Consider the following 85,728-nt stretch of genomic DNA (forward strand, 5'->3'; position numbering starts at 1 on the left):
GGGGGGCGGGGGCGGGGCGCCCGCTCTTTGTTTTGTGTTGAGCCTCGCGCCGGGGGGGGGGGGGGGGGGGGGGGGGGGGGGGGCCCCCCCCCCCCCCCCCCGCCGGTCTGGTGGTGGTCAGCCGTTGCCGAGGGTGAACTTCTCCCACGGTCCGACGGCGGCCCGGTTGGCGATCAAAGCGGCGGCGCCGCCGTTCTCGGCGACGACGTACATGTTGTTGACGGCGGCCCGCAGGCTGACCGTGCCGTCGCTGTTGCGGACCAGCGCGAACGTCTCCCACGCCCCGACCGCCGCGCGGTTGGCGACCAGCGGTTGCGCGCCGGCGTTCTCCGCGCAGACGTACATGCCGTTGCTGCGCGAGCGCAGCGCGACGTTGCCCGCGCCGAGGTCGACGAGGTCGAACCGCTCGGTGGCGCCGACGGTGGCCTTGTTGGCGATCAGCGCGGCGGTGCCGACGGCGCTGACGTACTGGTTGTTGGCGCCCGCCCGCAGGGTGGCTCCGGTGCCCCCGCCGGTGCCGCCGTCGAGGGTGAAGGCGTCCACGTCGAACAGGTTCCCGGCGCCGCCCTTGAAGACCAGGTACAGCGTGGTCGGCGCGGATGGCTGGTTGGTCAGCGCGGTCGACACGTTGGTGAAGGTGTCCCAGCCGCCGGTGGGCGCCACGGCCACGCTGCCGAGCAGGGTGCCGGTGGCCGAGCCGGCCCGCACCTCGATGGTGCCGCCGGGGCCGCCGGAGGAGACCCGCGCGGTGAACCGGGTGGCGGTGGCCAGATGGTACGGCTGGAACGAGATCCAGTCGCCGTTGTCGATGAAGCCGGCCGTGCGGCTGCCCTCCGCGCTGGCGTGCTCGGCGGTCTGGACGCCGCCGGACTGGGCGCCGAAGTGCTCGGCCTGCCGGTGCCGGGGCTGCAGGATGCGGGTGCTGCGCGAGGTCAGCCCGCCGTTGTCGGTGTAGCTGGCGTCGAAGACGCCGTAGATGTTGGCGGCGGTGTCGTGTTCCCCGTCGACCGGCACGGTGATGGTGCCCGAGCAGCCGTTGCGGACCGTGATCTCGTGGGCGTGGCTGTCGTGGCCGAGGGCGTAGGCCATCCGGACCCGCGAGCAGTCGATCGCGCCGTCCTCGGGGTCGGTGACGGTGACCTGGAACGGGACGGTGTCGCCGAAGGTGAACAGGGAGCCGTCGGTCGGGACGGTCAGCGTCACGGTCGGCGCGGCGTTGCCGACGGTGATCACCAGGCTCGCGGTGGCGGAGAGCCCGGTCGGGTCGGTGACCCGCAACGTCGGGGTGTACGTCCCGTTGGCGGTGTACGTCTTCGTCGGGTTGGCCGCGGTCGAGGTGGTGCCGTCGCCGAAGGTCCAGAGGTAGCTCAGCGCCCCGCCCTCCGGGTCCTGGCTGCCGGCAGAGGAGAAGGTGACGGTCAGCGGGCTGGGACCGGAGGTCCGGTTCGCTGCGGCGACGGCGATCGGGCTGCGGTTGCCACCACCGATGTACTCGATCCGGTAGAGCGCCTGGTTGTTCGACCCGGTGCCGTAGTCGAGCACGTAGAGCGCCCCGTCCGGGCCGAACGCCTGGTCCATAACCTGAGTGCCGCGCCACGGGAAGTCGGAGATCTCCCCGGGTGACCCGTCGGCGTTCACCGCGATCGCCTTGATCCAGCGCCGGCCGTACTCGCCGGCGAAGAACTGCCCGTTGAGCGAGGCCGGGAACTTGATGCTGGAGTTGAGGTTCGGGTCGTAGCGGTAGACCGGCCCGCCCATCGGCGACTCGGACCCGCCACCGAACTGTGGCGGCGACCCGGCGTCGCCGTACCTGATCCAGCTCGGCCGGGCCGCGGGCAGCGTGCTCTGGCCGGTGTTGCGGAACGAGTTGTTGGTCGGCCCGGCGGCGCAGTTGTACTTCGCCGCCGACGGCCCGGAGGGGAAGGTGTACTCGTTGTAGGTTTCGGTGCTGGTGTTGGTACCGGTGCAGTACGGCCAGCCGTAGTTGCCGGCGCTGGTGATCCGGTTGAACTCGACCTGGCCGCCGGGGCCGCGGTTCGGGTCGGTGCCGCCGGCGTCCGGGCCGTAGTCGCCCAGGTAGACCACGCCGGTGGGCTTGTCCACCGCCATCCGGAACGGGTTGCGGAAGCCCATCGCGTAGATCTCAGGCCGAGTGTTGGGCGTGCCGGCCGCAAAGAGGTTGCCCGCCGGGATGGTGTAGCTGCCGTCCGGCTGCGGCTTGATCCGCAGCACCTTGCCGCGCAGGTCGTTCGTGTTGCCCGAGGTCCGCTGCGCGTCGTACGCCGGATAGCGGTTGGTCCGCTCGTCGATCGGCGTGTAGCCGGCGGACTCGAACGGGTTGGTGTCGTCGCCGGTGGAGAGGTAGAGGTTGCCGGCGGCGTCGAAGTCGATGTCCCCGCCCACGTGGCAGCACATGCCCCGGTCGGCGTCGACCTGGAGCATGATCCTTTCGCTGGCCAGGTTCAACGTGTCGTCGGCGTTGAGGGTGAACCGGGACAGCCGCAGGTGCCCCTTCCACGGTGCGAAGTCCGCCGCGGTGCCGGTGGCCGGGGCGTCACCGCCCGGCGTGCTGAGCGTGGGGGAGTAGTAGAGGTAGAGGTGCCGGTTGGTGGCGAAGTTGGGGTCGGCCGCGACGCCCTGCAGGCCCTCCTCGTCGTGGGTGTAGACCGGCAGGGTGCCGGCGACCTTGGTGTTGCCGGCCGCGTCGGTGATCCGGACGGTGCCGTTGCGGGCGGTGTGCACCACCGACCGGTTCGGCAGCACGGCCAGTGACATCGGCTCGCCGAGTTCAGCCGTACCGGTGGCGAGGGTGACCTGCTGGTAGTCGGCGGCGGGGATGACCGCCGCCTGGGCGGCCTGCGGGGGTGCGACGGCGAGGACCACGGCGGCGGTGGCGACCGCCGTGGCCAGGTACGACCGGAGCCGCCGTCTGGGGTGTGCGGACACGGGACCTTCTTTCCGAGGGGGTGTGGGGGCCGACCGGTGCTGCGGTGGGCGGCCCCCGCGGACGAAGAGGTGGGACGGGACGAGCCGGGCCGGTGGACCGGGTTCAGCTGCCGTGGACCTCCAGCTCCCACAGCGAGTAGCCGTACGCGGGCAGGGCCCGCTGGGTGCCGTGCACGCGCAGGTAGCGGCCGGTGGCCGAGATCGCGAGGTCGTCGACGCCGCCGTCGCCGGTTGTCGTGGTGTGGACCGGCGACCAGGTCACGTTGTCCGAGGACACCTGCACCTGGTAAGCCCGCGCGTACGCCGCCTCCCAGGTCAACCGGACCCGGTTCAGGGCGCGGGACGCGCCGAGGTCGATCGAGATCCACTGCGGGTCGGCGTAGGCGCTGCCCCAGCGGGTTCCCGGGTTGCCGTCCACCGCGTTGCCCGGCACGTGCCCGCTGCCGGTCTCCACGCTGGACGCCGTCACCGGCCGACCCCGGGAGAGCAGGGTGCTCCCGGACGCGGTGCCGTAGACGTTGACGTCCCACAGCGAGTAGCCCCACTGGGTGGCCCGTTGGGTGCCGTACACCCGCAGGTAGCGGCCGGTGCCGGCGACCGTGAGGTCGTCGACGCCGCCGTCGCCGGTGGTCGTGCTGAAGACCGGCGACCAGGTGGCGTTGTCCGAGGACACCTGCACCTGGTACGCCCGCGCGTGCGCCGTCTCCCAGGCCAGCCGGACCCGGTTGATCGTGTACGTGGCGCCGAGGTCGATCGAGATCCACTGCGGGTCGGCGTAGGCGCTGCCCCAGCGGGTCCCCGGGTTGCCGTCCACCGCGTTGCCGGCCACGTGGCCGCTGCCGGTCTCCACACTGGACGCGGTGGCCGGCCGGCCCCGGGCCAGGTCGGTGGCGGGCGGCTCGCTCGGGCCGTCGGTCTTGATCCGCACGTTGCGGTAGTTGATGTCGAGCCCGGCGCCGTCGTTCTGCAACCCGATGTATCCGTTGGCGATGGCCCGGCTGCTCACGTAGTCATTGATCTTCACGCCGTTGAGCCAGATCTCGACCCGCTGACCGTGCACGCCGATCTCGTAGGTGTTCCAGGAGCCGGGTGGGTTGAGCGCCGCCGCCCGGGCGGCCTGGTTCGGGGCCTGGAAGCTGTAGACGCTGCCGGTGGTGCGCGCCGGATCGGCGTCGGTGGCGTCGATCTGGATCTCGTGGCCGGCGTCGACCGGGGCCCACGGGTCGCCCTGCGGATCGGGGAACCCGATGAAGACGCCGCCGTTGTCGTCGCCCGGCATCATCCAGTCGACCTTGAGCGAGTAGTTGCCGAAGGTGCGCACCGGGTACCAGAGCAGCCCCATCCCGCCGTACGAGGTGAGCGTGCCGTCGGCCAGGGTGAAGCCGCCCGGCCCGGCCTGCCGCCACTGGGCGAGACTGGCCTGGGTGCCGTCGAAGATCGGCGTGTAGCCGGGCTCCGGCCGGCAGTCGGCCGAGGTGGCGCCGCCGGCCACCTGGATTCCGCCGAGCAGCATCCGGGTGAAGTTCGGGTCGCTGTAGCTCTGCTCGGTGTGACCGAGGCCCGTGTACCAGGCGCGTCCGCCGCCGTAGCTGTGGCACCAGGTGATCGGGTGGTCGCCACCCATCGACCCGCCGCTGTACGACGACTCGTCGAGGCTGGCCAGCACCTTGACCGCCGAGCGGGGATTGGTCCGGTAGTTGTACCACTCGTCGGTGCGCGTCCAGGTCGACGGCAGGTGCGCGGTGGACGGGTTGGCCCGGTCCTCGACCCGGATGGTGGCCTGCTGGGTCGCCGGGTGCGAGGCGAAGTGCCCGCCGACCAGACCGCCGTACCAGGGCCAGTCGTACTCGGTGTCGGCGGCGGCGTGCACTCCGACGAAGCCGCCGCCGGCGGCCAGGTACGCCTCGAAGGCGCTCTGCTGCCCGGCGTTGAGCACGTCGCCGGTGGTGCTGAGGAAGACCACCGCCTGGTACTGGGCGAGGTTGGCGGTGCTGAAGGCGGCCGCGTCCTCGGTGGCGGTGACGGTGAAGCCGTTGGCCGTGCCGAGCTGTTGGATCGCGGCGATGCCGTTGGGGATGGAGGAGTGCCGGAATCCGGCGGTCTTGGAGAAGACCAGCACCTTGGTCAGCGGTGCGGCCTCGGCCGGGGCCGGGGTAACCGTTGCCGCACCGGCGGCGACGGCGAGTCCGGCGACCACGGCTGCGGCCGTCGCGATGATGGCGCGTCTGCGCATGTGGGGGCTCCTTGCTGGGGTCGGGGCCCGGGGGCCGTCCGTCGGCGCGAACGGCCCCGGGGTACTCGTCCGGTGCCGGCACCCCGGGGTGCCGGCGGCTGGGGTCGGTCGGGTCAGGGCAGGGTCCAGTTCTGCGCGGCGGTGCCGTTGCAGTCGTAGATCTGCAACTGCCGGCCGTTGCTCGGGTTGGAGGAGGGGATGTCGAGGCACCGGTTGGCCTGCGGGTTGCGCAGGCTGCCGTTGGGACCGGAGACCCACTGCTGGGCCCCGGTGCCGTTGCAGGTCCACAGGTGGATCGGCGTGCCGTTGGTGGTGCCGCTGGACTGGACGTCCAGGCACTTGCCCAGGCTGCGGATGGTGCCGTCGCCGGGCAGCGTCCACTGCTGGTTGGTCGCCCCGGCGATGCAGTCCCACATCTGGACGCGGGTGCCGTCGGCGGTGCCGCCGGCGTTGACGTCGACGCACTTGCCCATGCCCCGGATCGGGCCGGTGCGGGTGCCGCCGACCGGGGTGCTCACCCCGACGCCGGTGAACGTGTAGCTGTCCAGGTCGAGCAGCGCCCCGCCGGTGCCGCCGGTGAAGACGACGTAGAGGTCGTGGGTGTTGTCGTCGGGCTTGGTGACCGTGGCGCTGACCTCGGTGTAGTTGTCCCAGCCGCCGGTGTTGGGCACGGTGACCCGGGCGACCTCGGGCCCGGTGGGTGAGTCGTACCGGAAGGAGACGACGTTGCCGGCCTTGTCCGACGAGACCCTGGCCCGGACCCCGGTGATCCCCTTCAGGCTCACCGCGTGGTGCCGGACGTACTCGCCGTTCTGGATGTCACCGAGCCGGCGGCCGCCCTCGGCGCCGCCGGCATTGATCACCTGGGGGCCGTGCAGCGAGACGTAGTGCTCGGCCTGCCACTGCTTGGGCCAGAGCGTGACGTCCTTCTCCGCGGTCAGCGGCACCGATCCGGCGGCGCCCCGGTCGGTGTAGCCGGCCCGCAGCAGGAAGAAGAGCACCGAGTCCGGCCCGGCGTGCACCGGCCCGGTGTTGACGGTGAAGCCACAGCCGGTGCCCTGGCCCTCCTCGTGGGCGTGCTCCTGGTGACCCAGGGCCGCCCGGATCACCACGTTCGCGCAGGGGATGGTGCCGTCCTGTGCGTCGGTGGCGCTGCCGGTGGCGGTCAGGTTCTCGTCCCAGGAGAACAGGCCACCGTTGGGCAGCCCGTTCAGGGCGACGGTGGGCCGGTTGTTGCCCACCACGACGGCGATCTGCGTCGTGCCGGACCGGCCGGTGCCGTCGGAGACGGTGAGCCGGGCCCGCTTGTCGCCGTTGCTGGCGTACGTGTAGGTGGGGTTCGCGGCGGTCGAGTCGACGGTGCCGTTGCTGTCGAAGTCCCAGGCGTAGGTCAGCGGGTCGCCGTCCGGGTCGCTGCTGCCGGCGCTGGAGAAGCTGACCGTCAGCGGGCTGAGCCCGTTGTCCGGCGTCGCCGAGGCGACCGCGGTCGGGGACCGGCCGCCGGCGACGTAGTTGATTTTATAGAGGCCGGCGGCGGCGTCGCCGGAGAAGTAGCCGTTGCCGTACTCCAGCAGGTAGAGCGAGCCGTCCGGGCCGAACTCCATGTCGATCGGGTGGACGAACGACAGGCCGGCCAGCACCGGCTCGATGACCGTCGGGTTGCCGGTTCGTGCGTTGCCGTTGTCGAACTGGACCTCCTTGATCCAGTTACGGCAGTACTCCGTGATGATCAGCTTGTTGTCGTAGTACTGCGGCCACTTCACCTCGGAGTTCAGGTTGGGGTCGTAGTGGTACACCTCGGCGTGGTTGGGTGAGCCGCAGCCACCCGGGTTGTCCAGGGCCGGCCACTCCCGGCTGCCGCCGTGCTGCTCCCAGACCAGCGCGCCCCGGGTCGGGGGCAGCTGCTGCAGCCCGGTGTTGCGCGGCGAGTTGTTCACCGGGCCGGTGCTGCCGCCACAGGGGAACCAGCCGCGCGGCGCGTTGGCGGCGAAGTCCCAGTCGTTGTAGGCGACGTTGGGCCCGCCGCAGTACGGCCAGCCGTGGTTGCCCGGCGCGGTGGCCCGGTTCCACTCGTCGTACGCCGCCGGTCCCCGGTTGGGAAGGGTCGCGCCCGCGTCCGGCCCGACCTCACCCCAGTAGAGGGTGTTGCCGTTCTTCTTGTCGACCCACACCCGGTACGGGTTACGCAGGCCCATGACGTAGATCTCCGGGCGGGTGCCGCTGGTGCCGGGTGCGAAGAGGTTGCCCGCCGGGACCGTGTACGTGCCGTTGTCCTCCGGGTGGATGCGGTTGATCTTTCCCCGCAGGTCGTTGGTGTTGCCCGAGGTGCGCTGTGCGTCGTACTGCGCGTCGCGGCTGGTCCGCTCGTCGATCGGCGCCATGCCCGCCGAGTCGCCGCCGGAGTTGGTGTTGTCGCCGACGGCGAAGTACAGGTTCTCGTTGCTGTCCCAGGCCATCGATCCGGCCGAGTGGCAGCAGAGCCGCCGTTCGGTCGGCCACTCGATGAGTCTCGTCTCGCTCGCCGGGTCGAGCACCAGGGTGCTCGGGTTGAAGGTGAACCGCGAGATGCGGTTCACCAGCGGCGTCGCGACCGGCGAGTAGAACAGGTACACCCAGCGGTTCGAGGCGAACCTCGGGTGCAGGGTGATGCCGATCAGGCCGTCCTCGAACCGGGCGTCGAGCTGGAGGGTCAGCGCGACCGTGGTGGTGCGGTTGGTCGGGTTGTAGAGGCGCACCTGTCCACCGCCGGAGCTGGTGCCCCGGTTGATGTAGAGCACCTTGCCGTCGGGCAGGACGGACAGCTCGATCGGCTCCCCCATGGAGAGCCCGCCGTCGAGCTTGACCTTCTCGAACTGGTTGGTCGGGGGCGGCGCCGCCACCGCCGGCGGGGCGGCGGTGGTGACGCCGATGAGAATCGGCAGCAGGCCGGCGAGGGTGGCCAGGACGACGGCCGCGACGAAGCGCGGACGCGGTTTGCGGATCATGGCGTTCTCCGGTGTTCGGGGGACGGGGACGGCCGAACCAGTCGGGCGTGCGGCACCGGCGGGTGTACGCAAACCCGGGAGGGGAGAGGTGGGGTCGAGCCGGGCCGCCGACGCCCGGGTCGACAGGGGGACACGGGGATGCCGGCCGGCCGGCGGGCCCGGTCCGGCCCGCCGGCTCCGGCGTCAGGCGGGAACGAGGTCGAACTTCTCCCAGGGGCCGATCGCGTCCCGGTTCGCGATCAACGCCTCGGCCCCGGCGTTCTCGGCGACCACGTACCTGTTGTTCACCGTCGCCCGCAGGCTTACCGAGCCGTCCGAGTTACGCACCAGGGCGAAGGTCTCCCACGACCCCGCCGCCGCCCGGTTGGCGACCAGCGGGTTGGCGCCGGCGTTCTCGGCACAGACGAACAGGTTGTTCACCCGGGCCCGCAGGCCGACGTTGCCGCCGCCGAGGTCGACCTGGTCGAACTGCTCCGAGCCGCCGATCGCGGTGGCGCTCGCCATCAGGTTGCCCGCGCCACCGTTGGTGGCGGAGACGTACCGGCCGTTGGCCTGGGCCCGCAGCGCGACGGCCCCGCCCGTCGGTGGGCTGCTGCCGGTGAGGACCCGGATCGCGTCCACCATGCCCACCGAGGTGCTCTTGTTGACGATGCGGATGGTGTGCGTGCCGTTGGTCAGCCCGGTCCGGCGGAACACGACCTGTTGGGCCTGGCGGGGACCGGCGACATACAGGTTGACGTTGCCCTGGAGGACGTTGTCCAGGTAGACGTCGACGTTGCCCATGTCGCTGAACCGCTCGGAGAGGTACTCCACCCCGGTGCCGGTGAAGGTGTAGCTGGCGGCGGCGCCGACGGTGGTGCTGTGGTGGGTGTCGTCGTTGTAGTCGCCGTACCCCCGGGCGGTGGTGTGGTGCCAGTTGGCGTCGTAGGTCAACATCGTGTCGTTGACCAGCCCGCCGCTGCCGGCACCGGCGAGGCCGAGGGTCGAGGCGGTGCCCGACAGCGCCTTCTCGCCCTGGTTCGTGGTGCCGGTGAGGGTGGTGAGGGCGTACGTCGACAGCGGCTTCGCAGTGCGCTCCACCACGTACACCGTGTTCGCCGCGGTGGTGAAGGTGATCTCGGCGGCTGAGGTGGTCGTCAGCACGGCGTTGTCCGAGGCGCGGCGGACCCGTACCTCCTGGCCGCCCCACGGGTTCACCACCCGGGCCGGCTTGCCGTGCAGGCTGCGCAGGCCGACGTACTTGACCTCGCCGGCCTCCCGTTCCGAGCTGACCAGGAACCCGTCCTTGGCCAGCAGGGTGAACCTGCCGACGAAGCTGGAATCGGTCGGCACGGCCGGAAAGACCCGGATCTTGTCGTTGTACGACTGCAACAGCGACTCGTTCATCGCCGCCAGGTGGATGCCGAGGTACTCGAAGACGCCGTTGGTGTTGTTGGTCATTCCGTTCGGGTAGTTCTGGTACTTCTGCAGCATCGTCCGCATGCCCTGGAACGCCTGGTTGCCGAGGCCGAGCCGGGCGGCGTGCACGTGGTCGTTGGACCAGACGTTGCCGTACGGGTGCGGGCGTACGTTCCAGGTGTTGATCGCGGTCTGCTGGTCGGGGTAGCCGATGCCGGTCTGGTCGTAGGGCCAGACCAACTCCAGCGCCACGTTCTCGTTGTTGCGGGTCTGGGAGATCGGCGGATCGTGCGGCAGGTACGCCCCGTTCTGGACCTGGTACGGGGCCAGGTTGTTCACGATGTTCTGCCAGTTGGCCCGCAGCCCGGCGTCGAGGCCGAGCTGTTGGCTCACCTGGATGGCGAGCGGGAAGAGCAGTCGCACCGCGGCCAGGTCGGTGATGGCGTTGCGGACGTCCCAGTACGTCTCGTGCGCGTTCGAGTTGGCCATGTACCACCGGCCGGTGGCGCCGTCGCGGTCCAGCATGTCCTCGTAGAACTTCACCGCCTCGCGCATGTACGGGTAGGCGGTGTTGCGCAGGTACGCCTCGTCGTTGGTGTACCGGTACTGCAGGTACATGTTGTAGGCGGCCTCGGTGCCGGTCGAGTAGAGGTCGTTGACGTAGTCGCTGTTGACGGTGCCCCGGGCGTTGCCGTCCCAGCCCATCGTCTCCGGCACCCAGAGCCCGTCGCTGCCGTAGCGGGTGGTGGTGTACGACTTCAGCGCCGCGAGGTTGCGGCTGTAGAGCCGGTTGAAGCCGGCCATGAGGTCCACGTGGTTGCTGGCCAGGAACGAGTTGTAGACGTCGCGCTGGTTCCAGTACCAGTACCCGTTGCTCCACTTGGAGTTGTCCTGGGTGGCCCGGAAGACCCCGTTGATGAAGTGCAGCGGATAGTTGCCGTAGCCGCCCGCGGCGATCATGTAGGTCGCCAGGTAGTAGACGTTCTCCAGGTAGTCGGCGTCGCCGCCGGCATTGGAGTACTGGACGAACGACCTGGCCCAGAAGTCGTGCCACCAGGTGCGGTAGTTGTTCAGCGTGGTGGCGTAGCCGACGCTCTTGACGGTCGCGAGCTGGTTCTTCGCCTGGGTCACCGAGTTGAGCCCGGGCGAGTTGATCCGGCTGGCCGCGGTGAACCAGACGGTGTAGCTCGACGTGGGGGTGATGGTCAGTCGGACCCGGGTGCCGTTGACCACCTGGGAGGTGTAGGACGCTCCCTCGACCGTGGCGGCCAGGGTGTACCCGAAGTTGTTCGCGTCGGTCTGTCCACGGCTCAACCCGACGCCGCTGGCGTCGGCGAAGGTGGAGACGGTCCGCCAGGTGTTGAGGTCCGGGACGTCGGCGATGTTCTGGACGCTGTTCATGTCCCAGAGGCTCAGGTCGAGGCCGACACTGGTCACCCCGGGACGGCTGTCCTCGACGTGGATGCCCATCACCTCGGAGTTGGGCGCACCCATGACGGTGACCGTGCGGTTGTTGTCGTACCTCGTGGTCAGCGTCCCGTCGTGGAGCGAGAGTCGCTGCTGGAACGTGGTGTAGCCGGTGTCGAGTTGCGGATTGCTGTAGAGGTTGACCAGGCCGGCGGCGTAGGTCGACTGCTGGGCCAGGTCCACGCCGGAGACCTGCATGCTCAGGCCGTTGGCGTTCCAGGCCATGGCACCGGTCCGGCCGTTGCCGACGGTGAGGCCGTGCAGCGGGTTGGTGTTCGGTCGGTTGTAGACGATGTCGTGCTTGGCCAGGTAGGCGGCCCGGTTGACGTTCAGGGTCCCGGTGCCGGTATTGAATGCGGCGTCCGTCGGTGCTGCGGCGGCCGGTCCGCCCGACCCGATGGCGACGGCGCCACCGGCGAGCAGGACGGCGAGCGCGATACGCAGCGGCGTTCTCACCTTCATCGACACGATCTCCTCTGGATCGTCCGTGCGGATGATGTCTCGCGCCCCGGGGAGGTGCCCCGGTCTGCCCGCGTCCGCCGAAACGCGGGCGACGTCGAGACGGATCTGGGACGGTGCCCACCACCGTCGGCTGAACCGACGGCCAGGTAAACATCGACCCACATCGTTGATATGCAGTTAACATCGGACGTCTTTGTGGGTCAATCCTTCTGGTTCGACAATCTTGAGCTGCCAGTGCCGTGTTGGCCCAGCAGTCGGTGCGATACATCCGACGAATCGGCCCGGCGGTACACGGTGGACACGGAAGCGGCGGAACACTCCGATCAACAGCGGTGATCTGCGTGATCGGGCGTCGAGCGACCGCACCTCGACCGGCCCTCACCGCCGGACCTGGCCGGCCGGCCTGGCCAGGGCGACTGCACGGCCCTCCGACGACCGCCGAACAGATCTTGGAGAGACCGCGAAGAAGTGGATAGGTTCAAATTTCTGTGGGCTCGGTCACCTACCGGTTCGCCGGGCTCGCCAAAGATCAGGAGGACCCATGACCCACGGCGGCCATCCCGCTACGTCCACTACCGACACGTCCGCTACCGACCCGGCCAGCTCCACCGCCAGCCGACGACGCATGTTGACCATCGCCCTCGGTGGCGCCGCCACCGTGGCCCTTCCCGCGCCGGCGTGGGCGGCGACCGAGCAGCGTCCCGGCGCCCACCGTCCGCCTGCGCTCACCCCCGACGACCGCAAGGTCATCGCTCAGGTCTCAGCCGAGCGGGCGCTGTCCCACCTGCGTGTCCTCAGCGAAGAGATCGGGCCGCGCATCGGCGGCACCGCCTCCGAGCGCCGCGCCGCGGACTACATCGCCAAGGAGCTCGAACACCTCGGCTACGACGTCCGGCTGGAACCGTTCGCGGTGGCGGACAAGTTCCTCGCTCAGCTCGCCTCGCCGGCCGGACTGCCGACCGACCTGAACTGGCAGGCCGGTGCCTCACCGCACGCCGCGCTGGACACCACCGTCGCCGGTGACGTGGTGGACGTGGGCGCAGGCGCGGCGGAAAACTACCCCGCCGACGTGACCGGCCGCATCGTTCTCGTCGACTATGTGGCGGCGCGGCGCGAGCAACTGGTGGCCGTCGCCCTGACCCGTGGGGCAGCCGCCGTCGTGTTCCTCGCGGCCGACGGCGTACCGCCCCGGCGGACCGCGGCGTTCTCGCCGACGCTGCCGGGTTCGGCCAGCTCGCCGGTGCCGATTCCGGTGGTCGGGGTCGCCCAGGCGCAGAAGGAGCGGCTGCGCGGCCTGCTCGCCACCGGTCGGCTCACGCTCACCATCTCCACCGTCGCGCACCGCGGCCTGACCTCGAACAACGTCATCGCCGAGCGGGTCGGGCGCTCCGGTGCCGGCGGGCCGGTGGTGATGGTCAGCGCCCACTACGACACGGTCATCGGCGCACCTGGCGCCAACGACGACGGCTCCGGCACCGTGCTCTGCCTCGAGTTGGCCCGGGTGCTGCGCGCGATCCCGGTCGAGGCCACCCTCCGGTTCGCCCTGTGGGGCTCCGAGGAGCAGGGGCTGCTCGGCGCGCGCCATCACGTACGGCAACTCCCGCAGGCGGAACGGGACCGGATCCTCGCCGTGTACCAGAACGACATGGTCGCCACCAGCTGGGACCCGGCGACCCGCTACTGGCTGCTCTCGTTCACCGGCCAGTCCAACCGGGCCACCGACGAGGTCGCGGCCGCCGCCGTTCGCCTCGGCTACGACCCGCGGATCTCGCCGGTGACGCAGCGCGGCTCCAGTGACCACCAGGCCTTCCAGGAGGTCGGTATCGCCAGTGCCAACTTCTCCTGGCGCGGCGAGGAGACCCCGGCGCTGCTGGAGCCGCCGTACCACACGCCGGAGGACACCATCGCCAAGAACATCAGCCTCGAGCGGCTCCAGGTGTCGCTCGAGCTGATCGGTTGCGCCACGTACGCGACCGCTCGCTGAACCATCCCGCCCGTGGCATCGGAGCTGGCGCCACGGGCGGGGCCATGCGGTAGCGGGCGTCGCATCGGTTTGTCCCCGGTGCGGCGCCCGCGCTCATGCCTTCCCTGGCCCCCTGCCGAGGGCGCTACTTCGCGTCGCCCAGCGTCTGGCGCATCCGGTTGATCTCGGCCCCCTGCTCCACGACGACGCTGCTGGCCAGCTCGTTGATGAGGTTGTCGACACCGAGCGCCAGCACCTCGTCCGCCATGTCGATGGCGCCCTGATGGTGCTCGGTCATCATGCTGACGAACAGCCGGTCGAACTCGACGCCGCGCAGGGCGGTGAGGCGGTTCAGCGCGTCCGCCGACTGCATCCCACCCATGGTGTGCTGGTGCTCGGTGCCGGAGTCGCGGGGCAGGCCCCGGTCCGTCAGCCAGGTCTCCAGCGTCTTGATCTCCGGTTCCTGGGCCGCCAGGATCCGGTCGGCGATGATCCTGAACTGCGGGTTCTCGCACCGGTCGGCCACCAGCCGGGCCATCACGAGCGCCTGCTCGTGGTGCGGGATCATCTTGGTGACGAAGCGGATGTCGGCGTTGTTGTACGACGGGCGCGGTGCGGGTGACGCCTCGTTCGCCGGTCGGCTCCGCGCGGATTCGCCGGGCCGCCCCGGCATCAGCACCGGCGCGGTGGCGTCCGGCAGGCCGGGCAGGTCGAGCGGCTGCGGAGGCTTCGCCTGCGCCGTCGGCCGCGAGTCGCCGTCGGGCAGCGCGACGGTCACCGCCGCCCCGAGGGCCAGGACCGTCAGTACGGCCAGCTCGATCAGCACAATCGCCCTCGACTGCCGGGAAAGCGCCCGGAACGGTCCACTCAGCACAACTCGACTCCCGCCGTACGCCTGGATTGGCGGGATGGTATCCCGGGGTCCGCCTGCATTGGCAAGATCACCGGCAGCGAAAAGGTTCGATTGCCTGACCTGCGGTTGTTTGGACCGGCGTAATTCTCGGCCATTGGCCGAACCGTGATCTAAACCCGCGCCAGCCGGGTGTCACATCAGGGATATCGTCCCGCTACCTCCTGCTCACCCATGACGAAGGGTGTCGCTACATGTCTCAACCCAATCCACGAGCGAGCCGAAGGCGGGCCGTCGGCCTGGCCGCCGGCGGCGCCCTCCTCCTCGCCGCCGTTGTGGCGGTTGCCGCCCCGGCGAGCGGTGCCGTCGACTCGACGCAGAGCACCGACAACTGTGAGTCGTTCCGGGCCGCCGGCGACAACTTCGCCGAGTACTGCATCGCGGAGGAGGCGGCCAACGACGTGTCCGCCGCCAACGCGATCCCGGGCGTCGACGAGATCTCCAGCACCGCCAACATCCGGCAGATCGCCAACATCCCGAAGTTCGGCGGGTTCGCCAGCGAGGGGGCGTACAACTCGGATCTGGCGTTCCAGGGCAACTACGCCTTCGCCGGCAACTACGAGGGCTTCAACGTCTTCGACATCACCGACCCCAGCTCGCCGCAGGTGACCAGCCAGGTGGTCTGCCCGGGCTCCCAGGGCGACCCGACCGTCTTCGGCAACCTGCTGTTCCTCGCCGTCGACGCGCCCCGCAGTGACGACTCGTGCAACAGCGCGAGCGGCTCTTCGGCCCAGGCGAGTTCCTGGGAGGGCGTCCGGATCTTCGACATCAGCGACAAGGCGAACCCGCGGTACATCAAGGCGGTCCGCACCGACTGCGGTTCGCACACCCAGACGCTGGTGCCGAGCAAGGACGGCAAGAGCGTCTACGTCTACGTCCAGTCGTACGGTCCGTCGAACAACGCGTTCTACTGCAAGCCGCCGCACGACAAGATCTCGATCATCAAGGTGCCGCTGGGCAGCCCGACCGACGCCGCCGTGGTGGCCACGCCGGTCCTCTTCCCGCAGACCGCCGGCGCCACCTCCACCAGCGGCTGCCACGACATCACCGCCTACCCGGAGCTGGACCTGGCCGCCGGCGCCTGCATGGGTGACGGCGTCCTGATGGACATCTCCGACCGGGAGAACCCGGTGATCCTGAGCCAGGTCCGGGACACCAACTTCGCGTTCTGGCACTCGGCCACGTTCAACAACGCCGGCACCAAGGTCGTGTTCACCGACGAACTCGGCGGCGGCAGCGGCGCGATCTGCACCAGCGGCTACCGGGCCAACCAGGGCGCGAACGGGATCTACGACATCGTCGGTTCCGGCGCGGATCGTGAGCTGGTCTTCAAGGGCTACTTCAAGATCCCGCGGTTGAACACCACGCTGGAGAACTGCGTGGCGCACAACGGCTCGCTGATCCCGGCGATGGGCCGCGACATCATGGTCCAGGCCTGGTACCAGGGCGGTGTCTCGGTGATCGACTTCACCGACTCGGCGAACCCGGTCGAGATCGCCTACTGGGAGCGGGGTCCGCTGTCGGACACCCGCCGCGTCCTCGGCGGGGCGTGGTCGACGTACTACCACAACGGCTACATCTACTCGAACGACATCCAGAAGGGCTTCGACGTCCTCAAGCTGGACGACCCGCGGACGAACAACGCCCGGGCGGTGGCCTTCGCTGAGCTGAACGTGCAGACGCAGCCCAGCTACCCGGCCTGCACCACCGTCCTGCGTGAGCGGCGCAACGGCAGCCTCAACATCACGTCCGGCGTCACCTGCCTGGACGGGGCGAGCGTCAACGGTGCGATCAAGGTCGCTCCGGGCGCCGGCCTGATCGTCTTCAACTCGACCCTCAACGGTTCGCTGCACGCGAGCGGTGCCTCGGTGGTGTCGATCGTGGAGAGCCGGGTGAACGGCTCGGTGGACGCCATCGGCGCGACCATCCGGGACAGCAAGATCAACGGATCGGTGCGGACGAGCTGATCCGCACACCCGTTGGAAGCACCACGCTCCGGCCCGGCGGTATCCGCCGGGCCGGAGCCCGTCCCGGTCCGGGACGCGCTGCCGCAGCCTGCGGGGTGCGACCGCCGGTACGTCGCCCACGGCCTCGGCTCAGCGCAGCGCGTCGTCGCGGAGCACCGCGTGCGCGCCGACGGTCTGGTTGACGATCTGCGTCACCCGTAGGTCGACCGCGACGCTGGCCAGCGCCACCGCGTCCGGGCGACTCACGCCGTGGAGCCGTTGCATCAGGGTCAGCATCGAGTCCAGGGCCATGAACGTCGCGTCGTCGAGGGTCGCGCCGACGCCGAGGGTCAGCCAGGCGTCCGCGGTCCTGGCCACCGGGCCGGTGACCGGAAAGTCGTCGCGGACGTCGAAGGTGAGGCTCACCTCGTCCATCGGGCACTCGATCGCGGTGCCGCCGATCTCCCCGTCGCCCTGCGCGGCGTGCCCGTCGCCGACCGAGAAGAGCGCTCCGTCGACCGTGATCGGCAGCAGCAGGGTGCTGCCGGCGGTCAGGTCCTTGCAGTCCAGATTGCCGCCGCAGGGCCGGGGCGGGACCGTCGAGTGCCGCCCCGGCTCGGCCGGCGGCAGGCCGAGCACTCCCATGAAGGGGCGCAGCGCCACGGTGTGGCCGTGCTGGTTGCGACCGGTCATCGCCACCGGGTCGAGTTCCCAGGCGTGGACGACCCCTTCCTGCGCGACGCCGTAGCGTTGGTTGAAACCGCTCGGCCAGCCGCCGGCGACGGTGGTTCCCCAACTGGCCGGGACGATCGTGTCGATCCGCACGGAAAGGGTCTGGCCGGGGCGGGCACCGCGGACGGCGACCGGACCGATCAGCGCGTGTCCGTGGTCGGGCTGGTACTGCGGGGCCCGCGGTCGTTCCCGGTGCGGCCCGCCCGGGTACGGGCCGGCCGACCACCAGCAGTCCAGCGTCCGGTAGGTGACGGTGTCGCCGGAATCGACGGTGAGCACCGGCGGGAAGTCGGGGGAGAAGTGGCCGTGAAGGGTGTCGTCGCCCGGTGCGAGAGTGTGTCGCATCCGGGCAGGCTAGTTGCTGTCATCGGGGCGGGATAGGTGCTCGGCGTCGCGCTTCGCCCGTGACCCGTAAGCCGGGCCGAACACCACCAACAGCACCAGGTCCTCGGTGACGTCGACGAAGCGGTGCTCTTCCCCCGCCGGCACGAAGATCACCGCGCCGGGCCCGACCGCGGCGTTGCCGCTCGGCGTGACGATCCGGGCCTGCCCCGCGGTGACCACGTAGATCTCGTCCTCGGTGTGCGGGCTCTGGTCGTCGACCCCGCCCGCCGGGATGCAGTACGTCCCGACCGACAGGTCCGGCACTCGCAGGTGCTCCACCCAGTCATTGGCGGCCAGGTCGGCGGGCGGACCCCACCGACCTGCGCCATCGATGATCTGCATGCCGGCAGCCTAGTGGTCGGCGTCGATGCGGGTGGTACCGCCGGCGGCCCGCGTCAACCGGTGGTCAGGGCGGCGGTCACTTCGACCTCCAGCACCGCGCCCGCCAGGAAGAGCCGACTCACCTCCACCGTGGTGCTGGCCGGCTTGACGTGCGGGAAGTACCGGTCGCGGACCTCCCCGTAGCCGGGCAGCAGGCCGAGGTCGGTCATGAACGTCCTGACGTGCAGGACGTCGGCGAACGTGGCGCCGTGCGCGGCGAGCAGACCACCTATCAGGTCGAAGATCCGTTCGGACTGCGCCCGGACGTCGCCGGGCGCCACCACGGCGCCCTGATCGTCGACGCCGACCTGGCCGGAGAGCACGAGCAGCGCACCGCCGCCCGGCAGGTCGAGGCGGGCGACATGGGAGAACCGATCGCCGAACGGAGCGTCGACGCTCGCGGGATTGTCCAGGGTCAGGGTCATGCTCGCTCCTTGCGGTGAGTGGCGGCGTCCGCGACGCGGCCGCCGGTGAGAGTGGCGATGTCGGCGCGCGGATCAGGTACGGCCGCCAGCGCCGACGCGGCGGCGCGCAGTACGGGCGCAGGCGTGTCGCCGAGCGCGTCGAGGGCGAGCGCGGCGTCCTTGGCGGCCAGGGCGGCGGCGAACGTGGCGTCCCTGGTGGTCGCTCGGGCGAGCGCGCCGCCGAGCGGCCCGGTGGCGAGAGACTCGAGTGTCCTCTGCCGGTCGACACCGACCGCCGCCGCGACCGCCAGCGCTTCCGCGACGGCCGCGACCGCCGTCACCAGGGCGGTGTTGAGGACCAGCTTCAGCGCGGCGCCGCTGCCGGGGCCCCCGCAGCGCCGGACGGTGCCGAGCAGTTCCAGTATCGGGGCGACCCGTTCGACGGCGATCTCATCGCCACCTGCCAGCACGACGAGCCGACCGTGCTCGGCGGCACCGGCGCCGCCAGCGACGGGCGCGTCCACCAGGCGCACGCCGGCCGGCAGGAACTCGGCGAGCTCAGATACGGCCCGTGGGCCGATCGTGGACATCTCGACCAGGTGGGCGTGGGGCCGCAGGACGGCCGCGGCTCCGTCGGCGCCGAAGAGCACCGCCCGCACGGCCGTCGCGTCGGTGAGCATGGTTATCACCACGTCGGCGTCCCGCACCGCCTCGGCCACCGTGGCGGCAGCCCGGGCCCCTGCCGTGACCAGTGAGTCCGTTCGGGCGGGAGTGCGGTTCCAGACCACGAGCCGCTGCCCGGTGGCCAGCAACCGGTGGCCGATCGCCGTACCCATCGTGCCCGTGCCCAGCAGTGCGATGACATCCATGATCCGAAACGCTAGGCCTCGGGCACCCATGCCACCAGCGAATGTTCTGCATCGCTGTCATGCCTCTGCGGCATGGCAGGCTGGTGCCATGGAATCGCACGCCCTGCACGTCTTCCGCACGGTCGCGGAGCTCTCCTCCATCACGGCCGCGGCCCGGACCCTGCGCTACACCCAGTCCGCGGTGTCGCGGCAGATCGCCGCGCTGGAGGCCGAGACCGGTGCACCCCTCTTCGACCGACTTCCGCGCGGCGTCGCCCTGACCGAAGAGGGCCGCTGCCTGCTCGGCCACGCCGAGGCGGTGCTCGACCGGCTCGCCGCCGCCCGGCGGGACCTGACCGCGCTCCGCGACCTGACCGCCGGCCGGCTGCGGGTCGGCGCGTTCCCCACGTCGGTCGCCGCGCTCGTTCCGCGCGCCCTGTCCGCGTTCCGCGCCGCCCACCCGCACGTGGCGCTGTCCCTGGTCGAAGGATTGACACCGGGCCTGTTGGACCGCCTCGTCGCCGGGGACGCCGACGTCGTCGTGGTGAGCGCGGCACCCGACCAGCCCCTCGACGGCGACCGGCTCGACCTGCACCACCTTCTCGACGAGGCCCTGCTGGTGGCGGTTCCCCGGACCCACCGACTGGCCCGCCGACGTACCGTCCGGCTACGCGACCTGGCCGATGACGCCTTCATCGCCGGCTCGGCCGTCGCCGAGGAAACGCTGCTGCGCGCCACCCTGCCGGCGGGCTTCCGACCGCGCATCGACATCGTGGCCGCCGAGTGGACCGGCAAGCTGGGCTGTGTCGCGGCGGGGCTCGGCGTCGCGCTGGTGCCCGCGCTGGCGGTGCGGGCCGCCCCGCCCGACCTGGCCCTGCTCCGCCTGCACCCCGACGACGCCGCGGTCCGGCGGGTCTATGCCGCCACCCCCAGGAACCGCAGCCTGCCGCCAGCCGTACAACGGTTCCTCACCCATCTCGACGAGGCGACGGCCGGTCTGGGGTGATCCTGGGCCCGACGCCGGGCCAGCCGGTGCCGCCCGGGGCGGTGGTGCAAGCTCCGAGCGGCACGAGCTCATCGGGGATCGTACGTCTGGCAGTCGGCGGCGTCCTGGCCGGGAGCCAGCCGGATCGACGGCGCGTGGCACTCCAGTTCGCCGTTGTGCCGGCAGTCTTCCTGCTCGCGAGCGGAACGTCCGGCCGGCCGGCGGACGCGTCCGTGTCGCCGGGAGACGGACCTTCTTGCCGAGGCGGGTCGTCATCTGGTTAGGTAAGCCTAACCGAACTTTGGAGAGTGCCGGATGCAGACAGCCGCCCAGGAGAGCAGCGTCGTCATCAGCGACGAGGTCGATCTGGACGCGCTGGCCGACGTCTATCGCCGGGTGCACGTCGCCGACCTGCACCTGATCGACCACAGCGCGCCCACCGTCGAGGAACGTTTGCGCTGGACGGCCGAGGCGCCCGGTTTCCAGGCCGCGGTCGGCTACGTCGGCGGCGAGCTGGTGGGCACCGTGATGGGTTGCCCGCTGCCGGCCGAGACGCTCTGGTGGCGCGGCCTCTTCTCCGCGGAGGACCCGGACCTGGCCATCGAGTGGCCGGGCCGTACCTTCGGGATCTGCGAGGCGTTCGTGCTGCCCGAGCATCGACGGCACCGCCTGGGTCTGCGGATGACGGCCGAACTGCTGGCCCGACGACCGGAGGAGCGAGTCTCGCTCGCGGTCGCCGAGACCAACACCCGGGTCTGGCGGTCGTTGCAGGGCCTGAGGTTCCGGCACGTCGGCGACCTGGAGCCGTACCCCGGCTGGCGCTCGCACCGGATGCTGGTCCGGTCGCTGCCACTACAGGCCTCCCGGTGAGCGCCTACACCGAGGAGCTTCCCGGCCTCGGACGCTTCGCCCTGGTCCCGCTCGACCCGACCGAACACCTCGACACCGTGTACGTCTGGGTCACCCAGCCCCGCGCCGAGTTCTGGGGCATGACCGGCTACACCCGTGACGAGGTCCGCGAGGTCTACGAGTTCGTCGACGGGCTCACCACCCACCACGCCTACCTGATGCTGCTCGACGAGGTGCCGGCGGGCATCTTCCAGACCTACGAGCCCGCGGCCGATCCGATCGGTGAGTTCTATCCGGTGCGGGACGGCGACTTCGGCATCCACCTGTTCATGGCACCGGCCGCGCGGGAGATCCCCGGCTTCACCGGGGCGATCGCCGGCGCGCTGACCCGGTTCGTCTTCCAGGAGCCGGGCCGGCGTCGAATCGTGGTGGAACCGGACGCCCGCAACGAACGCGCACTGCGCCGGTGGAAGCGGCTCGGGTTCACCTTCGGTGCGGTGGTGCAGACCCCGCAGAAGCCGGCGCAGCTCGCGTTCCTCGAACGCTGAACTGTTGAGCAGTCCGGCACCCGGCATCGCCGGCTGGATCAACTTACCTACCTGGAGGGTGCGTGAAGCGGAACTGGGAGGGCCTGGTGCTCAAGGCCATGGGAGGCCGGGACTTCCGGTTGACCGTGCTGGGCACGGAGTCGGTCGACGGGCACTATCAGCGGCTGCTCGTGGACGGCGGCGGTCTGCTGGAGGCGTGCGGGGTGCACCCGACGATGTGGGTGCGACTGTGGTTCGACAACGACGGCCGGGCCCACCAGCGTGCGTACACACTGGTCGATCCCGACCCGGCCACCGGCCGGTTCAGCCTCGAGTTCGCCCTGCACGACGGCTGCGCCGCCCGCTGGGCCACCGCGGCGCGGGCCGGCGACACCATCGACGCGACGCTGCAGGGCAGCGCGTTCCGCCTTCCCGACCCCGCACCCGAGCACCTCTACCTGATCGGCGACGCCTCCGCCCTGCCCGCGGTGAACAGCCTGCTCGACGCGGGCGCCGACATTCCGGCGACGGTCTGGCTGGAGTACGCCCACGAGGGCGAGCAGGTGCTCGCCCCGCGCGCCCGGGCGCACCACGACGTCACCTGGGTGCCTCGTCGCGATGCCGGCGAGCACCTGGTCGAGACCGTCCGCGCCGCCCTGCCCGCCAGCGACACCGCCCACTACTGGGTGGCCGGCGAGGCGGCCAACACCCGCAGCATCTCCCGGCACATCCGCCGTACTCTGGGCGTCGGCAAGCACCAGCTCACCAGTCTCGGCTACTGGAGAGCCACGTGAACCGACGCCCCGGGCCCCGGACCGCGCTGCCGGCGGCCACGGAGGTCGCTCTTGTCAGGTTGATCCACCGGATCGCGGACGGTCAGTCCCGTCGACGGAGGTGAGATGCGGCTGTACCTCACCGCGCTCAATCCCACCGACGCCGTCCTGGAGGGATTCCTGCCGGCGGCGGCCACACTCGGCCTGTCGGTCACCGTGCTGACCGACCGCCCCGACCAGTGGCCGGCCGGCGTGCCGGTCAGCGGATGCGCGGTCCGCGACCCGGCGGCGGTGCTCGCGGCGACGGCACCGGGCCGACCGGCGGCGTTGTTCTCCAACAGCGACCACCTCCAGGAGGCGACCGCGCTCGCCGCGCGGAGGCTCGGCCTGCCCGCGAAGGATCCCGGCGCGGCCCGGCGCTGCAAGGACAAGGCCGCGGCCCGCCAGGAGGTCGCGGCCGCCGGTCTCGACCGGGTCCGCGCCGTCGTGGTCGACCCCGGTACGACACCGGCGGTGCCGGACGAGATGTTTCCGGCGGTCGTCAAACCCCGCGACGGCGTGGCGAGCGAGGACGTCTACCTGGTCACCGACCAACGCGAGCTGACCGCGCGGATCACCGAGATCCGCCACCGCCGGCCGGACGTCGCGCTGATGGTCGAGGAGTACCTCGCGGGCGAGTTGCGCACCCACGAGACCCTCGGCGACGCGACGACGCGGGCCGTCCTCGGTGGCTGGCGTACCGGTCTCGGCCCGCCACCGACCTTCACCGAGGTCAGCCTCGACTGGTCGCCGCCGCAGGAGCGGGTCAACGCCCAGGTAAGGGCGCAGCTGGACGCGCTCGGCGTCGGCTTCGGCGCGTGCCACACCGAGTACGTCGTGCAGGACGGCCGGGTCCGACTGATCGAGGTGAACTACCGGCTGATCGGCGACCGGATGGACCTGATCCTCGCCGAACTGCTCGGCGTACCGCTGTTCGAGCACGTCATCCGGCTGCACCTCGGCGAACCGCTGACCGCGCTGGAGCTGCCCGCCCCCGCCACGAACAACCGGTACGCCCGGGTCGAGTACGTCTGCGCGGACCGGCCCGGTCGGCTGGTCGCGGCCCCCGACCGGCTGGACGCGGTCCACGACGGCGTCCACCTGTCCTGCCGACCGCTGCGCGAGATCGGGCGCAGTGCCGACCGGACCGGGACCAACCGCGACTACCTGGCCGTGCTGCACGCCATCGGCCCCGATGAGAGCAGCGTCCGCGCGGCGCTGGCCGCCTTCCGGGACGACCTCCGCTGGACCATCGCCGGATGACCGACGACGCCGAGCGGGAACTGTTCGCCAGAGTCCTCGACGCCCTGCTGCGCGAGGACCATCTCGGGCTGCTCAGCCGCGGCCGGCCGGCCGGCGCCGACCGGTGGGAGGTCCCGTACGCCGGCGGGCTGCTGCGGATGCCCGTCCGCAGGGACGGCTTTCAGCAGAGCTTCCGTGTCGCCGAGCCGAGGCTGCACGTCGTCGGCGCGGCAGCGGCCGTGCGTCAGGTCGACACCGTGGAGGGTCTGCTCACGCTGCTCGCGCCGTCCGCCGACCCGGAGGCGGAGGCGGGGTGGCAGACCTTCGCCGCCGAGTGCCGGGCGGATCTGCGGGCCCGCCACCTCGCCGCCCGGGCCCGCCCCCGGGTGTACGCCTCGGTCGCCGCCGAACGGGCCGTCACCCGCACCGGCATGCCGGCGGCGCTGCTCGACGACGTGCTCGCCGCGCACGCCGGGCACCCCGTCTATCCCACCGACCGCTGCCGCCACGGCCTCGGCGACGACGAACTGCTCCGCTACGCGCCCGAACACGCGCCCCGCTTCCCGTTGCGCTGGCACGCCGTTCCCGCCGACACGGTGCGGCTCACCGGTGAACTGCCGTCATGGTGGCCACGGGCGGAACGGACCGATCAGCCGCTGATGCCGGTGCACCCGCTCACCGCCGCGCGCGACGCGCTGCCGGTGGCGGACCAGCCGGTGATCGCCGTGCGGCCCACCCTCTCCATGCGGACGGTGGCGCTCGAGCACGACCCGTACACCCACCTGAAGCTGCCGCTGCCCACGGCGACCCTCGGCGTCCGCAACCGGCGGACGCTGCATCCGGACACGCTCGCCGACGGAGCGGCAGTTGCCGGGCTGCTCGACCGGATCGCCGCAGCGGAACCGGCCTTCGCCGGCCGGATCCGGCACGCCGACGAGGGCACCTACGCGCACGTCGGCGGCGACGAGCGACTGAGTTTCCTGCTGCGCCGATTCCCGCGCGACCTGGCCGGTGCGCAGGTGGTGCCGGTGGCGGCCCTCGCCGCGACCGACCCCGTGGCGGGCACCGTCGCCGAGCGGATCACCGACGGCAGGCCCGGAGCGCTGATCGGGTCCTATCTGGACCTGCTGCTCGACTGGCACGTCTGCCTCTGGTTGCGGTACGGAGTCGCCCTCGAGGCACATCCGCAGAACATCCACCTGCTGGTCCACCCGGACCGGTCGGTGGGTCTGCTCTACAAGGACAACGACGGCGCCCGCCTGGACCCCCGACACCGCGGGCCCGGTGGGCTCGCGCTGAGCGACGAGCGGATGTGGGCGCACGATCCGCAGGAACTCGCCGACGTGTTCGTCACGATCAGCCTGCACCTGGCCGCGGCGGCGCCCCTGCTCGCCCTCGCCGCCCGAGGGGTGCGCGTGCCGTCGCCGGCCGCGGCGTTGGCGCCTCGGCTGGCCGCGGCTCGCGACCGGTGGGGCACCGGGCCGGCGGCGCGCCTGCTCACCGAGCGGGTGCTGGACGCCGCCCGGCTGCCGATCAAGGCGATGCTCACGGCCGGCACCCTCCTGCCCAAACAGCGACTGGGCTGCGCCGACGTGAACAAGTACTACCGGCGCACCGGACCGAACTACCTGCGGGAGACGTCATGACGTGCACCGGGTTGCGCTCCCGGCCGGGCCCCGACACCGACCGGCTCGCGGACCTCGCCGCGGCCCACGCCGTCTTCGGCTGCCTGCTGCGCGAGGTCGCCCTGCCCGACGGCGACGCGACCGTGACGGGCCGGGCGGTGCGCCTGCGGCTGCGGCACCTCGACGTGACACTGCGCTGCGCCCTCGGGCGGAGCTCACCGCTCGGTGCGCACCGCTACACCGGGCCGGTGCAGCGGTTGGCCGCCGGCGACCAGTGGGAGGATCTCGACGCGGCGCAGCTGGCCGAGCAGGTCGCGGCGGAGCTCACCGCCCGCACCGGCCTGGTGAACGACGAGTTCGTCGGGCAGATCCGGGCCAGCCGGGACACGGTGGCGCGGCTACTGGCCGGGCGGCCGGCGCAGGACCCCAGCCCGACCGGCGACGCGGCCGTCGACGCCTACGTGGACTCCGAGCAGTCACTGCTCTTCGGGCATCCGCACCACCCCGCCCCGAAGTGGCGCAGCGGGGATCCGGACGGCTGGCGGGCGTACGCGCCGGAGCTGCGCACCGCTTTCCGGCTGCACTGGCTCGCGATCCCGGACGAGCGGGTGGCCGGCGCCGGGCCGTTCGATTCGCTCATCGAGGCCCTCGACCCGCCGCGGGCACCCTCCGGACACCGGGTGCTGCCGGTGCATCCCTGGCAGCTGTCGCTGGTCCCGCCGGTGCATCCGTGGGCACTGCAGCTGGGCCCGGCCGGCGTCCCGGTGCGGCCGACGGCCAGCGTCCGCACCCTCTACGCCCCGGTGGCCGACCTGTTCGTCAAGACCAGCCTCCATGTGCGGATCACCAACTGCCTGCGCAAGAACGCGCGGTACGAGCTCACCGGAGCGGTGGCCCTCACCGGGCTGCTCAGCGCCGTGCCGCTGCCGGCCGGGGTCGCGCTGCTCACCGAGCCCGCCTACCGCACGGTCGACGTGCCCGGCGCGGACGAGGCGTACGGAACGATCCTGCGGACCGGCCTGCGCCCGCACCTGCGCCCCGGCGAGACCCCGCTGTTGGCGGCCGCGCTGGCCGCCGCGCCGCTCGCGGTGCCGGACCCGGTGGCCTGGTGGCGCGCGTACGTCGGACTGTTGGTGCCGGCGGTGCTGCGCTGCTGGCTCCGCCACGGCGTCGTGTACGAGGCGCACCTGCAGAACGTGGTCGTGCTGCTCGACCGCGCCCGCCGGCCGGTGCGGATGCTGCTGCGCGACCTGGAGGGGGTGAAGCTGGACGCCGACCGGTTGACCACCTGGCCGGACGGTGTTCCACCGCAGGCCCGCTACCGCGCTGCGGACGCCCGACACCGGATCGTCTACTGCCTGTTCGTCAACCACCTGGCCGGTATCTGCGGGGCGCTCGCCGACGCCCGGCCGGGCATCGAGCCGCGCCTGTGGCAGGAACTACGCGAGGTCGTCGCGGCCGTGGCCGCCGACCTGGACGACCCGCCCGAGCTGCGTCAGCTGCTGCGCGGGGAACCGCTGGTGGCCAAGGCGAACCTGCTGGTCCGGTGGCGGCGTGATCCCGACCGTGCCGCGCCGTTCGTGCCGGTGCCCAACCCGATCGGCGGGCTCCGGTGACCGGACCGGTCTACGTCCACGACCTCGACGGGCTCGCCGCGCACGCCCGGTCCATCCGGTCGGCGTTGCCGCGCCGGGTCGAGCTGCTCTACGCCGTCAAGGCGAACCCGGACGCCGACGTGCTGCGGACCCTGGCCCCAGCCGTCGACGGGTTCGAGACCGCCAGCCGCGGGGAGCTGCGCAGACTGGCCGAGGTGCTGCCCGGCCGGGCGTCGGCCGCGTACGCCGGACCGGGCAAGACCGACGAGGACCTCGTCGCGGCGCTGGCCGCCGGCGTGCACCGCATCCACGTCGAGTCGCCGACCGAGCTGCGGCGCCTCGGCGCGCTGGCCCTCGCCGCGGGCACCACGGCCCAGGTGCTGCTCCGGGTGAACCTGCCGGTCGCCGCGCCCGGGGCGAGCCTGGTCATGGGTGGCGGGCCGAGCCCGTTCGGCATGGACCCGGCCGACGCGGTGCGCTGCGCCCGGCGCCCGCCCGCCGGCGTCGAGGTGCGGGGGGTGCACGCACACCTGGCCAGCGGCCTCGACGCCCCACTGGCCGGGGAGGTCGCCGCCGAGGTGGTGCGCTGGTCGGTCGGGCGGCTCGACGCGGCCGAGGTCGACGTCGGCGGCGGCATGGCGGTGGACTACCGGGACCCGGCGGCCCGGTTCGACTGGGCCGGTTACGGCCGGGCGCTGGCCGCCATCCTCGGGGCGTACCCCGGGTTGCGGCTGCGGATCGAGCCGGGCCGGTCGGTCACCGCCTACTGCGGGTCGTACCTGACCGAGGTCATCGACGTGAAGCGGTCGCACGGCGAGTGGTTCGTGGTGGTGGCGGGCGGTACGCATCACCTGCGCACGCCCGCGGCGAAGGGGCATCCGCAGCCGTTCACCGTGCACCGGCGACCGGGAAGCGCCGGTCCGCGCACCGACGGCGGTCCGGTCACCGTCGTGGGGCAACTGTGCACCCCCAAGGACGTGCTGTCCCGCTCGGCCGACGCAGGGCCGGTCGGCGTGGGAGACGTGCTGGTCTTCGCCATGGCCGGCGCGTACGCCTGGAACATCAGCCACCGCGACTTCCTGCTGCACGACCCGCCGCAGTTCCGCCTCGGTGATCCGCACCGGGTGGCCGCCGAGTGGACGGCCCGACCGGTGCCGGATTGACCTTTCCGCGGGGGACGGGCGGGTCAGATCGCCCCACCGTTGGCGAACAGCACCTGGCCGTTGACCCAGCGGCCGGGTCCGGCGAGGAACGCCACCACCTCGGCGATCTCCTCGGGGGTGCCGATGCGCTCCATCGGCGGCTCGGCCGCGATCCGAGCCAGGGTCTGCTCGTCCTTGCCGTCGAGGAAGAGGGCGGTCCCGGTCGGGCCGGGGGCCACCGCGTTCACCGTCACGTCCCGGCCGCGCAGCTCGCGGGCGAGGATCAGGGTGATCGCGGAGACCGCGCCCTTGCTCGCCGCGTACGCCGCGTAGCCGGGGCGGGCGAAGCGCATGAGCGAGCTGGAGAAGTTGATGATCGCCCCGCCCCGGCGCACCCGACGGGCGGCCTGCTGGTCGACGGCGAAGGTGCCCCGCACGTTCACCCGCAGGAGCCGGTCGAGCTGGTCCAGGTCGAGATCGGCGATCGGGCTCAACGCCATCGCCCCGGCCGCGTTGACCACCACGTCGATCCCGCCGAACTCGCGCTCGGCGGCGTCGAAGAGGTCGGCCACCGCGACCTCGTCGGCGACGTCGGCCCGTACCGCGATGGCCTGGCCGCCCGCCGAGCGGACCTCGGCGACCGCCGCGTCCGCCTCGGCCTGGTTGCCCACGTAGTTCACGACGACGGCGTATCCGTCGGCCGCCAGCCGCTGGACCACCTGCCGTCCGATGCCCCGGGATCCGCCGGTGACGATCGCAACCCGGGTTCCGCTGGCCGAGGTGCTGCTCATGGGATGTCTCCTTCGGCTCTGCTCATGTGTACGCTCTGTCCATATAAACAAAATGAAGACACCGTGTCCATATAATTGGAGGGACCGTGCCCCAGCTCACTCCCGGCGCCGACCCGCCGCCTCGCCGTGGGCGAGGCCGGCGCCCGGCCGACCAGGTTCGGGCCGAGATCCTCGCCGCCGCCGGCAATCTCCTGCTGGCCGAGGGCATGGCCGGCTTCACCATCGAGAAGGTCGCGGCTCTGGCGGGCGCCAGCCGCATGACGATCTACAAGTGGTGGCCCTCCAAGGGCGCGCTCGCCCTGGACGGTTACTTCTCCGTCGTCGCCCACACGCTGGCCTTCCCCGACACCGGCGATGTCGTCGCCGACCTGACCAGCCAGCTCGTCGCCTTCGTCCGCCTCATGACCGACACCCCGGCCGGGCGGGTCATCAGCCAGCTCGTCGCCCAGGCGCAGACCGATCCCGAACTCGGCGTCGCCTACCGTGAGCGTTACTCGGCGCCGCGTCGCGCCCTCGGCGTCGAAGCCCTCACCAGGGCGATGGCCCGAGGGCAGTTGCGCGCCGACTTCGACCCCGAGGTCGTCGTCGACCAACTCTGGGGAGCCTGCTACCACCGGCTGCTCATTCCCGACCAACCCCTCACCGAGGACTTCGCCCGGGCCCTGGTCGACAACCTCGTGCGCGGCCTGCGTGCCGAGATCGGGGCCCGAAAACCGTAATTTGATCTCCGCTCGGCCGTCGGCTCTGAGCTGCGGAGATAACGCTCTCACGGATGGTGGGAGAGTCCTTGACGGGCTCGTGATCCAGCCGTAACGATGTATTTACATGTCTTCGCGTTCGCGGTGGCGACGGTGCCTCCGGGCGAGGCGTGGGCATGCCGGCACCACCTCCTGCACACCACCAGGCGTGATCGGCGCACGCCGTCCCCGCACCGCGAAAGGACCCACCGTGCGCAGATCCCTGAGATCGTGGCTCGGCGCCGTGCTGAGCGCGATCCTCGTGATGGGCGGCATAGTCGCCACGCCACCCGCGGCGAGCGCCGCACCGTTCACCGTGCTGGTGTTCAGCAAGACCGCCGGCTTCCGGCACGGATCCATCGCCCCGGGCATCGCCGCCATCCAGCAACTCGGCGCCGCCAACGGGTTCACCGTCGAGACCACCGAGGACTCGGCCCAGTTCACCGACGCCAACCTGGACCGGTTCGCCGCGGTGATCTGGCTGTCCACCACCGGCGACGTCCTCAACGCCGCCCAGCAGGCCGCCTTCGAGCGCTACATCCAGGGCGGCGGCGGATACGTGGGCGTGCACGCCGCCGCCGACACCGAGTACGACTGGCCCTGGTACGGCGGGCTGGTCGGGGCGTACTTCGCCTCGCACCCGGCCGACCAGACCGCCACCATCAAGGTCGCCGACCAGGTGCACCCCTCCACCGAGACCCTGCCGCAGCGGTGGACCCGGCTGGACGAGTGGTACAACTACCGCACCAACCCCCGGGGCAACGCGCACGTGCTGGCCACCCTGGACGAGAGCAGCTACACCGGCGGAAGCATGGGCGCCGACCACCCGATCTCCTGGTGCCAGAACTACTCCGGCGGTCGGTCCTGGTACACCGGCCTCGGGCACACCGATGCCTCGTACACCGAGGCGAACTTCCGTCAGCACCTCCTCGGCGGCATCAGAAGCGCGGCCGGCGCGGTCGACGCGGACTGCGGCCCCACCGTCACCAGCAACTTCCAGCAGGTCGAGCTGGCCAAGGGCGCGGCCGAGACCGGTGAGCCGATGAGCCTCACCGTGCTGCCGGACCGGGGTGTGCTGCACACCTCGCGTAACGGCGTGATCCGGCACACCGACGCGGCCGGCAACACCAAGGTCGCCGCCACCCTGCCGGTCTACACCGGCGACGAGGAGGGCCTGCAGGGCATCAAGGCCGACCCGAACTTCGCCACCAACCGCTGGGTGTACGCGTACTACGCGCCCCCGCTGAGCACCCCCGGTGGCGGCGCGCCGGCCACCGGCACGCCGGCCGACTTCGCCGTCTGGGACGGCGTCAACCGCTTGTCCCGGTTCACCGTGAACGCCGACAACACCCTCAACCTGGCCAGCGAAACGCTGGTCCTGAACGTACCGACCAGTCGGGGCATGTGCTGCCACGTCGGCGGCGACATGGACTTCGACGCGGCGGGCAACCTGTACCTGTCCACCGGCGACGACACCAACCCGTTCGACTCGGCCGGGTTCACCCCGATCGACGAGCGGGCCGGCCGCAACCCGGCCTTCGACGCCCAGCGCACCTCGGCGAACAGCAACGACCTGCGCGGCAAGGTGCTCCGGATCAAGCCGAGCGCGGCCGGCGGCTACACCATTCCGGCCGGCAACATGTTCGCCCCGGGCACCGCGCGGACCCGCCCGGAGATCTACGCGATGGGCTTCCGCAACCCGTTCCGGATGAGCGTCGACAAGGCCACCGGCATCGTCTACCTCGGCGACTACGGTCCCGACGCGGGCACCGCCGACCCGAACCGGGGACCCGCGGGCAACGTGGAGTTCGCCCGCATCGACCGGCCCGGCTTCTACGGCTGGCCGTACTGCACCGCCCGCAACGACGCCTACAACGACTACACCTTCCCGTCCGGCCCGTCCGGGCCGAAGTTCGACTGCGCCAACGGGCCGGTGAACAACTCGCCCAACAACACCGGCATCACCCAGCTGCCGCCGGCCATCCCGGCGTGGCTGCCGTACGGCGGTTCCGGCTCCCCGCCGGAGTTCACCGGCGGCGGCCTGTCCCCGATGGGCGGCCCGGTCTACCGGTACGACCCGAACAACACCTCGGACGTGGCGTTCCCGGAGTACTACGACGGGACCTACTTCGCCGGTGAGTTCGGTCGCCGCTGGATCAAGAACATCAAGCTCGACCCGGCCGGCCAGCCGTTGAAGATCAACCCGTTCCCGTGGACCGGCACCCAGGTCATGGACATGGAGTTCGGGCCGGACGGCGCGCTCTACGTGCTCGACTACGGCACCGGCTGGTTCAACGGCGACGCCAACTCGGCGCTGTACCGGATCGAGTACGCCCGCGAGGGCCGAGCGCCACGCGCGGTAGTCTCGGCCACCCCGACCAGCGGCGTCGCGCCGCTGACCGTGGCGTTCTCCTCGGCCGGCACCCTCGACCCGGACGGTGACCCGTTCACCTACGCCTGGGACTTCGACAACAACGGCACCACCGACTCGACCGCGGCGAACCCGAGCTTCACCTACACCACCAACGGGACCCGCAGCCCGACCCTGACGGTGCGGGACAGCACCGGCAAGACCGCCACCGCCAGCGTGGTCGTCACGGTGGGCAACAGCGCCCCGGTGGTCACCGTGAACACCCCGTTGAACGGGCAGACCTTCAACTTCGGCGACGCGGTGCCGTTCACCGTGACCGTCACCGACGCCCAGGACGGTGCCGTCAACTGTGCCCGGGTGAAGGTGAACTACGTCCTCGGCCACGACTCGCACGGCCACCAGCTGGGCAGCGTGCAGGGCTGCTCCGGGGTCATCCAGACCTCGGCCGACGGCGAGCACGACACCGCGGCGAACATCTTCGGCATCATCGACGCCGAGTACACCGACCTCGGCGGTGGCGGCCAGCCGCCACTGACCACGCACACCCAGGCCGTGCTCCAGCCCCGGGTGCGCCAGGCCGAGCACTTCGGCGACTCGTCCGGCGTGCAGATCGTCGCCGGGGCAGCCGGGCACGGCGGCGCCGCCGTCGGCTACATCGACAACAACGACTGGATCTCGTTCCGTCCGTACAACCTGACCGGCGTCCAGTCGTTCAGCGCCCGGGTCGGCGCTCCGGCCGGCGGCGGCGGCACACTGGAGCTGCGGGTCGATTCGCCCACCGGGCCGCTGGTCGGTTCGGCCACCGTCGTACCCACCGGCGGGTACGCCAACTTCGCCACGGTCACCGGCGGGGTCACCGCCCCGACCGGCACCCGGACCCTCTTCCTGGTCTTCAAGGGCAGCGGCCCGTGGTTCGACATCGACGAGTTCACCCTCGCGACCACCCCCGGCGGCCCGGGTCCGGACCCGGACCCACCGACCGGGAACCTGGCCCAGGGCAAGCCCGCCCGGGCGTCCAGCTTCGAGGGTGCGTTCGTCGCGGCGAACGCCTTCGACGGCGCGCCCGGCACCCGCTGGGGCAGCGCGTTCAGCGATCCCCAGTGGATCGATGTGGACCTGGGCGCCACGTACAACATCAACCGGGTCAAGCTCACCTGGGAGGCGGCGTACGGCAGCGGTTACCAGATCCAGACCTCGCCGGACGGGGTCAACTTCACTCCGATCCGGACGGTGACCGGCGGCGACGGCGGTGTGGACGACCTGACCGGGCTCACCGGCACCGGTAGGTATGTCCGGCTCACCGGCACCACCCGCGGCACCGCCTGGGGCTACTCGCTCTTCGAGTTCGAGGTCTACGGCGGCACCGGCGGCCCGACCGGCCCGGGTACGAACCTGTTGCTGAACAAGCCGACGTTGACCTCCAGCAACGAGGGAGCCGACGTCGCCGGCGCCCAGGCGGTCGACGGCAGCCTCACCACTCGCTGGTCGAGCGCGTTCTCCGACCCGCAGTGGATCCGGGTCGACCTCGGCAGCCCGACCGCGATCGGCCGGGTCAAGCTGAGCTGGGAGGCGGCGTACAGCAGCGCGTACATCATCCAGACGTCGAACGACGGCACCACCTGGAGCAACGTGAAGACGGTGACCGGGGCCGACGGCGGCGTGGACGAGCACGCCGCCCTCGGCGCCAACGGTCGCTACCTACGGATCTACGGCACGGCCCGGGGCACCCCGTGGGGCCACTCGCTCTGGGAGTTGGAGGCGTACGGCAGCTGAACCACCACCGAGAACGTGGCCGGCACGGGCCCACCCGTGCCGGCCACGGCCGTCCTCGGCCGCGACACCGGCGACGCCCCGACCGGACCTCGGAGCGGGCGAGTGTCCTGCACGTGTCGGAAGTGGTGCCGGTCTATCTGCCGACATCTGCACAGTGACCGCGTGACGGGCCGGCTCCTAGATTCATGATCGGGCGTGATCATGCGGACGGTGAGCGCTGCCGGCCTCGATCGGCGCGCCCTCACCAGCCCTCGACCTGAGAGGTGACCCGATGCACCTTCTGCCCACCAGGCGCGCGGCGTGGCGTTCGGTGCTGGCCGCCGCGGTCGCGACCGTCCTGGTCGCGGCCGGCGCCACGCAGCCGGCCACCGCCGCACCGGGCGGCCCACCGGACGGGCCCGCCCCGTTCCAGGTGCTCGACCCGCAGAACTGGCAGAACCCGGACACGATGACCTGGGACGACTACGTCCCCGTCCCCAACAGGAACTGGGCCGACCCCACCGTGCGCGGGTCGGTCCGCAACTTCAAAATCGCGCTGGTCACCCTGGACTACCCGGACCAGCCGTTCGTCATCACCCAGCCGGCCGGCTCCACGGTCTTCGGCAACCCGCAGGCCAGCGCGGCCAACGTGCCGCGGGACGGGGTGGCGCCGTTCTACACGGACTTCCTCAACAAGCCCGGCGGCCTGAACCGGGGACACACCCTGCACGAGTACTGGATGCAGGACTCCAACGGCCGCTACGGCGTGGACCTCAACGGCTTCGGCCCGTACGAGATGCCCGCGAAGTCCTACCAGTACGGCATCGACAACGGCTTCAACCCCGGCGCCTGCCCGTCGGGGGACACGTGCGCGAAGAACATCCGTACCGACGGGCTGGGCGCCTGGCGCGCGGCGGTCGGCGAGGAGGTGGCCAACAGCTTCGAGCTGGTCTTCATCCTCTCCGCCGGTCAGGACGAGTCCTCCACCTGGCAGGAGTTCGGCCAGATGATGTTCCAGACCAAGGAGGACGTGCCGGACGCGTGGGGCCCGCCGGACCCGGCGCTGCCCAACTACGCGAAGACCCGCTACGTCGACTGGACCTCCTGGAAGGCGGCGGCCACCATCTGGCCGAACGCGGGCGGTGGCTCGTCGACCCAGGCGGAGAGCTCCGGCATGGGCGTGTACGCCCACGAGCTGAGCCACCTGCTGAGCATCGGGGACAACTACAACAACCCGTACGGCACCCCGCTGCGGCGCGCGTACACCGGCATCTGGAGCATGATGTCGCGGGGCTCCTTCAACGGGCCGGGCGGCCCGCACACCCGCTGGCAGATCCCCCCGGTCAACGGCGGCTCGATGGGGTCGCTGCACACCCTGCGGGACAAGATGAAGATCGGTCTGGTCGGTGAGGAGCACGTGCTCCGCCTGTCGCGGGAGGCGCTGGCCTCCTCCGGCCTGGTCGTCGCCGACGTCACCGCCCGCGCGGTCGACGCCGGTCAGGGCGGGCTGACCGGCCTCAACATCGCCATGGACCAGGACCGCTCCCCGTCCTGCACCGTCACCACCGACCCGCTCTGCGATGGCGGCCGGTTCAACAACTACACCCTCGAGGTCGTCGACCGGATGGGCGCCGACTCGTTCACCCCGGACAACGGCGTGCTGATCAGCAAGACCAAGAACACCGACAGCGCTCCGTTCCAGTGGGTCGTCGACGCCAACCCGCAGGACATCGACATGGTGGACTTCTACCAGCCGAACGGCACCCCGCAGAAGATCACCATGGGCGACTACCGGCAGCTCTCCGACGCGCTGTTCCACGCCGGCGCCAACTCCGGCAGCGAGTACGAGTACGTGGACGAGGCCAACCGGCTGCACTTCTACGTGCTCAACCTCCGGCGGGACGGCAACGGGGTGCTGTCGTACACGGTGGCGGTCCGCTCGCTGGACGGCGCCGGCCCGAGCGCGCACGGCGTGAAGCTCTCCAAGGGCAAGCTGGTCACCCGGGGCAAGCCGAGCGGCAAGGGCGCGACCTGCGCCTTCGACCTGACCAACACGGGCAGGTACGTCGCGGGCGAGCAGCCGCACCCGGAGGACGCCGCCGCGTACCTGAAGTCCGACGTGTACCGGCTCTCGGCGAGCGTCGCCGGCAGGGGCTGGCGGGTGGAGCTGCCGAACGCGCTGGCCACGGCCGAGTTCGGCGAGAAGGCCCCGGTCAGCGTCTCGGTGGGCGCCGACGCCAGGGCGAGCGCGACCACCCTGGTGACGCTCACCGCCACCTCGGTGAGCGACCCCGGCAAGACCGTGACCAGCCAGTGCCGGGTCGAACGACCGCGCGCACTGCTCGGCTGATCCGCGGCGCGGCCCGGGTGGTGGCTGTTCGGACAGCCACCACCCGGGCCACCCCCGACGACCTGGAGGACAGATGCGGCGCCTGCTCGCAGCGCTGTGGCTATCGTCGTTGCTCACCGGCGCGCTGGCGGCCTGTGGAGACGCCGAGGAGGCCCGCTCGGCGATGACCGTGCGGGTGCTCGTGCGGGACATCAACATCCGGCAGGAGGGCGTGGAGTGCGCCGGCACCGGCCCGTACACCCACTTTCACAATCGGGCGCCGTTCCAGGTGATCGACTCCGGCGGGCGGACGCTCGCCGAGGGCGCGCTGCCGCCGGGCACCTCGGTGGCGACGTTCGAGGAGGACCTGGAGGTGGCGCGCGTGCCGACGTACTGCGAGTTCGCCGTGCCGGTCGATGTGGCCGCGCGGGACGCCTACCGGCTGGTCGTCGACGGGCAGCCACCGATCGCCCTCACCGCCAACGACAGCGAGGGGCCGGCGCTCGTCGCGGTGGTGCCGTCATGACCCGCCGCGCCCGGTGCCTGGCCGCCGCCGTGCTGGCGCTGGTCACGGCGATCGCCTCGACCGCCTGCTCGGCCGGCGACGACCCGTCGGGGCGGCCGCAGCCGGTCGCCGGTGGGGCCGCCGTACTGCCCGGCCCGGTGCCGGCGGGACTGGCGCTGCGTCCGGCCCCGCCCGGGGCGCCCGGCGCGCCCGCCGCCAGCGGCGCGCTCACCGACGGCAGCAGCGTCGCCTTCGCCGACCTGTGGGCCACCCGCCCGGTCGTGCTGGTCTTCTTCAGCTCCTGGTGCACCGTCTGCGCGCAGCGACAGGACACGCTGAGCGAGCTGGCCCGTGCCCACCGGGACAGGGTGGTGTTCGTGGGAGTGGCCACCGAGGACAAGGCGCCGGACGTGCAGCGGTACCTGCGGGAGCACCGGGTGGAGTACCCGGTCGTCCTCGACGACGACGGCGCGATCTGGCGGGCGTACGCGGTCCGCGAGCCCCCGGCCGTGGTGGTGGTCGCCAAGGGCGGCGCACTGCTGCGGGGCTGGCCGGGCGGGGTGGACGCGGCGACCCTCGACGGCAAGCTGCGCGAGCTGGTGTTGGCCTCGTAACCGGCCCCGGGCCCGCCGGGGCGCGGCTGGTTCACTCGTCGACCCACTCGAGCAGGTCGCCGGGCTGGCAGTCGAGCACCCGGCACATGGCTTCCAGGGTGCTGAAGCGGACGGCCTTGGCGCGGCCGTTCTTCAGCACGGCGATGTTCGCCGGCGTGAGCCCGACCCGCTCGGCGAACTCACCCACGCTCATCTTGCGTTTGGCCAACTCGACGTCGATGCGCACCACGATCGGCATCAGATCACCGCTTCCATGTCGGTCCGCAGGGTGGTGGCCTGCCGCAGCAGTGCCCGCATCACCACCATGAGGAGCCCCAGCACGGCGACCCCGACCAATGTCAGGAACAGCAGGAGTGGCAGCCCCGGGTCGTCGGCGTTGACACCGATGTAGAGGAACACGCCCAGGAGCACCACCCACGCGGCGGCGATGGCCCACACGATCGCGTCCACCCACGCCAACGAGGCCTGGGTGAAGATGCGGTCGTTCTTGACCAGGGTGAGCAGCTTCCAGGTGGCGACGATCACCACCTGGACGCACAGCACCCAGAAGACCGACACGGCCGTCGCCGGCCACCTCAGGTACGCGTGCTCCGGATCCTGCTCGGCCATGTACGCGAACTGCCCGGGCAGCGAGAGGGTCTGGAACACGACCAGGATCCCGAAGAGCAGCACCAGGAACACTCTGAGTGGGGCTACCGCCCGATTTTCTGTGACCATGTATCGAGTTTCGCTCGTCACCTATCGAATGTCAATAGATTCGGCTCCGCCCGGAGAACCCGTCAGCGACGCAGGGTGGCCGACGGTGGTTCGCCGAAGCGGGCCCGGTACTCGCCGGCGAAGCGGCCCAGGTGGGCGAAGCCGTGCGCGAGGGCGACGGCCGTAACGGAAGCGCCGGCCTCGGCCGTGCGCAGCGTCCGGTGCACCGCGTCGAGCCGGCACGCGCGCAGGTACGCCGTCGGCGTCGTCGCCAGCTCCCGGCGGAAGCAGTCCTGCAGCGTCCGGACACTGACCTGCAGGGCCTCCGCCACGTCCCCGACCGTCAGGGCCTCGGCGTGGTGGTCCTGGATCAGGGCGCAGGCCCGCCGCACCAGCCGCCCGGGTGCCGGGTGCCGCGCCGGCGCGGCGAGCAGACCGGTCCAAGTGTGCTGGTGGGTCAGCAGCAGCTTGCCGATCAGGGCCTGGACGAGACGGTCGGCGACCAGGGGATGGTCCAGCAGCGACCCGCCCGCCGGCCGCGCCAGCTCGGTGGCGAGGAAGTCCACCGCGCGCGCCCACGCCACGGCGGCGGGAGTGCCCATGGCCATACCGGGGTCGAAGCGGACCGGACCGTCCGCGGGTCGGCCCAGCAGCCGGGCGAGTTCCCGGTCCAGGGCGCGCTGCTCGGCGTAGAAGATCCGGTGCGGCGACCCCTCGGCCCAGTGCATGTCCGAGGCGTCGTAGGGGGAGAGGACGGAGGCCGTCTCGGGAGTGGAGGTCACGGTCTGCCCGGCGTGCCGGACGACCGCGCCGCCCCCGAGCGGGATCTGCACGAGATAGAAGGACTCCAGCGGGCCGGGCTGAATGCGTACGGCCCGCCCGTAGTCGAGGTCGACCACGCCGACGCCGGCCACCCGGTGCGCGGTCATCCGCAGGCGGACCTCGCGTACGCCCGACTGCGGCGTGAGCCGGTGGGGGCAGAAGACGCGGCCCACCTCGCTGCGGGCGTGCTCGATGTCGTTCGTCCGGACCGTCACGGCGTCCACCGGCACCTCCCGACCCCGCTGGGCTGCCCCGACCGTAGGGGAGGGGTACGGGGTGCCCGCTCGCCGAGCCGCTGATCCGACAGTTGGCGCTTCCCGCGTACCCCGGACAGCGCCCGCGCCCAGCGGATAGCGACGCCGCCGCGGTGCTCGATAGCGTGCGGACACCGCCGGTCACCCGTCGTCGCGTCAGCCGCCATCCTCTCGGGAGGTCGCCATGAAGATCGCCGTCGTCGGGGCCGGATTCGGCGGACTGAGCGCAGCGAAGGTGCTGCGGCAGAGCGGGTTCGACGTCACCGTGTTCGAGAAGGCCCCCGACGTCGGGGGCGTGTGGAGTCGTACCCGGCGCTACCCCGGTCTGCAGACCCAGAACGACAAGGGCACCTACCACCTCTCCGACCTGCCGATGCCCGCGCACTACCCACAGTGGCTGACCGGTGAGCAGGTCCAGCGCTACCTGGAGAGCTACGCGGAGCTGTTCGGGCTCGGCCCCGTGCTGCGGCTGTCCACCGAGGTCGTCTCCGCCGAACTCGTCGACGGGGAGACGGGGTGGCGGATCGGCTTCCGGCCGGCGGGCAGCGACGAGCCGGTGTCCTGGGAGCGGTACGACCACCTCACCGTCGCGAACGGCATCTTCTCCGACCCGTACATCCCGTCGTTTCCCGGCCGGGAGGATTTCGTCGCCGCCGGGGGACGCGTCCTGGCCGCCGGTGGGTTCCACGACCTGGAGACGGCCCGGGGCAGGCACGTTGTCGTGGTCGGGCACGGCAAGTCGTCGTGCGACGTGGCGGTACCCCTCAGCGACGTCGCGGCGCAGACCCACCTCGTCGCCCGCGAGCTGCTCTGGAAGATGCCGAGGAAGCTCGGCCCGGTGAACTACAAGTACCTCCTGCTCACCCGGATGGGCGAGGGACTGTTCCGCTACATCACGCTGAAGGGCTTCGAGCGGTTCCTGCACGGCCCCGGCGACGGCGTACGCCAGGCGATGCTGCGCCGCGTCGGCGCCGCCGCCACCCGGCAGCTCAAGCTGCGTGAGCTGGGTCTGGTGCCGCACGGCACGTTCGCGGACATCGCCCGCAGCACCGTCAGCCTCGCCACCGAGGGCTTTCCCGAGCGGGTCGCGGACGGCCGGATCACCGTCCACCGCGACCGCGTGATCAGCGAACTCCTGGTCGACGGCGGACGACCGGCCGCCCGTCTCGCCGACGGCACGGTGCTCCCCGCCGACCTGGTGATCTGCGGCACCGGCTTCCGGCAGCACGTGCCCTTCTTCGACGCCGCGCTGCACGCCCGGCTGGAGGACGGCGCGGGCAACTTCATGCTGCACCGGCAGATCCTGCCGATCGACGTCCCGTGCCTGACCTTCGCCGGCTACAACTCGTCGTTCTTCAGCCCGCTCAGCGCGGAGATGGCGGCGGTGTGGATCGCCGCGTACCTGCGGGGCGGAGTCACGCTGCCGGGCGCCGAGGAGATGCGGGCGCAGGTGCGGGACCGGCTGGCCTGGATGCAGGAGCGGACCGGCGGACACCACGCCCGCGGCACGAACATCATCCCGTTCTCGATGCACAACATCGACGAGGTGCTCGACGAACTCGGTCTCAACATCGGCCCCCTCACCCGCGCCCGGCAGTGGCTGCTGCCGGTCGATCCGGGCGCCTACCGGCGGGTGACGCCGCGCATGATCCGGCGCACCGCCGCGGCGGCGGCCAGGTCGCGCGCGGGACGGACGGCGACCGAGGAGGCGGTACCGACGACCGACGGGCCGGCCCGAGCCGGCGACGCCGCGACGCCGCTCCCGGCCACCCGGCAGCCGGGTCCGGGGCGCTGAACGGCCACCGGCCTGCCATCGACCGGTCCCGGGTCGGTGGCAGGCCGGCGTCGTGAGGTACGGCTAGCGCGTCGTGAGCCCGAGGCTCATCGTCCTGGTCAGGGTGGCGTTGTCGTCGTCGCCGTCCAACGACCAGGCCATCGCGCCGGCCAGGCCGGCCCGCCGGATGTAGAGCATCTTCTGCAGCACGACCGCCGGATCGTCGTACGTCCAGAGGGTCGTGCCGTCGAACAACCAGGCGTGCCCGGAGCGCAGGTCGCGGTGGACGCTGTAGCCGTTGCCGGGCAGGGTCTTGAGCTGCTTGTAGTCCTCGTAGCCGGCCGCGAAGGTGGCCGGCGCGGGCCCGGCGGCGGGCTGGAACAGGCCGTTACCGCCGCCGGTGACCCCGGTCCAGCCCTGGCCGTAGTACGGGATCCCGAGGACCAGCTTGCCGCGCGGCGCCCCGCGGGCGATCCAGCCGTCGATCGCCACCTCGACCGAGAAGTCCGGGTCGTCCGGCGCGCCCGCCGGCACGCGCAGCGCCGACTGCTGGTTGGTCACCGCGTCCCACGAGCCGTGGAAGTCGTACCCCTGCACCGTGGCGAAGTCCAGGTACTTGAAGATCTTGCGGCCCTCGAATCCGGCGTCCATGGCCGCCGGGTTGGCCGGCAGGAACGCGGTCAGCGGGTGGTGCGTGCGGGTCGTCCGGCCGTAGGCGTCGAGTTGCCGGCGGAACTCGGCGAGCAGCTTGGTGAAGTTCTGCCGGTCCTCCGGGCGGACCACGTTGCCCGGCTCGCCCGGCCAGTTCGGCCACTCCCAGTCCAGGTCGATGCCGTCGAAGACGCCGGCGCCGGAACCGGGTCCGCCGCTGCCGCCGTCAAGGTTCGGCAGGTTTCCCTTGAGGTAGAGGTCGATGCACGAGGCGACGAACGCCTTGCGGGAGGCGTCGGTGCGGGCCGCGTTCGAGAAGTACGTGGACCAGCTCCAGCCGCCCAGCGAGATCAGCACCTTCAGGTCGGGGTGCTTCGCCTTGAGCTTGGCCAGTTGGCCGAAGTTGCCGTTGAGCGGTTCGCCCCACGCGTCGGCAACGCCGTCGACGCTCTCCTCCGCCGGGACGGGACGCTGATAGTCGGCCCAGGCGTCGCCCTCGCCGGGCCCGCCGTCGACAAAGCAGCGCCCGTCCTCGCTCACGTTGCCGAAGGCGTAGTTGATGTGGGTGAGGCGGCTCGCCGCCCCCGAGGTGTCGAGCTTCTTGACGGGGAAGGCGCGGCCGTAGATGCCCCACTGGGTGAAGTAGCCGACCCGGTGGTAGCCGTCGCGGCGGTGTGAGCTGTCACCGGCGCTGGCGGCGGCGGGCGGGGCGGCGGTGACCAGCAGGGTCGCCAGGGCGACGAGGGCGGTGAGGCGGCGGGGACGGAATGGTCGCATCGGCACTCTCCACGGTGAATGGAGCGGAATTAGTTAAGAGACCTTTCTGATTGATGAAGTTAAGCCGATCACATTCCGCGGTCAAGAGCTGGGCGACGCGGGGGCCTCACTGGCCGAACGTGTACCGCAGGTTCGCGTTGATCAACTGGTTGACCCGCTTGCGCAGGTGCCCGAGCAGCGCGGGCTCCGGCAGCGGCGCCGCCAGCAACAGCGTCCAGCGCAGATCGGTCCCACCGCCGCCGTCGGTCGCCAGGTCGAAGCGCACAAGGGCGTCCGGCCGCTTGATCCAGATCGAGGACCACACGACGAGGGCGGGCTCGCGAGCGTCGAGCGTCCGTGGCCGTTCTTCGTCGTCCAGGAGCAGCAGCCACGGACGGGCCGGGTCGCGGTCCGGCTCGGTGAGCGCCTCGAAGACCACGTGCGGCGGCGCCGGTTGGGTCCTGCGGCGGCTACCAGCTTCGAGCACGCCGAAGTCTAAGCGACCCGGCAACTCCTGCCGTCCCGGTCGCAACGAGTAGCGTGCCGATCACCAGGCGCAGGGCGCGTAGTCCTTCAGGAAGCAGCCGTACAGGTCTTCGCCCTGCTCCCCGCGGACGATCGGGTCGTACACCCGGGCCGCGCCGTCGACCAGGTCCAGCGGGGCGTGGAAGCCCGCGTCCGCCAGCCGCATCTTCGTCGGGTGTGGCCGTTCGTCGGTGATCCAGCCGGTGTCGACGCTGGTCATCAGGATGCCGTCGGCGAGCATCTCCTGGGCGCTGGTGCGGGTCAGCATGTTCAGCGCGGCCTTGGCCATGTTGGTGTGCGGGTGCCCCGCCCCCTTGTAGCCGCGCGCGAACTGCCCCTCCATGGCCGACACGTTCACCACGTACTTGCGACGTGCGCTCGCCGCTGCCATCGCCGGGCGCAGCCGACTGACCAGCACGAACGGCGCGGTCACGTTGCACAGCTGCACTTCGAGCAACTCGACCGGGTCGACCTCGTGCACCCGCTGCACCCAGCTGTTGACCGGGTCGAGGTCCGGCACCAGGCCGCCGGCGTCGATGGCGGTGGCTGCCGCGATCCGTTCCGGCGAGGCCGAGCCGCTGGTCAGCGCCAGCGCGGTGAGCGCCTGCGGAGTGATCGCGGTCGACTCCGGCGCGGCGGTCAGGCTGCCCGCCGTGTCGCCCCAGCCGCCCGGCTTGGCGAAGGTGATCATCTCGGGCAGCGGACCGTCCGGCAGGGCGGCCGCCTCCGCGGCGGCCAGCTGGGCGTACGCCCCGGGTGTGCGACGCACGGTCTGCGCCGCGTTGTTGATCAGGATGTCGAGTGGTCCCTGGCTGCTGACCGAGTCGGCGAGGGCGATGACCTGGGCGGGGTCGCGCAGGTCGATCCCGACGATCCGCAGGCGGTGCAGCCACTGCTCGCTGTCCGGCATCGCGGCGAATCGGCGCACCGCGTCGTGCGGAAACCGGGTGGTCACGGTGGTGTGCGCACCGTCGCGCAGCAGCCGTAGCGCGATGTACATGCCGATCTTCGCCCGGCCACCGGTGAGCAGCGCCCGCCGGCCGGTCAGGTCGGTACGGGCGTCCCGCCGCTCCCGGTTCAGCGCCGCGCAGGACGGGCAGAGCTGGTGGTAGAAGGCGTCCACCTCGCGATAGCGCTGCTTGCAGACGTAGCAACCGCGCGGGTTGTGCAGGAAACCGGCCGTGGCGCCCTCGGTGGGGGAGGCGAGCGGGATGCCCTGGGTCTCGTCGTCGATCCGGCCGGGGGCGCCGGTGGCGGTGGACGCCGTCACGGCGCGGTCGGCCGCCGCGATGGCGTCCCGCCGTTCCTCACGTCGCCGCTGCTTGATCATCTTGTAGAGCTTCGCGGTGGCCCGCTGCACCCGCACCACGTCGGGGTGGTCCGGCGGCAGCTCCTCCAACGCCTCGAAGACGCTGAGACAGGTTTCGAGCTGGCTGCGGTCAATGCCGTGCTGACCGGTTTCGGTAAGATTTTCCGCCGTCATGCTGTCGCTGTCTCGTCCCGTTCCCTGAGCCGGCGCTAACCGGCCCACCCCAGATCCGACCCGGAACTGTACGCACCGCACGGCCTCCCACGCATCCCGCGGCGGGGCTCGGGGTGGTAGCCGACGCCAAAGTCACACCGGCCGGTGCCACCGTCGACGTCGGGGCAGCCGGCGGGCGAACCGGGCGAAGGTCATCGAGCGGCGGTAACCGCCGGCGGAACGGGCTCGCCGGCTGGCGGGACGGGCTCGCCGGCCGGCGACGGCGTGTCGGCGCCGCGCGGCAGCAGCAGCGGGGTGGCCAGGAGCAGCACGCCGGCGAGGCCGATCGCGATGCGGACGTCGGTGGCCGCGGCCAGCACGCCCCAGAGCGCGGTCAGCACCGCGATCGCACCGGTGCCCGTGACGTTCCAGGCGACCAGCACCCGACCGACCCGGGCGGCCGGTACCCGCCGGAGTCGCTCGGTCGCGAAGAGCGGGTTGAACACCCCCATGCAGGTGATCAGCACCAGCTCGACCGCGATCACCAGGACCACGCCCGCCGTGCCGGGCAGCACGAAGAACAAGCCGACCGGCCACAGCGCGCGCAGCACGCCCGAGACCAGCAGGACCCGGCGGCGCCCGTAGCGGGCTGCCAGGCGCGGGGCGAGTCGGGAGCCGACGAACCCGCCGATGCACGGAAGCCCGAACGCCAGCCCGTACTGCCAGGCCGCCCAGCCCAGATCGCCCAGCAGCAGTACCGCCAGCAGCGGCTCGGTCGCCATGATCAGCGCATTGACGGTCACGGTGTTCAGGAACAGCGGGCGCAGCTCGCGGTCGGCGACGATGAACCGCCACCCCGCAAGCAGATCCGCGCCACGTGCCCGGGTAGCGCTTTGGTACGTCGGGCGTGGCTCGCGCTCCCGGATCATGCCGATTGCGAGCGCCGACAGCAGGAACCCGAAAGCGTTGGCGATCAGGGTGACCACCGGCCCCAGCAGACTGATGGCGCCCCCACCCAGGGTCGGCCCCACCGCGGTCGCGGTCCAGGTGGTCGACTCGAAGCGGCCGTTCGCGACGAGCAGCAGGTCGGGGCCCACGATCGACTTCAGGAAGGCGCCGCTCGCGGCGCTGAACGCGATGTTCGCCGCCGCGCTGAGCACCGAGACGATCAGCAGTTGGGGGTAGCTCAGCAGCCCGAACCCGAACGCGATGGGGATGCTCAGCAGGGCCGCGAACCGGATGACGTCCGTGGCGACCATGATCGGCTTCTTCGGCTGCCGCTCGACCCACGGACCGAGCGGCAGCGCCAGTCCCGCACCCACCGCCAGCCCCGCCGCGGCCAGCGCGGAGACCGCGGCCGGACCGATGTCCAGCACTTGTATCGCGATCAGCGGGAAGGCCCCGAACCCCAACCAGGTGCCCACGGTGCTGGCGGCGTACGCCGACCACAACCACCCGAACGACCGCCCCAACCGCTGCCGCGCCATGCTGACCCTTCCGCCGCCACCGATCGTTGACGGTGAGGATTCGACCAGGCTCGGTGATCCGTGATCCAACAACGGGCCCGCCGGCGAGCCACAACCAGCGGTTGTGCGTCCGTACCATCCGGGCGTGGACATCGAGGCCGTGCGTACCTTCGTCGCCGTCGCCGACGCGGGACAGTTCCAGGAAGCCGCCATCGACCTGCGCATCACCCAGCAGGCCGTCTCGAAGCGCGTGGCCAACCTCGAACGCAGCCTCGGCGTCACCCTCTTCGCCCGCACCGCCCGGGGCGCCCGGCTCACCCTCGACGGGCAAGCCTTCCTCCCGCACTCCCGTGAACTGCTCCGAGCTGCCGAACGGGCGGCCGCCTCGGTCCGGCCGGGCGAACGCGCGCTGCGGGTGGACGTCCTGAACCGGCGCATCGCCCCGGCCGTGACCCTGCAGGGCTTCTACCGGGCCCACCCAGGGACCGAGCTCGACGTCGTCACGCTCTCCAACGTCAACGTCGAGACAGCGATCGAGGCGGTCCGGGCGGGGGAGATCGACGCGACCTTCCGGGCCGTACCCGTGCCCGCCCGCGAACTACCCGACGGCATCCTGGTCGAACGGGTCCTGGACGACCCGCTGCAACTGCTCGTCGGCCCGGCCCACCCGCTCGCCGCCGCCCGCTCGCTGACCCCCGCCGACCTGGTCGGGCACCGCATCTGGATCCCGGGCATCAAGCAGGGCACCGAGTGGGCCGCCTACTACGACGAGCTCACCGAGGCGTTCGACCTGCGGATCGACGCCATCGGCCCGAACTTCGGCACCGAAATCGACGAGATCGCCGGCTCCGCCGAGCTGGCGACCCTGGTGGGCGCCGGCGATCGGTACACGTGGCCGGCCACCCACGACCTGCGCCGCATCCCGCTGCACGGCCCGACGCCGGTCTACCCGCACTCGTTCGTGCACCGTGCGGGCAACCCGCACCCGATGCTCGCCGCACTGCGTCGGCACCTGGTGGCCTCCCGCCCGGCCCCCATGGCCGACAGTTGGACGCCGAGCTGGGCCGCCGCCAGCGACTGAAGCTGGACCGCATGTGCCCGGCACGAGGGTTCTGCCCCTGTTCAGGAGGGGGCCGGCGGGTCGGCGAGCTTGACGGTCTGCGCCCGCAGGACCCGGATGGTGTTCTCGATGTAGTCGACGATCGCCGCCATCTCGCGCTCGTCGTACGCCGCCATGAAAGCGGTCATCTCCCGGCCCAGGTCCGCGAAGATGCCGCTCAGGTCGGGCACCGCGGACTCGTCGGCGACGAGGAGCACCCGACGACGGTCGGTCGGATCCGGTTCGCGCCGGACGTACCCCGCGCGCTCCAGCCGGTCGACGATGCCGGTGACGGCGGTGGGCCCCACCCCGAGTTCGGGGGCGAGCGTGCCGGTCGGCATCGGGCCGGACCGGACGATCAGGCCGAGCGCCTTGTGCTCGGCGGCGTTGAGGCCGAGCCGTCGCGCGATCGCCTCGTGGAACAGCACCACCGCCGTGCTCAACTCCCAGCCGTAGTCCCGCATCAGACTCACCCATTGCTTCATCGATCTGGATAGTTCATTCTCGTGAAGTATGAGGCAGACACTCGCACTGAGCAAAGCCGCGCTCCACTGGGCGGCCGTCTTCTACGCCCGTCACCTGGTGCTCGTCCTCGGGCTGTCGCTGGTGCCCACCGTGCAACGGTTCCTCGTGGTGCGCTACGACGTGGCCACGCCGGTAGCGGTGACGACCGAGGCGCTGGTCGTACTCGTCCGGCTGCTCCTGCTGCTCCTGATCATCCGGCTCCTGTTGACCGAGTTGGCGGCGTCAGGAATCGACCGTCACCGGGCCTGGGCGCGTCTCACGGCCGGTATCGACGCGCGACGCGTCGCGTTCTGGCTCCAGTGGGTGGTCCTGGCGGTCGCGTTCGTCGTCTTCGACGTCATCCCCAACGTGGTCATCGCTGCCGCCGTGCCCGAGGCGGGTCGGGAGACGGTGACCGCGGTCGTGGTGGCGGTCAAGAATCCCACCGTCATCGCCTTCACTTTTCTGTGGATGGTCGGCATCGCCCGCACGCTGATCGTCGAGACCGACGATCAGGCTCCCCGCACGCCGGACGGTCAGCGGCTGAGCGCGTCCTGAACCGCCGGATCCGCGGGCGAACGGACCGCCGGCGGCCTGCGGCGGATCGCGTCCCACGCCGCCTTGCCGCTGGCGAAGTAGTCCCGGACCGACTTCTCGGCGAGCAGGGTGAACCCACAGTCGGCGCAGCGGGCGATCACCCCGTCGACATCGAGGCCGAGGTGTCGGCAGAGCGTCACCGCCCGGGACACGTGGTAGGACTGGGTGACGATCAGGGCGCGGTCGACTCCGTACACGTCGCGCGCTCGCGCGCAGGTGTCGTAGGTGTCCAGGCCGTACGGGTCGGCCACGACGCGACGCGGATCGACACCGAGCCGCTCGGTCAGGTAGGAGGTCATCACGGTCGGCTCGTCACCGGATGATCCGCCCCCGTCTCCCGAGACCAGGACCACCCGGGCGCGGCCGCTGCCCACCAGCTCGGCGGCGGTCTCCAGCCGGCCGGTGAGCCGGTCCCCGGGCTGACGTCGGTCCGTCGCCACGCTGGTACCCAGGACGATCACGACGTCGGCGGCCGGCGCGTCGGCCTCGTCGTACACGTGGCCGCGCGCGGCGATCGTCGTCCAGAGCCAGGGAACGCTGGCGAGCAGCAACCCGGCCAGGCCCAGCGCGGCCGTACGCGCCAGCCGCCGCCGCCACCGGTTCGGCCGACCGTCCGTGTCGGGGCTCTCGCTCACCTGCCGCTGCCGAGAAGCGTCGTGGTGTCCACCGTTCGTCCTCCCCGTGGTGGTGGCGGGACCGGATGCGGCCGGTCGCGCCACCGACGCGCGCGTCGGCCGGTCCACGATGTACCGACCGAGCCTCGCCGCGCTTGAACAATAGACGTGACGCCCGGCCGGGGGAGGCCCGGCCGGGCGAGACCACGCTCGGGTGACCGGTCAGTCGACGGTTGGCGGTGCGGTCCGCGCCGCCTCCTTGAGGGCCGCCGCCGCCGCGGCGTACGGGTTGTGGGCGTAGGTCCGGGCCAGGCCGGCCGGGACGGTGAAGTATTCGGCGGACAGCTTCGCCGGGTCGCTGGCCAGCTCCCCGCGGGCGGGCAGGTCATTGCCGTCGTCCCAGCCCCAGGGCGCGTTGGCCGAGTTGGACGAGCAGCTCCAGGTGTCCGAGCCGCAGTCACCGGAGGCGTCCCCGGCGAAGGTGCCGAGGCTGGCGAAGAGGCTCGAGTTCGCTCGCTGCGCCCAGAGGCCGCCGGCGGCGAAGATGTCGATCAGTTGGTAGCGCACGTCACGGTCGTTGCCGTTGCTCGGCGTCTCGGCGACCGTCGACGGGTAGTAGATCAGGCCGTCACCGTTGATCGAGTACTGGGGATACGCCTTCAGGCCGTGGCCCTGCGCCTCCTGGGCGGTCACCGGGTGCGGGAACGCGTCGTGCGGCGACGTCTGGAACTGCAGGGTGCCGTCGACGCTCTCGCGACCGCTGGTCCAGGTGCTGCCGGTCGGCGTGTACGAGTAGAAGTCACTGTGTGCCACGGTGACGGCCGCGCGCAGGACGCCGTAGGTGGAGCCGTCGCGCTCGATCGCGAAGAGCACGCCCTCGCCGTCGTTCTCGTGCTCGGTCTCGAAGAACGGGTGGTCCGTCCAGTCCCGAGGGTGGAAGAACAGGTACGTGATGTACCAGTGGGTGCTGGTCTCCACGACGGAGTAGTACGCGTGCGCGGCGAGCGAGGTGCCGGCCTGGCCCGTCCGATCCCAGTTGTTGCGGCCGTTCAGGTCGCCGTCGAAGTCGACCTTGGCGAGGTAGTCGGACTGCCCGCCCAGGGCGTGGCTTCCGGTGGCGTCGACGTCCTGGTAGTGGATGGGGGCCCAGCGGAGGGCGAGCTCGGCCCGGCTGACCGCGGCGCTCGCGGGGGCCGCTGCCGTGAGCTGCGCTGCCGCCAGCGTCGCCACGGCGCCGGCGGCCGTCAGCGCCTTCACCACCCGGGATCGCCAGGACTTGCTGCTGCTGTCGCGCATGGTGTGCTCCTGCGTCCGAATTGACAGATAGCAATGGATCATCGCGGCCCCGGACACCGGGAGCGTGTCCGTCGAGCGAAGAAAGGATAGATGGATTTCGACGTAGAAGGTCGCCCGCCGGTGGCCGAACGGGGCGCTGCGGGGCCTGGGGCGACACCCACGCCGCACCCGGGAATCACCCCGAGGTGAGATGTGTTGTTCGGCAACAGATATGCCACACAGAATTCATGTTCGATCAACGATGACAAGCGGGAGTGGAGAAATGCCCGATTACGGCCACGAACTTCTCTTCGGGACGTTCCTCACGCCGAGCGCACACGATCCGGACCGGGTCGTGACGCTGGCGGCGCTGACCGAGGCGGCCGGGCTGGACCTCGCCACCTTCCAGGACCATCCGTACAACGCCGAGTTCCTCGACACCTGGACGCTGCTGAGCTGGGTCGCCGCCCGTACCGAGCGGCTGCGGGTCTCCGCGAACGTCCTGAACCTGCCGCTGCGCCCGCCGGCCGTCCTGGCCCGGGCCGCGGCGAGCCTCGACCGGCTGTCCCACGGCCGGTTCGAACTCGGCCTCGGCGCCGGCGCCTTTCCCGATGGGATCGAGGGCATGGGCGGCCGTCGGCTGACCGCGGGACAGGGGGTGGCGGCGCTGCGGGAAGCGATCGACATCCTGCGCGGCGTCTGGGACGACGCCGCCACGGGGCCGCTGAGGCGCGACGGAAGGTACTACCCGATCCCGGGCATGCAGCGCGGGCCGGCGCCGGATCACGACATCAACATCTGGCTCGGCGCCTATCAGCCCCGGATGCTGGCGTTGACCGGCCAGACGGCCGACGGCTGGCTGCCGACCCTGGAGTACCTCCGGTCGCCGGACCGGGTAACCGCCAACCGGCTCATCGACGAGGCGGCGGTCGCGGCCGGACGCGACCCGCGGCAGATCCGCCGGCTGCTCAACCTCTTCACCGTCGACCTGTCGTCGGGCAACCGTGGCTTCCTGCAGGGCCCCGCCGAGCAGTGGGTCGACCAGCTCCTCCCCCTGGTGATCGACGAGGGGTTCAGCGCCTTCCTGATCGGCCGCGACGACCCACGCCTCATCCAGACCTTCGGGCAGGAGATCGCGCCCGCTCTCCGCGAGGCCGTGGCCAGGGAGCGCCGGGGGAGCGGGGCCAGCACCGGCCCGGTCCGGTCGGCCGTCGCGCTGGCCAAGCGTCAGCCCGACGTCGACTACGACGCGCTGCCCGCGTCACTGGCCACCCGCGCCGTCGAGCCCGGCGACCCGGAGTACGAACGGGTGCGCCACTCGTACAGCTGGCAGGGCTCGCCGGCGCTGGTCATCCGCCCCCGAGACGCCGCCGAGGTGATCGACGCCGTGGCCTACGCGCGAACCCAGAACCTTCCGTTCTCCGTACGCAGCGGCGGGCACGGCATCAGCGGCCGTTCGACGAACGACGGCGGAATCGTTCTCGACCTGTCCACGATGAACAAGGTCGAGGTGCTCGACCGGGCAACCCGCCGGATCCGGCTGGAGCCGGGCGCCCGCTGGGGACACGTCGCCCAGGAGCTCGCCCCGTACGGCCTGGCGATGAGTTCGGGGGACTACGGCGACGTGGGCGTCGGTGGCCTCGCCACCACCGCCGGCATCGGATACCTGGTCCGCAGGTACGGCCTGACCATCGACCACATCGTCGCCGCCGAGATCGTCACCGCCGACGGCAGCCTGCTCCGGGTGGACGAACATCATCACCCCGACCTGTTCTGGGCGATCCGCGGCGCCGGCGGCAACTTCGGCGTCGTCACCGCCCTCGAACTGGAGGCGTACGAGGTCGGCGACGTCGTCTACGCCCAACTCGTCGCCGACGCGACCGACACCGCCGAACTGCTCGGTCGATGGGGCCAGCTCGTCGAGGACGCGCCCCGGGAGCTGACCAGCTTCCTCGCCCTGTTCCCTGGTCGCCGGGGCAACCCGCCGATGGCCCAGGTCACCCTGGTCTACGCCGGCGACGACGTCGAAGCCGCGCAGGCCGCCCTGAGCCCGTTCCTGGAGATCGGACCGATCCTCGACCAGCAGGCCCAGCTCGCGCCCTACCCTGCGATCGTCGCGCCGCCCGGCAACCAGCACCGGGGCCAGGGACTGTCCGACAGCCACAGCGGCCTGCTGCACCACATCACACCGCAGGCGGCGGAGGCCATGGCGACGATGATCCACTCCGGTGACGTGATGATCATGCAGTTCCGGTCCGTCGGCGGTGCGGTCAACGACGTCGCCCGCGACGCGACCGCCTACGCACACCGGGACCAGAACTTCTCGGTGCTCGCCGCCACCGTCGCGGACCGCCGGGCCCGGCTCGACAAGCTCTGGGCCGACCTGTACGAGCACCTCGACGGCATGTACCTCAGCTTCGAGTCCGACACCAGTCCGGAGCGGCTCCTCGACGCCTTCCCCGAGCCCACCCTCAGCCGGCTACGTGCCATCAAGGCCACCTACGACCCGGAGAACATCTTCAACCGCAACTTCCCCATACCGCCGGCAGTCGCGCCGCAGACCGGAGCGGAGACCGACGATGCCGATTGAGATCGAACTGGCCCCGGCCCGGTCGCGTCGGACTCAGCGGCCGGGCTGGTCGGCCGGGGAGAGGACGTCGGTCACCGCCGCGCACGGGTCCGTCCCGGGTGCGGCGGCCTGGATCGCCTCGGCGGCGCGTTCGGCGAAATCGCGGAAGGTCGCGCGCTCCTGCTCGGGCAGCCCGCCCAGCACGTGGTCCTCGGCGTGCGCGACCCGGCGCTCGGCGTCGGCGAGCACCGTCCGCCCGTGGTCGGTCGCCACGATGCGCCGGGCGCGCCGGTCGCGCGGGTCCAACCGCCGCTCGATGAGGCCGGCGTTCTCCAGGTCGTCGATCACGTACGTCAGGACACTGCGGTCGATCACCAGGCGGGACGCCAGCGCCCCCTGCGTCGGCACGTCCTCGTGCACGACCACGGCCAGGATGTGGTAGCCGCGGCTGCCGTGCGGCAGGTCCTTCAGCGCCTCCTCGACGTGGTCGTGCCAGCGGCGCAGGACCATGCCGAGGGACCAACCGAAGTTGGAACCGCGCGCACGGTCGGCGGGCAGCTCGCATTCGTCGGCGTCGGACACATCCCCGACCCTACCAGGCAATATGTTGGTCAGCAGACGTGTTGCCGTGCAACGAATCGTTGGGTCAGAAGAGCGTCGACGGCCCGACCGGCGTCGGCTCCGGCAGCGGCTCGACCTCGGGCAGCCGCGCCCGGACCTCGGCGTGGAAGCTGCGGGCGAGCTCAGGCGCGTCGGCGTTGTCCGGGGTGTGCACGAAGAACGTCGGCGAACGCCCCTCGCGCAGCCAGCCGGTCACCACGTCGAGCCAGGGTCGCCAGCCCTCGACCGTGCGCGCCGGGTCGTCCCGACCGAGGTATCGGACGATCGGACGATCGGTCAGCGCGCGAGTGCGCAGCGGCGTGCGTGGCTTCTTGGTCCACGACTCCCGTTCCGCGTCGCTGGTCGGCGGAGTGCGGAAGAACGCGGTGGTGTCGAAGGGAATCCACTCCGCCCCGACCGTGCCGAGCGTTTCCGCGAGGGTCCGCGCCTCCCGGGGGTCGTCGAAGAAGGCCGGGTGGCGGACCTCCACGGCGTACCGGTGGGCGGTGGGCAGCCCGCGCAGGAACCGGGCCAGCACGGGTACGTCGGCGGGGCCGAACGAGCCCGGCAACTGGATCCAGAGCGCGTGCGCTCGCGGGCCCAGGGGTTCGATCGCGTCCAGGAAGACCCGCAGTTCCTCGTCGGCGCCGGTGAGCCGGCGTTCGTGCGTGACGACCTTCGGCAGCTTGAGCACGAACCGGAAATCGGGGCCGGTCTGCCGTGCCCACGACGTCACCGCCTCCCGCCCCGGAGTCGCGTAGAAGGTGGTGTTCCCCTCGACTGCGGTGCACCAGCCGGCGTAGGCGCGCAGCCGCTCGTGGGCCGGCAGCGGGTGTCCGAGGAACCGACCCTGCCAGGCCTTGTGCGTCCACATCGCACACCCCACGTGCAGGCGCATCCGAGCCTCCCACCCCGCGCGACCAGGCGCGGAGCGACCCGCGCCCGGGTACGGTATCCGGCCGGCCGCCGCACCCCGGGCGCGCCCTCCCGGCCCAGCGCCCTCGGCGACCGGCCCGGTGTGCTCCCCGAGGCCTGGACGGCGGCGGGTCAGCGGTGCGCTCGGATCCGCTCCCAGGTGCTCGGCGGCTCCAGCCGGATGCCCGTGCGCAGCGCCGTGGCGACCGGGGCGGCATCGCCGGCGACCGCACTGACCCGGCCGTGTTCGGCCCCGCCCGCCACGCGAGCGGGTACGGCCGGGATGTCGACGTCGAGGCGTACCGGCAGGCCCGGCCAGCCCAGCACGGTCAGGTCCTGCGCGGCGTCGATGCTCGTGCTGGCGCCGAGTGGCCCGCGCACGGTGGCGACCGGATCACCGGCCCGGACGACCGGGTGCACCGCGATCGCGGCGGTGGCGGTGCGGACCAGCGAGCGGGTCGCCCGGAACACCCGGTCCAACTGCACGGGAGTGTTGGCGCCGGGTTGCCCGAGGACGGCGCCCACGATGGTGATCCTCCGGTCACCCACCTTGACGACGGCGGCGAAGACCAGGCATCCACCGGCCTCGTCGGTGGACCCGGTCTTGATCCCCACCACGCCGTCCCTGCCGACCAACGAGTTGTAGTTCCGCACGGTGCCGGCGACCGGCAGGGTGGCCTTCTTCTGCGCCACGATCTCCGCGAACGCCGGCAGCTCCATCGCCTTGCGGGCGAGGATCATCTGGTCGACGGCGGTGCTCACGGTGCGCGGATCGAGCCCGGCCGGGTCGGTGTACCGGGTGTCGGCCATGCCGAGCGCGGCGGCCGTGTCGTTCATCTTGGCGACGAAGGCGTCGACGCTGCCGGCGTCCCAGGCGGCCAGGATCCGGGCCATGTTGTTCGCCGACGGGAGCAGCACCGCCTGGAGCGCCTGGCGCTCGGTGAAGACCGCGCCGGCGACGACCGGCACGAGGGACTCGCCGCGCGCCCGCTCCCGGGGGTACGCGGCGGCCTGCGCCGCGCTGACCGTGAGCCGCGGCCCCTGCTCGCCGCGCTCCAGCGGGTGTTCGGTCAGGATGACGTACGCGGTCATCACCTTGGCCACGCTCGCGATCGGCACCGGGTCGCTCCCACCGGAGGTGCCGAGCGAGCCCACCCCCTCGACGGAGAGCGCGGCCTGCCCGGTCTTCGGCCACGGCACCGCCGGGGGTGTCCCGGCGATGACGGTCGACGCGGGCAGGGTCCGGGTGACGGTCGGCGCGGGCAACGGGCGACGTAGCGGCTCGACCGCGACAGCCCCGGCGCCGGCCAGCAGCAGGGTCAGCAGTCCGGTGACCAGTACCCGTAGGCCGCGGCGCCGGCTCGGCCGCTGCGGCGGGACCGGCTCGATCACCTGGGTCGTCGCGGCGTCCAGCATCGTTTGTTTCCCCCGACTCTCACGCCGGCTGGCCGGCGCGGCGATTGTAGGTGTCACCGGGCGGGTGGTGACGGGCTCAGGTGAGGGTGGCCACCACATACGCGGCCGCCTCGGCAATGAGAGCCTGATCGTATTCGGCGTTTTCGGCGGCTCTGCTGGACATGATGGCGACGACGAGTGGCGCGGAATTCGGGGGCCACACGACGCCGATGTCGTTGACCGTGCCGTGGTCGCCGGTTCCGGTCTTGTCGGCCACGGTCCATCCCCGCGGCACGCCCGCCCGGATGCGTCGGGCGCCGGTGGTGTTGCGTTCCAGCAGGTCGCGCAGGAAGGCTCGCCGGTCGCTCGGCAGGGCGTTGCCCAGCACGATCTGCTGGATATCGGCACCGAGGGCCCGGGGAGAAGTCGTGTCGCGGGGATCGCCCGGGATGGCCGACACGATGTCCGGCTCGATCCGGTCCATCCGGGTGATGGTGTCGCCGAGACTGCGCGCGTACGCCGTCAGCTGGGCCGGCCCGCCGAGCTCGCGGAGCAGGAGGTTGCCGGCCGTGCCGTCGCTGTACCGGACCGCGGCGTCGCAGAGCTGACGGAGAGTCATTCCCGTGGCCACGTGCTTCCCGGTGATGACGGCACTCTTCATGAGGTCGCGACTGGTGTACCTGACGACCGTGTCCAGCTGCGACAGTGGCTTCCGATCAAGGACGGCGGCCGCCGCGAGGGCCTTGAACGTCGAGCAGAAGGCGAACCGTTCATCCGCCCGGTGGGCGATGGTGGCGCCGGTCCCGGTGGCGAGCGCGTACACCCCCAGGCGTGCGTCGAACTTCCGTTCCAACTCCACCAGGCGGTCATGGTGATCGACGGTCGGGGCGGTGGGGGGCGGGGAAGCGGAGGTCGGGATAGCGGAGGGTGGGGCGGCGGGGGAAGGGGAGGCGGGCGGGTCGCCGGCCGCGCACCCGGCCAGTGGCAGCAGCGCTGCCACCCCGAGGATGGCGCGGCGGGTGGCGCGCGGTTGCGATGCCCGAGGGCCGGCCGAGGCCGGGACCGCCGGCACCGTCCCGCCGGGCGGGTTGAGATCTTCCATCGTGGGTTACACGCGCGGCGGCCCGGCGATGGTTGCAGCCAGCCTCTCGGGCGTGACGGCGCCGGCGCTGCTCAGTCCACCGAGGCCCGTACCACCGGCGGCACCTGGAGCAGGTCCAGGCTGTTTCGCCACAGCGTCTCGAGCTGGGCCGGATCGTTGAGCAGTTTCGCGAGCAGCGCGCGCCCCTCGATCTGGGCGACCATCGACCGCGCGGCCTCGCGGGTGTCGACGGACGGGCCGGCCTGGCCCAGGTCCTTCGCCTCGACGACCACCGCCTCGATGAGGTCGATCTGGGCCTCGAAGATCTCCTGGAGCCGGCTGCGGATCTCCTCGGCCTGGGTGCTGAGTTCCAGCGCGAGGTTGCCGAAGAGCAGCCGACGACCCGGCCGGCCTCCTGCTGCCGGACGCGCTGCACCTCCTCGGTGGCCTCGAAGAGGTCCCGCAGGCGCCGCAGCGGGTCGCGGTCGCTGCTGAGCAGCTCGACCCACTGTCGGCACTGGCTCACCCAGTGCTCGTCGATCACGGCGGCTGGTGCGCCCCCTGTTCCGGCGCGGTCCGCGCTCAGGGGCTCCGGGTCTCCTCCTCCCCCGCCGGCCGAGCGCCGACGGATCGCAGGTGGCTCAGCGCCTGCGACCAGGAATGCCAGAGCGTCGTCTCGTGGTAGGAGATGTCGTGCTGGGCGCAGAAGTCCCGGATCAGCGGTTGGGCGCGGCGGAGATTCGGCCGGGGCATGCTGGGAAACAGGTGGTGTTCGATCTGGTAGTTGAGACCCCCGAGCAGACCGTCCATGAACCACCCGCCGCGTACGTTGCGTGAGGTGAGGACCTGACGCCGTAGGTAGTCGAGTTCGTCGTCGGCGGCGAGGATCGGCATGCCCTTGTGGTTCGGCGCGAAGGAACTGCCCAGGTAGAGACCGAGCAGGCCCTGGTTGACGAGGACGAACGCGACCGCCTGGCCGGGGCTCAGCACCGTCACCACGGCGGTGACGTACCCGCCGAAGTGCAGGGCCAGCAGCGCCGCTTCGACCGGGCGGCGCCTGATCCGGTCCCGTCGTCCGACCATGGCCCTGAGGCTGATGGCGTGCAGATGGACGGCTTCCAGCAGCAGCAGCGGAAAGAACAGGTAGGCCTGGTGCCGGACCAGCCACGCGCCCGGCCCGCGCTGCCGGCGCGCCTGCTCGGGGCTGAAGGAGAGCGGCCGGACGGCGATGTCCGGGTCCCGGCCTTCGGTGTTCGGGTGGGCGTGGTGCCGGTTGTGCTTGCCCACCCACCAGCCGTAGCTGATGCCGGTCATGAGGTTGCCGTGCACGAGACCGACCAGGTCGTTGGCCCGTCGGGTACGGCAGATCTGCCGGTGCCCGGCGTCGTGACCGATGAACGCGGCCTGCGCGAAGATAACGGCGAGGGCCGCGGCGACGGCGATCTGCCACCACGACTCGCCGAGCCACCCGAACAGGGCCCAGGTCGCGACGTAGCCGGCGCCGAGCAGGCCGACCCGTGCCAGGTAGTAGCCGCGTCGTCGGTCGAGCAGGCCCGCTCGGCGGACCAGGCGGGACAGGTCGGCATACTCGCTGCCGCCCTGACGGCTGGTGTCGACGGTGGTATCGCTCATGGTGACGGCTCCGCCCACTTCGGCAATCTCGGCCGGTCGATGCTCGGCGGCAGGGTTGGCGTCATTGAGGTCCGGGTCGGGTGCTCGCCTGCGCTCAGCGGGTCGGCCCGGCCGACGACGCGGTCGCGCTGCTCCGGCTCGGGGCGGAGCCGGCCACCGGTGGCGCATCCACCCCGGCGCCGGCGAACCTGCCCGTCGGGAAGGTCGGCAGGTCGGTGGCCGTCCGGTCACCGTCGGCGGACCGACGAGCCGCCCGCGCGACGGCAGCCGCGGCCGCCGCCGCGGTCAGCACCATCGCCGCCGCCTGCAACAGCCGCCTTCTCCTGTTCCGTCGACGCCTCATGCCGCTCACCCCTTCGTCGCATCCAGGCCATCTCCATCGTCGGGGCTGCGGGCCGCGCGCGCCCCGCGGTTCGGCTCATTTGACCCGGTCGGGTCAGAACACGAGGTTTCCTCCACCTGTCGCCGCGGACCTGGCCGAGCCGGCGGTCGCCGAGATCAACCGGATCCGCGTGTCGCCGCCGGGCCGAGCCGCCGCACCCCAGCTTCTGCGGCGCGGCGCACCGCGGGAAGGATGTGGCCATGACCGATCCTGTTGTCGAATCCGCACTCCCCAGGCGCGTTGTCGTCACCGGGGCGACCGGCAAGCTCGGCCGCGCCGTGGTGCGGCACCTGCGCGACGTCGGCGTCGACGTGCTGGCGGTGGACCGCGCCGGCGGGCGGGACCCCCGCGACGTCGACGGCGAGTTCCTCCTCGTCGACCTCACCGACTACGGGCAGGTGGTGGAGGCGTTCACCGGCGGCGCCGACGAGCACGCCGGTCGGGTCGACGCGATCGTGCACCTGGCGGCGGTCCCGGCCCCCGGGCTGCTGCCGAACGCGACCACCTTCGCCAACAACTCCGCGGCGACGTACAACGTCTTCGCCGCGGCCAGGGCAGCCGGGATCAAGCGGGTGGTGTGGGCGTCGAGCGAGACGGTGCTCGGGCTGCCGTTCGACACCCCGCCGCCGTACGCGCCCGTCGACGAGGAGTACGCGCCTCGCCCGGAGTCGACCTACTCGCTGAACAAGGCGCTCGAGGAGGAGATGGCGCGGCACTTCTGCCGGTGGGACCCGGAGCTGGTCATGGTGGGCCTGCGCTTCTCCAACGTGATGGACGTCGAGGACTACGTACCGTTCCCCTCCTTCGACGCCGACCCCCGACTGCGCCGCTGGAACCTGTGGGGCTACATCGACGCCCGCGACGGCGCTCAGGCGGTCGAGCGGGGCCTCGCCCACGACCAGCCCGGCGCCGACGTGTTCATCATCGCCAACGCCGACACGGTCATGACCAGGTCCAGTGCCAGCCTGATGGCCGAGGTGTACCCGGGTGTCGAGATCCGCAAGGCGCTCGGCGAACACGAGACCCTGCTCAGCATCGACAAGGCCCGACGGGTGCTGGGATACCAGCCCCGGCACTCGTGGCGGGACCACGCGGGCCCGGCAAGCCGCTGACCGGCGCGCGGGTCGGGTGGCCAGGACTGGCCCGGCCCGCGCCCCGCGGCCGTGCGAGGATCGACGGACGGTCATGTCGCCATCTCGCACCGCTTGGAGAGCAGGATGTCCCCCTCCCCGGCTCGGGTCTTCGCCGCGCTGAACGCGGTACGGCCACCCGAAGAGGCAACGCCGCTCATGGACAAGGCCGTCGTCGTCGGCGGCAGCGTCGCCGGCCTGCTGGCCGCCCGGGTGCTGTCCGACCACGCGCAGAGCGTGGTCATCATCGACCGGGACGACCTGCACGTGGCCGGGGCGCGACCCGGCGTGCCACAGGGGACGCAGCTGCACGCGCTGCTGCCCGGCGGGCTTGTCCAGCTCGAGCAGTTGCTGCCGGGATTCCGCGAGCAGGCCGTGGCCCGGGGGGCGATCGAGGCTCCGCCCGCGACCAGGCGTAACTACCTCGACGGCCGGCGGAAGGTGGTCGTACCCGACGACGCCGACAGCCTGGCCGGCAGCCGACCCCTGCTGGAGGGGCTGATCCGCCAGCAGGTGCTTCGACTGCCCAACGTCAAGACCGTGACGGCCCGAGCCACCGGTCTCGTGCTCGACGGTGCGGTGACCACCGGGGTGCGCTGTGACGTCGGTGGCGTCTCCGGCGTCGAGAGCGGCGACTTCGTGGTGGACGCCATGGGGCGTTCGAGCAGGCTCTCCGAGTGGCTGGAGCAGGCCGGCTGGGAGCGACCCGTCATCCGGCGGATGACAGTCGATCTCAACTACGCGACGGCGCTGTTCCGACGCCCGGAGGCGAGCCCGGAGCTCACCATCGCGCTGGCGCTGCACAGTCCACGGATGGGGTTGGACGTGGCCGGCGCGGCGTTCTTCGCCATCGAGGACGGCCGGTGGATGGCCATGATGGCCGGTTACGGCGACAACCGTCCCGGGCGTACCGCCGAGGATTTCGTCCGCCGGCTGCGGGAGCAGTTCCCACCGGAGTTCGGCGAGGTCGCCGGGGGCGAGATGCTCGGCGACGTCCAGACCTACCGGCACGCCGACAGCCGGCGGCGGGACTTTCACGCGCTGGAGCGGTTCCCGGCCGGTCTGGTCAGCGTCGGTGACGCGGTCGCGTCGTTCAACCCGGTGTACGGGCAGGGGATGACGGCGGCGGCCCTGCACGCGGCGGGCCTGTCGATGTACCTGCGGTCGGGGCCGGACCTTGGCGTGCCCGCGCGCGATTTCTTCGCGGTGCAGAAGGTCGTGGTCGACGCCGCCTGGTCCATGTCGACCTCCGCCGACCTGGCGCTGCCGCACGTCGACGGCCCCTACCCGCGCGGGTACCGGATCACCAGTTGGTTGAGCAATCAGATCGTCACGGCGACCGTCACGGACGTGCCGATCGCCCGGCGGTTCAACCAGGTGGTCTCCATGCGCGAGCATCCCAGCTCGCTGGCCACGCCCGGCGTGGTCCTCGGCGCCCTGCGCGCCAACCGGCGCGCTCGCTGACCTGATCCGGCCGGGCGCCACCGGTTCCACGCGCGCCCCGACGGGCTGCCGCCGACCCGAGCCGACGTACACGGTGTCGCCGCTGACGGCGGGGGAGGAGCGCACCGCGTGCCCGGCGCGCCGGGTCCACTTCGCGGTGCCGGTGGCCAGGTCGATGGCGGTGACGCTGCCCAGGTCGTCCCCGGCCCGCCGGAGCCGGCCGGAACGGGCCGTGGTCGCGGCGAGCCGGGCGCGGCCGCCTCAGGACACCTGACCGCCTTGGCGCGGACAGCATGGTGTCACTTCGGATTCCGCGCCACACCGCTCGCCGTTCATCGACGATCACGAAGGTATGGCCCATGACAAGGCTGAGCCGTCGCATTTTCGTCCTCAGTGGACTAGTTGCCGCGGGCGCCGCGGTGACCCCCTGGCAAGGTGCCCGGGCCGCGGTGCCGTACCCCTTCAAACTCGGTGTGGCGTCCGGGGATCCGGCGCCCGACAGCGTCGTGCTCTGGACCCGGCTGGCGCCCTCGCCGCTGAACGCCGACGGGCAGGGTGGCATGGCCAACGCGGACGTGACCGTCGAGTGGCAGGTGTCGACCACCGACCGCTTCTCCTCGCTGGTCGCCTCCGGATCGGTGGTGGCCCGCTACGCCGACGCGCACTCGGTGCACGTGATCGCCGGCGGGCTCGCCGCCGACTCCGACTACTACTACCGGTTCCGGGCCCAGGGTCACATCTCCCCGGTCGGGCGCACGCGTACCGCCCCGGCGCCCAGCTCCTTCGGCCGCGACCTGGTGATGGCCTTCGCCTCCTGCGCCCACTACGAGACCGGCTACTACACCGCCTACCGCCGGATGGCCGAGGAGAACCCCGGGCTGATCCTGCACCTCGGCGACTACATCTACGAGGGCGGCACCAACACCTCCGCGGTCCGGCAGCACGTCGGCAGTGAGATCGTGTCGCTGGCCGACTACCGACGCCGGTACGCGCTCTACAAGTCGGACCCGGACCTGCAGGCGGCGCACGCGGCCGCGCCCTGGCTGGTGGTGCCGGACGACCACGAGGTGGAGAACAACTACGCCAACATGGTCCGCGCGGACAGCAGCCCGGCGCTGACCGCCGCGCAGTGGACCGCCCGGCGTACCGCCGCGTACCGGGCCTACTACGAGAACATGCCGCTGCGGCCGACCGCGGCGCCGAGCGGCAACAGCATCCCACTCTACCGCCGCGTGCGGTGGGGGCAGCTGGCCACCTTCCACATGCTCGACACCCGGCAGTTCCGCGACGACCAGGCGTGCGGCGACGGCTGGAAGGTCTGCACCGACGCGGACCTGGCCTCCCGGTCGCTGACCGGCGCAACGCAGGAGAGCTGGCTGCTCGACGGTCTGGCGCAGCACTACGGCACCTGGGACATCCTCGGCCAGCAGGTCTTCTTCGCCCGCCAGTTCGAGGCGAGCGGGGCAGCGAACATGGACGCCTGGGACGGCTACCGGGCCTCCCGCAGCCGCATCCAGACCGGCTGGCAGCAGCGCGGGGTGCGCAACCCGCTGGTGCTCACCGGCGACGTGCACAAGGCATGGGCGAACGAGCTCAAGGCCGACTACGCCAACCCGTCCTCCGCCACGATCGGCACCGAGCTGGTCTGCACCTCGATCACCTCCGGCGGCAACGGCAGCGGCAGCACCACCATCCCGAACGCGGCGACCAACCCGCACCTGAAGTTCCATTCGGACCGGCGCGGCTACGTGCGTACCACGATCGGCCGCAGCCAGGTCCGGGCGGACTTCCGCGCGGTCAGCACGGTGACCGAGCACGGCGCGGCCGCGTCCACGGTGCGCTCGTTCGTCATTCTCGACGGCCAGCCCGGCCTGCAGGCCGGCTAGGAGGAGACCACCGATGTCAGCATTCACCGCACTGCTCGCCGCGTCCGTGCTGGTCCCGGGCGTGATCGCGGTCGCCGCCCCGGCGCCGATCGCGGTGACCGCCGCGGCGGTCACCTGGACCACCGCCAACAGCGCCTCGGCCGGCGACCAGGACCTGCCCGCCATCGCGATGAACCGCACCGGGAAGGTCGCGGTGGTGTGGGAGGACGACCGCGACAGCACCGGCCCCGAGGACGACACCCACAGCGAGATCTTCCTGCGCCTGTTCGGCGACGGCACCCCGGCCTACGAGCTGAAGCTCTCCGGTGGCGGCACCAGCGGCGCCGCCTGGCGACACATCAGCCCGGACGTGGGGCTCGACGACCGGGGCAACGCGGTGGTGGCATGGGCCGCCGACGGCGACGGCAACGGCGTCTACAACATCCAGTACCGGGTGGTGTCGCCGGCCGGCGCGGTGCTCGGATCGGGGCAGGCCAACGCCGGCGACGCCGGCCAGCAGATCTGGCCGAGGGTGGCGGTCGATCCGGACGGCGCGCCCAACAACGCCGCCGCGGTCGGTTTCACCGTGGTCTGGGAGGACGTGCAGGGGACCGCCCCCGCCACCGTCAAGGCCGCCGGCTTCACCGCCGCCACCACCAAGGCGTACGAGGTGACGGCCTCGCAGACGACGGGTGCGCACCATCGCCCCGACGTGGCGGTGTCCGCTTCCGGTGAGGCGCTGGTGGTCTGGGACGAGGACGCCGACGCGAACGGCGCGTACAACATCGGGTTGACCCGGCTGGCGCGGTCCAACGGGGCGGTGGCGCTGTCCCGGCGGACGGCCAACGCGCAGAGCGGCGGGCAGCAGCAGCGTGCCTCGGTGGCCGCGAACTTCGCCGGTGACTTCACGGTCGCCTGGGAGTCCGACCACACCGGCACCCGCGGCGTCTGGGGGCGCTCGTTCACCGCGGCCGGCGCCCCGCGGCACGCCGAGGTCGAGGTCTCCACCGGCGCCGGGGCCACCGGCGCCGGGGCCGGCATCGACGACCAGGGCAACGTGGTGGTGGGCTGGACGGTGTCCGGCGCCAACCCGGACGTCTGGGCGCGCGGCCTCAACCCGGACGGTACGACCACCGGCCGGCTGGCCGCCCAGGCGCTGAGCCAGACCACGACGGGCCGGCAGGACCAGATGGCCGTCGCCGCCTCCCCCTGGGGCGAGGTGAGCGTCTGCTACACCGACGACAACGACGGGAACTCGTTCGACCAGGTGCTTCTCGGCCTCGGGGCGACGAACTCGACCTGGCTGATGTCGGCCGAGGAGTTGCGCCGGCTGAAGGCGCGGGGCGCGCCGACCGCGGGCTGAGCCGACCGGCCGGGGTCCGGTGCGCAGGCTCGCCGCCTGCGCACCGGGCCGCCGTGGCCGCCCCGACGGCGAACTGCGCCTACGCTGGGTCGATGGCTGACACACCGGACAGCGCCGACGAGGCCGTCGTCGGCGCCGTCGGGCGACTCCGGGCCGAACGCGCCCACACGATCGAGCAGATCGACCACCTCACCAGGGTCGTCGCCGGGATCATCGCCGCCGCGTCGTCGGAGAACACCGATGACGAGCACGACCCGGAGGGCCAGACGATCGCCTTCGAGCGCGCCCAGGCGAGCGCGCTCCTGCGGGAGGCTCGGGAGCGGCTCGCGTCGATCGACCGCGCCGTGGACCGGATCGACGACGACAGCTACGGCCGCTGCGAACGGTGCGGCGGGCCGATCGGGTCGGAGCGGCTCGAGGCGCTCCCGGCCACCCGCACCTGCATCGGCTGCGCCTCGTCCCGCCGCTGACCCCGGACGCCCACCGAGGCGCGCCGGGCGACGGTAGAGCGGCCGCCTCCCGACCCCTTCAAGAAGCTGGGCGGCATGCGGACCTCCGCCCTCTCCGCGGGCGAAAACGGCTTGCCGGCCGGGGGTGGAGTCGGGGAGGGTGCTCGCCATGACGTTCTGACGGGCAGCACCCAGCCAACCCGCGACCCGGCGCCGATCGGCGCCGCGCCGCCGTCCGCCCTCCTTTCTCCGGAAAGAGAACGTCCTTGTCTGAGCAAGACCCCCGGCGGGTTCCGCCGCCGCAGTCCACCTCGGCCTCCGTCACCGTGTTCGCCTCGGCCGCGAGCTGGATCGAATCCGACGCCCTGGCACAGTGTCAGCAGGTGGCCGCCCTCGACGGCATGATCCACGTCGCCGCGATGCCGGACCTGCACCCCGGCAAGGGCGCACCGATCGGCGCCGCCATGTCGTCGACCGTGCTGTATCCGTTCCTGGTCGGCTCCGACATCGGATGCGGCATCGCCGTGTTCCCGATCAGGCTGAAGCGCGTCGTACCCGAGCGGCTCGCCGCCCGGTTCCCCGACCTCGACCGCGCGCTGGACCCCGAGCGCGATGCCGGCGATCCGGCGTGGGCCGTGCTGGCGGGCGACGTTCCCGCCGGTCACCTGGACGGACTCGGAACGGTCGGCCGGGGTAACCACTTCGTCGAGCTGGCGCGGATCGGAACCGTCTTCGACCCCGACCACGCGGACCGGCTCGGGCTCGACGCCGGCGACCTCGTGCTCGTCGTCCACACCGGCTCCCGAGGGTTGGGCGAGCGGATTCTGCGGGCGCACACCGAGCTGCACGGCGCGGGCCCCGCCGCCGATCCCGCCGCCTACCTGGCCATGCATGACGACGCCGTCCGCTGGGGATCGCTCAACCGGCGGCTGCTGGCCGCCCGGGTCGCCCACGCGCTGGGCGCCGAACCCACCGAGCCGATCGTCGACCAGTGCCACAACCTGGTCGAGGCCGGCGACGGGGTCTACCTGCACCGCAAGGGTGCGGCGCCCGGTGACGGCCGCGACGTGCTCGTCGCCGGCACCCGCGGCACCCCCTCCTACCTGGTGGCCGCGCATGCCGGCCCGCAGGCCAACCATTCGGTGGCGCACGGCGCGGGCCGCAAGATGTCCCGCGCCGACGCGCTGCGCCGGGGCCGGGCCAAGCACACCGTCGAGGAGCTGCGCCGCACCCCGGTGGGATCGCTGGTGGTGTGCGGTGATCGCCAGCTGCTCTTCGAAGAGGCCCCGACCGCCTACAAGCGCATCGAGCAGGTGATCGCCGACCTCGTCGACCACGACCTGGCCACGCCCGTGGCCACCACGGTCCCCCTGGTCACGTACAAGACGGCGGACCTCGGGTCGGCACCCGCACGGGACCGTCGGGACCGCCGACGCGGGGGCGGCCGAGCATGAGCGTCCACCTGTTCCTGTCGGCCGGGCGCGGCCCGCAGGAGTGCGCCTGGGCGCTGGCCCAGCTGCTGCGCCGCCTGGAGGCCGACGCCACCCGGCACGATCTGCGGACCCATCGGGTCGAGACCGTCCCCGGCGACCGGCCCGGCACCTACCGATCGGTCCTGGTCCGGATCTCCGGCGACGACGCCGAAAGGTTCGCCACCTCGTGGACCGGCACCCTCTGCTGGCAGGCCGCCAGCCCCTACCGGGCGGCCACCGGCCGCAAGAACTGGTACGTCACCGCCCGGCCGTGCCAGGTCGACACCCCGCGCAGCACGTTCTCCGAGGCGGATGTCGAGGTCGTCGCCTGCCGTACCGGCGGCCCCGGCGGCCAACACCGGAACAAGGCCAGCACGGCGGTGCGGGCGACCCACCGCCCCTCCGGGCTGGTCGTCGTGGTCGACACCGAGCGGCAGTTCAGCCTCAACCGCCGCCTGGCCCTGCAGCGGCTGCGGCGGCGCATCGAGCGGGGCGACGAGGCGACGGCCCGGTCGGTCACCACCGGCCGCTGGCGTATCCACGACGAGCTGGTCCGCGGCAACCCCACCCGCGTCGAACGGCCCGGACCTGGCGTCGACGAAAGACCCGGGTGACGGCGCCCGGCGGGCGTCCCCGACGTCCCGGTTGCCCGCCGACTGCCCGGTTACTGGCTGTGACGGGTCGCACCATCGGCCCAACGCCTGGACGCGATCTAGGTAAGGCCATTCACATCAGGTACCGTCGCCTGTCACACCGTCTTTGCACGAACCTTGGCTGCCTGTCACAGGGGCCGAAACGGAGGGACCTCGCCGTGAACTTCCATAGCGCAGTCCGCAAGGCTGGCTTGATCGTGGCGATCGGCGCTCTCGCGGTGACCGCGGGATGCGCCAAGAAGGACGAGGGCGAGGTCCAGGCGAGCGGGGTCAAGCTGGTCGAGAAGGACAAGCTGACGGTCTGCACCCACCTGCCGTACGCGCCGTTCCAGTCGAAGGACGCCAGCGGCAAGGTGGTCGGGTTCGACGTCGACGTGATCGACCTGGTGGCCAAGGAACTGGGTGCCGAGCAGAAGATCATCGACACGCCGTTCGAGGGCATCAAGTCCGGCCAGGACCTGAACACCGGCAAGTGCGACGTGGCCGCGGCGGGCATGACGATCACCGAGGAACGGCAGAAGGTCATGAACTTCTCCGATCCGTACTTCGACGCCACTCAGGCTCTGCTGGTCAAGACCGGTAAGCCGTACAAGTCGCTCGACGACCTCAAGGGCAAGAAGGTCGGCGTCCAGGCCGCGACCACCGGCCGCGACTACGCCCGCAAGCAGGAGGCCGAGAAGAGCCTGCAGCTCGTCGAGTTCGAGGACCTCGCCGCCCTGCAGCAGGCTCTCGCCAACGGCCAGGTCGAGGCCGCCGTCAACGACCTGCCGGTCTGGACCGAGTACATCAAGGAGCACCAGGGCGGGTTCGAGGTCACGGCCGAATTCGACACCGGCGAGCAGTACGGGTTCTCGGTGAAGAAGGACAGCAACCCGGAGCTGCTCAAGAAGATCAACGAGGTGCTCGCGAAGGCCAAGCAGGACGGCACGTACGACAAGATCTACGAGAAGTGGATCGGCAAGCTGCCGAACGCGTGACCTGAGACTCCTGACCGGAGGGCGTGCGCTGGGCGCGCGCCCTCCGCGTCGGTAACCCGCGCACAGTCAAGGAGCGCCGAACCGTGAAGCTGCGACGCCGCCAACGAGAGCGGCTGTCCCTCTGGCTCCAGTACCTGGCCTTTGTCGTTGTCATCGTGGCGGTGATCTTCGCCGCCGACTGGGGCCGGCTCAGCGATGCGTTCTTCCGCGTCGACATCATCAAGTCGATGTTCCCGACGATCATCACGGTCGCGCTGCGCAACACGATCCTCTACACGCTGGGCGCGTTCGCCTTCGGCCTCGTGTTCGGCACCCTGCTGGCGCTGATGCGGCTCTCCCGGGTGGCTCCGTACCGGTGGGTGGCGACGGCGTACGTCGAGCTGTTCCGGGGCCTGCCCGCGCTGCTGGTGCTCTTCCTCGTCGGATACGGCATCCCCATCGCCTTCCCCGAGCGGGAGATTCCCGGCGGCGTGTTCGGTTCGATCGCGATCGGTCTCGGGTTGACCGCCGCCGCCTACATGGCCGAAACCATCCGGGCCGGCATCCAGGCGGTGCCGAAGGGGCAGATGGAGGCGGCGCGCACGCTCGGCATGTCCCACTTCACCGCGCTGCGCACGATCATCATTCCGCAGGCGTTCCGGATCGTGATCCCGCCGCTGACGAACGAGCTCATCCTGCTCACCAAGGACTCGTCGCTGGCCTACGTGCTCGGCGTGACGGCGCAGACCATCGAGGTCACCAAGTTCGGTCGGGACACGCTCAACGACCGGGTGAACGCCACCCCGTTGCTGGTGGCCGGCTTCACCTACCTGATCATCACCCTGCCCCTGTCCCAGGTGGTACGACGCCTCGAACTCCGCTACGCCAAGGCTCGGTGACCCAGATGACGACCACCCAACCCCGGCCCGCCGTCGAGATCCGCGACCTGCACAAGTCCTTCGGGCCGCTCGAGGTGCTCAAGGGCATCGACTTCGAGGTCGGCCACGGCGAGGTGGTGTGCGTCATCGGGCCGTCCGGTTCCGGCAAGTCGACGCTGCTGCGGTGCGTCAACCTGCTCGAGGAGCCGAGTGCCGGCAAGATCTGGGTGAACGGCACCGAGATGACCGATCCGGACGTCGAGATCGACGCGGTACGCCGCGGTATCGGCATGGTGTTCCAGTCGTTCAACCTCTTTCCGCACCTGACCGTGCTGGACAACCTCACCATCGCCCAGCGCCGGGTGCTCAGGCGCGGGCGCGGCGCGGCCGAGCAGGTCGCCCGGGGCAACCTGGAACGGGTCGGCCTGATCGACAAGGCCGACGCGTTTCCCGCGCAGCTCTCCGGCGGCCAGCAGCAGCGGGTGGCGATCGCCCGGTCGCTGTCGATGGATCCCAAGCTGATGCTCTTCGACGAGCCGACCTCGGCGCTCGACCCGGAACTCGTCGGTGACGTCCTGACGGTCATGCGCAAGCTGGCCGAGGACGGCATGACGATGCTGGTCGTGACCCACGAGATGGCGTTCGCCCGGGACGTCGCCGACCGGGTCGTGTTCATGGACGGCGGTGTGGTGGTCGAGCAGGGGCCGCCGCAGGACGTGCTCGGCGCACCGAAGCACGAACGGACCCGCTCGTTCCTCTCCCGGGTCCTCGACCCGACCCACGTCGCCCAGCTCGGCCAGCCCGACCAGCGCCCCGAGCCGGTGGACGGGCCGAGTCTGCCGGCCGACGACCACCGCGACCGCTGACCCCGCTCTCCCGGCCCCACGACGACGTGCGGGGCGGGGCACGGTGCCGACGGCGTCGCTCAGAACTCCTCGTACGTCGCCGGATCCTGGCCCGCGAGGCGCCCATCGGGGCGACCCAGCGCGGTGATGGCCTCGACCTCCTGGTCGGTGGGCTTGATGCCGAAGATGTCCAGGTTCTCGTCCTGCCGCTGCGGGGAGGCGGCCTTGGGCAGCGGGATCACCTGGCGGGCCACGTGCCACGCGAGGATGGCCTGCGCCGGGCTGATGCCGTGGGCGGCTGCGATCTCCACGACGGTGCGCTGCTGTTGCAGGTCGTTGCCACGGCCGAGCGGGCTCCACGCCTGCACGAGGATCCCGTGCGCCCGGTGGTGGTCGATCACCTCCTGCTGCGGGAAGTACGGGTGCACCTCGATCTGGTTGACGACCGGGGCGACACCGGTCTCGGCCACCAGCCGGTCGATGTGCTCGGGCAGGAAGTTGGAGAGACCGATGTGCTTGACGAGGCCGCGCTCACGCGCCTCGATCAGCGCGCGCCATGCCTGCACGTACAGGTCGACCCTGGGGTTCGGCCAGTGGATCAGGTAGAGGTCGATCTGGTCCAGGCCGGTGCGGAACACGCTCTCCTCGATGGTGGTCAGCGCCTCGTCGTACCGGTGGTGGCGTCCCGGCAGCTTCGAGGTGACCACCAGTTCGTCCCGTGCCTCCGCCGAGCGCGCGGCCCGACCCACCGCTCCCTCGTTCTCGTAGTTCACGGCGGAGTCGATCAAGCGATAGCCCGCCGCGATGGCCTGACCGATCGCGGCGGCACCCTCCGAGCCGGTCAGCCGGTAGGTGCCGAGCCCGATCGCCGGCAACGTCGTGCCGTCGGCGGCCGTCAGGTGGGGGATCGCCATGGTTGATCTGCCTCTCCGTCGACCGTGATCGGCCGGCCCGCGCGGCACCGGGGCCGGTTCGGCCAGGTGGGTGGTCTGCGGCTCGCCACCGGCGAGACGCGTTCTGACCCTACTCGCGCGGGCCGCGCCAGCCGGGTGGCCCGCGCCCCGGTGCCCCGGCCGAGAAGGGCACGGATGGCGGGGTGCGGCTCAGCCCACCCGGTCGAGGAAGGCCCGCGAACGCTGCACCACCAGCGCGGCCGCCGATGCGTCGTACGACGGCAGCGCGCTGTCGGTGAACAGGTGCTGGTCACCCGGGTAGACGAAGAGCTCGGCCAGGTCGGATCCGGCGATCTCGACCAGTTGGCGGGCGGCGTCGAGGTCACCCTCGAGCGCGAAGAACGGGTCCTTGTCCATGCCGTGGATCTGCACCGGGACCCCGTCGGGCCAGGGCCCGACGGCCCATTCGCCGGTGATGGGAAGGCAGGCTTCGTAGAGCAGCGCGCCGCGCGCGTCGGGTCGGGTCTGCGCGAGCCGCTGCGCCGTGCCGGCGCCGTAGGAGAAGCCGCCGTACACCAGGCTCCTGGGCAGGTCGGCCAACGCCCGGTCGGCGCGGTCGTCGAGCACCGCGGCGCCGAGGCGCTCGGTCAGCGCGAAGCCTTCTTCGAGGGTTGCCGGCCGCTCGCCGTCGAACAGGTCGGGTGTGTGCACGCGGTGTCCGTCGGCGCGCAACTGCTCGGCGAACGCACGCACCCCGTCGGTGAGCCCCAGCAGATGGTGGAAGAGGACCACGTCAGCCATCTCATACACTCCTGTGATCAAACGGCGATGATGGAATGATCCATGATTCTAGAACGGTCGAGAAATGTCGGTCAATGAGCGGATCCCGGACTACGACCTCGACGAGCTGCTCGTGGTCACCGCGCCCGAGCAACTGCGCGCCCTCGCGGACCCGCTGCGCGACACCCTGCTCGAACTGCTCCTCGAACGGGCCGCCACGGTCACCGAGATGGCACGGGCCGTCGACCGGCCCAAGAGCAGCGTCGCCTACCACGTGAACCTTCTCGTCGACGCCGGCCTGCTCAAGGTGGTGCGCACCCGGCGGGTGCGGGCGATCGAGGAGCGGTACTACGGGCGCGTCGCCCGCACCCTCTACGTCGGCGCGCTCCACCGCCCCGAGGACAAACAGGTCGTGGCCGCCATGAACGGGCTCGCGCAGGCGGCGGCCGAGGCCGCCGCGGCCCACGCGGCCGACGACCTGCGGTGCACGCTGGTGCACGCGCGTATCCCGAGGGAGGAGGTGCGCAACTTCTGGGCGGAGGTCCAGGCCCTGGCTCGCAAGTTCGCCGAGATCCCGCGCGCCGGCGACCAGGTGTACGGTTTCGCCGCCGGCCTCTACCCGACCGATGCGCCCACCCTGCCGGACGCCGAGGGCGAACCCACCGGACCGGACTCCGGCCCTGCCGCACCCGGCTGACCGTCCGGCGAGCAGACGTTCGTCGGCGGTGCCGCGCGGGTAGCCTGCGCTGGGTGTGCCGCAGATGCTGGTGAAGTCCGCCAGTCCTGGCGGGGATGGGAGACCGAGGCGTTGTCCGTTTCCGGTGAGCGTGCGCCGCTGGTACTCCTGCACGGTCTGACCTTCGACCGGCGGCAGTGGGAGCCGCTGCTGCGTGAGCTCGAGGTGGTCGACCCGGGCCGTCAGGCGCTGGCGCTGGATCTGCCCGGCCACGGCGAGTCTCCGCGCCAGGACTCCTATCGGATGGCGGACGTCGCCGAGTTCGTGCACGCGAAGGTGCGGGAGGCCGGCCTCGCGGATCCGGTGCTGGTGGGCCACTCCGTGGGAGCGGTCGTCGCGACGGTGTACGCCGCCCACTACCCGACCCGCGCCGTGGTGAATCTGGACCAGCCGCTGCTACCCGGCCCGTTCGGGGCTGCCGTGCGTGCGGCGGAGCCGGTGTTGCGCGGCCCGGACTGGCGGCAGATCTGGGACCGGCTGCTGTCTGGGATGGGGATCGAGTCCCTCCCGACCGGTGCGCGCGCGATCGTGGAGACCGCGACCGACCCGCGACCGGATCTGTTGCTCGGCTACTGGGCCGAGATCCTGCACGGTTCCGACGAGGCGATCACCGCCGAACGGCGGCGGGATCTGACGGCCATCGGTGAGCGGGGGATCGGCTACCGGTGGGTGACCTCGTCGGAACCACCGGCGGCATACCGGGCGTGGCTGACCGCGGCGCTGCCGACGATCGACGTGACCGTGCTGCCCGGCGGTCACTTCCCGCATCTGGCTCATCCGGCGGAGCTCGCCAGGATGCTTGCGGACCTGCCGGAATAGCCGGGTCCGCGTCGGTGCCCCGACCCGGGGCGCTCGTCTACCGCTGACAGGCGGGGCGGCGATCGCTGCGCCGCCCGGCCCGCCCGGCTACGGCTTGCGGCCGACGGCCACCAGACCGGAGCTGCGGGACGGGTCGTCGGCGAAGTCCGCCGGATCGTCCGGGGCGGGCCGCCACTGCGGCAGCCACACCACGCCGGGCGCGACCAGGTCGAGGCCGGCGAAGAACCGCTCGAACTGCGGGCGGGTGCGCAGGTGGAACGGGGTCGCGGTGTTCCGCCGGTACAGCCCCTGGGCGGTCTGCACGTCGTCGGGGTCGACGTCCCCGCCGTCGGCGCAGGCGTGCGACGCCACCAGGTAGCTGCCCGGTGCGAGCGCCGCCCGCAACTGCCCCACCACGTCGTACGCCAGGTCGTCGTCGGGTACGAAGTGCAGGACCGCGCCCAGCAGCAGGCCGACCGGCTGCTCGAGATCGAGCAACGCCCGCACCCGCGGGTGGGTCAGGATGGCCTGCGGCTCCCGCAGGTCGCCCCCGATGGCGGTGGCCCGGTCGTTGCCGTGGAGAATCTCCAGGCTCTCCGACACGGCGACGGGGTCGATGTCCGCGTAGACCACCCGGGCGTCGGGCGCGATCTGCTGGGCGATCTCGTGCACGTTGCCCTCGGTCGGGATGCCCGAGCCGATGTCGAGGAACTGCCGCACCCCGGCTCCGGTCAGGTGACCCACGGCCCGCCGCAGGAACGCCCGGTTGGTGCGGGCCAGCACCGGCGCCAACGGGAACATCTGGGCCATCGCCTCGGCGGCGGCCCGGTCGGCCGGGAAGTTGTGCGTCCCGCCGAGGTGGTAGTCGTAGATCCTCGCCGCGGTCGCCGGCTTCGTTCCGCCGTCATCGTCCACACCAGACACCGTTGCGCCTCCCTGGTGAGCGTCGCGACGCGTCCCCGCCCTCGACGGGCCGAGCGGGACCGTTCCCGCGGCACCCTATCGAAATGCCCGCACCCGGGCCGGGGGAGCGCCGCTCACCCGGCCACCTTGTGCAGAAAGGCGCCGAGGCTGCTGGTGGTCCGTTCGATCTTCTGCTCCAGCGTGATCGACTCGTCGATGCGTCGCCCGGCGTCCTTCTTCCCCCGCAGGTAGAGCGAGCAGGCCAGGTCGGTGCAGATGTAGGCGCCGACGGAGTTGCCCTGCCGCCCCTCCTTGCCCGCCTTGCGCGCGGTCATCAGCGAGACGCCGTCCGCGGTGTGCGTGGTCAGGCAGAACGAGCACATGCTGCGCCGCGCCTGCCCGGTCTGGGCGGCCACCCGGAGGGCGACCCCGACGAGCCCGGTGGGGGACTCGGCGATCAGGTAGGCCCGCTCGGGCGCGGACGGGTCACGCCAGCCGAAGAAGTCAAGGTCGTCCCAGGGGCGGGTGGCCAGGTCCTTGGGTACGGCCAGGCGCTGCGTCTCGCCCTTGGTGCAGTTGACGAAGGAGGCGCGGAGGGCGGCTTCGGTCACCGGGTTCATAGGCATTACTCTAGTATGCCTAGGCAAACGCTTTAATTATCTAGGTGGAGCGTGACACATGGCACGTGCGGGCCTGACCCCCGAGCGCCTGACCCTGGCGGCGGCGGAGCTGGCCGACGAGGTCGGCCTGGACAACGTGACGGTTTCGGCGCTCGCACGCCTTTTCGGGGTGAAGGACGCAAGCCTCTACTTCCACCTCAAGAACGTGCAGGACCTGCGGATCCGGGTGGCGGGGCTGGCCCTGGCCGAGCTCGCCGACCGGGTCGCCGACGCGCTCGCCGGCCGGGCGGGCAAGGACGCGCTGGTGGCCTTCGCCAACGCCTACCGGGACTACGCGAAGCGGCACCCGGGCAGGTATGCCGCGATGCAGGTCGACCTCGACCCGGAGACGGCGGCCGCGAGCGCGGCCCGCCGGCACTCGGAGATGACGCGGGCGATCCTGCGCGGTTACCAACTCTCCGAGCCCGACCAGACGGACGCGATCCGGATGCTGCACAGCACCTTCCACGGGTACGTGTCGCTGGAGCGGACCGGTGGCTTCCGCCACCACCCCCGCACCGCGGAGGTGTCGTGGTCCAGAACCCTCGACGCCCTCGACGCCGTCCTCAGGAACTGGCCGCCGGAGTGAACTCCGCCGCGGCCGACCAGGGGATCGGCGCGCACGGTTCGGCTCCGGGGTGGGCCGGGACGACCGGCGCCGGACGGGGAAGCGCGCGCCGGTCCCGACCGCTACCATGACGCGGCTGACGCGTCCGGAGGCGTATCACCCGGCCACCGACGCGTCGCCACCCCCAGCGACAGACCTCCCAGGATCCGGACACCTCAATGGACAGTTTGAACACCGAGCAGCCACCGTCCGAGGCGAACGCCACCTGCTTCCGGCACCCTCGTCGAGAGACGTACGTGCGGTGCACCCGGTGTGACCGTTCCATCTGCCCGGACTGCATGCGCGAGGCGCCCGTCGGTTTCCGCTGCCCCGAGTGCATCCGCTCGGAGAACCGCACGGTGCGGCAGTCCCGCACCGTCTTCGGCGGCCGGGCGCTCGGCCGGCCGGTGGCGACGTACGTGCTGATCGGTCTCAACGTCCTGGTCTACCTGGCCGAGCTGGTGTGGCCGGCGATCATCGGTCGGTTCGACAGCCTGGGCACCGGCTTGGTCGACGAGAGCGGCCGCTACTTCGTCGACGACGGCGGCAGCTACGCCGGCTACCGGCTCGTCGGCATCGCGCACGGCGAGTGGTACCGCCTGATCACCTCGGCCTTCCTGCACACCGAGCCGACCCAGGGCTTCTTCGGGATAACCCACATCCTGTTCAACCTGTACTGGATCTGGGTGCTTGGGCGGATCCTCGAGGAGCGGCTGGGCGTGCTGCGCTTCCTCGCCGTCTACCTGCTCTCGGCGCTCGGCGGCGCGGTGTTGTTCTTCCTGGTCGATCCGCATTCCTCCGCGATCGGCGCGTCCGGCGCGGTCTACGGCCTGGCAGCCTGCTACTACGTGGTCAGCCGCCGCCTGCGCTACGAGCCACTCGACCGCAACCGGATGCTGATCATGTTGGCGGTGTGGTTGGTGATCTCCGCCGGGTTCACCGCCTGGCAGGGCCACCTCGGTGGCCTGCTGGTCGGCGCCGCAGCAGCCGCGGGAATGGCGTACGCGCCGCAGCGCCGTCGTGGCCTCGCGCAGGCGGCCGTGGCGGTGGCGCTCGCGGCCCTGCTCCTGACGCTGGTCGTGCTGAAGGCGCTGAACCTCGACCCGGCAGCCTGACCGGTCCTGACCCTGCCGTTCGGCGGTGGCGCATCAGGGGCCGACCTTTAACGGTTCGACGGGTCGGCGGGAGCGTGACACAGTGGCGCACCATGACGAACGTCGAGCTTGTGACGGCCGCGGACGTGCAGCTCATGCAGGGTCTGGCGCAGCGGGTCACCGCCACCCGTCCGGACCTGATGAACACCGACGCGACGTTCGGCGAGCTGGCCTGGAACTGGGGCAAGGGGCACGCCAGCGACGGCGCGAGCTGGCGGCGTCGGTTGTGGTTCTCGGGCGGGGATCTGGTGGCGTGGGGCTGGGCGCATCTTCCGCACCAGGTCAGGCGGAGCGACGGGTCGGTGCAGGACGTCACCGGCGCCTATCTGGCGTATCAGGTACATCCCGACCGCGCCGGGCTGGTCGACGAGGTGATCGACTGGTACGACCGTACGGCGGCAGACATCGAGCGCAGGGTGATACCGGTCGCTGTCGATGAATTCGCCCTGCGGCGATGGGCGGCGCACGGCTATGAGACCGACCCGGCCTCGCTCGGCGACACCGGGTCCTGGACCCAGCTCAACGAGCGGGACCTCACCGACGTGGAGCAGCCGGTACTGCCGGACGGATTCCGGTTTCGCACCGCCGACGAGGCCGGGCCGAAGGCCGCGGTCCAGGCCCATCTGGACGCCTGGGCTCCGTCGACGTACACGGCCGAGGGCTACCAGGGCGTCCGGCAGGCAGCGGGGTACCGCGGCGACCTGCACATCCTGGTGGAGGCGCCGGACGGGACGATGGCGTCTTCGACGATCATGTGGCTCGACGAAGCGAACAGGACCGTCGAGTTCGAGCCGGTCGGTACGCATCCGGACTACCGGCGTCGGGGGCTGGGACGGGCGATGCTTCTGCACGGGATGCGGCTGGCGCGGGCGGCCGGAGCCACTCATGCGACGGTCGCCTCCCTGGGTGCGCCGGGGCATCCCCAGGCGCGCGGGCTGTACTACAGCGTCGGATTCCGAGAGTTCACCCGGGACGCGCCGCTCCTCCGGACCAGAACCGCGGGTTGAGGACCGGTCGTCAGGTTGGTCGTGGCGCCCTTCCACTGCTCCGCGTCGGATGAGCGTCCACCTTGAACAAATGGTTGATGCGAGCCGTCCTGTCGGTGGGTGTTCGCGGATCCGGCATAAGCCGCAGCGGAAACAGGAAAACGTAAGCGCGGCGGTTTCGGGCAGGTGGGACAGCCGAGTTCGCTACTCATGATCCGGGTCACGGAAAGGGGCGCGCTGAACGAGCGGCGGCAGCTGGTCGGCGAATCACCGCTCCGCTCGGCCATCCTGTCGTTGCGCGGAAGCCGTGGGCTTCGCCGTCGCGTCCAAGGTGATGGAGTCCTCGGTGTGGTCGACCGCGAAGAGTGTGCCGGGCGGAAAGGCCGCCAGCGTCTCCGGCGGCAACTGGATGGTGCCGTCCCCGGCCACCACGGCGAATTCCCGGCCGTCCCGCCCTTCGGCCCCGACCCGACCGTCGCGGATGGTCACGGCCCGGCCGAGCCGGGTACCGACCTCAGCATCGTGGGTCACCACGACCACGGTGGTTCCGCGCTCGGAGTTGATCGTGTCCAGGGCCGCGAGCACCTCGTCCCGGCCGGCGCTGTCGAGTTGACTGGTCGGCTCATCGACCAGGAGCAGACCCGGCCCGGCGGCGAGGCCCTGGGCCAGGGCGGCCCGCTGACGCTGGCCCGGGGTCAGGTCACCGGCCCGCCGTGCTCCGGCGCCGGCGAGGCCGACGAGGTCGAGCACCGCCTCCGGCGGATCCAGCCGGCGACCGGCGAGACGTGCCGCGGATCGCTGCGCCATCCAGACGTTACGCGCCAGCGACACGTACGGCAGCAGGTTGCGCTCGGCGCCCTGCAGCACCGTGCCCACCATCGTCCCGCGTAGGGTGGCCAGCTCGGTCGTGGAGAGCCGCGACAGGTCGTGGTCGCCCACGTACACCCGTCCGGCGCTCGGCCGCATGAGCCCACCGAGAATCGACACCAGGGTGGACTTTCCGGAGCCGGACGGGCCGACCAGCGCGAGCATCTCGCCGGGGGAGATGTGCAGGTCCACACCGGAGAGCGCGACCACGTCGCCGGCTCCCGTCGAGTAGATGTGGATCAGCCGGTGGCAGGTGACGGCAACGCCCTCGTCGGGCACCCGCGCGGTCACCGACGGCTCCGCCGGCGGACCGAGGCGGCGAAGACCTGGCCCAGCACCGCCGCGGTCACCGCGAAGACAGCCACCGCCGGCACCGTGATCAACACCATCCGGCCGGCGTCCGGCCAGACGGGGACCGGCACGGGCGACCAGCCGTCGACGAAGAACCGCTGCCCGGACCGGGCCAGCATCCAGATCAACACGGTGGCGAGCCCGCCCGCCGCCGCGGCGACCGCGACCGGCCACCCGTAGCTGCCGCGAACGGCGCGCGCGGGCACACCCTGCCGGCGGAGCGCCACCAGCATGCTCACCCGGTTGCGCTGCTCCGCCGCCGCCATCGCGACCAGACCCGCCGCCCCGATCAGGACCCCGGCCAGCGCGGCGAACAGGTTGAAGGTCAACGCCAACGAGGGAGCCTGCCGGCCGAAATCCGCCCGGGCGGCGGGGATCGTCCGGTCGTAGCGCACCACCAGGCCCCGCTCGCGCAGTCGGTCGAGCACGTCGGCGGGCGCCGCCGGGCCCAACCACACCTCCTTGACCCCGGACTGCCCGCCGACGGCGGGCCGGTCCACGTAGTCCAGGTCGACCAGCAGACCGGATCCTCCCAGCCGGGGCAGCCGGTCCACCAGGCCGACGACCCAGGCCGTGGTCGGCAGCGAGTCGACCCCCTCGTACGGGTGCTGCCAGCCCACGGGTGTCAGCTTCGAGCGGGTCAGCCAACCGGGTATCAGCTCCGGCGTATCGGCCACCCTCAGGGAGATCGGCCTCGGCCGCCGGCCGTCCGGCGCCTCGATGCCCAGAGCTGGACCACCCTCGGTCACGCCGTACATCGCGACGTCGTCCTGCTTGGACATCCGCCACCGGTTCAGCTCGGCGAACTCCGCGCCGCTCACCTGCACCGGGTCGGCGTCGTCCGAGCGCAGCTCGTTGAATTGCAGGCGGAGCGGTTGGGGGAGGGCGAGCGGTGTGGTGATCTCGAACCCGACCAACCGGCACTCCGACGCGCACTCCGGCGCCGCGACGGAGTATTCCTTCCGACCGGGAACGATGGGGGTGCCCGCACTGACCCGACGGGTGCCGTTCGTGCTGGCAATCAGGGCGTAGAGGCGGGGCTGGGGCTTGCCGAAGACCGCCTCGTCGTAACTGGCCGTCAGGTCGACAGTGAGCAGACGTCCCCGAAGGAGGATCGGCGGGAGCGGATCCGGGCGGAGTGTCCGGGTCATCTTCGCCAGGTCCGCGCCGTACGACGGGTGCGGCGCGACGACGGCCGCCAGCCGGTCGGAGTCCACGGCGAGGACCGGGGTGCCGACCTCGTCGGCGAGACTCGTCACCACCGTGGCCATCGCGAACCGCCGCTCGGGGTCGACGGCCCGGACGGCTTCGAGCAGGTGCCGGCGCGACAGCGCGTCGACGCCGACCACCCGGGGAGCGCCGACCTCGAGGGTCGCCCGATCCGCGTAAGCGGCCGACGCGACCTCCCGCGCCGCCACGGTGAAGGCGAGCATCGCGACAACGACCGTGAGCAAGGCGATCAGGGGTCGGAACCGTGGCTGCCGGGCCACCTGCACGAGCGGAAGGCCGACCCGCGTCCGGCCGCGTGCCAGCAGTGCCGCGCCGGCCGCCGCCCCCACCAGCATGGCCACCCGCGCCAGCAGGAAGCCGACCGCGAGCGCGCCGACGACCGGTGCCAGCAGGGCGAGCCCGCTCGGTGACCCGCCGGCGCGCAACTGCACCACGGCCGCGGTGGCGAGGGAGACCGCGACAAGGTCGGCGGCGCTCGCCCGCCAGCCACGGGCTCGCGCCGGTACCCGGCGAAGCAGATCGACGACGGGTGCGGCCAGGGTGCGGGCCTGGGCCAGCAGCACCGCGACGAGCGCGCCGACGGCGGCGACGGTGGCGTAGCCGACCGCGGTGGTGTTCAGCGTGACGTCGGCGTCACCGGTCAGGGTGTGTGCGGCGAGCAGTTCGGTCGCGGCGAGGCCGACCAGGCATCCCAGGGGGATCGCGGCCAGCGCGGGTGCGGCGTGTTCGCCGATCGCCAGCGCCCACAGCCGGCGGCGCTGCACCCCGCGCAGCAGCAGCAGGCCCTGTTCCGGTCGACGTTCGTCGGCGGCCGAGCTGACCGCCACGAAGAGCACCAGCCAGCAGAGCAGGACGAGCAGCGCGGCACCCAGCGTCACCCCGGCCGCCAGTTGGTCGCGCTGCAGCGCGATGCGATCGAGCAGGTTGGGCAGGGCGGTGCCGACTCCGATCTCGAACTGCCTCGCGTCGCGGCCCGCCGCCGAGACGGCGGTGCGCAGCCCGTCGGTCGGCTGCGCGTGCAACAGGTGTCGGGTGACGAACACGTCGGCCGTCGGCTGGTGCAGCAGGGCGTCGTCGTCGGGGAGCCGTGCCGACTCGGCGGTGAAGATGGCGTCATCGGCGCCGCCCACCGCCGACGTGGCCGGTGTGCCCGGTGCGGGCGCCCGAAGAAGCTCGTGGCCCATCCAGTACGGGTCGGTCGCGTCGACGGGCCGGTACACACCGGACACGCGCAGCGGCACCGCCTTGAACGTGATCTCACCGCCGGCCGCGACCTTCAGGTGCGCCGCGGTGCCCGCACTGACCATCACCTCGGGCCGTTCGCTCGCCGTGGTGGACGCCGGGCAGCGGCCGGTCACCGCGACCCGCTCGCAGATCCCCGTGCGGAAGACCAGGTTCGTCGTCACGGCCGCCGCCGGGCCGTGGGCGACGCCACCGGACTGCGAGCCGAAGACGACGTCGAAGCCGGCCGGTGCGAGCTGCTCGACCTCGTCGGCGAAGCCGGACCGGGCCGGATCACCGGGCATGCCCGGCTGCTCCTGGATCGCGACGAACCGCAGCCGGCGCTCCTCCGGTGTGGCGGCGGAGAGTTCCGCGTCGGCCAGGACCCGCCCCGCGGCAGCCGCGTACATCGGTGCGACCGCGGCCGCGGCGCCGGCGAGCACTGACAGGAGCAGCACCGCCAGGGCGTGTGCCCGGCGGGCGGCGAGTGCTCCTGCGATCACAGCCAGCATCGACGCCCATACTATGAGCGGCCGAGAATCGGGATGGCCCGCGACGAGGATCGATACCCGACGGTTACCGTCCTGCTCAGCCGCGCACGCGCTCCGCTCGCCCGTCGACGAGGTGCAGCTCCGCCTCGCAGCCGGCGGCAACCTCCGGGTCGTGGGTGGCGAACACGACGGCCACGCCCCGCCGCGCCTCGTCGTGCAGCAGGTCGAGCACCCGCTGCCGGTTTCCGGCGTCCAGCTCGCTGGTCACCTCGTCGGCCAGCAGCACGTCGCCGCGCAGCGCCAGGCCGCGGGCGATCGCCGTACGCTGCTGCTGGCCGCCCGACAGCTCCTCCACGAGCTGGTCGGCCTGGCCGGCGAGACCCAGCCGGTCCAGCGTCGCGGCGGTGAGCCGGCGCGCCTCGGGTGCGGTGACGCCGCCGCCGACGAGGGCCACCTGCAGGTTCTCCGTCGCGGTCAGGATCGGGGCCAGGCCGTTGTCCTGCGGAATGAGGACGACCCCGCGCTGCACCGCGTGATCGCGGTCCCGCAACCGCTGGTCGGCGACGCTCACCGTGCCGGCCCGGGGCCGCAGCAACCCTGCCATCGCGTGCAGCAGGGTGGTCTTGCCGGCACCGGACGAGCCGGTCACCGCCAGCATCCGGCCCGGCCGGACCGTCACCGAGACGCCGCTGAGCACGGCTGGTGTGTCGCCGTAACCGACGGACAGGTCGTCAATCGCCAACATGTGCAACCGCTTCCTCCGGCCCTGCTCTCCCGGCAGACTCGCACGGCGGGCGGGCGGGGTACAAGGCATCGGCCGGTCCGCCGCATCGCGCCGGCGGCAGCGAGGGTCCCCGTGCCGTGGTGCCCGAGCCGCCGGCGCGAGCGGTCACGCCATCTGACAGCCGGGGCCTTGCCGGCGTCTGTCATGCTCTGGACGGTGACGACCGGCCACCCCTCCCGCTTCCGCCACCGCCGTCGCGGGCCACGCCGCACCCTTCGCCTGGTCCTCGTGCTCGGCGCGGTCGCCGCCCTCGTCGCGATCGCCGTGGTCGTCGTGCCGCTGCTGCGGCCCGCGGGTCCGCGCCCGCTCTTCCAACTCCCCGTCGCCTGCGGCGAGACCTGGCAGCTCGGTACCTATCCCGGCCACGACGACTACGACGTCGACCTCTTCCCGACCGAGGGCGAGGCGTGGGGGAGACCCGTACTCGCCTCGTACGCCGGCACGGTCACCGTGGCGGGGATCAACGGATCCCTGGGTGGGCGCACCCCGGAGAATCCGGAGGGGCCGCGCGGCCGCGGCGGGGGTTACTGGGTGAAGATCGACCACGGCGGCAAGTGGGAGACGCAGTATCTGCACCTGCTGGAGCCGCCGCTGGTCCGGGTCGGTCAGCGGGTCGCCCAGGGCGACCAGATCGGGCGGCTGGGCAGCACCGGCAACTCGGGCGCTCCGCACCTGCACTACGAGCAGCGCCGGGGCTGGGAGAAGGTCGAGACGTATTTCGACGGATCGGCGTCGGGCATCACCAACGACGACACCGAATACACGGTCCGGCGTAAGAGCAACAACTGCCCTGCCGGGTGACGTCTGCCGCGGTCCGCTCGTCGCGGCCTGCGACGGTCCGGCCGGCACCACGGAGGTGCGACCTGATGATCTCCCCCGACGTCGGTGCGGATCAACGGCGAAACAGCCGGGAAACCGCACTGGCCTCGGCCACGCCGTGATGCGGGATCCGTTGCGGCATCGGGCATTGCGACGTGGTCGCCGCACGGTGGTAGTGGGATCGACCAGACCGTCATCCGGGCGTACCACGCCGGCTGATCGTCACCACGCTGGTGCGGCCCGACCCGGGGTCGGGCCGCACCAGCGCCGCTGCCTGAGCCGGGTCGGGTCAGGCAGCGGCCATCGAGACGCCGAGAGCGGCGTCGCGGACGTCGGCGACGGGATGCCTGCGCAGGAGACGGAGCAGAACCCGCCAGGGTTCGGGCCAGCCGAGCGACCTGCCGTGGCGGGCCAGCGCCACCGCGAACAGGCCGGTCGCGAGGTCGCCGCGCTCGGCGAGGGAGCCGGCCGCGTCGAGCAGCAGCGCCGGGTCGACCGAGGTGGGTCGCCAGCGCGTCGTCCGCCGACCGAGGAGATCGGCCAACCGGCCGGCGAGGACCGGTCGCCCGTCGACCAGCTCGGCGATCCGAACGATCTCGGCGACGAGCTGACCCGAGGTCACCGCGTCCAGTCGTAGCAGCGCGCTGAGCAGCCCGGCCGCCTCGGCCACGTACGCCGGGTGCCGACCCAGCTCAGCGGCGGCCGGGCGGGCCGGTGCCCGGTCGACCTGCGGACCTGCCGCCCAGGCCCAGTGTCCGGCCTCGTCCACGATGGCGCGCTCGTTGTGGCCGTCGCCGGTCGTCGTGCCGATCCGTTAACGCCTCGTGACCGCCCTCGGCGGCAATCAGGGTCCGAATCGGACGGAAGCTGGTCGCCCTAGAACTCGTAATTTACGAAATAATATTGACACCTCGCCATAACGGGATGCAAGATCCTGGAAACAGAGCTCAGGAGTGCGGGCATGACTGATCTGGCAGCCCCTCGCGGGGACGTGCCGCAGAGGTCTCGGGGCGCGGTGCGCCCTGACTCGCGTCCGCAGTCGTACCGCCTCCACGTCGGACCCAGCGGGCGGCGCGCCCAGCCGGCCGACGGGAGCGGGACGAGCGATGTGCTCCCGGCGCCGCCCCCACCTCCCGTTCCGGTGCGCGAGTTCGTCGGCGCCGGCGCGCCCGTCCACCACCCCCGGCAGCAAAGGATTCCGATGTGAAACGGCATCTGCTCACCGCCCTGGCCCTCACGGCCGGTCTGCTGATAGTGCCCGCCACCCCCGCCGGTGCCACCCCGGTGGCCGCCGCTGTCAGCGACGCGGCCTCGGCGCCGGTGCTGAGCCCTACGCCCTACCAGGGCTGGAACACCTACTTCGGCCTGGGCGGCAACTTCTCCGCCGAGTCGGTGAAGGAGGTCGCCGACGCGCTGGTGTCCCGCGGCCTGGCCCGGGCCGGCTACGACATCGTCTGGCTCGACGGTGGCTGGCAGGACCCGGAGCCGCGGACGGCCGCCGGTGACCTGCAGGCCGACCGGACGCGCTTCCCGGACGGGTTGAAGCCGCTGGTGGACTACATCCACGCCAAGGGCCTGCGGGCGGGCATCTACACCGACGCCGGGCCGTACATCCCCGGCAAGTGCGGGCTCGGCAGTGGTGGCGGCTACTACCAGCGCGACGCGGACCAGTTCGCCGCGTGGGAGTTCGACGCGGTGAAGGTCGACTTCCTCTGCGGGATCGCCGCGAACCTGGACCCGAAGACGGTCTACACCGAGTTCGCGCAGGCGCTGCGGAACAACGCCAGCGGCCGTCAGATCATCTTCAACCTGTGCAATCCGGTGACCTCGCCCGACTGGGGCAACTACCCGGAGGAGCAGCAGTCGACCTACTCCTGGAGCTACGCGCCGGCGATCGCCCAGTCGTGGCGGACCTACACGGACGTGGGCTTCGTCGGAGAGATCAAGTTCAAGGACGTGCTGCGCAACTACGACGCGAACGCGCGGCACCCCGAGGTCGCCGGGCCCGGCCACTTCAACGACCCGGACTACGTCGCGCCGGAACTCGGCATGACCGACGAGGAGTTCCGTACCCAGATGTCGCTCTGGTCGGTGGCCGCCGCGCCGCTGGTGATCGGTAGCGACGTACGCAAGCTCAGCCAGACCTCCGTCGACATCCTCGCCGACGCCGACATGCTGGCGATCAACCAGGACCCCGCCGGTGTCCAGGCCGTCCGGGTCGGCCCGGCCGGTACGACGGAGACCTGGGTGAAGCGCCTCGCCAACGGTGACCGGGCCGTGGTGCTGCTCAACCGGGGCGAGACCCCGACGACGCAGACCACGAAGGCCTCCTCGCTCGGCCTCTCCGGATCGCGCTTCACCGTCCGGAACGCCTGGACCGACCGGGTCACCGAGAGCGCCGGCACCATCAGCGCGGCGGTACCCGCCCACGGCGCGGCGCTGCTCCGGGTCGGCCCGGCGCGCGGCCTGCCGGGTGTCCCGCACCTGACCGCCGGGCTGCCCGAGGTCACGCAGGTCGCCGGCACCCCGACGCAGGCCGGCTCGGCGCCGGTGCTCGCCGGTGGCGACGAGGCGCGCGTCGAGGTCGTCGTGCGCAACGACGGTTCGCTGCCGGTCCTCACGCCGAAGGTCGCGCTCGCGACGCCCGCCGGCTGGACGGTTCGGCCGCTCGGCCGGGCACCCCAGCTGCTGACCCCCGGCGGCCGGACCACCTTCGCCTTCACGGTGGCCCTGTCGGCCTCCGCCGCCCCGGGTTCCGCGACGCTGACCGCCACCACCTCGTACCGGGTGCCCGGGCACGGCCAGCTGAGCCAGCGGACGGTGTCCACCCTGGTGATCGCGCCGGCGCCGCCGGACGGCGAGGTCGTCCTGTCGCACCACACCTGGATCAGCGCTACCAGCGGCTGGATGAGCCCGACCGTCGATCTCAGCGTCGGTGGCTGGACGCCGATCAGCATGCTCGGCCAGGTGTACCCGACCGGCCTCGGGGTCGCCTCGCCCTCCACGGTCCGCTACTACGTCGGTGACCGGTGCACTCGACTGACCGCGGTGGTGGGCCTGGACGACGCGGTCCGCAACGTCGGCCCGGAGGGCGCCACGTCGACCTTCCAGGTGATCGGTGACGGCCGGGTCCTCTTCGACAGCGGCGTGCTCACCCGCGAGGACATCCGCCAGGTCGACGTCGACCTGTCCGGCGTGCGGGTGCTCGACCTGGTCGTCGGTGACGCGGGCGACGGTGGCTACAACGACCGCGCCAACTGGGCCGGCCTGAACGCCACCTGCTGACCGGGGACAGTCGCGGGGCGGGGGGGGGGGGGCCCGGGCCGGCAAGCAGAGCGCGGGGGGGGCGGCCGCCGCCCCCGGGCGGGGCCCGCGCCGCCCCCCCCCCCCCG

71 protein-coding genes and 1 pseudogene are annotated in these 85,728 nt (G+C 71.9%); 36 read left to right on the forward strand and 36 right to left on the reverse strand.

Features of this window, described 5'->3' with window-relative positions:
• Positions 1-117: 117 nt before the first annotated feature.
• The 4 genes from AB0C04_RS30160 to AB0C04_RS30175 form a co-directional block, all read right to left on the reverse strand.
• Positions 118-2,883 carry a PQQ-dependent sugar dehydrogenase gene (locus AB0C04_RS30160; RefSeq protein WP_357061436.1) on the reverse strand — a complete coding sequence of 922 codons (2,766 nt, stop codon included), beginning with the start codon at positions 2,881-2,883 and terminating at the stop codon, positions 118-120.
• A 166-nt stretch (positions 2,884-3,049) separates the two neighbouring features.
• On the reverse strand, positions 3,050-5,179 hold the full coding sequence (locus tag AB0C04_RS30165; protein WP_357061266.1) for a ThuA domain-containing protein: 2,130 nt from the start codon (positions 5,177-5,179) through the stop codon (positions 3,050-3,052).
• A 113-nt stretch (positions 5,180-5,292) separates the two neighbouring features.
• Entirely contained in the window at positions 5,293-8,163 is a 2,871-nt protein-coding gene (locus AB0C04_RS30170) for a ricin-type beta-trefoil lectin domain protein (RefSeq protein WP_357061268.1), read from the reverse strand.
• A 183-nt stretch (positions 8,164-8,346) separates the two neighbouring features.
• Entirely contained in the window at positions 8,347-11,490 is a 3,144-nt protein-coding gene (locus AB0C04_RS30175; RefSeq protein ID WP_357061271.1) for a carbohydrate-binding protein, read from the reverse strand.
• Between the two features lie 625 nt (positions 11,491-12,115).
• Between AB0C04_RS30175 and AB0C04_RS30180 the strand changes: the two genes are divergently transcribed.
• Positions 12,116-13,474, forward strand: a complete 1,359-nt coding sequence (locus tag AB0C04_RS30180) for a M28 family peptidase (RefSeq protein ID WP_357061274.1) — start codon at positions 12,116-12,118, stop codon at positions 13,472-13,474.
• 124 nt (positions 13,475-13,598) lie between these two features.
• Here AB0C04_RS30180 and AB0C04_RS30185 read toward each other — a convergent pair whose 3' ends face one another.
• Positions 13,599-14,327, reverse strand: coding sequence for a DUF305 domain-containing protein (locus AB0C04_RS30185; protein WP_357061276.1), 729 nt, complete (start codon positions 14,325-14,327; stop codon positions 13,599-13,601).
• Between the two features lie 230 nt (positions 14,328-14,557).
• On the opposite strand from AB0C04_RS30185, the gene AB0C04_RS30190 reads away from it, so the two are divergent.
• Positions 14,558-16,330 (forward strand): hypothetical protein, encoded by a 1,773-nt coding sequence (locus AB0C04_RS30190; protein WP_357061277.1) that lies wholly within the window; start codon positions 14,558-14,560, stop codon positions 16,328-16,330.
• A 129-nt stretch (positions 16,331-16,459) separates the two neighbouring features.
• Here AB0C04_RS30190 and AB0C04_RS30195 read toward each other — a convergent pair whose 3' ends face one another.
• From AB0C04_RS30195 to AB0C04_RS30210, 4 genes are read right to left on the reverse strand one after another with little or no spacing between them, the layout of a single operon-like run.
• On the reverse strand, positions 16,460-17,386 hold the full coding sequence (locus AB0C04_RS30195; protein ID WP_357061280.1) for an acetamidase/formamidase family protein: 927 nt from the start codon (positions 17,384-17,386) through the stop codon (positions 16,460-16,462).
• A 9-nt stretch (positions 17,387-17,395) separates the two neighbouring features.
• Complete coding sequence (locus AB0C04_RS30200; protein WP_357061282.1) at positions 17,396-17,767, reverse strand: cupin domain-containing protein; 372 nt, start codon at positions 17,765-17,767, stop codon at positions 17,396-17,398.
• 53 nt (positions 17,768-17,820) lie between these two features.
• On the reverse strand, positions 17,821-18,231 hold the full coding sequence (locus AB0C04_RS30205; RefSeq protein ID WP_357061284.1) for a RidA family protein: 411 nt from the start codon (positions 18,229-18,231) through the stop codon (positions 17,821-17,823).
• Positions 18,228-19,079 (reverse strand): NAD(P)-binding domain-containing protein, encoded by an 852-nt coding sequence (locus AB0C04_RS30210; RefSeq protein ID WP_357061287.1) that lies wholly within the window; start codon positions 19,077-19,079, stop codon positions 18,228-18,230. The genes AB0C04_RS30205 and AB0C04_RS30210 overlap by 4 nt, the downstream gene beginning before the upstream one ends.
• An 88-nt stretch (positions 19,080-19,167) precedes the next feature.
• On the opposite strand from AB0C04_RS30210, the gene AB0C04_RS30215 reads away from it, so the two are divergent.
• The 8 genes from AB0C04_RS30215 to AB0C04_RS30250 all read left to right on the forward strand — a co-directional run bounded on the left by AB0C04_RS30215 (position 19,168) and on the right by AB0C04_RS30250 (position 27,856).
• Positions 19,168-20,064: a LysR substrate-binding domain-containing protein gene (locus tag AB0C04_RS30215; protein ID WP_357061289.1), complete on the forward strand. Its 897-nt coding sequence runs from the start codon at positions 19,168-19,170 to the stop codon at positions 20,062-20,064.
• Between the two features lie 294 nt (positions 20,065-20,358).
• Positions 20,359-20,913, forward strand: a complete 555-nt coding sequence (locus AB0C04_RS30220; RefSeq protein ID WP_357061291.1) for a GNAT family N-acetyltransferase — start codon at positions 20,359-20,361, stop codon at positions 20,911-20,913.
• Positions 20,910-21,440 (forward strand): GNAT family N-acetyltransferase, encoded by a 531-nt coding sequence (locus tag AB0C04_RS30225; RefSeq protein WP_357061293.1) that lies wholly within the window; start codon positions 20,910-20,912, stop codon positions 21,438-21,440. Before AB0C04_RS30220 ends, AB0C04_RS30225 begins: the two co-directional genes overlap by 4 nt.
• 62 nt (positions 21,441-21,502) lie before the next feature.
• A complete protein-coding gene (locus tag AB0C04_RS30230) occupies positions 21,503-22,213 on the forward strand; it encodes a siderophore-interacting protein (RefSeq protein WP_357061296.1) in 711 nt (236 codons plus the stop codon).
• 105 nt (positions 22,214-22,318) lie between these two features.
• Positions 22,319-23,494, forward strand: coding sequence for a siderophore biosynthesis protein (locus AB0C04_RS30235; RefSeq protein WP_357061298.1), 1,176 nt, complete (start codon positions 22,319-22,321; stop codon positions 23,492-23,494).
• A complete protein-coding gene (locus tag AB0C04_RS30240) occupies positions 23,491-25,119 on the forward strand; it encodes an IucA/IucC family protein (protein ID WP_357061301.1) in 1,629 nt (542 codons plus the stop codon). Before AB0C04_RS30235 ends, AB0C04_RS30240 begins: the two co-directional genes overlap by 4 nt.
• The gene (locus AB0C04_RS30245) at positions 25,116-26,714 is read left to right on the forward strand and encodes an IucA/IucC family protein (protein WP_357061304.1); all 1,599 of its coding nucleotides are present in this window, start codon (positions 25,116-25,118) and stop codon (positions 26,712-26,714) included. Before AB0C04_RS30240 ends, AB0C04_RS30245 begins: the two co-directional genes overlap by 4 nt.
• Positions 26,711-27,856: an alanine racemase gene (locus tag AB0C04_RS30250; RefSeq protein ID WP_357061307.1), complete on the forward strand. Its 1,146-nt coding sequence runs from the start codon at positions 26,711-26,713 to the stop codon at positions 27,854-27,856. Before AB0C04_RS30245 ends, AB0C04_RS30250 begins: the two co-directional genes overlap by 4 nt.
• A 23-nt stretch (positions 27,857-27,879) precedes the next feature.
• Here AB0C04_RS30250 and AB0C04_RS30255 read toward each other — a convergent pair whose 3' ends face one another.
• The gene (locus tag AB0C04_RS30255) at positions 27,880-28,626 is read right to left on the reverse strand and encodes an SDR family oxidoreductase (protein WP_357061309.1); all 747 of its coding nucleotides are present in this window, start codon (positions 28,624-28,626) and stop codon (positions 27,880-27,882) included.
• An 86-nt stretch (positions 28,627-28,712) separates the two neighbouring features.
• Between AB0C04_RS30255 and AB0C04_RS30260 the strand changes: the two genes are divergently transcribed.
• The 5 genes from AB0C04_RS30260 to AB0C04_RS30280 all read left to right on the forward strand — a co-directional run bounded on the left by AB0C04_RS30260 (position 28,713) and on the right by AB0C04_RS30280 (position 36,934).
• Positions 28,713-29,345 carry a TetR/AcrR family transcriptional regulator C-terminal ligand-binding domain-containing protein gene (locus AB0C04_RS30260; protein WP_357061312.1) on the forward strand — a complete coding sequence of 211 codons (633 nt, stop codon included), beginning with the start codon at positions 28,713-28,715 and terminating at the stop codon, positions 29,343-29,345.
• A gap of 229 nt (positions 29,346-29,574) precedes the next feature.
• Positions 29,575-33,507 (forward strand): ThuA domain-containing protein, encoded by a 3,933-nt coding sequence (locus AB0C04_RS30265; protein ID WP_357061314.1) that lies wholly within the window; start codon positions 29,575-29,577, stop codon positions 33,505-33,507.
• Positions 33,508-33,778: 271 nt separating this feature from the next.
• A complete protein-coding gene (locus AB0C04_RS30270; RefSeq protein WP_357061316.1) occupies positions 33,779-35,836 on the forward strand; it encodes a M6 family metalloprotease domain-containing protein in 2,058 nt (685 codons plus the stop codon).
• A gap of 73 nt (positions 35,837-35,909) precedes the next feature.
• Positions 35,910-36,341, forward strand: coding sequence for a hypothetical protein (locus tag AB0C04_RS30275; protein ID WP_357061318.1), 432 nt, complete (start codon positions 35,910-35,912; stop codon positions 36,339-36,341).
• Complete coding sequence (locus tag AB0C04_RS30280; RefSeq protein ID WP_357061320.1) at positions 36,338-36,934, forward strand: TlpA disulfide reductase family protein; 597 nt, start codon at positions 36,338-36,340, stop codon at positions 36,932-36,934. Before AB0C04_RS30275 ends, AB0C04_RS30280 begins: the two co-directional genes overlap by 4 nt.
• Positions 36,935-36,965: 31 nt before the next feature.
• Here the strand turns inward: AB0C04_RS30280 and AB0C04_RS30285 are convergent, their stop codons facing one another.
• From AB0C04_RS30285 to AB0C04_RS30295, 3 genes are all read right to left on the reverse strand, one after another.
• On the reverse strand, positions 36,966-37,172 hold the full coding sequence (locus AB0C04_RS30285) for a helix-turn-helix transcriptional regulator (RefSeq protein ID WP_120729441.1): 207 nt from the start codon (positions 37,170-37,172) through the stop codon (positions 36,966-36,968).
• The gene (locus AB0C04_RS30290; protein WP_357061322.1) at positions 37,172-37,606 is read right to left on the reverse strand and encodes a DUF2975 domain-containing protein; all 435 of its coding nucleotides are present in this window, start codon (positions 37,604-37,606) and stop codon (positions 37,172-37,174) included. Before AB0C04_RS30290 ends, AB0C04_RS30285 begins: the two co-directional genes overlap by 1 nt.
• 107 nt (positions 37,607-37,713) lie before the next feature.
• A complete protein-coding gene (locus AB0C04_RS30295) occupies positions 37,714-38,676 on the reverse strand; it encodes an AraC family transcriptional regulator (RefSeq protein ID WP_357061324.1) in 963 nt (320 codons plus the stop codon).
• A gap of 214 nt (positions 38,677-38,890) precedes the next feature.
• Here AB0C04_RS30295 and AB0C04_RS30300 point away from each other — a divergent pair, with 214 nt between their 5' ends.
• On the forward strand, positions 38,891-40,501 hold the full coding sequence (locus tag AB0C04_RS30300; RefSeq protein ID WP_357061327.1) for an NAD(P)/FAD-dependent oxidoreductase: 1,611 nt from the start codon (positions 38,891-38,893) through the stop codon (positions 40,499-40,501).
• Between the two features lie 63 nt (positions 40,502-40,564).
• Here AB0C04_RS30300 and AB0C04_RS30305 read toward each other — a convergent pair whose 3' ends face one another.
• The 4 genes from AB0C04_RS30305 to AB0C04_RS30320 form a co-directional block, all read right to left on the reverse strand.
• A complete protein-coding gene (locus AB0C04_RS30305; RefSeq protein ID WP_357061329.1) occupies positions 40,565-41,908 on the reverse strand; it encodes a glycoside hydrolase family 18 protein in 1,344 nt (447 codons plus the stop codon).
• A 106-nt stretch (positions 41,909-42,014) separates the two neighbouring features.
• A complete protein-coding gene (locus tag AB0C04_RS30310) occupies positions 42,015-42,374 on the reverse strand; it encodes a hypothetical protein (RefSeq protein WP_357061332.1) in 360 nt (119 codons plus the stop codon).
• 60 nt (positions 42,375-42,434) lie between these two features.
• Positions 42,435-43,895: an SDR family NAD(P)-dependent oxidoreductase gene (locus tag AB0C04_RS30315; protein WP_357061334.1), complete on the reverse strand. Its 1,461-nt coding sequence runs from the start codon at positions 43,893-43,895 to the stop codon at positions 42,435-42,437.
• Positions 43,896-44,086: 191 nt separating this feature from the next.
• On the reverse strand, positions 44,087-45,361 hold the full coding sequence (locus AB0C04_RS30320; RefSeq protein ID WP_357061337.1) for an MFS transporter: 1,275 nt from the start codon (positions 45,359-45,361) through the stop codon (positions 44,087-44,089).
• Positions 45,362-45,485: 124 nt separating this feature from the next.
• Between AB0C04_RS30320 and AB0C04_RS30325 the strand changes: the two genes are divergently transcribed.
• On the forward strand, positions 45,486-46,421 hold the full coding sequence (locus AB0C04_RS30325) for a LysR family transcriptional regulator (protein ID WP_357061339.1): 936 nt from the start codon (positions 45,486-45,488) through the stop codon (positions 46,419-46,421).
• Positions 46,422-46,462: 41 nt separating this feature from the next.
• Here the strand turns inward: AB0C04_RS30325 and AB0C04_RS30330 are convergent, their stop codons facing one another.
• On the reverse strand, positions 46,463-46,924 hold the full coding sequence (locus tag AB0C04_RS30330; protein ID WP_357061342.1) for a MarR family transcriptional regulator: 462 nt from the start codon (positions 46,922-46,924) through the stop codon (positions 46,463-46,465).
• Between the two features lie 28 nt (positions 46,925-46,952).
• Between AB0C04_RS30330 and AB0C04_RS30335 the strand changes: the two genes are divergently transcribed.
• The gene (locus AB0C04_RS30335; protein WP_357061345.1) at positions 46,953-47,501 is read left to right on the forward strand and encodes a hypothetical protein; all 549 of its coding nucleotides are present in this window, start codon (positions 46,953-46,955) and stop codon (positions 47,499-47,501) included.
• Here the strand turns inward: AB0C04_RS30335 and AB0C04_RS30340 are convergent.
• Complete coding sequence (locus AB0C04_RS30340; RefSeq protein ID WP_357061348.1) at positions 47,480-48,175, reverse strand: ElyC/SanA/YdcF family protein; 696 nt, start codon at positions 48,173-48,175, stop codon at positions 47,480-47,482. The two genes, AB0C04_RS30335 and AB0C04_RS30340, sit on opposite strands and share 22 nt — an antisense overlap.
• 201 nt (positions 48,176-48,376) lie before the next feature.
• Positions 48,377-49,450 carry a hypothetical protein gene (locus AB0C04_RS30345; RefSeq protein ID WP_357061350.1) on the reverse strand — a complete coding sequence of 358 codons (1,074 nt, stop codon included), beginning with the start codon at positions 49,448-49,450 and terminating at the stop codon, positions 48,377-48,379.
• A gap of 262 nt (positions 49,451-49,712) precedes the next feature.
• On the opposite strand from AB0C04_RS30345, the gene AB0C04_RS30350 reads away from it, so the two are divergent.
• Complete coding sequence (locus tag AB0C04_RS30350; protein ID WP_357061352.1) at positions 49,713-52,019, forward strand: LLM class flavin-dependent oxidoreductase; 2,307 nt, start codon at positions 49,713-49,715, stop codon at positions 52,017-52,019.
• A 33-nt stretch (positions 52,020-52,052) separates the two neighbouring features.
• On the opposite strand, the gene AB0C04_RS30355 is transcribed toward AB0C04_RS30350, so the two are convergent.
• The 7 genes from AB0C04_RS30355 to AB0C04_RS30385 all read right to left on the reverse strand — a co-directional run bounded on the left by AB0C04_RS30355 (position 52,053) and on the right by AB0C04_RS30385 (position 57,964).
• Positions 52,053-52,580 carry a MarR family winged helix-turn-helix transcriptional regulator gene (locus AB0C04_RS30355; RefSeq protein WP_357061355.1) on the reverse strand — a complete coding sequence of 176 codons (528 nt, stop codon included), beginning with the start codon at positions 52,578-52,580 and terminating at the stop codon, positions 52,053-52,055.
• Positions 52,581-52,644: 64 nt separating this feature from the next.
• Entirely contained in the window at positions 52,645-53,472 is an 828-nt protein-coding gene (locus tag AB0C04_RS30360) for a DUF72 domain-containing protein (protein WP_357061439.1), read from the reverse strand.
• A gap of 173 nt (positions 53,473-53,645) precedes the next feature.
• Positions 53,646-54,929, reverse strand: coding sequence for a D-alanyl-D-alanine carboxypeptidase (locus AB0C04_RS30365; protein ID WP_357061358.1), 1,284 nt, complete (start codon positions 54,927-54,929; stop codon positions 53,646-53,648).
• 76 nt (positions 54,930-55,005) lie between these two features.
• Positions 55,006-55,767, reverse strand: coding sequence for a class A beta-lactamase (gene bla, locus AB0C04_RS30370; protein WP_357061361.1), 762 nt, complete (start codon positions 55,765-55,767; stop codon positions 55,006-55,008).
• A gap of 314 nt (positions 55,768-56,081) precedes the next feature.
• A complete protein-coding gene (locus AB0C04_RS30375) occupies positions 56,082-56,507 on the reverse strand; it encodes a TetR family transcriptional regulator C-terminal domain-containing protein (RefSeq protein WP_357061363.1) in 426 nt (141 codons plus the stop codon).
• A 64-nt stretch (positions 56,508-56,571) separates the two neighbouring features.
• On the reverse strand, positions 56,572-57,621 hold the full coding sequence (locus AB0C04_RS30380; RefSeq protein WP_357061366.1) for an acyl-CoA desaturase: 1,050 nt from the start codon (positions 57,619-57,621) through the stop codon (positions 56,572-56,574).
• A gap of 94 nt (positions 57,622-57,715) precedes the next feature.
• The gene (locus AB0C04_RS30385; RefSeq protein WP_357061368.1) at positions 57,716-57,964 is read right to left on the reverse strand and encodes a hypothetical protein; all 249 of its coding nucleotides are present in this window, start codon (positions 57,962-57,964) and stop codon (positions 57,716-57,718) included.
• 239 nt (positions 57,965-58,203) lie between these two features.
• Here AB0C04_RS30385 and AB0C04_RS30390 point away from each other — a divergent pair, with 239 nt between their 5' ends.
• Complete coding sequence (locus tag AB0C04_RS30390; protein ID WP_357061371.1) at positions 58,204-59,115, forward strand: NAD(P)-dependent oxidoreductase; 912 nt, start codon at positions 58,204-58,206, stop codon at positions 59,113-59,115.
• A gap of 105 nt (positions 59,116-59,220) precedes the next feature.
• The gene (locus tag AB0C04_RS30395; RefSeq protein ID WP_357061373.1) at positions 59,221-60,597 is read left to right on the forward strand and encodes an FAD-dependent oxidoreductase; all 1,377 of its coding nucleotides are present in this window, start codon (positions 59,221-59,223) and stop codon (positions 60,595-60,597) included.
• Positions 60,598-60,663: 66 nt separating this feature from the next.
• On the opposite strand, the pseudogene AB0C04_RS30400 reads toward AB0C04_RS30395, so the two are convergent.
• A pseudogene (locus tag AB0C04_RS30400) lies at positions 60,664-60,771 on the reverse strand (PQQ-binding-like beta-propeller repeat protein); the annotation flags it as partial.
• 164 nt (positions 60,772-60,935) lie between these two features.
• Between AB0C04_RS30400 and AB0C04_RS30405 the strand changes: the two are divergent.
• The 8 genes from AB0C04_RS30405 (at position 60,936) to AB0C04_RS30440 (ending at position 69,078) form a co-directional block, all read left to right on the forward strand.
• Positions 60,936-62,462, forward strand: a complete 1,527-nt coding sequence (locus tag AB0C04_RS30405) for an alkaline phosphatase D family protein (protein ID WP_357061375.1) — start codon at positions 60,936-60,938, stop codon at positions 62,460-62,462.
• Between the two features lie 13 nt (positions 62,463-62,475).
• Complete coding sequence (locus AB0C04_RS30410) at positions 62,476-63,804, forward strand: hypothetical protein (RefSeq protein WP_357061377.1); 1,329 nt, start codon at positions 62,476-62,478, stop codon at positions 63,802-63,804.
• A 92-nt stretch (positions 63,805-63,896) separates the two neighbouring features.
• Positions 63,897-64,274 carry a TraR/DksA C4-type zinc finger protein gene (locus AB0C04_RS30415; protein WP_357061380.1) on the forward strand — a complete coding sequence of 126 codons (378 nt, stop codon included), beginning with the start codon at positions 63,897-63,899 and terminating at the stop codon, positions 64,272-64,274.
• 245 nt (positions 64,275-64,519) lie between these two features.
• Positions 64,520-65,707 carry an RNA ligase RtcB family protein gene (locus tag AB0C04_RS30420; protein WP_357061382.1) on the forward strand — a complete coding sequence of 396 codons (1,188 nt, stop codon included), beginning with the start codon at positions 64,520-64,522 and terminating at the stop codon, positions 65,705-65,707.
• Complete coding sequence (gene prfH, locus AB0C04_RS30425; RefSeq protein WP_357061384.1) at positions 65,704-66,339, forward strand: peptide chain release factor H; 636 nt, start codon at positions 65,704-65,706, stop codon at positions 66,337-66,339. Before AB0C04_RS30420 ends, prfH begins: the two co-directional genes overlap by 4 nt.
• Positions 66,340-66,575: 236 nt before the next feature.
• A complete protein-coding gene (locus tag AB0C04_RS30430) occupies positions 66,576-67,355 on the forward strand; it encodes a basic amino acid ABC transporter substrate-binding protein (protein WP_357061387.1) in 780 nt (259 codons plus the stop codon).
• Positions 67,356-67,438: 83 nt separating this feature from the next.
• The gene (locus AB0C04_RS30435; protein WP_357061390.1) at positions 67,439-68,233 is read left to right on the forward strand and encodes an amino acid ABC transporter permease; all 795 of its coding nucleotides are present in this window, start codon (positions 67,439-67,441) and stop codon (positions 68,231-68,233) included.
• A 5-nt stretch (positions 68,234-68,238) separates the two neighbouring features.
• Positions 68,239-69,078, forward strand: coding sequence for an amino acid ABC transporter ATP-binding protein (locus AB0C04_RS30440; protein WP_357061392.1), 840 nt, complete (start codon positions 68,239-68,241; stop codon positions 69,076-69,078).
• Between the two features lie 59 nt (positions 69,079-69,137).
• On the opposite strand, the gene AB0C04_RS30445 is transcribed toward AB0C04_RS30440, so the two are convergent.
• Entirely contained in the window at positions 69,138-69,971 is an 834-nt protein-coding gene (locus AB0C04_RS30445) for an aldo/keto reductase (protein WP_357061395.1), read from the reverse strand.
• A gap of 189 nt (positions 69,972-70,160) precedes the next feature.
• Positions 70,161-70,751, reverse strand: coding sequence for a dienelactone hydrolase family protein (locus tag AB0C04_RS30450; protein WP_357061398.1), 591 nt, complete (start codon positions 70,749-70,751; stop codon positions 70,161-70,163).
• A 64-nt stretch (positions 70,752-70,815) separates the two neighbouring features.
• Here AB0C04_RS30450 and AB0C04_RS30455 point away from each other — a divergent pair, with 64 nt between their 5' ends.
• Both AB0C04_RS30455 and AB0C04_RS30460 read left to right on the forward strand, forming a co-directional pair.
• Positions 70,816-71,427: a helix-turn-helix domain-containing protein gene (locus AB0C04_RS30455; RefSeq protein ID WP_357061401.1), complete on the forward strand. Its 612-nt coding sequence runs from the start codon at positions 70,816-70,818 to the stop codon at positions 71,425-71,427.
• A gap of 111 nt (positions 71,428-71,538) precedes the next feature.
• Positions 71,539-72,285, forward strand: coding sequence for an alpha/beta fold hydrolase (locus tag AB0C04_RS30460; protein WP_357061404.1), 747 nt, complete (start codon positions 71,539-71,541; stop codon positions 72,283-72,285).
• An 87-nt stretch (positions 72,286-72,372) separates the two neighbouring features.
• On the opposite strand, the gene AB0C04_RS30465 is transcribed toward AB0C04_RS30460, so the two are convergent.
• Together AB0C04_RS30465 and AB0C04_RS30470 are read right to left on the reverse strand one after the other, a co-directional pair.
• A complete protein-coding gene (locus AB0C04_RS30465; RefSeq protein ID WP_357061407.1) occupies positions 72,373-73,188 on the reverse strand; it encodes an SAM-dependent methyltransferase in 816 nt (271 codons plus the stop codon).
• A gap of 113 nt (positions 73,189-73,301) precedes the next feature.
• A complete protein-coding gene (locus AB0C04_RS30470; RefSeq protein WP_357061410.1) occupies positions 73,302-73,787 on the reverse strand; it encodes an FBP domain-containing protein in 486 nt (161 codons plus the stop codon).
• Between the two features lie 58 nt (positions 73,788-73,845).
• Between AB0C04_RS30470 and AB0C04_RS30475 the strand changes: the two genes are divergently transcribed.
• The 3 genes from AB0C04_RS30475 to AB0C04_RS30485 all read left to right on the forward strand — a co-directional run bounded on the left by AB0C04_RS30475 (position 73,846) and on the right by AB0C04_RS30485 (position 76,594).
• Positions 73,846-74,415 (forward strand): WHG domain-containing protein, encoded by a 570-nt coding sequence (locus tag AB0C04_RS30475; RefSeq protein ID WP_357061413.1) that lies wholly within the window; start codon positions 73,846-73,848, stop codon positions 74,413-74,415.
• A gap of 317 nt (positions 74,416-74,732) precedes the next feature.
• A complete protein-coding gene (locus AB0C04_RS30480; RefSeq protein ID WP_357061416.1) occupies positions 74,733-75,548 on the forward strand; it encodes a rhomboid family intramembrane serine protease in 816 nt (271 codons plus the stop codon).
• Positions 75,549-75,640: 92 nt separating this feature from the next.
• Complete coding sequence (locus tag AB0C04_RS30485) at positions 75,641-76,594, forward strand: GNAT family N-acetyltransferase (RefSeq protein WP_357061418.1); 954 nt, start codon at positions 75,641-75,643, stop codon at positions 76,592-76,594.
• A 246-nt stretch (positions 76,595-76,840) separates the two neighbouring features.
• Here the strand turns inward: AB0C04_RS30485 and AB0C04_RS30490 are convergent, their stop codons facing one another.
• The 3 genes from AB0C04_RS30490 to AB0C04_RS30500 all read right to left on the reverse strand — a co-directional run bounded on the left by AB0C04_RS30490 (position 76,841) and on the right by AB0C04_RS30500 (position 81,478).
• Positions 76,841-77,731: an ABC transporter ATP-binding protein gene (locus tag AB0C04_RS30490; protein ID WP_357061421.1), complete on the reverse strand. Its 891-nt coding sequence runs from the start codon at positions 77,729-77,731 to the stop codon at positions 76,841-76,843.
• Positions 77,728-80,754 carry an FtsX-like permease family protein gene (locus AB0C04_RS30495; RefSeq protein WP_357061423.1) on the reverse strand — a complete coding sequence of 1,009 codons (3,027 nt, stop codon included), beginning with the start codon at positions 80,752-80,754 and terminating at the stop codon, positions 77,728-77,730. The genes AB0C04_RS30490 and AB0C04_RS30495 overlap by 4 nt, the downstream gene beginning before the upstream one ends.
• A gap of 76 nt (positions 80,755-80,830) precedes the next feature.
• A complete protein-coding gene (locus AB0C04_RS30500; protein WP_357061427.1) occupies positions 80,831-81,478 on the reverse strand; it encodes an ATP-binding cassette domain-containing protein in 648 nt (215 codons plus the stop codon).
• A 195-nt stretch (positions 81,479-81,673) separates the two neighbouring features.
• Here AB0C04_RS30500 and AB0C04_RS30505 point away from each other — a divergent pair, with 195 nt between their 5' ends.
• Entirely contained in the window at positions 81,674-82,318 is a 645-nt protein-coding gene (locus AB0C04_RS30505) for a M23 family metallopeptidase (RefSeq protein WP_357061429.1), read from the forward strand.
• Positions 82,319-82,625: 307 nt separating this feature from the next.
• Here AB0C04_RS30505 and AB0C04_RS30510 read toward each other — a convergent pair whose 3' ends face one another.
• A complete protein-coding gene (locus AB0C04_RS30510; RefSeq protein WP_357061432.1) occupies positions 82,626-83,105 on the reverse strand; it encodes a hypothetical protein in 480 nt (159 codons plus the stop codon).
• Positions 83,106-83,539: 434 nt separating this feature from the next.
• Between AB0C04_RS30510 and AB0C04_RS30515 the strand changes: the two genes are divergently transcribed.
• Positions 83,540-85,621: an NPCBM/NEW2 domain-containing protein gene (locus tag AB0C04_RS30515; RefSeq protein WP_357061434.1), complete on the forward strand. Its 2,082-nt coding sequence runs from the start codon at positions 83,540-83,542 to the stop codon at positions 85,619-85,621.
• Positions 85,622-85,728 lie beyond the last annotated feature (107 nt).

This window comes from Micromonospora sp. NPDC048909, assembly GCF_040649635.1.
GTDB lineage: Bacteria > Actinomycetota > Actinomycetes > Mycobacteriales > Micromonosporaceae > Micromonospora.

Bases quoted from the DNA above. Each gene is read 5' to 3' on its own strand.
- AB0C04_RS30165 (WP_357061266.1), bottom strand. From the start codon at position 5,179: ATGCGCAGACGCGCCATCATCGCGACGGCCGCAGCCGTGGTCGCCGGA.
- AB0C04_RS30170 (WP_357061268.1), bottom strand. From the start codon at position 8,163: ATGATCCGCAAACCGCGTCCGCGCTTCGTCGCGGCCGTCGTCCTGGCC.
- AB0C04_RS30175 (WP_357061271.1), bottom strand. From the start codon at position 11,490: ATGAAGGTGAGAACGCCGCTGCGTATCGCGCTCGCCGTCCTGCTCGCC.
- AB0C04_RS30180 (WP_357061274.1), top strand. From the start codon at position 12,116: ATGTTGACCATCGCCCTCGGTGGCGCCGCCACCGTGGCCCTTCCCGCG.
- AB0C04_RS30190 (WP_357061277.1), top strand. From the start codon at position 14,558: ATGTCTCAACCCAATCCACGAGCGAGCCGAAGGCGGGCCGTCGGCCTG.
- AB0C04_RS30195 (WP_357061280.1), bottom strand. From the start codon at position 17,386: ATGCGACACACTCTCGCACCGGGCGACGACACCCTTCACGGCCACTTC.
- AB0C04_RS30200 (WP_357061282.1), bottom strand. From the start codon at position 17,767: ATGCAGATCATCGATGGCGCAGGTCGGTGGGGTCCGCCCGCCGACCTG.
- AB0C04_RS30205 (WP_357061284.1), bottom strand. From the start codon at position 18,231: ATGACCCTGACCCTGGACAATCCCGCGAGCGTCGACGCTCCGTTCGGC.
- AB0C04_RS30210 (WP_357061287.1), bottom strand. From the start codon at position 19,079: ATGGATGTCATCGCACTGCTGGGCACGGGCACGATGGGTACGGCGATC.
- AB0C04_RS30215 (WP_357061289.1), top strand. From the start codon at position 19,168: ATGGAATCGCACGCCCTGCACGTCTTCCGCACGGTCGCGGAGCTCTCC.
- AB0C04_RS30220 (WP_357061291.1), top strand. From the start codon at position 20,359: ATGCAGACAGCCGCCCAGGAGAGCAGCGTCGTCATCAGCGACGAGGTC.
- AB0C04_RS30235 (WP_357061298.1), top strand. From the start codon at position 22,319: ATGCGGCTGTACCTCACCGCGCTCAATCCCACCGACGCCGTCCTGGAG.
- AB0C04_RS30240 (WP_357061301.1), top strand. From the start codon at position 23,491: ATGACCGACGACGCCGAGCGGGAACTGTTCGCCAGAGTCCTCGACGCC.
- AB0C04_RS30245 (WP_357061304.1), top strand. From the start codon at position 25,116: ATGACGTGCACCGGGTTGCGCTCCCGGCCGGGCCCCGACACCGACCGG.
- AB0C04_RS30255 (WP_357061309.1), bottom strand. From the start codon at position 28,626: ATGAGCAGCACCTCGGCCAGCGGAACCCGGGTTGCGATCGTCACCGGC.
- AB0C04_RS30270 (WP_357061316.1), top strand. From the start codon at position 33,779: ATGCACCTTCTGCCCACCAGGCGCGCGGCGTGGCGTTCGGTGCTGGCC.
- AB0C04_RS30275 (WP_357061318.1), top strand. From the start codon at position 35,910: ATGCGGCGCCTGCTCGCAGCGCTGTGGCTATCGTCGTTGCTCACCGGC.
- AB0C04_RS30280 (WP_357061320.1), top strand. From the start codon at position 36,338: ATGACCCGCCGCGCCCGGTGCCTGGCCGCCGCCGTGCTGGCGCTGGTC.
- AB0C04_RS30285 (WP_120729441.1), bottom strand. From the start codon at position 37,172: ATGCCGATCGTGGTGCGCATCGACGTCGAGTTGGCCAAACGCAAGATG.
- AB0C04_RS30300 (WP_357061327.1), top strand. From the start codon at position 38,891: ATGAAGATCGCCGTCGTCGGGGCCGGATTCGGCGGACTGAGCGCAGCG.
- AB0C04_RS30305 (WP_357061329.1), bottom strand. From the start codon at position 41,908: ATGCGACCATTCCGTCCCCGCCGCCTCACCGCCCTCGTCGCCCTGGCG.
- AB0C04_RS30315 (WP_357061334.1), bottom strand. From the start codon at position 43,895: ATGACGGCGGAAAATCTTACCGAAACCGGTCAGCACGGCATTGACCGC.
- AB0C04_RS30320 (WP_357061337.1), bottom strand. From the start codon at position 45,361: ATGGCGCGGCAGCGGTTGGGGCGGTCGTTCGGGTGGTTGTGGTCGGCG.
- AB0C04_RS30330 (WP_357061342.1), bottom strand. From the start codon at position 46,924: ATGAAGCAATGGGTGAGTCTGATGCGGGACTACGGCTGGGAGTTGAGC.
- AB0C04_RS30335 (WP_357061345.1), top strand. From the start codon at position 46,953: ATGAGGCAGACACTCGCACTGAGCAAAGCCGCGCTCCACTGGGCGGCC.
- AB0C04_RS30345 (WP_357061350.1), bottom strand. From the start codon at position 49,450: ATGCGCGACAGCAGCAGCAAGTCCTGGCGATCCCGGGTGGTGAAGGCG.
- AB0C04_RS30350 (WP_357061352.1), top strand. From the start codon at position 49,713: ATGCCCGATTACGGCCACGAACTTCTCTTCGGGACGTTCCTCACGCCG.
- AB0C04_RS30360 (WP_357061439.1), bottom strand. From the start codon at position 53,472: ATGTGGACGCACAAGGCCTGGCAGGGTCGGTTCCTCGGACACCCGCTG.
- AB0C04_RS30365 (WP_357061358.1), bottom strand. From the start codon at position 54,929: ATGCTGGACGCCGCGACGACCCAGGTGATCGAGCCGGTCCCGCCGCAG.
- AB0C04_RS30380 (WP_357061366.1), bottom strand. From the start codon at position 57,621: ATGAGCGATACCACCGTCGACACCAGCCGTCAGGGCGGCAGCGAGTAT.
- AB0C04_RS30385 (WP_357061368.1), bottom strand. From the start codon at position 57,964: ATGAGGCGTCGACGGAACAGGAGAAGGCGGCTGTTGCAGGCGGCGGCG.
- AB0C04_RS30390 (WP_357061371.1), top strand. From the start codon at position 58,204: ATGACCGATCCTGTTGTCGAATCCGCACTCCCCAGGCGCGTTGTCGTC.
- AB0C04_RS30395 (WP_357061373.1), top strand. From the start codon at position 59,221: ATGTCCCCCTCCCCGGCTCGGGTCTTCGCCGCGCTGAACGCGGTACGG.
- AB0C04_RS30405 (WP_357061375.1), top strand. From the start codon at position 60,936: ATGACAAGGCTGAGCCGTCGCATTTTCGTCCTCAGTGGACTAGTTGCC.
- AB0C04_RS30410 (WP_357061377.1), top strand. From the start codon at position 62,476: ATGTCAGCATTCACCGCACTGCTCGCCGCGTCCGTGCTGGTCCCGGGC.
- AB0C04_RS30415 (WP_357061380.1), top strand. From the start codon at position 63,897: ATGGCTGACACACCGGACAGCGCCGACGAGGCCGTCGTCGGCGCCGTC.
- prfH (WP_357061384.1), top strand. From the start codon at position 65,704: ATGAGCGTCCACCTGTTCCTGTCGGCCGGGCGCGGCCCGCAGGAGTGC.
- AB0C04_RS30440 (WP_357061392.1), top strand. From the start codon at position 68,239: ATGACGACCACCCAACCCCGGCCCGCCGTCGAGATCCGCGACCTGCAC.
- AB0C04_RS30445 (WP_357061395.1), bottom strand. From the start codon at position 69,971: ATGGCGATCCCCCACCTGACGGCCGCCGACGGCACGACGTTGCCGGCG.
- AB0C04_RS30450 (WP_357061398.1), bottom strand. From the start codon at position 70,751: ATGGCTGACGTGGTCCTCTTCCACCATCTGCTGGGGCTCACCGACGGG.
- AB0C04_RS30455 (WP_357061401.1), top strand. From the start codon at position 70,816: ATGTCGGTCAATGAGCGGATCCCGGACTACGACCTCGACGAGCTGCTC.
- AB0C04_RS30470 (WP_357061410.1), bottom strand. From the start codon at position 73,787: ATGAACCCGGTGACCGAAGCCGCCCTCCGCGCCTCCTTCGTCAACTGC.
- AB0C04_RS30475 (WP_357061413.1), top strand. From the start codon at position 73,846: ATGGCACGTGCGGGCCTGACCCCCGAGCGCCTGACCCTGGCGGCGGCG.
- AB0C04_RS30480 (WP_357061416.1), top strand. From the start codon at position 74,733: ATGCGCGAGGCGCCCGTCGGTTTCCGCTGCCCCGAGTGCATCCGCTCG.
- AB0C04_RS30485 (WP_357061418.1), top strand. From the start codon at position 75,641: ATGACGAACGTCGAGCTTGTGACGGCCGCGGACGTGCAGCTCATGCAG.
- AB0C04_RS30495 (WP_357061423.1), bottom strand. From the start codon at position 80,754: ATGCTGGCTGTGATCGCAGGAGCACTCGCCGCCCGCCGGGCACACGCC.
- AB0C04_RS30500 (WP_357061427.1), bottom strand. From the start codon at position 81,478: ATGTTGGCGATTGACGACCTGTCCGTCGGTTACGGCGACACACCAGCC.